At 71.6% G+C, this 114,674-nt stretch carries 98 protein-coding genes, 1 tRNA gene, 1 pseudogene and 1 riboswitch (2 of these 101 running past the window's edge); of the genes and pseudogenes, 56 read left to right on the top strand and 44 right to left on the bottom strand.

The window, feature by feature from the left end:
- Positions 1-1,533, bottom strand: the 5' portion of a protein-coding gene (locus tag ACWC91_RS01330) for a DEAD/DEAH box helicase (protein ID WP_450725749.1). The gene continues 1,104 nt to the left of window position 1, outside the view; the window shows 1,533 of its 2,637 coding nt (coding positions 1-1,533); it begins with the start codon at positions 1,531-1,533; its stop codon lies beyond the left edge, outside the window.
- Between the two features lie 490 nt (positions 1,534-2,023).
- Between ACWC91_RS01330 and ACWC91_RS01325 the strand changes: the two genes are divergently transcribed.
- Entirely contained in the window at positions 2,024-2,770 is a 747-nt protein-coding gene (locus ACWC91_RS01325) for a ferritin-like domain-containing protein (protein ID WP_225075457.1), read from the top strand.
- Between the two features lie 47 nt (positions 2,771-2,817).
- Here the strand turns inward: ACWC91_RS01325 and ACWC91_RS01320 are convergent, their stop codons facing one another.
- From ACWC91_RS01320 to ACWC91_RS01305, 4 genes are all read right to left on the bottom strand, one after another.
- Entirely contained in the window at positions 2,818-3,087 is a 270-nt protein-coding gene (locus tag ACWC91_RS01320) for a hypothetical protein (protein WP_225075458.1), read from the bottom strand.
- A gap of 192 nt (positions 3,088-3,279) precedes the next feature.
- Complete coding sequence (locus ACWC91_RS01315; RefSeq protein ID WP_141358638.1) at positions 3,280-3,507, bottom strand: DUF3107 domain-containing protein; 228 nt, start codon at positions 3,505-3,507, stop codon at positions 3,280-3,282.
- 175 nt (positions 3,508-3,682) lie between these two features.
- The gene (locus ACWC91_RS01310) at positions 3,683-4,327 is read right to left on the bottom strand and encodes a TetR/AcrR family transcriptional regulator (protein WP_100568194.1); all 645 of its coding nucleotides are present in this window, start codon (positions 4,325-4,327) and stop codon (positions 3,683-3,685) included.
- Positions 4,328-4,551: 224 nt separating this feature from the next.
- Positions 4,552-4,764: a hypothetical protein gene (locus ACWC91_RS01305; RefSeq protein WP_141358634.1), complete on the bottom strand. Its 213-nt coding sequence runs from the start codon at positions 4,762-4,764 to the stop codon at positions 4,552-4,554.
- Between the two features lie 212 nt (positions 4,765-4,976).
- Between ACWC91_RS01305 and ACWC91_RS01300 the strand changes: the two genes are divergently transcribed.
- The 7 genes from ACWC91_RS01300 (at position 4,977) to moeZ (ending at position 14,196) form a co-directional block, all read left to right on the top strand.
- Positions 4,977-6,173, top strand: a complete 1,197-nt coding sequence (locus tag ACWC91_RS01300) for an alpha/beta fold hydrolase (RefSeq protein WP_450642976.1) — start codon at positions 4,977-4,979, stop codon at positions 6,171-6,173.
- 8 nt (positions 6,174-6,181) lie between these two features.
- Entirely contained in the window at positions 6,182-7,840 is a 1,659-nt protein-coding gene (locus ACWC91_RS01295; RefSeq protein ID WP_450725747.1) for a DUF3152 domain-containing protein, read from the top strand.
- A gap of 229 nt (positions 7,841-8,069) precedes the next feature.
- Positions 8,070-9,809: a DUF3492 domain-containing protein gene (locus ACWC91_RS01290; RefSeq protein ID WP_376503338.1), complete on the top strand. Its 1,740-nt coding sequence runs from the start codon at positions 8,070-8,072 to the stop codon at positions 9,807-9,809.
- Positions 9,806-11,014: a hypothetical protein gene (locus ACWC91_RS01285; RefSeq protein WP_376503341.1), complete on the top strand. Its 1,209-nt coding sequence runs from the start codon at positions 9,806-9,808 to the stop codon at positions 11,012-11,014. Before ACWC91_RS01290 ends, ACWC91_RS01285 begins: the two co-directional genes overlap by 4 nt.
- A gap of 231 nt (positions 11,015-11,245) precedes the next feature.
- Positions 11,246-12,208, top strand: coding sequence for an NAD-dependent epimerase/dehydratase family protein (locus ACWC91_RS01280; protein ID WP_225075463.1), 963 nt, complete (start codon positions 11,246-11,248; stop codon positions 12,206-12,208).
- Positions 12,196-12,954, top strand: coding sequence for a spherulation-specific family 4 protein (locus tag ACWC91_RS01275; RefSeq protein ID WP_225075464.1), 759 nt, complete (start codon positions 12,196-12,198; stop codon positions 12,952-12,954). Before ACWC91_RS01280 ends, ACWC91_RS01275 begins: the two co-directional genes overlap by 13 nt.
- Before the next feature lie 63 nt (positions 12,955-13,017).
- Positions 13,018-14,196, top strand: a complete 1,179-nt coding sequence (moeZ, locus tag ACWC91_RS01270) for an adenylyltransferase/sulfurtransferase MoeZ (protein ID WP_141358622.1) — start codon at positions 13,018-13,020, stop codon at positions 14,194-14,196.
- 71 nt (positions 14,197-14,267) lie between these two features.
- Here moeZ and ACWC91_RS01265 read toward each other — a convergent pair.
- The 3 genes and pseudogenes from ACWC91_RS01265 to ACWC91_RS01255 form a co-directional block, all read right to left on the bottom strand.
- Positions 14,268-15,815: pseudogene (locus ACWC91_RS01265) on the bottom strand (alpha/beta hydrolase).
- 152 nt (positions 15,816-15,967) lie between these two features.
- Complete coding sequence (locus ACWC91_RS01260) at positions 15,968-17,509, bottom strand: alpha/beta hydrolase (protein WP_225075465.1); 1,542 nt, start codon at positions 17,507-17,509, stop codon at positions 15,968-15,970.
- A 73-nt stretch (positions 17,510-17,582) separates the two neighbouring features.
- Positions 17,583-20,444, bottom strand: coding sequence for a lysylphosphatidylglycerol synthase domain-containing protein (locus ACWC91_RS01255; protein ID WP_450642979.1), 2,862 nt, complete (start codon positions 20,442-20,444; stop codon positions 17,583-17,585).
- Positions 20,445-20,630: 186 nt separating this feature from the next.
- Between ACWC91_RS01255 and ACWC91_RS01250 the strand changes: the two genes are divergently transcribed.
- The 5 genes from ACWC91_RS01250 to nudC all read left to right on the top strand — a co-directional run bounded on the left by ACWC91_RS01250 (position 20,631) and on the right by nudC (position 31,184).
- Complete coding sequence (locus tag ACWC91_RS01250) at positions 20,631-21,017, top strand: MGMT family protein (RefSeq protein ID WP_225075467.1); 387 nt, start codon at positions 20,631-20,633, stop codon at positions 21,015-21,017.
- A gap of 312 nt (positions 21,018-21,329) precedes the next feature.
- A complete protein-coding gene (locus ACWC91_RS01245) occupies positions 21,330-24,872 on the top strand; it encodes an ATP-dependent helicase (protein ID WP_450642982.1) in 3,543 nt (1,180 codons plus the stop codon).
- Between the two features lie 163 nt (positions 24,873-25,035).
- The gene (locus tag ACWC91_RS01240) at positions 25,036-28,671 is read left to right on the top strand and encodes a UvrD-helicase domain-containing protein (RefSeq protein WP_450642983.1); all 3,636 of its coding nucleotides are present in this window, start codon (positions 25,036-25,038) and stop codon (positions 28,669-28,671) included.
- A 10-nt stretch (positions 28,672-28,681) separates the two neighbouring features.
- The gene (locus ACWC91_RS01235; protein WP_450642985.1) at positions 28,682-30,085 is read left to right on the top strand and encodes a dipeptidase; all 1,404 of its coding nucleotides are present in this window, start codon (positions 28,682-28,684) and stop codon (positions 30,083-30,085) included.
- A gap of 154 nt (positions 30,086-30,239) precedes the next feature.
- Positions 30,240-31,184 carry an NAD(+) diphosphatase gene (nudC, locus tag ACWC91_RS01230; RefSeq protein ID WP_225075471.1) on the top strand — a complete coding sequence of 315 codons (945 nt, stop codon included), beginning with the start codon at positions 30,240-30,242 and terminating at the stop codon, positions 31,182-31,184.
- An 80-nt stretch (positions 31,185-31,264) separates the two neighbouring features.
- Here the strand turns inward: nudC and ACWC91_RS01225 are convergent, their stop codons facing one another.
- Entirely contained in the window at positions 31,265-31,507 is a 243-nt protein-coding gene (locus tag ACWC91_RS01225; RefSeq protein WP_225075472.1) for a mycoredoxin, read from the bottom strand.
- Between the two features lie 216 nt (positions 31,508-31,723).
- Between ACWC91_RS01225 and ACWC91_RS01220 the strand changes: the two genes are divergently transcribed.
- From ACWC91_RS01220 to ACWC91_RS01200, 5 genes are all read left to right on the top strand, one after another.
- Positions 31,724-33,931, top strand: a complete 2,208-nt coding sequence (locus tag ACWC91_RS01220) for an ATP-dependent DNA helicase UvrD2 (RefSeq protein WP_450642986.1) — start codon at positions 31,724-31,726, stop codon at positions 33,929-33,931.
- Positions 33,932-34,117: 186 nt separating this feature from the next.
- Complete coding sequence (locus tag ACWC91_RS01215) at positions 34,118-34,438, top strand: hypothetical protein (protein ID WP_450642988.1); 321 nt, start codon at positions 34,118-34,120, stop codon at positions 34,436-34,438.
- Between the two features lie 185 nt (positions 34,439-34,623).
- The gene (locus ACWC91_RS01210) at positions 34,624-35,010 is read left to right on the top strand and encodes a WhiB family transcriptional regulator (RefSeq protein WP_401778228.1); all 387 of its coding nucleotides are present in this window, start codon (positions 34,624-34,626) and stop codon (positions 35,008-35,010) included.
- Positions 35,007-35,330 (top strand): hypothetical protein, encoded by a 324-nt coding sequence (locus tag ACWC91_RS01205; RefSeq protein ID WP_225075475.1) that lies wholly within the window; start codon positions 35,007-35,009, stop codon positions 35,328-35,330. Before ACWC91_RS01210 ends, ACWC91_RS01205 begins: the two co-directional genes overlap by 4 nt.
- Positions 35,331-35,476: 146 nt before the next feature.
- The gene (locus ACWC91_RS01200; RefSeq protein ID WP_281155703.1) at positions 35,477-35,746 is read left to right on the top strand and encodes a hypothetical protein; all 270 of its coding nucleotides are present in this window, start codon (positions 35,477-35,479) and stop codon (positions 35,744-35,746) included.
- A gap of 13 nt (positions 35,747-35,759) precedes the next feature.
- Here ACWC91_RS01200 and ACWC91_RS01195 read toward each other — a convergent pair whose 3' ends face one another.
- Positions 35,760-37,139 carry an ABC1 kinase family protein gene (locus tag ACWC91_RS01195; protein ID WP_450644863.1) on the bottom strand — a complete coding sequence of 460 codons (1,380 nt, stop codon included), beginning with the start codon at positions 37,137-37,139 and terminating at the stop codon, positions 35,760-35,762.
- Positions 37,132-38,346, bottom strand: a complete 1,215-nt coding sequence (locus ACWC91_RS01190; protein WP_225075477.1) for a TOMM precursor leader peptide-binding protein — start codon at positions 38,344-38,346, stop codon at positions 37,132-37,134. The genes ACWC91_RS01195 and ACWC91_RS01190 overlap by 8 nt, the downstream gene beginning before the upstream one ends.
- Positions 38,347-38,690: 344 nt before the next feature.
- Between ACWC91_RS01190 and ACWC91_RS01185 the strand changes: the two genes are divergently transcribed.
- From ACWC91_RS01185 to ACWC91_RS01170, 4 genes are all read left to right on the top strand, one after another.
- Positions 38,691-39,287, top strand: a complete 597-nt coding sequence (locus tag ACWC91_RS01185) for a M48 metallopeptidase family protein (RefSeq protein ID WP_450644861.1) — start codon at positions 38,691-38,693, stop codon at positions 39,285-39,287.
- Positions 39,288-39,422: 135 nt separating this feature from the next.
- A complete protein-coding gene (locus tag ACWC91_RS01180; RefSeq protein WP_450725744.1) occupies positions 39,423-41,129 on the top strand; it encodes a TerD family protein in 1,707 nt (568 codons plus the stop codon).
- An 11-nt stretch (positions 41,130-41,140) separates the two neighbouring features.
- A complete protein-coding gene (locus tag ACWC91_RS01175; RefSeq protein ID WP_450643900.1) occupies positions 41,141-41,821 on the top strand; it encodes an AIM24 family protein in 681 nt (226 codons plus the stop codon).
- A gap of 17 nt (positions 41,822-41,838) precedes the next feature.
- Positions 41,839-42,594, top strand: a complete 756-nt coding sequence (locus tag ACWC91_RS01170; protein ID WP_225075478.1) for an AIM24 family protein — start codon at positions 41,839-41,841, stop codon at positions 42,592-42,594.
- Between the two features lie 61 nt (positions 42,595-42,655).
- Here the strand turns inward: ACWC91_RS01170 and ACWC91_RS01165 are convergent, their stop codons facing one another.
- A complete protein-coding gene (locus ACWC91_RS01165; RefSeq protein WP_225075479.1) occupies positions 42,656-43,171 on the bottom strand; it encodes an NUDIX hydrolase in 516 nt (171 codons plus the stop codon).
- The gene (locus ACWC91_RS01160; protein WP_225075480.1) at positions 43,168-44,625 is read right to left on the bottom strand and encodes a zinc-dependent metalloprotease; all 1,458 of its coding nucleotides are present in this window, start codon (positions 44,623-44,625) and stop codon (positions 43,168-43,170) included. The genes ACWC91_RS01165 and ACWC91_RS01160 overlap by 4 nt, the downstream gene beginning before the upstream one ends.
- Before the next feature lie 193 nt (positions 44,626-44,818).
- Here ACWC91_RS01160 and ACWC91_RS01155 point away from each other — a divergent pair, with 193 nt between their 5' ends.
- From ACWC91_RS01155 to ACWC91_RS01140, 4 genes are all read left to right on the top strand, one after another.
- Complete coding sequence (locus ACWC91_RS01155; protein WP_225075481.1) at positions 44,819-45,928, top strand: SDR family oxidoreductase; 1,110 nt, start codon at positions 44,819-44,821, stop codon at positions 45,926-45,928.
- A 202-nt stretch (positions 45,929-46,130) separates the two neighbouring features.
- Complete coding sequence (locus ACWC91_RS01150) at positions 46,131-46,589, top strand: molybdenum cofactor biosynthesis protein MoaE (protein WP_225075482.1); 459 nt, start codon at positions 46,131-46,133, stop codon at positions 46,587-46,589.
- Positions 46,590-46,688: 99 nt separating this feature from the next.
- The gene (locus ACWC91_RS01145; RefSeq protein WP_376503407.1) at positions 46,689-46,910 is read left to right on the top strand and encodes a hypothetical protein; all 222 of its coding nucleotides are present in this window, start codon (positions 46,689-46,691) and stop codon (positions 46,908-46,910) included.
- Between the two features lie 50 nt (positions 46,911-46,960).
- A complete protein-coding gene (locus ACWC91_RS01140) occupies positions 46,961-48,058 on the top strand; it encodes a YlbL family protein (protein WP_450643901.1) in 1,098 nt (365 codons plus the stop codon).
- Positions 48,059-48,109: 51 nt separating this feature from the next.
- Here the strand turns inward: ACWC91_RS01140 and ACWC91_RS01135 are convergent, their stop codons facing one another.
- Positions 48,110-48,652 carry a PPA1309 family protein gene (locus ACWC91_RS01135; protein ID WP_225075484.1) on the bottom strand — a complete coding sequence of 181 codons (543 nt, stop codon included), beginning with the start codon at positions 48,650-48,652 and terminating at the stop codon, positions 48,110-48,112.
- A 176-nt stretch (positions 48,653-48,828) separates the two neighbouring features.
- Here ACWC91_RS01135 and ACWC91_RS01130 point away from each other — a divergent pair, with 176 nt between their 5' ends.
- The 3 genes from ACWC91_RS01130 to ACWC91_RS01120 all read left to right on the top strand — a co-directional run bounded on the left by ACWC91_RS01130 (position 48,829) and on the right by ACWC91_RS01120 (position 54,023).
- Entirely contained in the window at positions 48,829-51,819 is a 2,991-nt protein-coding gene (locus tag ACWC91_RS01130) for a UPF0182 family membrane protein (RefSeq protein ID WP_225075650.1), read from the top strand.
- Between the two features lie 218 nt (positions 51,820-52,037).
- Entirely contained in the window at positions 52,038-53,879 is a 1,842-nt protein-coding gene (locus ACWC91_RS01125; protein ID WP_376503364.1) for a tetratricopeptide repeat protein, read from the top strand.
- A gap of 70 nt (positions 53,880-53,949) precedes the next feature.
- Positions 53,950-54,023 (top strand) — tRNA-Met (locus ACWC91_RS01120).
- A gap of 139 nt (positions 54,024-54,162) precedes the next feature.
- Here the strand turns inward: ACWC91_RS01120 and ACWC91_RS01115 are convergent.
- Positions 54,163-54,579 (bottom strand): Fur family transcriptional regulator, encoded by a 417-nt coding sequence (locus ACWC91_RS01115; protein WP_141358564.1) that lies wholly within the window; start codon positions 54,577-54,579, stop codon positions 54,163-54,165.
- Positions 54,580-54,722: 143 nt separating this feature from the next.
- On the opposite strand from ACWC91_RS01115, the gene ACWC91_RS01110 reads away from it, so the two are divergent.
- The gene (locus ACWC91_RS01110; protein ID WP_450643902.1) at positions 54,723-56,174 is read left to right on the top strand and encodes a catalase; all 1,452 of its coding nucleotides are present in this window, start codon (positions 54,723-54,725) and stop codon (positions 56,172-56,174) included.
- Positions 56,175-56,246: 72 nt separating this feature from the next.
- Here ACWC91_RS01110 and ACWC91_RS01105 read toward each other — a convergent pair whose 3' ends face one another.
- Both ACWC91_RS01105 and hisN read right to left on the bottom strand, forming a co-directional pair.
- A complete protein-coding gene (locus tag ACWC91_RS01105) occupies positions 56,247-56,657 on the bottom strand; it encodes a CBS domain-containing protein (protein WP_225075487.1) in 411 nt (136 codons plus the stop codon).
- A 178-nt stretch (positions 56,658-56,835) separates the two neighbouring features.
- Positions 56,836-57,633: a histidinol-phosphatase gene (gene hisN, locus ACWC91_RS01100; RefSeq protein WP_225075488.1), complete on the bottom strand. Its 798-nt coding sequence runs from the start codon at positions 57,631-57,633 to the stop codon at positions 56,836-56,838.
- A 203-nt stretch (positions 57,634-57,836) separates the two neighbouring features.
- Here hisN and ACWC91_RS01095 point away from each other — a divergent pair, with 203 nt between their 5' ends.
- Positions 57,837-58,445 carry a TetR/AcrR family transcriptional regulator gene (locus ACWC91_RS01095; RefSeq protein ID WP_450640505.1) on the top strand — a complete coding sequence of 203 codons (609 nt, stop codon included), beginning with the start codon at positions 57,837-57,839 and terminating at the stop codon, positions 58,443-58,445.
- Positions 58,446-58,470: 25 nt separating this feature from the next.
- On the opposite strand, the gene ACWC91_RS01090 is transcribed toward ACWC91_RS01095, so the two are convergent.
- From ACWC91_RS01090 to ACWC91_RS01075, 4 genes are all read right to left on the bottom strand, one after another.
- Positions 58,471-58,794 (bottom strand): DMT family transporter, encoded by a 324-nt coding sequence (locus ACWC91_RS01090; RefSeq protein ID WP_141358554.1) that lies wholly within the window; start codon positions 58,792-58,794, stop codon positions 58,471-58,473.
- A gap of 120 nt (positions 58,795-58,914) precedes the next feature.
- Positions 58,915-59,925, bottom strand: coding sequence for a ribosome small subunit-dependent GTPase A (gene rsgA, locus ACWC91_RS01085; protein ID WP_225075490.1), 1,011 nt, complete (start codon positions 59,923-59,925; stop codon positions 58,915-58,917).
- Positions 59,926-59,943: 18 nt separating this feature from the next.
- Positions 59,944-61,260, bottom strand: coding sequence for a 3-phosphoshikimate 1-carboxyvinyltransferase (gene aroA / locus ACWC91_RS01080; protein ID WP_376503370.1), 1,317 nt, complete (start codon positions 61,258-61,260; stop codon positions 59,944-59,946).
- A 159-nt stretch (positions 61,261-61,419) separates the two neighbouring features.
- Positions 61,420-62,142, bottom strand: coding sequence for a M50 family metallopeptidase (locus ACWC91_RS01075; protein WP_225075492.1), 723 nt, complete (start codon positions 62,140-62,142; stop codon positions 61,420-61,422).
- Positions 62,143-62,192: 50 nt separating this feature from the next.
- On the opposite strand from ACWC91_RS01075, the gene ACWC91_RS01070 reads away from it, so the two are divergent.
- The 10 genes from ACWC91_RS01070 to ACWC91_RS01025 all read left to right on the top strand — a co-directional run bounded on the left by ACWC91_RS01070 (position 62,193) and on the right by ACWC91_RS01025 (position 72,502).
- On the top strand, positions 62,193-63,008 hold the full coding sequence (locus ACWC91_RS01070) for an SOS response-associated peptidase (RefSeq protein ID WP_376503372.1): 816 nt from the start codon (positions 62,193-62,195) through the stop codon (positions 63,006-63,008).
- A 10-nt stretch (positions 63,009-63,018) separates the two neighbouring features.
- Positions 63,019-63,645, top strand: a complete 627-nt coding sequence (locus ACWC91_RS01065; protein WP_376503405.1) for an alpha/beta hydrolase family protein — start codon at positions 63,019-63,021, stop codon at positions 63,643-63,645.
- 255 nt (positions 63,646-63,900) lie between these two features.
- Complete coding sequence (gene sigR / locus ACWC91_RS01060; RefSeq protein ID WP_216372773.1) at positions 63,901-64,596, top strand: RNA polymerase sigma factor SigR; 696 nt, start codon at positions 63,901-63,903, stop codon at positions 64,594-64,596.
- A complete protein-coding gene (gene rsrA / locus ACWC91_RS01055; RefSeq protein WP_141358541.1) occupies positions 64,593-64,904 on the top strand; it encodes a mycothiol system anti-sigma-R factor in 312 nt (103 codons plus the stop codon). Before sigR ends, rsrA begins: the two co-directional genes overlap by 4 nt.
- 250 nt (positions 64,905-65,154) lie before the next feature.
- Entirely contained in the window at positions 65,155-66,621 is a 1,467-nt protein-coding gene (locus ACWC91_RS01050; protein ID WP_225075494.1) for an HD-GYP domain-containing protein, read from the top strand.
- Complete coding sequence (locus ACWC91_RS01045) at positions 66,618-67,856, top strand: HD-GYP domain-containing protein (protein ID WP_225075495.1); 1,239 nt, start codon at positions 66,618-66,620, stop codon at positions 67,854-67,856. Before ACWC91_RS01050 ends, ACWC91_RS01045 begins: the two co-directional genes overlap by 4 nt.
- Positions 67,857-67,961: 105 nt before the next feature.
- Positions 67,962-68,942, top strand: coding sequence for a tetratricopeptide repeat protein (locus ACWC91_RS01040; protein ID WP_225075496.1), 981 nt, complete (start codon positions 67,962-67,964; stop codon positions 68,940-68,942).
- A gap of 163 nt (positions 68,943-69,105) precedes the next feature.
- Positions 69,106-69,756 carry a peptide deformylase gene (def, locus tag ACWC91_RS01035; protein ID WP_450640509.1) on the top strand — a complete coding sequence of 217 codons (651 nt, stop codon included), beginning with the start codon at positions 69,106-69,108 and terminating at the stop codon, positions 69,754-69,756.
- 290 nt (positions 69,757-70,046) lie between these two features.
- Positions 70,047-71,132: an epi-isozizaene synthase gene (gene cyc1 / locus ACWC91_RS01030; RefSeq protein ID WP_225075498.1), complete on the top strand. Its 1,086-nt coding sequence runs from the start codon at positions 70,047-70,049 to the stop codon at positions 71,130-71,132.
- A complete protein-coding gene (locus ACWC91_RS01025; RefSeq protein WP_225075499.1) occupies positions 71,129-72,502 on the top strand; it encodes a bifunctional albaflavenone monooxygenase/terpene synthase in 1,374 nt (457 codons plus the stop codon). The genes cyc1 and ACWC91_RS01025 overlap by 4 nt, the downstream gene beginning before the upstream one ends.
- 21 nt (positions 72,503-72,523) lie before the next feature.
- Here the strand turns inward: ACWC91_RS01025 and ACWC91_RS01020 are convergent, their stop codons facing one another.
- Positions 72,524-73,489 (bottom strand): helix-turn-helix domain-containing protein, encoded by a 966-nt coding sequence (locus ACWC91_RS01020; protein WP_225075500.1) that lies wholly within the window; start codon positions 73,487-73,489, stop codon positions 72,524-72,526.
- A 93-nt stretch (positions 73,490-73,582) separates the two neighbouring features.
- Between ACWC91_RS01020 and ACWC91_RS01015 the strand changes: the two genes are divergently transcribed.
- Positions 73,583-73,837, top strand: coding sequence for a hypothetical protein (locus tag ACWC91_RS01015; RefSeq protein ID WP_225075501.1), 255 nt, complete (start codon positions 73,583-73,585; stop codon positions 73,835-73,837).
- On the opposite strand, the gene ACWC91_RS01010 is transcribed toward ACWC91_RS01015, so the two are convergent.
- The 6 genes from ACWC91_RS01010 to ACWC91_RS00985 all read right to left on the bottom strand — a co-directional run bounded on the left by ACWC91_RS01010 (position 73,750) and on the right by ACWC91_RS00985 (position 80,849).
- The gene (locus ACWC91_RS01010; RefSeq protein WP_225075502.1) at positions 73,750-74,769 is read right to left on the bottom strand and encodes a ribonucleotide-diphosphate reductase subunit beta; all 1,020 of its coding nucleotides are present in this window, start codon (positions 74,767-74,769) and stop codon (positions 73,750-73,752) included. The genes ACWC91_RS01015 and ACWC91_RS01010 overlap by 88 nt on opposite strands.
- Positions 74,769-77,135 (bottom strand): ribonucleoside-diphosphate reductase subunit alpha, encoded by a 2,367-nt coding sequence (locus ACWC91_RS01005; protein WP_450640511.1) that lies wholly within the window; start codon positions 77,133-77,135, stop codon positions 74,769-74,771. Before ACWC91_RS01005 ends, ACWC91_RS01010 begins: the two co-directional genes overlap by 1 nt.
- A 124-nt stretch (positions 77,136-77,259) precedes the next feature.
- Positions 77,260-77,396, bottom strand: a riboswitch (cobalamin riboswitch).
- 62 nt (positions 77,397-77,458) lie between these two features.
- A complete protein-coding gene (locus ACWC91_RS01000; RefSeq protein ID WP_225075504.1) occupies positions 77,459-77,965 on the bottom strand; it encodes a GNAT family N-acetyltransferase in 507 nt (168 codons plus the stop codon).
- Positions 77,966-78,043: 78 nt separating this feature from the next.
- Complete coding sequence (gene mctP, locus ACWC91_RS00995) at positions 78,044-79,654, bottom strand: monocarboxylate uptake permease MctP (protein ID WP_450640513.1); 1,611 nt, start codon at positions 79,652-79,654, stop codon at positions 78,044-78,046.
- The gene (locus ACWC91_RS00990) at positions 79,651-79,941 is read right to left on the bottom strand and encodes a DUF3311 domain-containing protein (protein WP_450640515.1); all 291 of its coding nucleotides are present in this window, start codon (positions 79,939-79,941) and stop codon (positions 79,651-79,653) included. The genes mctP and ACWC91_RS00990 overlap by 4 nt, the downstream gene beginning before the upstream one ends.
- Before the next feature lie 143 nt (positions 79,942-80,084).
- Positions 80,085-80,849, bottom strand: coding sequence for a GntR family transcriptional regulator (locus ACWC91_RS00985; protein WP_225075507.1), 765 nt, complete (start codon positions 80,847-80,849; stop codon positions 80,085-80,087).
- 461 nt (positions 80,850-81,310) lie between these two features.
- Here ACWC91_RS00985 and ACWC91_RS00980 point away from each other — a divergent pair, with 461 nt between their 5' ends.
- The 4 genes from ACWC91_RS00980 to ACWC91_RS00965 all read left to right on the top strand — a co-directional run bounded on the left by ACWC91_RS00980 (position 81,311) and on the right by ACWC91_RS00965 (position 86,053).
- Positions 81,311-82,597 carry an extracellular solute-binding protein gene (locus tag ACWC91_RS00980; protein WP_450640517.1) on the top strand — a complete coding sequence of 429 codons (1,287 nt, stop codon included), beginning with the start codon at positions 81,311-81,313 and terminating at the stop codon, positions 82,595-82,597.
- Positions 82,598-82,718: 121 nt separating this feature from the next.
- Positions 82,719-83,705: a carbohydrate ABC transporter permease gene (locus ACWC91_RS00975; protein ID WP_225075509.1), complete on the top strand. Its 987-nt coding sequence runs from the start codon at positions 82,719-82,721 to the stop codon at positions 83,703-83,705.
- On the top strand, positions 83,702-84,553 hold the full coding sequence (locus ACWC91_RS00970; RefSeq protein ID WP_450640518.1) for a carbohydrate ABC transporter permease: 852 nt from the start codon (positions 83,702-83,704) through the stop codon (positions 84,551-84,553). Before ACWC91_RS00975 ends, ACWC91_RS00970 begins: the two co-directional genes overlap by 4 nt.
- A 9-nt stretch (positions 84,554-84,562) precedes the next feature.
- On the top strand, positions 84,563-86,053 hold the full coding sequence (locus ACWC91_RS00965) for a glycoside hydrolase family 3 protein (RefSeq protein ID WP_281156621.1): 1,491 nt from the start codon (positions 84,563-84,565) through the stop codon (positions 86,051-86,053).
- 859 nt (positions 86,054-86,912) lie between these two features.
- Here the strand turns inward: ACWC91_RS00965 and nagB are convergent.
- Entirely contained in the window at positions 86,913-87,698 is a 786-nt protein-coding gene (gene nagB / locus ACWC91_RS00960; RefSeq protein ID WP_281156620.1) for a glucosamine-6-phosphate deaminase, read from the bottom strand.
- A 699-nt stretch (positions 87,699-88,397) separates the two neighbouring features.
- On the opposite strand from nagB, the gene ACWC91_RS00955 reads away from it, so the two are divergent.
- Positions 88,398-89,864 (top strand): sensor histidine kinase, encoded by a 1,467-nt coding sequence (locus tag ACWC91_RS00955; protein ID WP_141366262.1) that lies wholly within the window; start codon positions 88,398-88,400, stop codon positions 89,862-89,864.
- A gap of 161 nt (positions 89,865-90,025) precedes the next feature.
- Here the strand turns inward: ACWC91_RS00955 and ACWC91_RS00950 are convergent, their stop codons facing one another.
- Together ACWC91_RS00950 and ACWC91_RS00945 are read right to left on the bottom strand one after the other, a co-directional pair.
- Complete coding sequence (locus tag ACWC91_RS00950; RefSeq protein WP_016639615.1) at positions 90,026-90,283, bottom strand: WhiB family transcriptional regulator; 258 nt, start codon at positions 90,281-90,283, stop codon at positions 90,026-90,028.
- A gap of 316 nt (positions 90,284-90,599) precedes the next feature.
- Positions 90,600-91,568 (bottom strand): diacylglycerol/lipid kinase family protein, encoded by a 969-nt coding sequence (locus ACWC91_RS00945; protein ID WP_281156618.1) that lies wholly within the window; start codon positions 91,566-91,568, stop codon positions 90,600-90,602.
- Between the two features lie 116 nt (positions 91,569-91,684).
- Between ACWC91_RS00945 and ACWC91_RS00940 the strand changes: the two genes are divergently transcribed.
- Entirely contained in the window at positions 91,685-92,161 is a 477-nt protein-coding gene (locus tag ACWC91_RS00940; protein ID WP_376503387.1) for a hypothetical protein, read from the top strand.
- Positions 92,162-92,220: 59 nt separating this feature from the next.
- Here the strand turns inward: ACWC91_RS00940 and ACWC91_RS00935 are convergent, their stop codons facing one another.
- The 3 genes from ACWC91_RS00935 to ACWC91_RS00925 all read right to left on the bottom strand — a co-directional run bounded on the left by ACWC91_RS00935 (position 92,221) and on the right by ACWC91_RS00925 (position 94,321).
- Positions 92,221-93,396: an RNA polymerase sigma factor SigF gene (locus tag ACWC91_RS00935; protein WP_374113905.1), complete on the bottom strand. Its 1,176-nt coding sequence runs from the start codon at positions 93,394-93,396 to the stop codon at positions 92,221-92,223.
- Entirely contained in the window at positions 93,393-93,809 is a 417-nt protein-coding gene (locus ACWC91_RS00930) for an ATP-binding protein (RefSeq protein ID WP_141358499.1), read from the bottom strand. The genes ACWC91_RS00935 and ACWC91_RS00930 overlap by 4 nt, the downstream gene beginning before the upstream one ends.
- 251 nt (positions 93,810-94,060) lie before the next feature.
- Complete coding sequence (locus ACWC91_RS00925) at positions 94,061-94,321, bottom strand: UBP-type zinc finger domain-containing protein (protein ID WP_225075516.1); 261 nt, start codon at positions 94,319-94,321, stop codon at positions 94,061-94,063.
- A 77-nt stretch (positions 94,322-94,398) separates the two neighbouring features.
- On the opposite strand from ACWC91_RS00925, the gene ACWC91_RS00920 reads away from it, so the two are divergent.
- Entirely contained in the window at positions 94,399-95,994 is a 1,596-nt protein-coding gene (locus ACWC91_RS00920; RefSeq protein ID WP_225075517.1) for a Na+/H+ antiporter, read from the top strand.
- Positions 95,995-96,274: 280 nt separating this feature from the next.
- Here the strand turns inward: ACWC91_RS00920 and ACWC91_RS00915 are convergent, their stop codons facing one another.
- Complete coding sequence (locus ACWC91_RS00915; RefSeq protein WP_225075518.1) at positions 96,275-97,192, bottom strand: 1-aminocyclopropane-1-carboxylate deaminase/D-cysteine desulfhydrase; 918 nt, start codon at positions 97,190-97,192, stop codon at positions 96,275-96,277.
- A 222-nt stretch (positions 97,193-97,414) separates the two neighbouring features.
- On the opposite strand from ACWC91_RS00915, the gene ACWC91_RS00910 reads away from it, so the two are divergent.
- From ACWC91_RS00910 to ACWC91_RS00900, 3 genes are all read left to right on the top strand, one after another.
- The gene (locus ACWC91_RS00910) at positions 97,415-98,821 is read left to right on the top strand and encodes a family 2B encapsulin nanocompartment shell protein (protein WP_225075519.1); all 1,407 of its coding nucleotides are present in this window, start codon (positions 97,415-97,417) and stop codon (positions 98,819-98,821) included.
- A 127-nt stretch (positions 98,822-98,948) separates the two neighbouring features.
- Positions 98,949-100,115 carry a family 2 encapsulin nanocompartment cargo protein polyprenyl transferase gene (locus ACWC91_RS00905; RefSeq protein WP_450640521.1) on the top strand — a complete coding sequence of 389 codons (1,167 nt, stop codon included), beginning with the start codon at positions 98,949-98,951 and terminating at the stop codon, positions 100,113-100,115.
- Between the two features lie 174 nt (positions 100,116-100,289).
- Positions 100,290-100,931 (top strand): GNAT family N-acetyltransferase, encoded by a 642-nt coding sequence (locus ACWC91_RS00900; RefSeq protein ID WP_281157028.1) that lies wholly within the window; start codon positions 100,290-100,292, stop codon positions 100,929-100,931.
- Positions 100,932-100,950: 19 nt separating this feature from the next.
- Here ACWC91_RS00900 and ACWC91_RS00895 read toward each other — a convergent pair whose 3' ends face one another.
- The 6 genes from ACWC91_RS00895 to ACWC91_RS00870 all read right to left on the bottom strand — a co-directional run bounded on the left by ACWC91_RS00895 (position 100,951) and on the right by ACWC91_RS00870 (position 107,978).
- A complete protein-coding gene (locus tag ACWC91_RS00895) occupies positions 100,951-101,376 on the bottom strand; it encodes a VOC family protein (protein ID WP_281157027.1) in 426 nt (141 codons plus the stop codon).
- Between the two features lie 40 nt (positions 101,377-101,416).
- Entirely contained in the window at positions 101,417-101,827 is a 411-nt protein-coding gene (locus ACWC91_RS00890) for a helix-turn-helix transcriptional regulator (RefSeq protein ID WP_225075523.1), read from the bottom strand.
- A 386-nt stretch (positions 101,828-102,213) separates the two neighbouring features.
- Positions 102,214-105,867: a hypothetical protein gene (locus ACWC91_RS00885; RefSeq protein ID WP_450640522.1), complete on the bottom strand. Its 3,654-nt coding sequence runs from the start codon at positions 105,865-105,867 to the stop codon at positions 102,214-102,216.
- Positions 105,868-106,006: 139 nt separating this feature from the next.
- Positions 106,007-106,369 (bottom strand): ASCH domain-containing protein, encoded by a 363-nt coding sequence (locus ACWC91_RS00880; RefSeq protein WP_450640523.1) that lies wholly within the window; start codon positions 106,367-106,369, stop codon positions 106,007-106,009.
- Complete coding sequence (locus tag ACWC91_RS00875) at positions 106,366-107,481, bottom strand: hypothetical protein (RefSeq protein WP_450640524.1); 1,116 nt, start codon at positions 107,479-107,481, stop codon at positions 106,366-106,368. Before ACWC91_RS00875 ends, ACWC91_RS00880 begins: the two co-directional genes overlap by 4 nt.
- Positions 107,478-107,978 (bottom strand): ATP-binding protein, encoded by a 501-nt coding sequence (locus ACWC91_RS00870; protein ID WP_450640525.1) that lies wholly within the window; start codon positions 107,976-107,978, stop codon positions 107,478-107,480. Before ACWC91_RS00870 ends, ACWC91_RS00875 begins: the two co-directional genes overlap by 4 nt.
- 68 nt (positions 107,979-108,046) lie before the next feature.
- On the opposite strand from ACWC91_RS00870, the gene ACWC91_RS00865 reads away from it, so the two are divergent.
- Both ACWC91_RS00865 and ACWC91_RS00860 read left to right on the top strand, forming a co-directional pair.
- Positions 108,047-109,420, top strand: a complete 1,374-nt coding sequence (locus tag ACWC91_RS00865; protein WP_450640527.1) for a helix-turn-helix domain-containing protein — start codon at positions 108,047-108,049, stop codon at positions 109,418-109,420.
- Positions 109,417-110,235 (top strand): class I SAM-dependent methyltransferase, encoded by an 819-nt coding sequence (locus ACWC91_RS00860; RefSeq protein WP_450640529.1) that lies wholly within the window; start codon positions 109,417-109,419, stop codon positions 110,233-110,235. The genes ACWC91_RS00865 and ACWC91_RS00860 overlap by 4 nt, the downstream gene beginning before the upstream one ends.
- Positions 110,236-110,237: 2 nt before the next feature.
- On the opposite strand, the gene ACWC91_RS00855 is transcribed toward ACWC91_RS00860, so the two are convergent.
- Positions 110,238-111,371, bottom strand: coding sequence for a hypothetical protein (locus ACWC91_RS00855; protein WP_450640531.1), 1,134 nt, complete (start codon positions 111,369-111,371; stop codon positions 110,238-110,240).
- A gap of 87 nt (positions 111,372-111,458) precedes the next feature.
- Between ACWC91_RS00855 and ACWC91_RS00850 the strand changes: the two genes are divergently transcribed.
- The gene (locus tag ACWC91_RS00850; RefSeq protein WP_450640532.1) at positions 111,459-112,124 is read left to right on the top strand and encodes a hypothetical protein; all 666 of its coding nucleotides are present in this window, start codon (positions 111,459-111,461) and stop codon (positions 112,122-112,124) included.
- 84 nt (positions 112,125-112,208) lie between these two features.
- Positions 112,209-112,742, top strand: a complete 534-nt coding sequence (locus tag ACWC91_RS00845; protein WP_450640533.1) for an SMI1/KNR4 family protein — start codon at positions 112,209-112,211, stop codon at positions 112,740-112,742.
- Between the two features lie 49 nt (positions 112,743-112,791).
- Here the strand turns inward: ACWC91_RS00845 and ACWC91_RS00840 are convergent, their stop codons facing one another.
- Both ACWC91_RS00840 and ACWC91_RS00835 read right to left on the bottom strand, forming a co-directional pair.
- The gene (locus ACWC91_RS00840; protein WP_450640535.1) at positions 112,792-114,474 is read right to left on the bottom strand and encodes a relaxase/mobilization nuclease domain-containing protein; all 1,683 of its coding nucleotides are present in this window, start codon (positions 114,472-114,474) and stop codon (positions 112,792-112,794) included.
- Positions 114,464-114,674, bottom strand: partial view of a hypothetical protein gene (locus ACWC91_RS00835; protein WP_450640545.1) — the 3' portion only. It continues 365 nt past the right edge of the window; the window shows 211 of its 576 coding nt (coding positions 366-576); the start codon falls outside the window, past its right edge; the stop codon is at positions 114,464-114,466. The genes ACWC91_RS00840 and ACWC91_RS00835 overlap by 11 nt, the downstream gene beginning before the upstream one ends.

Below are 114,674 nucleotides of genomic sequence, written 5' to 3'. Positions count from 1 at the left end.
GGTCACCGCGGACTCGGCGGGCTCGGCGGGCTCGGACGGTGTCGTCGGCCGGCCTGCCGCGACCGGCTGCGCCGTCGAACCGCCGCGCAGACGACGCCGGCGGCGCGGAGTGCGCGTGGCAGATGCCTCTTCCGCGACCGTGGACTCGACCGGCACGGCGTCGGCCGACGTGCCGTCGGCCGGCGTGACCGCTGCCGGGTCCACCGGAGCGCCGCCACGGGTGCGGCGACGGCGGCGCGGCGTACGCGCCGGGCGCTCGCGGTCAGCCGAACGCTCACGCTCCGCCGGGCGTGCCTCGCTCCGGCCGCCCCGGCCACCGCGACCGCGTGCACCGCGGCCGCCGGTCTCGCCGAGGTCCTCCAGCTCCTCCGCCTCCAGTCCGGCGCGGGTGCGCTCCGAGCGCGGCAGGACGCCCTTGGTGCCCTCGGGGATGCCCAGGTCGGTGAAGAGGTGCGGCGAGCTGGAGTACGTCTCGACCGGGTCGTTGAAGTCCAGGTCCAGTGACTTGTTGATCAGCTGCCAGCGCGGGATGTCGTCCCAGTCGACGAGTGTGATCGCCGTACCCTTCGCGCCCGCGCGGCCGGTACGGCCGATGCGGTGCAGGTACGTTTTCTCGTCCTCGGGCGACTGGTAGTTGATGACGTGCGTGACGCCCTCGACGTCGATGCCGCGCGCGGCGACGTCGGTGCACACGAGCACGTCGACCTTGCCGTTGCGGAAGGCACGCAGCGCCTGCTCGCGGGCGCCCTGGCCGAGGTCGCCGTGGACCGAGCCGGAGGCGAAGCCGCGGCGCTGGAGCTGCTCGGCGATGTCGGCCGCCGTGCGCTTCGTCCGGCAGAAGATCATCACCAGTCCGCGGCCCTCGGCCTGCAGGATGCGGGCGACCATCTCCGGCTTGTCGAGCGAGTGCGCGCGGTAGACGAACTGCTTGATGTTCGCGACCGTCGCGCCCTCGTCGTCCGGTGCGGTGGCACGGATGTGCGTCGGCTGCGACATGTAGCGGCGGGCCAGACCGATGACGGCGCCGGGCATGGTGGCCGAGAACAGCATGGTCTGCCGCTCGACCGGCAGCATGCCGATGATCTTCTCGACGTCGGGCAGGAAGCCCAGGTCGAGCATCTCGTCGGCCTCGTCGAGCACCAGGCTCTTGACGTGCTTCAGGTTCAGCTTCTTCTGGCCGGCGAGGTCCAGCAGACGGCCCGGGGTGCCGACGACCACGTCGACGCCCTTCTTCAGGGCCTCCACCTGGGGCTCGTACGCCCGCCCGCCGTAGATCGCGGTGACCCGCACATTGCGCACCTTGCCCGCGGTCAGCAGGTCGTTGGTGACCTGGACGCACAGCTCGCGCGTGGGGACGACGACGAGCGCCTGCGGGGCGTCGGTGAGGGCCTCGGGCTGGGCGCGGCCCGCCTCGACGTCGGCGGGGACGGTGACGCGCTCGAGGAGCGGAAGGCCGAAGCCGAGCGTCTTGCCGGTGCCGGTCTTGGCCTGGCCGATGACGTCCGTGCCCGTGAGGGCCACGGGCAGCGTCATCTCCTGGATGGGGAAGGGAGTGGTGATGCCGACGGCTTCCAGGGCCTCGGCGGTCTCGGGGAGGATCCCGAGTGCTCGGAACGTCGTAGTCAGGGTGCTGCCTCTTCTGTGTGCGCGGTGCGAGGCGAGCGCGGGGGTCGTGTCTGACCGGGCCGGGGACGTCGGCCGCCCACGCGGGCGGGCCGTGTGGCACGGGACCACAGCCGACGCTCTAGCGCTCGAACCGCTTGGAGGTCCCTCCGATCGTCGTACACACAGTGTCGTACGGTCAGGGAGGGCTGTCGGGTCGGAGCCGATCGGGCCACCGACCGGGCATCCTCATGCGTGCGGCCTGTCGACGTACGCCGAAACACGTCGGCGTACTCAGCAGGCGCATTACCACCATACCCCGGAAACACGCACACGTGATGGCCGATTCGGTCACGTAGTCGTCGTCACACTGGTTGATCAGGTCCTTCGCAGGCGCGGAGAGCGGGCTATTGTGCGCTTCATGACGAGCTCTGACAAGTCTGGCAACGCCTCCGACACGCCCGCCGAACCCACCGGCATCGCCGCCCAGGACTGGGCGACGTCCGCCGCCGACCCGCAGTACCGCGCCGCGGTCGTGGACCTGCTCGGCGCCCTCGCGTACGGAGAGCTCGCGGCGTTCGAGCGGCTCGCGGAGGACGCCAAGCTGGCGCCCACCCTCGCGGACAAGGCCGAGCTGGCGAAGATGGCGTCGGCCGAGTTCCACCACTTCGAGCGGCTGCGCGACCGGCTCACGGAGATCGGCGAGGAGCCGACACTCGCGATGGAGCCGTTCGTGGCCGCGCTCGACGGCTTCCACCGGCAGACGGCGCCCTCGGACTGGCTGGAAGGGCTCGTCAAGGCCTACGTCGGCGACTCGATCGCCAGCGACTTCTACCGGGAGGTCGCCGTCCGTCTGGACTCCGACACGCGCGAGCTGGTCCTGGCCGTCCTGGACGACACCGGGCACGCGGGCTTCGCGGTGGAGAAGGTGCGCGCGGCCATCGACGCGGACCCGCGCGTGGGCGGCCGGCTCGCGCTGTGGGGGCGGCGGCTGATGGGCGAGGCCCTGTCGCAGTCCCAGCGGGTCGTGGCCGACCGGGACGCGCTGTCCACGATGCTCGTCGGCGGCGTCGCGGACGGCTTCGACCTCGCCGAGGTCGGCAGGATGTTCTCGCGGATCACCGAGGCGCACACCAAGCGGATGGCAGCGCTGGGGCTGGCCGCGTAGCACTGCCGGGAGGCGTGGTCAGGGAGTGCGCCGCCGTCGGCGCCGGATCAGGCCGGCGCCGACCGCCGGCGCAGTCTTCCCGCGGGGCGAACCAGCAGGGACAGCGAGGCGGCCGAGACGACCACCGCGCCGAGCAGCGTCGGCAGCAGGCTGCCGGAGCCCAGCGCGCTGTGCGTGACGAAAGCACCGAAGAGGCCCCCCGCGACACCGGTCGACTGCACCAGGAGACGGGACGGCAGACGGTGGGACAGACGGTGGAGCGCGGTCCAGCCGAACAGCAGGCCGATCAGCGCCGAGCCGAGCGTTTCCAAGAACATGTCGGTTCCCTCCCACACGATCGGCCGGTGCTGGCGGTCGTAGCCGGTCTTACCCCTGACCTGCGGAATGCAACCCTCTCTGTGAGCGGATTGTGCGCCACCCGTGAAAGCGCCACCCGGGGGAAGGGAGACGCGGGAGGGGCCCGGCGGTTCTGAACCGCCGGGCCCCTCCCGTTGTCCGTGACGCAGCGACTACAGCGCGCCGAAGCCCACCTTGCGCGGGGCCGGCTCGCCGAGCTCGACGTACGCGAGGCGGTCGGCCGGTACCAGCACCTTGCGGCCGTGCTCGTCGACGAGGGTCAGCAGCTGCGACTTCCCGGCCAGCGCCTCGGACACCGCCCGCTCGACCTCCTCGGCGGTCTGACCGCTCTCCAGAACGATCTCGCGGGGCGCGTGCTGCACGCCGATCTTGACCTCCACGGCTATGTCCCTCCGACGGTCAGTGAAGTGCGCGACCTTCCGCGCCGTACCAGCACACATTAGCCCGGTGAGGGGACGAGCACGCTCCGCCCGGGAACGCCAGGAGCGAACAGCCCACGGGAACAGAACCCCCGTACGGCGGTGCCCCGGCGGGGTGCGGGAGTGCCGCCGGCGCTCAGTGGTGCTGCTCGGCGCCGTGCAGCGGGAAGCCGGCGATGCCGCGCCACGCCAGGGACGCCAGCAACTGGACGGCCTGGTCGCGGGGGACGCTGCGGTCGCTGTGCAGCCAGGAGCGGGCCACCACCTGGGCGAGTCCGCCGAGGCCCGAGGCCAGCAGCATCGACTCCGCGCGCGAGAGGCCCGTGTCCTCCGCGATGACTTCGCAGATCGCCTCGGCGCACTCGTTGGTGACCTTGTCGACGCGCTCGCGCACCGCCGGCTCGTTCGTCAGGTCCGATTCGAAGACCAGCCGGAAGGCGCCGCCGTCGTCCTCGACGTAGGCGAAGTACGCGTCCATCGTGGCGCGCACGCGCTGCTTGTTGTCGGTGGTCGAGGCGAGCGCGCCCCGTACCGACTGGATGAGCGCCTCGCAGTGCTGGTCCAGCAGGGCGAGGTAGAGGTCGAGCTTGCCGGGGAAGTGCTGGTAGAGCACCGGCTTGCTGACGCCGGCGCGCTCGGCGATGTCGTCCATGGCGGCCGCGTGGTAGCCCTGTGCCACGAAGACTTCCTGGGCGGCGCCCAGCAGCTGGTTCCGTCGGGCACGGCGCGGCAGGCGCGTGCCTCGCGGGCGTGCCGCCTCTGTCTGCTCGATGGCTGTCACGCCGCCTCCCAAAGTCGTCCACATGCGGTGTGCGCCGCGCCGCCATCGTACTTTTCGGTAACCGTGGTGTGCGCGGTGCGAGCGCAGGATTTCACGGACCGGACGGCGACAAAAGCGGCATAGAGCGTTTCAAATGGACTCAAGGTGGGCATAACCCTCCGCTCCTGCTCAGCGGCGGTCTCTCCCGCCGCGCGTCCCGAGCGTCGCCTCGTCCGCCCCGTCCCTCACCGGTAGTCGTCCTCGTCGATCGAGACGACCCGCGCCTGTTCGATGAGATCGGCCTCGTTGGCGCTGTCCGGGTCCCCGGTGAGGGGTTCGTCGTGGTCCGGCGCTACGTCCGCGTGCTGCTCGGCGGCGTCGCCCTCCGGGGCCTCGACGGCGATCTCCGTGGCGTCGCCGTCCTCGAACGTCTCGGGATCGGTGGGGTCGAATGCCATGTTGGGCTCCCTTCCTGCGGAATGTCCCTGCGGATGTCCCTGGAAGAAGCAGGGGCCATGGGCGGGTGCCCTGTGTATGAGCCTAGGAGACACCCGATGGCGACGCTATGCGATCCGCGGCCCGATCGGCGGTCCTGCCCGTGCACGATCTGTGACTGCGAACACAGGCGAACACACGAGTCGCTACGTGATCGTCTCGTAACATTGCCCGCATGTCTTCGACCGAGCTGCCTTTCGTGCCGCCCGCCAACGTCTTCCCACGGGTGACGCCCGTCGGGGTCGAGGAGGGCGAGCGGCTGCGCTCGGTCGAACTGCCGGGGATCACACTGTCGGTACGCACGCGGCCGCCCGCGCGGGAGGGACTGCCGCCCGCGCTGTACGTGCACGGCCTCGGTGGCTCCTCCCGGAACTGGTCCGCCCTGATGCCGCTGCTCGACGATGTCGTCGACGGCGAGGCGGTCGACCTGCCGGGCTTCGGCGACTCCCCGCCACCGGACGACGGCGACTACTCCGTCACCGGGCACGCGCGCGCGGTGATCCGCTTCCTCGACGCCTCGGACCGCGGACCGGTGCACCTGATGGGCAACTCGCTGGGCGGCGCCGTGTCCACGCGCGTCGCGGCGCTGCGGCCCGATCTCGTGCGGACGCTCACGCTCGTCTCGCCCGCGCTGCCCGAACTCCGGGTGCAGCGCACCGCCGTGCCGACCGGCCTGCTCGCGGTGCCGGGCGTGACCGCCCTGTTCACCCGGCTCACCCGGGAGTGGACGGCGGAGCAGCGGGTCCGCGGGGTCATGGCCCTCTGCTACGGCGACCCGGGGCGGGTGACGCCCGAGGGGTTCCGCAACGCGGTGCGGGAGATGGAGCGGCGGCTTCAACTGCCATACTTCTGGGACGCGATGTCGCGCTCCGCGCGCGGGATCGTGGACGCGTACACGCTGGGCGGTCAGCACGGCCTGTGGCGGCAGGCCGCGCGGGTCCTCGCGCCCACACTGCTGATCTACGGCGGCCGTGACCAGCTCGTCGGCTTCCGCATGGCGCAGCGGGCGGCCCGTGCCTTCCGCGACTCCCGCCTCCTCACCCTGCCGGACGCCGGCCATGTGGCGATGATGGAGTACCCGGAGACCGTGGCTACCGCGTTCCGCGAACTACTGCTGGACACGGGAGAGTTGGAGGCCGGATCGATGACGGAACCGGGAGCGGCCGCCGGGGTCGGGGGTGACGGCGGCGTACGGACCGGCGTCGAGTCCGCCGGTGCCGAAGCCGGCCGTGGGGCTTCCAGGGACGGGACGGCCGGCCGGACTTCCGGCGCGCGGACCGGCGGTGGCGCTTCCGGCGCCGGGGCGGTCGGTGGTGCTTCCGGCCCGGAGGCCGGCGGTGGAGCCTCCTCCGGCGCGGGTGCGGGGGGCTGAGAGCCGACGTGGGACGCCACAGCCGCCGCGGGCCCGCGCCCAAGGGCGGGACCAAGAGCACGAGCACCGGCCGGGACGACCGCCCACCCCAGGAGGGGTACGGGCCACGGGACGGCCACGGGCCACGGGACGGCCACGGGCCACGGGACGGCCACGGGCCACGGGACGGCCACGGGCCGCACGGTGGCCCGGAGTGCTGGGACGCCCGCGAGAACCGGGACGGCGCCGAGCCCTGGCACGGTCCGGGCGGTCGGCCGGGGCCGGGTCCGGGGCCGAACCCCGGCCCGGTGCTCGGACATCGGACCACCTCCGCGGGCCCGGCCGGCGGCGGGCCCCGTTTCCCGAACGGGACACCGCGTTTCGCCGACGGCACCGGCACTCCGGCGCGGGGAGTTCCCCGACTTGCCGACGGCACACCGGCTCGCGGGGTTCCGCGGTTGCCCGACGGGACCCCGGTCGGCGGGATTCCGCCGGTTCGAGGTGGGCACCCGGAGCAGCGGGAAACCGGTGGCGGCTGGGGGCAGTTGGGAGCGCAGGCCATGAACGGGAGCGGGGCGCAGGGGCCGACGGCCGCCGGCCTCGGCAGCTCGACGGACCTCGGCGGCTCCACCGCTCCCACCGCCCCCTCCGTGCGCACCCGCGCTCCGATTCCCCGGCAGCGGCGGGCGTCGCCCGCCGGGCCGCGACAGGACTACCTCGACGCCTTCGACGAGGACGACGACGTCTTCGCCCCCCGGCCCCGCGGTGACGTGAGCACCGCGAACCCGACCGCGGCACCGCCCTTCGCTCCGGCCGGGCAGGACGCGGTGGGCGGCGGGGACGGCACCGCACAACCGGCCGGCGAGTCCGCACGGGGGACCGCGACCAAGGGGAAGGCGTTCACCGGCATGGCGGCCGCCGCCGTCACCACCGTGCTCGCCGTCGTCGTCGCCGGACAGGTCGCCGAGGACCGGTCCGGGGCCGGGGTGCTTTCCCAGTCCGCGACCGACCGGGCGGGGCCCGGCACCGCCGACATCGCGGGCGCGGACGGCAAGGCGACCCCGTCCGCGCCGCCGAACGTGCCGGCACTGACGTACGACCAGAAGATGAGCACGAAGTACCCGCTCAGCCCCGCACTGAAGGGCTCGGGCCGGTTCGACGCGGTCCCGGGCTTCGCCAAGGCGCCCGGCACGGGACGCAAGTACACCTACCGCGTCGACGTGGAGCAGGGCCTCGGCCTGGACGGCGAGCTCTTCGCCGCGGCCGTGCAGAAGACGCTCAACGACCACCGCAGCTGGGCCCACAACGGTGCCCGCACCTTCGAGCGCGTCTCCTCCGGCCACCCCGACTTCGTCATCACGCTCGCCAGCCCGGGCACCACCGCCACCTGGTGCGCCAAGTCCGGCCTGGACACCACCGTGGACAACGTCTCCTGCGACTCGGCCGCCACCGAACGCGTGATGATCAACGCCTACCGGTGGGCGCAGGGCTCCCGGACCTACGGCGACGAGATGTACGCCTACCGGCAGATGCTGATCAACCACGAGGTCGGCCACCGGCTCGGCTACGGCCATGTCACCTGCGACAAGGACGGCGCGCCGGCGCCCGTCATGCAGCAGCAGACGAAGTTCCTCGACCACGACGGAATCCACTGCCTGCCCAATGCCTGGCCCTTTCCGGGGAAGTGACCGGGGGTCGGCCGGACCGGACCGCGGCGTGACGGTTCGTGTCCGGTTGATCTCCTAGCGCGACGGAACGCCGTCCGCGCGGGAAAGTTACGACTGTTCACCCCTTTTGGTGGCGTGATGGACAACCGTCCATCGCGCCACCGTCATGTCCGCATACGTTCGTCCCGCTGCGAGCCGCCGGTGCGACGGCGGCTCCCCACGGGACAGACGGGAGATCGGGGGTGCACGCGTGCGCATCGGACTGGTGACGGAGGGTGGCTATCCGTATGTGAGCGGTGACGCCGGACTCTGGTGCGAACGGCTCGTGCGCGGGCTCGAGCGGCACGAGTTCGACCTCTACGCGCTCAGCCGCAGCCGGCAGCAGGAGGACGAGGGCTGGGTGCCTCTGCCGCCACAGGTCAGCCGGGTCCGCACCGCGTCCCCGTGGGCGGCCGAGGACGACGGGACCGCGTACGGACGGCGTGCGCGCCGGCGCTTCGCCGAGTGCTACGGGGAACTGGCGTCGGCGCTGGTCGCGGCGAGCGGCGGCGATCTGCGCGAGTTCGGCGAGCCCGGCAGGGCGGCGGCCACGGGCGGTGCCGAGATCGAGGCGGACCGTTTCAGCAGCGGGCTGTACGGCCTCGCCGAACTCGCCCGCGACGAGGGCGGCCTGGCGCGCGCCCTGCGCTCGGAAGCCGCCGTTCGCGCGCTGGAACGCGCCTGCCGAGCGCCCAGCGCACCGCGGGCGGCGCGCGAGGCCCGCGTCCCGGATCTGCTCGCGGTCGCCGCGCACCTGCGACAGGCGCTGAGCCCGCTGTCGCTCGACTGGTACGAGGACGACGGCCTCGGTGCCACCGACCTCTGCCACGCCGCGGCCGGCGGCACGGCGGCCCTGTCCGGACTGCTCGCCCGCCATTTCACCGGCGTGCCCCTGCTGGTCACCGAGTACGGCGTACAACTGCGCGCGCACTACCTCGCCGCCGGCGCCGACGGGACCGCCCCGGCCGTGCGAGCCCTGCTCGCCGCCTTCCACGGCAGTCTTGCCGCCGAGGTCTACCTGCGGGCCGCCGTCGTCACCCACGGCAACGCCCACGCCCGCCGCTGGCAGGAGCGCTGCGGCGCCGACCGCGCCAAGCTGCGCACCATCCACCCGGGCATGGACGCCGCCCCGTTCGCCGAGGCCGGGGAGTCGCCGGAGGCCGCCGACCCGGACACCCTCGTGTGGGTCGGCCGTGTCGGGCCGGCCAAGGACCTGGTGTCCCTGCTGCACGCCTTCTCCGAGGTGCGCAAGCGGGAACCGAAGGCACGGCTGCGGATCGTCAGCGCGGGAACCGGCTCCGACGGCGTCGCCTACCTGGGCCACTGCAGGGCGCTCGCCGCCCAGCTCTTCCCCGACGAGGCCGAGGGCCCGCACACCGTCGGGCACAACCCGGTGTCCTTCGAGGAGATCGGCGGCCCGGAGGTGCCGACCCTCGCCGACGCCTACGCCTCGGGCGCCGTGGTCGTCCTGTCGAGCGTGGTCGAGGGCTTCCCGCTCGGCCTGATCGAGGCCATGCTCTGCGGCCGAGCGACGGTCTCCACGGACGTCGGCGCGGTCGTCGAGATCGTCGGCGGCACCGGAGTGGTCGTGCCCCCGCGCAATCCGCGGGCGCTCGCCGAGGTGTGCGTGAACCTGCTGCGCGACCCCGAGCGCCGTGCGCGCCTGGGCGCCGCCGCCCGTGCCCGCGCGCTCGAACTGTTCACCACCGAGCAGAACATCGCGGCGTTCCACGGCATCTACCTGGAGGTCGTCTCGCACTGCCCGGTCCAGCGCGTCGTCCTCGACGAGACCGGCGAGCCCCTTCCGTTCGCCGCGCCCGCCGAGGCCCACGTGCCCGGCCGCTGGACCCGGGCCGTGGACCACGTCGCGGCACGCTCGCGCCCCAGCTGGGCCACCGGCTCACCGACGGGGTGCGCGGCCCCCACGACCACCACGGAGGCTTCCCGATGAGCGGCCCGAGAACAGGGGACGACCTCGGTACCCCGACCGGCCTGGGCGGTCCGGTCGGCGGTTTCGGCGAGCCGGCCCTCGACCAGAGCCCCTCCATGCCCTCCCGGCGCGGTGCGGCCGACCCGGTCAAGGTGCTGATGCACCGTCACCGCGAGCTGTGCGAACGGGCCGTCGACCCGTTGGAGATCGCCGCGGGCCTGGAGGCGCACGGCGTCACCGACCGCACCGCCGCCCGCTTCCGCCACCGTGACGTCTTCTCCCTCGCCGAGGAGATGTACGCCCGGATCAGCCGAGAGGCCGAGACACCCCCGCGGTACGAGGCCGCCGCCGTACCCCGACTGGGTCTCGGCCGGGCCGCGTTCGGCCTGCTGCCCGGCGCCCTGTGCGCCGCCGCCGTGGCCGGGCTGCGCCTGACCGAGGGCCGGACACGGCTGGCCGTCGCCGCGCTCGGTGTCGTGGCCGTGGGCCTGGGCCTGCGCGCCGTACTCCGCCGTGGCCCGCTGAGCGCCGGGGAGCGCACGCCTCCGGGCCCGCACACGCCCGGCACGCGCATGTGGACGTTCTGGCTCCTCGGCTACGCCCTCCTCGGCGACGGCCTGCTCGGCGCGGCCGTCGGCGGCGGGCCCGACGGGCTTCCCGACGGCACCGCGGCCGGGCCCTGGCCCCTGACCACCGCCCCCGTGCTGGCCCTCGCCCTGGCCTGCGGACCGGCGGCCTGGACCGCTTACCTCTTCGCCGTGGGCGCCCGGCGCAAGGTGACCGCCAGCCGGGGCCTCGAGGAGTTCGCCGCGTCCGTACGGCCCCTGCTGCTCGGCTCGTTCGGCCTGTTCCTGTGCGCCCTGGCCGCCCTGCTCGCGGTGTGCGGCGCGATCCTGGACGAGCCCGCCGGCTACGCCCCGGCGCTCACGCTGGGCGCGCTGCTGCTGATTGCGCGCCTCCTCACCACGCACGGCTTCACACACGCCCCGGCCGTCGCCCTCGGCGCCGCGGCCGCGGCCGAAGCGGCGGCCCAGGCCGCCGTCTTCACCGCCCGCCTCCCCGGCTGCGGTGCCCTCGCCATCCCTGTCGACACCCTCGTGGCCGCCTGGGGCCCCGGTGGCGTACCCGCACTCGTCTGCGGAGCCGCCGCCCTGGCCCTCCTCCTGCACGCGACCCGCACGCTGACCCGGGCCTCCGCCCATGCGCGAGCGGAGCCGCAGCCGTGAGGGACACGGGGCCGGCCCCGATCACCCCCGCGTGCCCCCGTACGGCCGCAGCCACGGGTGCCGCCCGCGTATCCCCGCCGACCGCAGGCACTTGAGCCGACGCAGGCCCCCGAGCCACCGCCGGAGCCCGTCGCACCACCGCCCAGAAGGAGAACACCAAATGATCACCGCCCGATCCGGAGCGTCCGGAGCATCCGGAGCCACCGGAGCGCACACCCCGGGAGCCGCCCGATGAGGGTTCTGCTGATCGGAGCCAACGGATACCTCGGCCGTTTCGTCGCCGACCGTCTGCTCGCCGACCCGGCCGTCCAGCTCACCGCGCTGGGCCGCGGCGACGACGCGGACGTCCGCTTCGACCTCGCGGCCGGCAGCCCCGGAGCGCTCACCCGGTTCCTGGACGCGGTCCACCCCGGCGTCGTCGTCAACTGTGCGGGCGCCACCCGCGGCGGTGCCCGCGACCTCACCCGGCACAACACCGTCGCCGTCGCCACCGTGTGCGAGGCCCTGCGCCGCAGCGGCTGCGGCGCCCGCCTGGTGCAGGTCGGCTGCAGCTCCGAGTACGGCCCCAGCCAGCCCGGCTCCTCCACGGCCGAGGACGCCGTGCCCCGCCCCGGCGGCCCGTACGGCGTCAGCAAGCTCGCCGCCACCGAACTGGTTCTCGGCTCCGGTCTCGACGCCGTCGTGCTCCGTGTCTTCTCGCCCGCCGGACCCGGCACCCCGGCCGGCTCGCCGCTCGGCCGGCTCGCCGAGGCCATGCGCCGCGCCATGCAGTCCGGCGACAGCGACCTCAAACTCGGCGGTCTCGGCGTCCAGCGCGACTTCGTCGACGTCCGCGACGTGGCCCGCGCCGTCCACGCCGCCTCCCTCTCGGCCGCCCAGGGCGTCATCAACATCGGCTCGGGCCGCGCCGTACGGCTGCGCGACGCCGCGGCGATCCTCGCCCGCGTCGCCGGATACGGGGGCGCCCTGCACGAGCTCGACGGCCCGCCCGCCGGCCATCTCAGGGCCGCCATCGGGCACCCCCGGGCCGAGTCGGACCATCCCGCTCCGGTCGCGTACCCGTATCCCGACGGCTGCGGCAGCTGGCAGCAGGCCGATGTGCGTACCGCCCGCGACCGGCTCGGCTGGCGGCCCCGGATCAACCTCGAAGAGTCCCTGGCCGACATCTGGATGGAGGCGGCATGCCGTATCTGACCAGCACCCCCGTGGGCATCTCGAGCACCGGACTGCGCACCGGACTCGGTGTCCCCGGCTGGGCCCACCCCCTCCTCGCCCCGGCCGAGTGGAACGAACTCACCCGGCCCGGCACGCCCCTGCACTGGGTCGTCCTCAACGTCGCCGACGGCCCCGGCGTCCAGCCCGACCCGCACTGCCTGGAGGCCGCGGGACGGCTGCGGAACGCGGGCGTCCGCGTCCTCGGCCACCTCGACGCCGCGCACGGCGCCCGGTCCTTCACCGAGCTGATCTCCGAGGCGCGGCGGTACCTCGAGTGGTACCGGGCCGACGGCTTCCTGCTGGACCGCTGCCCCGCCGACCGCGCCGGGCTGTCCGAGGTCCGCCGTACGATCGGCGCGCTGCGGGCCGTGCGTGACGATGCCCATGTCGTCCTCGGCCACGGCACCCACCCGCACCCCGGCTACGCCGAGAACGCCGACCAACTGGTGACCTTCCGCGGTCCGTGGAGCGACTACCGCTGGTCGCAGGCCGCGGAGTGGACCGCCGACTATCCGCCGGAGCGCTTCTGTCACTTCGTGCACGGCGTCCCGCGCGGCCACCTCGACGAGGCGCTGCGCATCGCCCGCTGGCAGGGGGCGGCGACCATCTGGTTCACCGACCGCTCCGACCGCTCCGACCGCGGCGGCACGGCCGCCCCCTGGGAGGACATGCCCGGTTACTGGGACGAAATCGTCTCGCGGATCGGACGAGGTGTCTCGGAATGAAGAAGGCCGTGGCAGTGTTACGAGAAGAACAACCGTAGTGTTTGACCGACCAACGGAGTCCCCGTGTCGCTGCCACCCCTGGTCGAGCCCGCTCCCGAGCTCACCGTAGACGAGGTCCGCAGGTACTCCCGCCACCTGATCATCCCCGACGTGGGGATGGACGGGCAGAAGCGGCTGAAGAACGCCAAGGTGCTCTTTGTGGGTGCCGGCGGGCTGGGTTCGCCGGGTCTGATGTACATGGCCGCGGCGGGCGTCGGCACGCTCGGCATCGTGGAGTTCGACGAGGTGGACGAGTCGAACCTGCAGCGCCAGGTCATCCACAGCCAGTCCGACATCGGCCGCCCCAAGGCCGAGTCCGCGCGCGACACCATCAAGGGCATCAACCCGTACGTGAACGTGGTCCTTCACCAGGAGCGGCTCGAGGCCGACAACGTGAAGGAGATCTTCAGCCAGTACGACCTGATCGTCGACGGCACGGACAACTTCGCGACCCGGTACCTGGTCAACGACGCCTGCGTGCTGCTGAACAAGCCGTACGTATGGGGTTCGATCTACCGCTTCGACGGCCAGGCCTCCGTCTTCTGGTCCGAGCACGGCCCCTGCTACCGCTGCCTCTACCCGGAGCCGCCGCCCCCGGGCATGGTCCCCTCCTGCGCCGAGGGCGGTGTCCTGGGCGTGCTGTGCGCGTCCATCGGTTCCATCCAGGCCAACGAGGCCATCAAGCTCCTGGCCGGCATCGGCGAGCCGCTGGTCGGCCGCCTGATGATCTACGACGCCCTGGAGATGCAGTACCGCCAGGTCAAGGTCCGCAAGGACCCCGACTGCGCGGTCTGCGGCGAGAACCCGACCGTCACCGAACTCATCGACTACGAGGCCTTCTGCGGCGTCGTCTCCGAGGAGGCCCAGGCGGCGGCCGCGGACTCGACGATCACTCCCAAGCAGCTCAAGGAGTGGATCGACGACGGTGAGAGCATCGAGATCATCGACGTCCGCGAGCCGAACGAGTTCGAGATCGTCTCCATCCCGGGCGCCCGGCTGATCCCGAAGAACGAGTTCCTCATGGGCTCCGCCCTGGAGAGCCTCCCGCAGGACAAGAAGATCGTCCTGAACTGCAAGACGGGTGTCCGCAGTGCGGAAGTCCTCGCCGTCCTGAAGTCCGCGGGCTTCGCGGACGCCGTGCACGTCGGCGGCGGCGTGATCGGCTGGGTCAACCAGATCGAGCCGGACAAGCCGGTCTACTGAGTTCCGGCTCGTCCTGTCTGTTCGGCGGCGGGGTCTTCGCGCACCGCGGGTGTGGGGAGCCCCTGCCGTCGTCATGAACAGACCTTGCCGTCCCTCGGCACCGTGCCGTGCAGCAGATACGCGTTCACCGTCGAGTCCACGCAGTCGCTTCCGCTGCCGTACGCCCCGTGGCCCTCGCCCTTCTAGGTGAGTTCCACACCGACGCCCTTGCCGAGCGCGTCCGCCATTCTCCGGGCGCCCTCGTAGGGCGTCGCCGGGTCCCCGGTGTTGCCGATCAGCAGGATCGGCGCCGCACCCGGCGCGCTGACCCGAGGGGTGTCGTACTGGCCGGGCACCGGCCAGTCGTGGCACCAGCCGGCCGTGTCCCAGGCCATGAAGGCGCCGAACACCGGCGAGGTCCGCTCGAACTCGGGCAGCAGCTTCCTCGCCTCCTCCGGCGTCGGCCGCCGCTTGGCGTCCAGGCACGATATGACCCGTTGGGCGTGCGTCGTCGTGCCGTAGTGGCCCGAGTCGTCACGGTCGTTGTAGGCGTCGGCGAGGGACAGCAGCCCCGAGCCGTCGCCCTGTTCCGCCGCGGCGAGGGCGCTCGTCAGGGCCGGCCAGCCGCTCTTGCTGTAGAGCGGCAGCGCGATGCCGGTGAGCGCCGAGGCCTCCGTCAGCTTCCGCCCGGAGGAGGTCGTGGGCAGCGGCTCCGCATCGATGCGCCGCAGCAGGTCCGCGATCTTCCGCGAACCTTGCTCGGGATCCTGGCCGGTGGACCTCAGGTAGGCGTCCAGCGCCCGCTGGAAGCCCCTGGCCTGGTTCAGCGCGTGGCCCACGGAGTCCGCTGTCGGGTCCACCACCGCGTCCAGCACCACCCGCTCGACGCGCTGCGGGAACAAGTGGGCGTACACACCGCCGAGTTCGGTGCCGTAGGACATGCCGAAGTAGTGCATTCCGGCGTCGCCGAGGACGTGGCGGATCAGGTCCATGTCCCGGGCGGTGTCGGTCGTCGAGACGTGCGCGAGCAGCTTCCCGGCCGCCTTCCGGCAGCCCTGGCCGAAGTCGGCCGCGTCCTGGAAGTAGGCCCGCTCCTCGGCCGCGGTGTCCGGTGTCACGTCGATCGCCTCGGCGGCCTGGATCCGCCGGTCGCTGCGGCAGCGCACGCCCGAACTGCCGCCGACCCCGCGGGGATCCCAGCTCACCAGGTCGTATCGCTGCCGCAGGGCGGTGACCTCGGAGGCGTACGACGGCAGCGCGGCCACGCCCGAGCCGCCGGGGCCGCCGAAGTTGAACAGCAGGGAACCGGTGCGCTCCGCGGTGGCCCTGGCGCGGATGAGGGAGAGGCCGATGGTCTCGCCGTCCGGCCGGGACCAGTCCAGCGGTGCCTTGAGCGTCGCGCACCGCCATTCGTCGCCCGGAGCGGGCGAGTCGGCAGTGGCCTCGCAGCGGTGCCAGTCGAGTTGCTGCGAGGTGAGCGAGGAGGGCAGCCGCGCGGACGGCGAGCCGGACGGTGCGGCCGGCGTCGGAGCGGACCGGTCCTTTCCGTCGTCCGCGCTTCGGCCGGCCGGTTCGCCGCCGCATCCGGCCAGCAGCACCGTGGCGGCGACCGCGGCCGCCCACTGCGTCAGACGCGCCATGTGCTTCCCCCTCACAGGCTCTCCGCGGATCGGCCGCGGGGAGCGTTCAGGCCATGGTAGGCGGATCCCGTGACCCCCGTGGGAGCCTGTGGATAGCCTTCTGACCTGCTATTTTGCGTGTGAGGTGGGGAGGTCGCGGGCCCTTCGCCCGGCTACGCGCAGACCGTCCCGGCCGGTGGCACCTTTCCGTCGAGCAGATAGCTGTTCACCGCGTTCTGCACGCACGGGTTCTTGCTGTTGTACGCGCCGTGCCCCTGGCCCTGCCAGGTGAGTTCGACGCCGACCCCCTTGCCCAGCGCGCTCGCCATCCTCTTGGCGCCCCCGTACGGGGTCGCCGGGTCGCCGGTGTTGCCCACCACGAGGATCGGCGCCGAACCCGGCGCGCTCACGTCGGCGTGGGCGGCCGCACCCGGTACTGCCCATTGGGTGCAGCTGAGCATGCCCCAGGCCAGGAAGTCCCCGAACACCGGCGAGGCGGCCCGGAACTCGGGCAGCTTCTGCTCCACGAAGGCGGGGGTGTACCGCTGCTTCTGGTCGGAGCAGTTGATGGCGGTGTTCGCGGCGGCGAGGTTGCTGTACTCGCCGTTGGTGTTGCGGCCGTTCATCGCGTCGGACAGCAGCATCAGGATCTGGCCGTCGCCGGCGTAGGCCCGCTGGAGCCCTTCGATGAGCGGGGCCCAGAGCTCCTTGGAGTACAGGGCCTGGGCGATGCCGTTGGTCGCGGCGGTCCGGGTCAGCCGGCGAGGGAAGATGCCGGGGAGCGGATTGGTGTCGAGCTTTTTGAGCAGAGCGGCGATGCGGTCCTCGACATTCCTGACGCTGGTGCCGATCGGGCACTTGGCGCCCTTCGAGGCGCAGTCCTTCGCGAAGTTGTCGAGGGCGAGCTGGAAGCCCCTGGTCTGGCCGAGCGAGGTCTGCTCGGGGCTCTTGGTGGGGTCGACCACCGCGTCGAAGACCGCGCGCCCCACATGCTTGGGGAACAGATGTGCGTACACGCCGCCGAGTTCGGTGCCGTAGGAGATCCCGAAGTAGTGCAGCTTGGAGTCGCCGAGTGCCTGGCGGATCAGGTCCATGTCGCGGGCGGCGTCGGTGGTGCGCACATGCGGAAGGATCTTCCCGGAGTTCTTCTCGCAGGCGGCGTTGAACTGCTTGGTGTTGTTCACGAACGTGGCGCGTTCGGCGGCGGTCTGCGGTACCGCGTCCTGCTGGAAGTACTGGTCGAGCTGTGCGTCGGTCTTGCATTTCACACCGGCGCTGCGCCCCACCCCGCGCGGGTCGAAGCTCACCAGGTCGTAGCGCGTGCGCAGCTTGGTGTAGTCCTGGGCGATCGCGGGCATCGTGGTGACGCCGGAGCCGCCCGGGCCGCCGAAGTTGAAGAGCAGCGAGCCGATGCGCTTGCCGGGCCCGGTCGCCTTCGCCCGGATCAGCGCGATGTCGATCGTGTTGCCCTGCGGCTTGCTCCAGTCCAGCGGCGCCTTCATGGTGGCGCACTGCCACTTGCCACCGTTGGGCGGCGGCGAGGGTGCCGCCCCGCCGCCCTCCGACGCGGACGGCGCCGGGCAGTCCTTCCAGTCCAGCCCCGGGTCCGTCGGACCCCCGCCGACGGAGAGTCCGCCGCAGCCCGCCGTCAGGGCGCTCAGCAGGACGGTGGTCGTGGTCAGGGCGGCGGCGCGCAGCCCGTGGCGCTTGTGCATGCCCCCATCCTCACGCCGCCGGCGGCCTCCCGCGCGGGACGCGGGCCGTTCGGAGTATGCACGGCCGCCGTGCCTACAGGGCGCCCTTGCGGGTCAGGTGGTTGAAGGCCAGCCAGCCGGGCAGGACCGGCAGCCACAGCGTCAGCAGCCGGAACATCAGCACCGCGGGCGCGGCCACTTCCTTCGGCAGGCCCACCGCGATCAGGCCGACGGTGAGGGTGGCCTCGACCGCGCCCACGCCGCCCGGGGTCGGGGCGGCCGAGCCGAGCGCGTTGCCGGCGAGGAAGACGACGGCGACGCTGGCGATGCTGAGCGAGGTCGACTGGTCGCCGAAGGCCCGGATCGAGGCGTCCAGGCACATCACGAAGCAGAACGTCAGCAGCAGCATGCCGCCGATGCCGGTGACCAGCTTCTGAGGTCGCTGGAGTACGTCCAGCATGCGCGGCACGACACCCGCGAAGAGCGAACGCACGCGCGTGACGACGAACTTCCGCAGGAATGGCACCGAGGTGACCACCAGCACGAGCACCGCGACCGTCAGCAGGCCCGCGATGACCGTCCGGGACGGTGACAGGGACGGCGTCTTCTCGGTGCCGGTCAGATAACCGAAGGACAGCAGCATCAGGATGTGGCAGCCGAGCCCGAACAGCTGCGAGGCGCCGACACTGGCCACCGCGAGACCGGGGCGCACGCCCGAGCGTTGCAGGAAGCGCGTGTTCAGGGCCACGCCGCCGACCGCGGCCGGTGCCACGATCTTCACGAACGAGCCGGCGACCTGCGCCGCCACCGTCCGGACGAACGGGACGCGTTCCGGTACGAAGCCCAGCAGCGCCATGGCGGCGGCGACATAGCTGAGCGCCGAGAAGAGCACCGCCGCGATCACCCAGCCCCATTGGGCGTTGGCCAAGAGCGTGCCGAACTCGATGTGCGTGAGCTGGGTCAGCAGGTAGTAGGCGCCGATGGCACCCGCGATGAAACTCATCAGGGTGCGGGGCCGGACCCGCTCCAGCCGGGCCGGCTCGACCGGCGCCTGCGGCCTGATCCGCAGCACCTGGTGGCGGATCTGGGTGAGCAGATCCTCTTCGCGAGCCTCTTCCAGTGCCTCGCCGATGGCCCGCTTCTCCGCCCGTGCCTCGGCCCGCTCGGCCTTCTTGTCCTTCTTGTCGGGCCTCTCCGACTTTTCCGGCTTCCCTGTTTTTTCCGGTTTCTCGTATTTCTCTGGCTTCTCTGGTTTCTCCGGTTTTTCCAGGACGATCGGGCCGGTGTCACCAGTGTCCTGGGCGGCCTGCTCCAGGCGGGCCTGCTTGGCCTGCCGGGACGCCTCGAGCACCGCTTCGCGTTCCCGCTGCGCCCGCTCCCGGGCCAGCCTGCGCAGCGTCGCGCGCGTGGAGCGCGTCAGAGCGATGGGCTGGAGCATGGGCAGGCAGTCGGCGACCGCGTCGGGCCCCAGGACGCCGACCGCGGAGGCCACGGAGCGCTCCGCGCCCACCCGCAGGCCGAGCGTGGTCAGCAGTTGGGCGATGTCCATGCGCAGCAGCAGATCGCCGGCAGCGATCTCGCCGCCGCGCAGATCGGTGAGGATAACCTTGCGGGAACGATCCACCAGGATCGCGTCACCGGCCAGCCTGCGGTGCGCGATGCGCCGTGACTGCAACGCCCGCACCTGCTGCCAGGTGTGGTGCAGCAGCTCGTCGGTGATCTCCTCGTCCGCCAGCGAGTCGAGCGTGCGCCCGCCGGTGTGCTCGTAGACGAGCATCACGGCGTCGGGGCCGAGCTCGGAGGTCGCGATGAGCTTGGGCGCGTTGGCGCCGGCCGCGATGGCCGCGTAGGCGAGGAGGGCTTCCTGCTCCAGGGCCTGGCGCAGCGACTGCAGGCTGCGGCGGGTGGCGAAACCGCGCAGCGTGAGGTTGCGCCACACGCGGTAGAAGAAGCCCTGTGCCTGCTGCTCGCGGTCGACGACCGTGACGTCCAGCGGTGGTCCGTCCTCCAGGGTGACGAAGTAGCGCCGGCCGCGGTCGCCGGCGTCCGCGGTCTCGGCCGCCTCCTCGCGGGCCGCGCTGACCGGGTGGAAGCCGACGGTCCGCAGGCCCGCCACCAGGGTCCGTCCCGTGGGGCGGACGTTCGGTGAGCCGACCGCGTACAGGGTGCCGTAGGCGATGGTCCAGCCGATCAGCACCGTCAGGATGATCGAGAACGGCGTGGTGTACCCGGTGACCAGCATCGAGAAGGCGTCGAGCAGCAGCACGATCCACAGCACCGCGCGCCAGCGCGGCCGGCGGGACATGCCGACCGCCGTCATGTACGCGATGACGGGGGCGAGGTAGCCGTGCACCGGATCGGTGAGCGCGTGGACGTTGCCGGGGGAGGGCTGGGTGAGCGCGTCCTGGATCGAGTGCGGGGCGCCCTTGGCGACCCACAGGTCGGTGGCGAGCGTCACCCCGTGCGCGAGGACGGCCGCGAGCACGCCGTCGGCGATCCGCAGTCCGTCCCGTTTGATCAGCCGCTCGATCGCGAAGGCGACCGGGACCAGCAGGATCGCGATGCTGGACGCCAGTCCGGCGATCTTGATGAGCAGGTCGGGGGCCTGACCGGTGCCCTTGTTGATGTCCTGTTCGAGGCCCGAGGTGGTGCCGTGCGCGAACCCGGCGATCGCCAGCAGCACGACGATGGCGAGCACGCCCACCAGCAGCCGCATCAGGTCGGAGGGGCGGTGCACGCGCGCGGGGAGCAGCGGCTCGTCGCCCTCGAGTTCGTCGGCGTGCGTCACGACGTCCTCCTCCGCGGGCTTCCTGCCCGCCTTCGGAGCGTCCGTGCCGCCGGTCTTCGGAGAGCCCGTGCCCCCCGCCCTCTGGGCGTCCGTGCCGCCGGTGCCGGGGCGCGAGGAAACTCCAGAGGTGCCCTCCGCGTCATCGGGATGCACGCCCTGCTGCTTCATGGTCTCTTCTTGGTCTCGTATCACCGGTCACCGCCCGCACGATGGTGGCACGTCCCACCGGCACACAGGGGCATCAGGGTGCATATGCGGGGCCGCACAGTCTGCCCGAGGCGCCGCCCGGGAGCGAGGGCCGCGCCCCGGACGCGGCGCGGTCCGCTGTCGGTGGGGTGGGGCAGGATGGGACGGATGAGCGAAGTGAGCCCTCCGGACGACGGCCGCCCCGAGCACCCCGGCGCGCTGCCCGAGTACGCCGAGCGGGTCCTGGAGGTCGCCGAGATGATCCCGCCCGGGTGCGTCATGACGTACGGCGACGTCGCCGAGTGGCTGGAGCGGGGAGGCCCTCGCCAGGTGGGTCGCGTGATGGCCCTGTACGGCGGCGCCGTGCCATGGTGGCGGGTGGTACGCGCCGACGGTGTCCTGCTCCCGGGCCACGAACTGCGTGCTCTCGCCCACTACCGCACGGAGGGCACACCCCTGAAGGAGGCGAGCAGGGCGGCCGAGGGCCACCTGCCCCGCCTCGACATGAGACGGGCCCGGTGGGACGGCGGCGAACATGCGCAGGGTCACACCTGACAGCTTCCGCCATTCGAGGGGGTCGTGGGGAGCCCATGGCCCGTACGGGGGAATCGAGGCACGTCCGTGGCATGCCGTACGTTCGTGGTTCGAGGGACACACGTGACGGCGGTGCCGAGGGAGGACCGGGAGAAGCAGGGGAAGAAGGCGAAGCCCTCCTTCCGCGCCCGGCCGCGGCGTAGCGTCGGCTCCGCGTGTCCCCCTCACCCCAGCGGCCACCGCCCCACCCCTCGGGCCGTCCGTCCCCGCGACGACGGCGCTTCGCGCCGGCCGTGACAGAGCCCAGCACACCCACCAGGACCGGCGAACCACGTGAGCTCCTCTTCCTCCAGCAGGCGCCTGCCGCACCCCCGGGTGCGGCAGGGGGACCGTGGCGCCTACCGACTGGTGCGTACCCCGCCGACCAGACCGGATCCCCCTCGTCTGGACGCCGCACAGCGCTCCGTGGTTGACCACCGGACCGGTCCGCTGCTCGTCCTCGCGGGTCCGGGCACCGGCAAGACCACCACGCTGGTCGAGTCCGTGGCCGCCCGGATCGCCCGCGGCCAGGACCCCGAGCGGATCCTGGTGCTGACGTTCAGCCGCAGGGCCGCCGTCGACCTGCGCGACCGCATGGCACTTCGCACCGGCGCGGCCCACGTCCCGCAGGCGACCACCTTCCACTCGTTCTGCTACGCCCTGGTCCGCGCCCACCAGGCCGGCGAACTGTTCGTCGAGCCGCTGCGGCTGCTGTCCGGACCCGAGCAGGACGTGGCCGTCCGCTCGCTGCTGGCCGGCCAGGTCGACCTGGAGCGGCTGGGCCTGGCGCACGTGCGCTGGCCGGACGAGCTGCGCGCCTGCCTGACCACCCGCGGCTTCGCCGACGAGGTCCGCGCGGTCCTCGCCCGCAGCCGCGAGCTGGGCCTCGGCCCCGAGGCCCTGGCCGACTTCGCCCGACGTATCGGCCGCCCCGACTGGCAGGCCGCGGCCGCCTTCCTCGCCGAATATCTCGACGTCCTCGACCTGCGGGGCGTCCTCGACTACGCCGAACTGGTCCACCGCGCGGTGCTCCTCGCCCGCCGCCCCGAGGTCGCCGAACGGCTCGCCGCGCGGTACGACGTGGTCTACGTCGACGAGTACCAGGACACCGATCCCGCCCAGGTACGGCTGCTGCGCGCGCTGGCCGGGGACGGCCGCACCCTGCTCGCCTTCGGCGACCCCGACCAGTCGATCTACGCGTTCCGGGGCGCGGACGTGAACGGCATCCTGCAGTTCCCGCAGACGTTCCCGCGCGCGGACGGCACTCCGGCGCCCGTGCGGGTCCTGCGCACCTCCCGGCGCTCGGGCGCCGCCCTGCTGGCCGCGACCCGGCTGCTGACCAGGCGGATGCCGCTCACCCGCCTGCCCGCCGACAAGGTCCGCGCCCACCGGGAGCTCACCCCGGTGCGCGACGGCGGCCGCGTCGAGGTCCACACGTATCCGACGGCGGGCACCGAGGTGGACAACATCGCCGACGTCCTGCGCCGGGCGCACCTGGAGGACGGCGTCCCGTGGAGCGAGATGGCCGTCCTGGTGCGCGCCGGCGCCCGCTCCATCCCGGGCCTCCGGCGCGCCCTGACGGCAGCCGGAGTGCCCCTGGACGTCGACGGTGACGACCTGCCGCTGCGCCACGAGCCGGCGGTGGCGCCTCTGCTGACGGCGCTGCGGGCGGTGGCGACCGCGGAGACGGTGAGGCGCTCGGAGGAGGCGGGGGAAGGCGAGGAAGCGGGGGAAGCAGGGGAAGGGGTCGTCGAGGAGCAGGTGGCCGACGCCGAGGTGTCGGCCGCAACCACCGAGGCGCAGGCGGCCGGCACCGAGGTGTCGGCCGGAGGTACCGAGGAGCAGGCCGCCGGCAGCCTGAAACAGGCCGTCCTCACCGGGGAGCAGGCCGCCGTCACCGGGGAGCAGGCCGCCGCAGCGCAGGCCCCCGGGCGGCCCGAGGCGGATCCGGAGGCGGACGCCTGCTGGCTGGACACCGAGACCGCGCTCACCCTCCTCGCCTCGCCGCTGGCCGGCATGGACGCCGCCGACCTGCGCCGCCTGGGCCGCGCCCTGCGCGAGGAGGAACGCGCCGCGGGCAACCCGCTGCCCCCGCCCTCGGACCAGCTGCTCGCGAGGGCGCTCGCGGAACCCGAGCGCCTGGTCGCGCACGACCCCACGTACGCGCGTGGCGCGCAGCGCCTGGGCGCGCTGCTCAGGAAGGCACGGGAGCGCCTGGCGGGCGGAGGGACCGCCGAGGAGGCGCTGTGGGACCTGTGGGACGGCACACCGTGGCCCTCCCGCCTGGAGCGGGCGGCCCGGCGCGGCGGCGCGGCGGGCCGCAACGCGGACCGCGACCTCGACGCCGTGTGCGCGCTGTTCGCGACCGCCGCCCGCGCTGAGGAGCGCACCGGCGGCCTGGGCGCCCTGAACTTCCTCGCCGAGGTCGAGGCCGAGGACATCGCCGCCGACACGCTCACCCGGCGCGCCGTGCGTCCTGACGCCGTGCGGCTGATGACGGCGCACCGCTCCAAGGGCCTGCAGTGGCGCCTGGTCGTCGTCGCCGGCGTCCAGGAGGGTCTGTGGCCGGACCTGCGGCGCCGCGGCTCCCTGCTGGAGGCCGACCGCATCGGCCGCGACGGACTGGCCGCCCCGCTCACTCCCGGCGCGCTGCTCGCGGAGGAGCGGCGGCTGTTCTACGTGGCCGCCACGCGCGCGCGTGAACGCCTCGTGGTGACCGCGGTGAAGGCCCCCTCGGACGACGGCGACCAGCCCTCCCGCTTCCTCACGGAACTCGGTGTCGAACCCAGGGACGTCACCTCCCGTCCGCGCCGCCCGCTGTCGGTGGCGGCTCTCGTCGCCGAGCTGCGTGCCACGACCGTCGACCCGCGCGTCTCCGGCACCCTCAGGCAGGCAGCCGCGCACCGGCTGGCCCGGCTGGCCGCGCTCGCCGACGACGAGGGTCGCCCGCTGGTGCCCGCGGCCCACCCCTACCGCTGGTGGGGCATGGCCGACCCGACCGAGAGCAAGGTGCCGCTGCGCGACCGGGACCAGCCCGTGGCGCTGTCCGGCAGCGCCCTCGACCAGCTCGCCAACACCTGCGCCCTCCAGTGGTTCCTCAGCCGCGAGGTCAAGGCCGACGCCCCCGCGACCGCCGCCCAGGGCTTCGGCAACGTGGTGCACGTCCTCGCCGACGAGGTCGCCTCCGGGCGCAGCCCCGCCGACCTCGCGGTGCTCATGGAACGCCTGGAGACGGTGTGGAACGCGCTCGCCTTCGACGCGCCGTGGAAGTCGGCGCAGGAGAAGGAGCACGCGCGCGTGGCGCTGGAGCGCTTCCTGAACTGGCACGTCCTGGAGCGCTCCGGCCGCACCCCGGTGGCCGGCGAGCACGACTTCGACGTGACCCTGGAAGCCGGCGGCTACCAGGTGCGCATCCGCGGCTCCATGGACCGGGTGGAGGCCGACGGCGAGGGACGTGCCTACGTCGTCGACTTCAAGACCGGCAAGCAGGCGCCCACCGGGGCCGAGGTGGCCCGTCATCCGCAGCTCGCCGTCTACCAGCTCGCGGTCCGCGAGGGCGCCGTCGACGGGGTCTTCGACGGGGCACGTCCCGAGCCGGGCGGCGCCGAGCTGGTCCAGCTGCGCCAGGGCGCGTCCAAACGGGACGGCGGCGACGGCCTGCCCAAGGTGCAGACCCAGGAGCCGCTGGAGGGTGAGTGGGCCGGCGAACTGCTGGCGACCGCCGCCGGGAAGGTTCTCGACGAGCGGTTCACGCCGACGGCCGGGCAGCACTGCGCGCACTGCGCCTTCCGGGCGTCGTGCAGCGCGCGGCCGGAGGGCCGCCACATCGTCGAGTGACCCGCGTGACGTACGGGACCACCCACGCCGATCCGTGTGACGTAAGGGACCACCCACGCCGATCCGCGTGACGAACAGCACCCACCCGTGCTGACCTGCGCGTCTTTCGACCCCGGCGGCCGTCTGGCACGGATTGTCAGTGCCCGCCGCTAGCCTCTGTGAGGTGCCCGCCCGTATCACCGATCCCGAGCAGCTCAAGGAGCTCCTCGGGATTCCGTTCACCCCGGAGCAGACGGCCTGCATCATCGCGCCGCCCGCCCCGCAGGTGATCGTGGCCGGCGCCGGCTCCGGCAAGACGACCGTGATGGCGGCCCGCGTGGTGTGGCTGGTCGGCACCGGACAGGTCGCCCCCGAGCAGGTCCTCGGGCTGACCTTCACCAACAAGGCCGCCGGCGAACTCGCCGAACGCGTCCGCAAGGCCCTGATCAGGGCCGGCGTCACCGACTCCGAGGCCATCGACCCCGACAACCCGCCGGGTGAGCCGCTGATCTCCACCTACCACGCCTTCGCCGGCCGTCTGCTGAAGGACCACGGGCTGCGCATCGGGCTCGAACCCACCGCCCGCCTGCTCGCCGACGCCACCCGCTACCAGCTCGCCGCGCGCGTGCTGCGCGAGGCCCCCGGCCCCTACCCGGCGCTGGCCCGCTCCTTCCCGGACCTGGTGAGCGACCTCCTGGCCCTCGACGCCGAGCTCGCCGAACACCTCGTACGCCCGGAGGACCTGAGCGCCTGGGACACCGGGCTGCTGCGCACCCTGGAAGGCGCCAAGCTCACCAACGCCGACCTGCGCAAGGTCCCGGAGACGGCCGCCGCCCGCCGGGAACTGGCCGAGCTGGTGCTCCGCTACCGGGCCGCCAAACGCGAGCGGGACCTGCTCGACTTCGGCGACCAGATCGCCCTGGCCGCACGGCTCGCCCGCCTGCCGGAGGTCGGCCGCGTCCTGCGCGAGGAGTTCCGGGTGGTCCTGCTCGACGAGTACCAGGACACCTCCGTAGCCCAGCGCATCCTGCTGGCCGGTCTCTTCGGCGACGGCACCGGCCACCCCGTCACCGCCGTCGGCGACCCCTGCCAGGCGATCTACGGCTGGCGCGGCGCCTCCGTCGCCAACCTCGACGACTTCCCCGAGCACTTCGCGCACGCCGACGGCCGCCCCGCCACCCGCCAGGCCCTCAGCGAGAACCGTCGCAGCGGCGGCCGCCTCCTCGACCTCGCCAACGGCCTCGCAGAACCCCTGCGCGCCATGCACGCGGGCGTGGAGGCACTGCGCCCGGCCCCCGGGGCGGAGCGTGACGGCCTGGTGCGCTGTGCGCTGCTGTCCACCCACGCCGAGGAGATCGACTGGATCGCCGACTCGATCGCCCACCTCGTCGGGACCGGGACGGCACCCGGCGAGATCGCCGTCCTGTGCCGTACGGCGGGCGACTTCGCCGAGATCCAGGGTGCCCTGGTCGCCCGTGACGTCCCGGTCGAGGTGGTCGGCCTGTCCGGGCTGCTGCACCTGCCCGAGGTCGCCGACCTCGTCGCGGTCTGCGAGGTCCTTCAGGACCCCGGCGCCAACGCCGCGCTGGTACGGCTGCTCACCGGCCCGCGCTGGCGCATCGGCCCGCGCGACCTCGCGCTCCTGGGCCGCCGGGCGAGGCTGCTCGTCGCCCACGCGCGCGTGGACGCCGCCGACGACCCCGACAGCCGGCTCGCCGAGGCCGTCGAGGGCGTCGACCCGGCCGAGGTGATCTCGCTCGCGGACGCTCTCGACACCTTCCTCGAAACGCCCCTGGACGGCGCCGCGGACGACGACCGGCTGCCGTTCTCCCCGGACGCGCGCGTGCGGTTTGCCCGGCTCGCCGCCGAACTGCGCGACCTGCGGCGTTCGCTGTCCGACCCGCTGATGGACGTCCTGCACCGCGTCCTGGCCGTCACCGGTCTGGAAGTGGAGCTGTCGGCCTCCCCGCACGCCCTGGCCGCCCGCCGCCGCGAGACCCTGGCGAACTTCCTGGACATCGCCGCCTCCTTCGCCGCGAACGAGAGCGAGGCGAGCCTCCTGGCCTTCCTCGGCTTCCTGCGCACCGCCGCCCAGTACGAGAAGGGCCTCGACAACGCGCTGCCCGGTGGCGAGAACACCGTCAAGGTGCTCACCGCGCACAGGTCCAAGGGCCTGGAGTGGGACGTCGTCGCCGTCCCCGGCCTGGTCACCGGCACCTTCCCCAGCGGGCAGGGCCGGGAGAAGTGGACCAGCCAGGGCAAGGTGCTGCCGCACGCCCTGCGCGGCGACGCCGACACCCTCCCCGACATCGACGGCTGGGACGCGCGCGGCATGAAGGCCTTCCACGAGGCCATGAAGGACCACCAGCACACCGAGGAGCTGCGCCTCGGCTACGTCACCTTCACCCGCCCCCGCTCCCTGCTCCTCGGCTCCGGCCACTGGTGGGGCCCGAGCCAGAAGCGGCCACGCGGCCCGTCCGCGTTCCTTCAGGCCCTGCACGACCACTGCGCCGCCGGTCACGGCGAGATCGAGGCCTGGGCGGACGAGCCCGGGGAGGACGAGGAGAACCCGGCCCTGCACCGGGCCACGGCCGACCAGGTGTGGCCCCTGCCGCTGGACGAGGACGCCCTGGCCCGCCGCCGTGAGGCCGCCGCGATCGTCCTCGCCCACCTGGAGGACCTCGCCACCGGCGCGAACGGCCACCCGGAGGCCACGCACGACCCCACCTCCCACGACGACCCCGACTGGCCCGCGGCACCGCAGGACGACGCACCTCCACGCGACGACGCGCCTCCACGCGACGATGTACCTCTGCACGACGACGCGCCTCCGTACGACGGCGAGCCGCCCTTCGGCGAGGAGGACCCCTTCGGTGAGGGCGACCCCTTCGAAGACGACACCTCCTTCGAAGACGACAACACCTTCGAGGAGGACACCGACGACTGGGACTCCTGGAGCGGCGACCGTCCGACCGTCCCGCACCAGGCGCCCCCACCCGACCACCACACCGCGCCCCCGCCCGCACGCCGGCACCCCACGCACCCCGACCCGGACCGTGCACCCGGATCCAGCCCCCTCACCCCGGAGGAGGCCCGCACGGTCGCCTCCTGGGACCGCGACCTCGAAGCGCTGAGCGGAGAACTCCGGCGTGCCCGGCAGACCGTCACCGAGGTACCCCTGCCGACGACGCTGACCGCGTCGCAGCTGCTGCACCTGGCCGCCGACCCCGACGGGTTCGCGCGTGAGCTCGCGCGCCCCATGCCCCGCCCCCCGCAACCGGCCGCACGCCGTGGCACACGCTTCCACGCCTGGTTGGAATCCCGCTTCGAAGAGCTGACGCTGCCCATGCTGGAGCCCGGGGAACTGCCCGGCGGCGACGCCGAGATCGCCGACGAACGCGACCTCGAAGCCCTCAAGGAGGCCTTCGAACGGACCCCGTACGCCCACCGCACGCCCCACCGCGTCGAAGCGCCCTTCCAGCTCGCTCTCGCCGGCCGTGTCGTCCGGGGCCGTATCGACGCCGTCTACAAGGAGGGCGACGGCGAGCGCGCGACGTACGAGATCGTGGACTGGAAGACGCTCCGCTCCCGCACGGCGGACCCGCTCCAGCTCGCCGTGTACCGGCTGGGCTGGGCCGAGCAGCGGGGCATCCCCCTGGACCGTGTCACGGCCGCGTTCGTCTACGTGCGCACCGGTGAGGTGGTGCGGCACGACGACCTCCCGGGCCGCGCCGAGCTGGAACGGCTGCTGACGGGGGAGCCGCACGCCGAGCCGCAGTGTGACGAACCGCCCGAACGGGAAGCCACCGCGGGCCGATAGGCTCGGAGCCATGAGCCAGACCCCGGACAGCGCCGTCCGTACGTACATCGAGCAGCACCGCACCGCCTTCCTCGACGACCTCGCCGAATGGCTCCGCATCCCGTCCGTGTCGGCCCAGCCCGACCACGCGCCCGATGTACGGCGCAGCGCCGACTGGCTCGCCGGCAAACTCCGGCAGACCGGTTTCACCACCACCGAGATCTGGCCCACCCCGGGTGCCCCCGCCGTCTTCGCCGAGTGGCGTTCCGACGACCCCGAGGCCCCCACGGTCCTCGTCTACGGCCACCACGACGTCCAGCCCGCCGCCCGCGAGGACGGCTGGGACAGCGAGCCCTTCGAGCCCGTCGTCCGCGAAGGACGCCTCTACGCGCGCGGGGCGGCCGACGACAAGGGCCAGGTGTTCTTCCACACACTCGGCGTCCGCGCCCACCTCGCCGCGACCGGCCTCACCGCCCCGGCCGTCAACCTGAAGCTGCTGATCGAGGGCGAGGAGGAGTCCGGCTCCCCGCACTTCCGGGTGCTCGTCGAAGAGCACGCGGAGCGCCTGGCCGCCGACGCGGTGATCGTCTCCGACACCGGTATGTGGTCCGCGGACACCCCCACGGTGTGCACCGGAATGCGCGGCCTCGCCGAGTGCGAGATCCGGCTGTACGGACCCGACCAGGACATCCACTCCGGCTCCTTCGGCGGCGCGGTGCCCAACCCGGCGACCGCCGCCGCCCGCCTGGTCGCCGCCCTGCACGACGATCACGCGCGCGTGGCCGTCCCCGGCTTCTACGACGGCATCGTGGAACTCACCGACCGGGAGCGCCGCCTCTTCGCCGAGCTGCCGTTCGCCGAGGAGCAGTGGCTGCGCACCGCCAAGTCGTACGCCACCCACGGCGAGGCCGGATACACCACCCTGGAGCGCATCTGGGCCCGCCCGACCGCCGAGGTCAACGGCATCGGCGGCGGCTACCAGGGCCCCGGCAGCAAGACGATCATCCCCTCCACGGCGATGGTCAAGCTGTCGTTCCGCCTGGTCGCCGGCCAGGACCCCGACCACATCGAGAAGGCCGTCCGCGCCTGGGCCGTCGAGCAGGTGCCCGCGGGGATACGGCACGAGATCGTGTTCGGCGCGGCCACGCGCCCGTGCCTGACGCCGCTGGACCACCCGGCCCTGCAGTCCGTGGTCCGTGCCATGGGCCGCGCCTTCGAGGCCCCCGTCCGCTTCACGCGCGAGGGCGGCTCGGGCCCGGCCGCCGACCTCCAGGAGGTGCTCGGCGCGCCCGTGCTCTTCCTGGGCATCTCGGTCCCCTCCGACGGCTGGCACGCGCCGAACGAGAAGGTCGAGCTCGACCTCCTGGTCAAGGGCGTCGAGACCAGCGCGTACCTGTGGGGCGACCTCGCGGAGCACTGGCACGATGCGCCCTGACGGGCGCCCACCGGCCCGGGCGGTGTCGTGCCGGGCGCACACTGGTAAGGCCGTCCCGTGCCCCCAGGCCCCGCCGGACGCGGACGCCTCCTGCCGCACGTCCCGCTGAACCGCCGCCGAAACAACCGTTGCACCGGGGGAGTTGGAAGCACCCGTGACCACCTGGACCGACCACACCGCCGACCGACCCATCTCGCTCACCGCGCCCAGCGGCATCGACCGGGCCGCCCACCACCGGCTCGACGAGGCCTGGCTCGCCGCCGCGTGGAGCCACCCCTCGACGCGCTGCTTCGTGGTCTCCGGCGGTCAGGCCCTGATCGACGAGACACCTGACGGCCGGACCGAACTGGTCACGACGCCCTCCTTCGAGGCGCCCCTCACCGAGGCGCACCGCTACTTCCTCGGCACGGACGCGGAGGGCGTCAGCTACTTCGCCCTCCAGAAGGACTCGCTGCCCGGCCGCATGGACCAGTCCGCCCGCCCGGCCGGCCTGCGCGAGGCCGGCCTGCTGCTGTCACCCCGGGACGCCGGCTTGATGGCGCACGCGGTGGCCCTGGAGAACTGGCAGCGGCTGCACCGCTTCTGCTCCCGCTGCGGCGAGCGCACCGTGATCGCCGCGGCCGGACACATCCGCCGCTGCCCGGCCTGCGGCGCCGAGCACTACCCGCGCACCGACCCCGCCGTGATCATGGCGGTCACCGACGAGGAGGACCGCATCCTGCTCGGCCGCCAGGTGCACTGGCCCGAGGGCCGCTTCTCCACGCTCGCCGGCTTCGTCGAGCCCGGGGAGTCCATCGAGCAGTCGGTGCGCCGCGAGGTCCACGAGGAGGTGGGCGTCACCGTCGGCGAGGTCGAGTACGTCGCCAGTCAGCCCTGGCCGTTCCCCTCCAGCCTCATGCTGGGCTTCATGGCGCACGCCATCTCGACCGAGATCGCCGTCGACGGCGACGAGATCCACGAGGCCCGCTGGTTCTCCCGTGAGGAACTGCGCGCGGCCTTCGAGTCCGGCGAGGTCCTGCCGCCCTACGGCATCTCCATCGCGGCCCGGCTCATCGAGCTCTGGTACGGCAAGCCGCTGCCGACGAGGAGCGCCGTCTGAGGCCCCTGGACGACGAGAAGGCGGCCTTCCCGGGATGCCGGGGAGGCCGCCTTCGGCGTCTGCGGTGCGACGCGCCGTGATCAGGCGCCGACCTTCTCCTTGACCTGGGCCAGCGACGGGTTCGTGAGGGTCGAGCCGTCTGCGAAGAGCACGGTGGGAACCGTCTGGTTTCCGCCATTGGCCTTCTCGACGAAGGCCGCGGAATCCGGGTCCTGCTCGATGTTGATCTCGGTGTACGCGATGCCCTCGCGGTCCATCTGGCTCTTCAGCCGGCGGCAGTAGCCGCACCACGTGGTGCTGTACATCGTCACAGTGCCCGGCATGTCTCTCGCGCTCCTTCGGCGGCTCGGGGACGTATTGGTCGCAGGGGAGGAACGTACGCCATCGCTCCGGCATTCCCACCGGGGGTATCCGGCAGGGCGTGACGCGCGGCACGAGGACGCGCGGCGTCGCGTCAGCGCGCGGCATTAGTACGACCGCGGGGGCTGCCTGTGGACAACCGGCTCATGGGTCCCACGGCGACCTGGCAGCATGGCTGTGTGACAGCAGCAACGCACTCCCCGCTCTTCCCTCGGGTCCCGGACTCCGCCGACGCGGTGCTCGACGGGCTGGACCCCGAGCAGCGCGAGGTGGCCACGTCTCTGCACGGGCCGGTGTGCGTCCTGGCGGGCGCCGGCACGGGCAAGACCCGGGCGATCACCCACCGCATCGCCTACGGAGTGCGCGCGGGTGTCCTCCAGCCCTCCAGCGTGCTGGCCGTCACCTTCACCAACCGTGCCGCGGGGGAGATGCGAGGCCGGCTGCGCCAGCTCGGCGCGCACGGCGTGCAGGCCCGCACCTTCCACTCCGCCGCCCTGCGGCAGTTGCAGTACTTCTGGCCGAAAGCGATCGGTGGCGCCATGCCCCGGCTCGTCGATCGCAAGATCCAGCTCGTCGCGGACGCGGCCGCCGCCTGCCGCATCCGCCTGGACCGGGGCGAGCTGCGGGACGTCACCGCCGAGATCGAGTGGTCCAAGGTCACCCAGACCGTCCCTGCCGACTACGCCCTCGCGGCCGCGAAGGACGGCCGCACCGCCCCCCGCGACCCGGCCGAGATCGCCCAGCTGTACTCGGTGTACGAGGACCTCAAGCGAGACCGCTCGGTCATCGACTTCGAGGACGTCCTGCTGCTGACGGTCGCCGTCCTCCAGGACCGGGCCGACGTCGCCGAACAGGTCCGCGCCCAGTACCAGCACTTCGTGGTGGACGAGTACCAGGACGTCTCCCCGCTCCAGCAGCGACTGCTGGAGCTGTGGCTGGGCGACCGCGACAGCCTGTGCGTCGTCGGCGACGCCAGCCAGACGATCTACTCCTTCACCGGAGCGACCCCCGACCACCTGCTCGACTTCCGCACCCGTCATCCCGGCGCCACCGTCGTCAAGCTGGTCCGCGACTACCGCTCCACCCCGCAGGTCGTCCACCTCGCCAACGGACTGCTCGCCCAGGCCCGGGGCCGGGCCGCCGACCACCGGCTGGAACTGGTCTCCCAGCGCGCCCCCGGCCCCGAGCCCGCCTACACCGAGTACACCGACGAGCCCGCCGAGGCCGAGGGGGCCGCCCACCGCATCCACGACCTCATCGCCTCCGGCGTCCCGGCGAGCGAGATCGCCGTCCTGTTCCGGACGAACGCCCAGTCCGAGACCTACGAGCAGGCCCTCGCCGACGTCGGCGTGCCCTATCAGCTGCGCGGCGCCGAGCGCTTCTTCGACCGGCCCGAGGTGCGCAAGGCCGGCGTCGCCCTGCGGGCCGCCGCACGCTTCGGCGGCAACGACTCCCTCCTCGACGACGCCGTCGACCTGCCCTCACAGGTGCGTGCCGTGCTGTCGGGGGAGGGCTGGACCCCGCAGCCGCCGGCCGGCTCCGGCGCGGTCAGGGAACGCTGGGAGTCGCTGGCCGCCCTGGTGAACCTCGCACAGGACTTCGCCGCCGTCCGGCAGGGCGCGACGCTCGGCGACCTCGTGGCGGAACTCGACGAGCGGGCGAACGCCCAGCACGCCCCGACGGTCCAGGGCGTCACCCTCGCCTCCCTGCACTCGGCCAAGGGCCTGGAGTGGGACGTCGTCTTCCTGGCCGGCGTCGCCGAGGGCATGATCCCCATCACCTACGCCAGAACCGACGAACAGATCGAGGAGGAGCGCCGGCTCCTCTACGTCGGCGTCACCCGCGCCCGCGAGCGGCTGCACGTCTCCTGGTCGCTGTCCCGCTCACCCGGCGGCCGTCCCAGCCGCCGCCCGAGCCGCTTCCTCGACGGGCTGCGCCCCGGCTCGGCCGGTACGGCGGGCCGTACCGCGCCCGGCGGCTCCGGGGGCATCGAGCGCGGCTTCACCGCGGCCGTGGGGACGCGGGGAGCACCTGCCCCGCGGCGCACCCAGCGCACCCCGGCCCGGTGCCGGGTCTGCGGCCGCACGCTCGCCGACGCCGGCGAGATGAAGCTGATGCGCTGCGACGGCTGCCCCTCCGACATGGACGAGGGCCTGTACGAGCGGCTGCGCGAGTGGCGGGCGGGCCAGGCGGGGCGCAGCGGGCAGCCCGCCTTCTGCGTCTTCACCGACAAGACCTTGATGGCGATCGCCGAGACCGTCCCGGACGACGAGCGGGAACTGGCGCGCATCCCCGGAGTGGGGATGCGCAAGCTCCGCCGGTACGGATCGGATGTTCTCGCCATCTGCGCAGGCCGGGAGCCCGCGGGAGAAGCGACCGAGGACTGACCGAGGACGGACCGGGGACTGATGGGAACTCGTCGAAAAAATAGTTTGCGCACCCGCCGTCCGTCCCCATAGGTTCTTGGTCACGGGAACGGTGGCCTTCCTGAGGCCCTGATTCCGTGTTCTACTTGCATATCCGTACGGACTGGCTCACCCCAGTCCCCCAGACGCCGAGAGGAGGCGAGCCCAGTGATCACTATCAAGACCAGCTCCATCAGCACCGCCAAAATGACCGATCGCTCGGTCGTCTCCCTGTGCATGCTCGGCGCCTTCAACCAGGGCACCGGTCTGTCCGGCATTGCTGCCGCGCGTCCGGAGTCCTTTATGTCCCTCGCGGGTCTTCCCGTCCGTGAGCGTGACGAGCGACCGACCGAGGCACTGGAAGCAGTAGCGGCAAAGGTGCAGGCCTATGCCGTTCAGGCGGCCGGTGCCGGCAACCGGGAGCAGACGAAGCAGCACCACCTGACGTGGGCCTTCCGTGGGCCAGAACCCTGGAGTGATCCAGCCTGATCGCCGATCAGGCCGGCGCCTTCAGGGCCGCGGAACCCCATCCGGGATCCGCGGCCCTTCTGTTTTCCCCGAACGGGGACAGCGGAGCGAAGGGGCCTCGGGACAAGACAAGAACCCGGTAGCCGGCCGACACCCGGCCGACACCCGGCCGACCGGCCGACCCGAACAGACGAGGAAGACGAACCGTGCAACTCGAAGCGCACGTCCCGTCCGTACCGCCTTCCGACACGATCCCCAAGCCTGGTCTCACGGAGGACCCCGCCTTGACCCCGCTCACCCCGCTCACGCCGCTCACCGCGCTCACCGCGCTCGACGACGCCATCGAGAACCTCGGCGTGCCCGTCCCGTGCCGCTCCTACGACCCGGAGGTCTTCTTCGCCGAGTCGCCGGCGGACGTGGAGTACGCCAAGTCCCTCTGCCGCACCTGCCCGCTGATCGAGGCCTGCCTCGCCGGCGCCAAGGAGCGGCGTGAGCCCTGGGGCGTCTGGGGCGGCGAGCTGTTCGTCCAAGGTGTCGTCGTCGCCCGGAAGCGGCCGCGTGGCCGCCCGCGGAAGAACCCGGTCACGGCATGAACACCGCAGGAACGATCGACCGCCCCCTCACGCACGACCCCCAGAAGCAGGCCCCGATGAAGCCGTCCGCCAGCGAGCCCGCAGGCTCCGCGACCGAAGACGTCACCACCACCGGCGCGAACGAATCGCGTCAGAACAGGAACCGAGAGATGCAACTCATCCCAGAAGCGCTGGCTCGTGCGCATATGCGCGAGCGGCTGCACGAGGCGGAGAGGGAACGCCAGGCCGTACGCATGGCGGCCGCCCGCCGGATGCAGCGCCGCGCCGAGCGTGCCTCGCTGCGCGCCCGCCGCGCGCTCGCCATGGCAGTGATGCACTGACCGACAACGCCGTTCCACACCGCTTGGCGGTGACCTCCCGGTCCGGGAGGCCGGAACTCTCCCCGCGGGGGCCGGTCCGTTCGAACGGACCGGCCCCCGCGGTGCGTTGTTCCCGCCGATCAGCGGCCCGGCGGTATGGTCGCGGGGTGACGAGTCTTCCCGGAGGCACGAACCACGCGAGCGCGGCCCACGCGGGCACGGCGCACCACGGCACCGACCGTGACGGTACGGACCACGACGGCGGGAGCGCGCAATGTCCCGCCCTGGTGTGCGCGCGCTGCGGCACCCCGGCCGAGGGCCTGCCGCCCACGTGGACCTGCTCGGTGGAGAACGGTGCGCGGTGCTACTTCTGCGACGCCTGCTCCCGCGAGAACCTCCGCTCGATCGAGGGGCGCCTGGACTCCGCCTGGTGGTAGTCCCCCCGCGCGTTCACGCCTCGACGGCCGACTGCTCGTCGTCCGGCTCCTCGCCCTCCGGACGGGCGGCGAAACCCGGCAGCCACTCCTCCAGCTCCTCCCGCAGCCGCACCGTGGCCCCCAGCTGGCACAGCACACCGATGGTGCTGAGCGTGACCCGGTGGATGAGCAGGTACGACGGGGGCAGATTGAGCTGCTTGCCCAGTTGGTAGGCGGGGGAGCGGGGATCGGCGATCCGGGCCGCCTGGCTGCGCATCCAGCCGCGGGTGAAGGCGAACTCCTCCACCTGTGCCGGTTCGATGATCGGCAGGAGGTAGTCGAGGACGGCGTCCGGGTCCAGCTCGATGGACTCCTTCACGAAGCCCTCCGCGGAGAGCATCTCGTAGACCGCTTCCGCCTCTCCGTCGAGCGCCATGCCCAGGGCTGAGCCGATGGGCGCAGGCAGGCCGCCCGGAAGGCGGTCGACGGTGCCGAAGTCCAGGACGCCCAGGCGCCAGTCGTCCTCGCCGTCCGGTCCGCCGGGCAGAAGACGGAAGTTGCCGGGGTGCGGGTCGGCGTGCAGCAGGCCGGTGCGGGCCGGGCCGGAGAACAGGAAGCGGGCCAGCAGCTGGCCGGCCCGGTCACGCTGGGCCTGGGTGCCGTCCGCGATCACCTCGGACAGCGGAACGCCGTCCATCCACTCGGTGACCAGGACCTGCTCGCGCTGGTGGACGACCGCCGGGACGACGACGTCCGGGTCGTCGGCGAACTCCTCGGCGTGCGCCTGCTGGGCCTGCGCCTCCAGTCCGTAGTCCAGCTCCTCGGAGACGCGGTCCTTGAGCTCGGCGATCAGGGGCTTGATGTCCACGCCGGGAACCAGCGGCCCCAGCAGGCGGGCGAACCGGCTCAACTGGGTCAGATCGGATACGAGGGCGTCACCGGCGCCGGGGTACTGCACCTTGACCGCGACCTCGCGGCCGTCGTGCCACACCGCCCGGTGCACCTGCCCGATCGAGGCCGCCGCGGACGGCTTGTCCTCGAACTCCTCGAACAGCTCGCGCCAGTGCGCGCCGAGCCGCTCCTCCAGCACGGAGTGCACCGTGCGCGTCGGCATCGGCGGCGCCGCCTCCTGGAGCTTGGTCAGCGCGACCCGGTAGGGGCCGGCGACCTCCTCGGGGAGCGCCGACTCGAAGACGGACAGCGCCTGCCCGAACTTCATCGCCCCGCCCTTGAGCTCGCCGAGCACCTTGAACAACTGGTCGGCCGTGCGTTGCTGCAGCTCACGGCCGACGAGATCGGCTGACTCGCCCACGATCCGTTTGCCGAGTCCCCAGGTCGCTCTCCCGGCGAAACCGAGCGGGAGCGCGGCGAGCTTGGCGGTCCGGGTGACCGCCTTCCGGGGAAGATCAGACATGCGCCCTCCAAGTCCCAGCAAGCCGCGCCGCGTCTGCCCGACGGCAGGGCGTCGATGACGGCCGTTGCTCAGCCATTGTCGCGCGTGGCTCCCCGTTCTCTGAGGCCCGCTCCCTCTCGGTTTTCCCGGCCGCGCCGCACGGACAGGACGGATGCGGCCACACCGGTCGCGCGCGCCAGTTCAGTCCGGGCAGTGAAACCTCCCAGCGGGCGCCCGTGCTGGAGGGCGACTCCCCGTCCAGGAAGGCGAGTGCGTGCGCGGCCGACAGGGCGGCCACGGTCGCGGCGAGAGACAGATCACACGGACGTACGTGACGTGGCCCGCCCGAGCGCCACTGCGCCACCAGGCGCGGCCACGTCCCGTCCCGGTCCGTGCGGTCCCGGTGCAGGCAGCCGGCGCAGCCGGTCTCGCCGGGCAGGACGAGCGGGCCCACGACGCCCGTGCCCTCCACCACCCCGGCGTACAGATGAGGGGTGCCGGACTCGATCAGGGCGGCGGCCGCGGACGGGTCGGGCGCGTGCACGGCGATGTCGTCCCGCGGGGCGAGGACCACCAGGGTGAATCCCCGCTCCTCCCGCTCGGGCTGCGTCCGGGGGGTGCGGCGGGCCGGACGGTCCGGGGCCGCCGCTCGCACGGCCCGCCGCGCCGCGGTGTCCCGGCGCTCGCCGACGGCCTCGGCGGACAGTCCGCCCGGGGCGACGTCCCCCGGCTCCACGCAGCCGCCGTCCCGCACGTCCACCTCCCCGACTCCCGCCCCGGACAGCAGTGCGGCCAGGGCGGCGCCCACCCGGCCCGCGCCTTGGACCTGCACGCGCGTCTCACCTCGGGCGGCGAGGCGTTCCATCGCCTCGCCCGGTTCGCGGGTGATCAGGGAGAGGGAGGCGAGATCGGGCCCCAGCCGGTCCATGGCCTCCTTCCGCTCCCGCAGCGTGTCGGCCGCCGCGCCGCCGCCCCGGGCGTCGTCCAGGAGCCCGGCCCGGGCCAGCCGCTCCATCAGACGGTCGGCATGGCCGTCGGGCAGATCCATGCGGCGCGCCTCCTCCCGCAGCAGCGGCAGTCCGCGCGTGCCGTTGAGCAGGTCCAGGAAACTGCCCGTCGCGGTGTCCAGCGGGCCCAGTGTCATCGCGTGCGCGGGAGTCATCCCGAACTGCACGGTGCCGAGATCACGCCAGCCGCGCCGAAGCGCGGGTTTCACCATCGGATGCATGCGAGCCCCCGTAGCCCGTAGAAGGAGAAGCATCGAAAAGAACGAAGCGAACGAAAGCGAAGGAAACGAACGAAGCGAACGAAGCGAACGAAGCGAAGGGAACGAAGGAAGCGAAGGAAGCGAAGGAAAGGCATCGAAAACGTCCTCGTGCGCCGGGGTGAGCCGGTCCGAGCCGCCGCCGACGACTGTCACGACGGCCAGCATGCCGGGCCCGGACAGCGGGTGCCGGAAGTTGTCCACAGGCGGTGGGTACTCGTCGTACGAATCGGACCCTCGGTGGAGGATCCGCACGGAACCGCTCCGCACCCGGGACTTCTCGTCCTCGCACCCGGTAACGTCGGGGCGTGTCCGCCGACCCACTGAACCGTGCCGGAACGCCACAGCGCGGCAAGACGAGCCGGCCCCCGGAGGGCGCGGCGGCGAGCGAGATCGAGGTCCGCAGGAGCGCCCGGCGCCGCCGGACGGTCTCCGCGTACCGCGAGGGCGGTCGCACCGTCGTGCTCATCCCCGCCCGGATGTCCGAGGCGGAGGAGCGGCGCTGGGTGACCGTCATGCTCGACAAGCTGGCCGCCCAGGAGAGCCGGCGGACGCTCGGCGACACGGAGCTGGCCGAACGCGCCGAGCGGCTGTCCGCCCAGTACTTCGACGGCCGTGCCCGGCCCGCCTCGGTCCGCTGGGTCACCAACCAGAACACGCGCCGGGGCTCGTGCACCCCGGCGGAGGGCAGCATCCGTCTCTCCCACCGTCTTCAGGGGATGCCCGAGTACGTCGTCGACTACGTACTGCTGCACGAGCTGGCCCATCTGCTGGTCCCCGGACACGGCCCCGACTTCTGGCGGCTGCTGGAGGCGTACCCGCGCACCGAGCGGGCCCGGGGCTATCTGGAGGGGGTGGCCGCGGCCGCGCGGCTGCCGCATCCGCCGGGGACGCGCGACGAGTGACCGGGCCGCCGGGGGCGTCCGGTACCGCCGGACTGTGTTTGTGTACCGGGTCTGTACCGACTTCGTCCGGTGTCGGAGTTTGCCGTTAGCCTGGCGCGACGCACTCGCACTCGGGACGGGGGACGGTCGTTACGCATGCCCAGGGAATTCCAGCGCGGCCACAAGGCCAGGATCAGTGACCTGACCGCGGGGACGGATCTGTACGTAGGCGTGCAGATCTCGGCACCCGGACTGACCGTCGACATCAGCTGCTTCGGGCTGGACGCCGACGAACGCCTCTCGGACGACCGGTACTTCGTCTTCTTCAACCAGCCGCAGTCCCCCGAGGAGGCCATCCAGCTGCTGGGTGCCCAGGCAGGCGACACGGAGTCCTTCCGGGTCACGCTGGAGAAGATCCCGCCGCACATCCGGAAGCTGTCGTTCACGGCCGCCATCGACGGTGCCGGGCAGATGTCGCAGATCGACTCCGGATACCTGCGCATCGTGGCGGGCGGGGAGGAGGTGGCCCGGTACGCGTTCGACGGCTCGGAGTTCTCCACCGAACGGGCCGTGATGCTGGGCGACTTCTACCTCAAGGACGTGTGGCGGTTCGCGGCTGTCGGCCAGGGCTTCGACGGGGGCCTCGAGGCGCTGCTGAAGAACTTCGGCGGCGAGGTCCTGGAAGAGGAGGAGGACCCCGCCGCGGGCCAGGACCCGCAGCCCGGTGCCGCTCCGGCCTTCGCCCCGCCGGCCCAGACCACCGCGCCCCCGGAATTCGCCGTTCCCTCCGGGCCGGCCGCACCGGTTCCCGCCGCTCCCGCGCCGGCCGCACCTGCTCCACCCCCGGCCGCACCTGCTCCACCCCCGGCCGCCCCCGCGCCGCAACCCGCCGCGCACGGCTTCACACCGCCCCCGGGAGCCACCCCACCGCCCCCGCCCCCGGCGCCGGGTCCCGCGCCCTCGGTGCACGCGGCGCCGACCATCATCGCCCCCCTGACCCCGCCCGGCGGTCCGGTCCCGCCGCCCGCCCCGGCGCCCGCGCCCCACGGGCAGCCGCCGTACGGCCAGGCGCACGGTCGGACCCCGCCCCCGCCGCCCGCCCGGTACCAGGCGCCGCCCCCGCCTCCCGGCTACGGTCACCAGCCGCCGTTCGGCCAGGTCGCCGGCCAGTACGCGGCGCCGCAGGCCGCTCCCCAGGCCGCCGGGGTGTCCGCCGCGCTGAACCTGTACAAGGAGGCGCCCACCGGCCGGCGCTGGACCCTGCAGAACAGCAAGCTGATCCGCGCCGACCTCGGCACGGAGGGGGGCCGGCCCGTGCTGGCCCGGCAGGGCAGCATGGTGCTCTACCAGGGCAAGGTCGACTTCACCTACAAGGGCGCCGGCTTCGCGGGCCGGATCACGGGCAACGTCACGGGCCAGGAGATGCAGCTGATGCGCTGCACCGGCCAGGGCCAGGTGTTCTTCGCCGAGAACTCCACCCACCTGCATCCCGTCGAGCTCCAGGGCGACGCGATCTGCGTCTCCGCCGAGAACGTGCTCGCCTTCGACGAGAGCCTGGAGTACGAGGTCCGCCGCGTCGAGGGACACGGCATCCCCGGCGGCGCCCTGTTCACGATGCAGTTCCAGGGCACCGGCACGATCGTCGTCAAGACGCACGGCACACCGGTCGTCCTGCCCGTGACGCCGACGACGTTCGTCGACTCCAACGCCGTGGTCGCCTGGTCGGCCGCAGCCCAGGTGATCGTCTCCAGCCAGGTGCGGATGCGCCGCAACGCCTACCCGGGCGACACCGGAGAGGGCGTCAACCTCCAGTTCCGAGCCGCCCCCGGCAACTTCGTCGTCGTCCAGCCCTACGAGGTCTGAGGGAGCCCGTCATGAACCAGCCGCTCGCGGGTTACACCCCCGCACCCGTCACCGCCCGCATGGAGAACCACGGCAGCCACATGCTGAAGGTCGCCATGCAGACCGGGAACGACCTCTTCGCGCGCGTGGGGTCGATGGTCGCCTACGAAGGCTTCATCCAGTACGAGCCCAGCCCGTCGGCCGTGCGCCAGATCGCGCGCGACTGGGTCACCGGCGAGGGCGCCCCCCTGATGAAGTGCACCGGCGACGGACTGCTCTACCTCGCCGACTACGGAGCCAACGTCGTCGTCATCAACCTCGGCGGTGACGCGATCTCCGTCAACGCCACCAACCTGCTGGCCTTCGACGCCGGCCTGACCTGGGGCGTCGAGCGGGTCAAGGGGCTGGCGAAGTTCGCCGGGCAGGGCTTGTGGAACACCAGGATCTCCGGACAGGGCTGGGTGGCGCTGACCTCCCGGGGCGAGCCGATCGTCGTCGACTGCGGCGAGGGCGAGAACGAGACCTACGTCGACCCGGACGCGCTCGTCGCCTGGTCGCCGAACCTGAAGGTCAAGGGCAAGCGCAGCTTCCGGGCGCAGTCCCTGATCGGCCGGGGCAGCGGAGAGGCCTACCAGATGGCCTTCTCCGGTCAGGGCATCGTCGTCGTACAGCCCAGCGAGGACAGCACCGACCGCCTGCGGATGCGCGGCTGAAGGGGAGACAGGAGACCATGCAGAGCCCGCTTTTCGCCTTCAACGACGCCCAGACGCAGGAGCGCTGGAGCCTGCAGAACAAGCAGATGCTGCGCGTCACCCTGGAGGGCCACGACGACGTCCTCGCCCGCAAGGGCACGATGGTCGCCTACCAGGGCATGATCGAGTTCGACGCCGAGTACCAGACCGGCAGCCAGGCACGCACGCGCGCGTACACAGGCGAGGGCCTGGACCTGATGCGCTGCCACGGACAGGGCACGGTCTACCTCGCCAACCTCGCCCAGTACGTGCACATCATGGACGTCGAACAGGACGGCCTGACCGTCGACAGCAGCTATGTGCTGGCGATGGACTCCTCGCTGTACCACGAGGCCGTCGCCGTCGACAGCATGTACGGCATCTCCGGCTCGGGGAAGTACCAGCTGAACATCACAGGCCACGGCAGGGTCGCCCTGATGACCTCCGGCGCGCCGCTGCTGATGCAGGTGACGCCGGACAAGTACGTCAACTGCGACGCCGACGCGATCGTCGCCTGGTCCACCGGGCTGCGCGTACAGATGCAGGCCCAGACGCACTCCACCGGCGTGTGGCGGCGCCGCGGCAACACCGGCGAGGGCTGGGAGCTCAGCTTCATGGGCAGCGGCTACGCGCTCGTCCAGCCCAGCGAGCTGCTGCCGCCGCAGAACGCGGTGATCGGGCAGGGCCTCGCAGCACAGTTCGGCATGGGGCAGCAGGGGGCGCGGGGACAGAACCAGGGGAACGTCTGGGGCTGAGTCGAGGCCACGGGCAGGGGCGACCACCAAGGCGGTCGCCCCTCGCACGGTCGGAGCGGGGTCAGAGCCTGGCGCGCGTCGCCTCCAGCAAGCGGACGACCGACTTGTCCGCCACGTCCGGTACGTCGTCGTAGGCGAACCAGCGCAGATCCAGGGATTCGTCGCTGATGGCCGCCACCGCTTTGCTCGGCGCGAGCGCGGCGTACTGGACGTCGAGGTGCCAGGCGCACGGCGTGTGGTGGCGGTCGAGGCGGACGGGACCGCCGGGCAGCAGGGTGAGCCCCCCGATGCCCGACTCCTCGGTCGCCTCGCGCAGCGCGGCGTCCGCCAGCGTGGCGTCCTCCGGCTCGCAGTGGCCGCCCATCTGGAGCCACATGCGCAGCTTCCGGTGGAGGGTCAGCAGCACCCGGCCGTGCTCCGGGTCGATCACCAGGGCGCTCGCCGTGATGTGCCCGTCCGCGCAGGCCTTCCACATGCCGTCCGGACGCGTCCGCAGGTGCTCCAGGTAGAGCGGGCGCAGATCCTCCTGGTCCCCGTACTCCCGCAGGACGAGGACCGCGTCGTCATGGAGGCTCACTCGGCGCCGTCGCCCTTGTCGCCCTTGTCGCCGTTGTCGTTCTCGGCCTTCTTGTGCAGGTCCGGCTTCGGTGCGGAACCGCCTGCCGCCTCGCCGAGCATCCTGTCCAGCTCGGAGAAGTCCATCTGCTCGCGGTGCACGAAGCCGTCCGGGTCGTCCAGGTCGGCGGCGGTGGGCAGCATGTCCGGGTGCGCCCACAGGCCGTCGCGGCCCTCCACCCCGCGCGCGTCGGTGAGCGAGGCCCACAGACGGGAGGCGTCCCGCAGCCGGCGCGGGCGCAGCTCCAGGCCGATCAGCGTGGCGAACGTCTGCTCCGCAGGGCCGCCCGAGGCCCGGCGGCGGCGCAGCGTCTCGCGCAGCGCGTCGGCGGACGACAGGCGCGGCTTGGCCGCCGCGTGCACCACGGCGTCCACCCAGCCCTCGACGAGGGCCAGAGCGGTCTCCAGGCGGGCCAGGGCGGCCTTCTGCTCCGGGGTGTCCTCCGGCTGGAACATGCCCTGCTGGAGGGCGTCCTGCAACTGCTCGGGGTTCTGCGGGTCGAACTGGCCGACCACGTCCTCCAGCTTGGCGGTGTCGACCTTGATCCCGCGCGCGTACCCGTCGACCGCGCCGAACAGGTGCGAGCGCAGCCACGGCACGTGCGAGAACAGGCGCTGGTGGGCGGCCTCGCGCAGGGCGAGGTACAACCGCACCTCCTCCTTGGGCACGCCCAGGTCCTTGCCGAACGCCTCGATGTTCACCGGCAGCAGCGCGGCCTTGCCGGCCGGGCCGAGCGGCAGACCGATGTCGGTCGAGCCGACGACCTCGCCGGCCAGCACGCCGACGGCCTGGCCGATCTGCGTGCCGAACATGGCGCCGCCCATGGAGCGCATCATGCCGATCAGCGGGCCGGCCATGGCCTGCATCTCCTCCGGCAGCACGTCGCCCATGGCGGTGCCGACCCGCTCGGCGACCGGGTCGACGAGCTCCTGCCACGCCGGCAGGGTGGCCTCGACCCACTCCGCGCGGGACCATGCCACCGCGGAACCGGCACCCGACGGCAGGGACGTCACGTCGTCCAGCCACAGGTCGGCGAGCCGGACGGCGTCCTGGACCGCGGTGCGCTCGGCCGGGCCGACACTGGCGTCCTTGGTGCCGTCGGAGGTGCCCTGGGAGACCGTCTGGCGGGCGATCTGCTTGGCCATGTCCCAGTTCACCGGCCCGCCCTCGTAGGAGAGCATCTGGCCGAGCTGCTGGAACGCCGCGCCCAGGTCGGTGGGGTTCAGCGAACCGAACATGGCTGCGAGCGGATTGTCGGCGCCGGGCCCGCCAAAGCCTCCGGCTCCGGGCAGTCCGAAACCGAACGGGTTGGCCGGTCCCTGCTCACCGCCGCTCTGCTGGTCCTTCTTCTTGCCCTCGTCGCCGTCGTCCGGCTCCTCCGGCGGAAGGCCGAATCCGAATGGGGTGTCACTCACGGGGTTCCTCGGCTGGTAAGGCCACCGGTTCTCTCCGGCGGCGCGGCTGCCCGACAACACCACCCAGCGTAGACACCGCGAGCGGTTCGGGCCTCGGTGCTTCGCCGACAGAACGCCTGCGGCAGGATGGATGCCACCTGGTACGTACGCGTCATTCGCGCCCGTATGTGAAGACAACCGCTGGAGACGCCCGGTGAGTTCCCCAGATCCACAGGTTCGCGCAGCGCGAAACCACGAGAGCACTCCCGCCGCGCGCGGGCCCGTCGTCGCGGTCACCGGAGCCGCGCGCGGGGTCGGCGCGCTGCTCACCGAGCGGCTCGCCGAGTCCGCCGAGGTCAGGCAGGTCATCGCCATCGACGAGCGGCGCGGGGAGTGCGCGGCGGCGCAGTGGCACATCCTCGACGTGCGGGATCCGGCGATCGCGGAGAAGCTGCGCGGCGCGGACGTCGTGGTGCACCTGGCGCTCGACCTCGACCTGGAGACCGATTCGGCAGCCCGGACGGCGTACAACGTCCGGGGGACGCAGACCGTGCTGACCGCGGCGGCCGCGGCCGGGGTGCACCGCGTGGTGCTGTGCACCTCCGCGATGGTCTACGGGGCGCTGCCGGACAACGAGCTGCCGCTGTCGGAGGACGCGGAGCTGCGGGCGACCGCCGAGGCGACCGGGGTCGGGGACCTGCTGGAGATCGAGCGGCTGGCGCGGCGCGCGCCGCGGGCGCACCCCGGGCTGAACGTCTCCGTGGTCCGGCCCGCGGTGCTGGTCGGAGGTACGGACACCGCGCTGACCAGGTACTTCGAGTCGCCGCGCCTGCTGGTCGTGGCCGGGTCGCGGCCCGCGTGGCAGTTCTGCCATGTGGAGGACCTGTGCAGCGCCCTGGAGTACGCCGTGCTGGAGAAGGTCGACGGGGAGCTGGCCGTCGGGTGCGACGGGTGGCTGGAGCAGGAGGAGGTCGAGGAGCTCAGCGGGATCCGCCGGATGGAGCTGCCGTCGGCGGTCGCGCTGGGGGCGGCGGCCCGGCTGCACCGGATCGGGCTCACGCCGTCTCCGGCGGGGGACCTGGCGTACACGATGTACCCGTGGGTGGTGAGCGGCAGCCGGCTGCACGACGCCGGGTGGCGGCCGCGGTGGACCAACGAGGAGGTCCTCGAGGCGTTGCTGGAGGAGGTGTCCGGGCGGCACACGGTCGCCGGGCGGCGCCTGGGCCGCAAGGACGCGACGGCGGCGGGGGCGGCCGGGGCGACGGTGGCCCTGCTGGGCGCGGCGGCGGTGGTGCGGCGGGCCCGGAAGGCACGCCGGCGCTGAGAGGCGGGCCGCGGGACACTTCGGACGCGGCCGTCCCTGTCCGAGGCGGTCAAGGCGGTCCCTGTACGGGGGGCCGAGACCGTCCCAGTACGAGGCGCCCCCAGTACGAGGCATCCCCTGTACGAGACTCCGAACCGGCACGCGCGCGTGCCGGGTGATCGCGCTATTCCCCGGCCTTCCGCGTGTGCGGCACGATGGACACATGGCAGCCACCAACGATCATCCCGGCGAGTACGCCGCCGAGGACCCCATCAAGCTGATCGGCGTCAGGGAGACCCCGCTCTCCCTGGACGAGGTGTTCGAGGCGCTCGGGGACGACGCCGCCGGCGGTACCGCGCTGTTCGTGGGGACCGTGCGGAACCACGACGGGGGCGCCGGTGTCGACGCGCTCGGGTACTCCTGCCATCCCAGTGCGGAGGCGGAGATGCGCCGCGTCGCCGAGAAGGTCGCCGCCGGGTACCCGGTCCGGGCGCTGGCGGCCGTGCACCGCGTGGGGGACCTGAAGGTGGGGGACCTCGCCGTCGTCGTCGGGGTGTCGTGTCCCCACCGGGGCGAGGCCTTCGAGGCCTGCCGGAAGCTGATCGACGACCTCAAGCACGAGGTGCCGATCTGGAAGCACCAGAGGTTCTCGGACGGTACCGAGGAATGGGTCGGCGCCTAGCCCGCCGGCGCCCGGCTCGCCCATGCCCGGCGCTCGGAGCCCCGTCGCCGCGGCTCCGCTTGCGTAACCGAACCCCTGGCGTGAGCGTTGTCAGTACGGATGGTTAATCTGCTGATCAGTCAGTTGCTGTCGCTCTTTTGGGGTTGGGAGGCCGGCATGGCGGCGCTCGCCTGGTTGCTGATTCCGTTGATGGCTGGGATAGGCGGCGGCCTGTGGGGGAGCTGGGCGAACCGGACCCGCAAGGCGCGCAGCGACGGTCCCGAGCTGGACGGCTACGCCCGTTTCCGTGAGGCCATGGAGAGGTCCCACTCGGGTACATGAGCGTTCCGCCCTGACGATGCGCTGACAGAACCGTCCCGTACTGTCGAGACATGCCACGCCGCACCGCGACGATGCTCGCCTCCACCCTGATGCTGATCGCGCTCCTGTGCGCGGGAGTCCTGTTCCCCGTGCCCTATTCGGAGATGTCACCGGGGCCGACGGTCAACACCCTGGGCGAGCACGGCGGCGAGCCGGTGCTGCAGATCTCCGGCCACAAGACCTACCCGGCGGACGGCCACCTCAACATGACCACCGTCCGGGTCACCAGTGCCGACTACCGCATGAACCTCGTCGAGGCCGTCTACGGCTGGCTGGCGCACGACAGCAAGATCGTCCCGCACGACACGCTCTACCCCGACGGCAAGACGGAGGAGCAGTCGACCCAGGAGAACGCTGAGGAGTTCACCCTCTCCCAGGAGAGCGCCAAGGTCGCGGCCCTGAAGGAACTCCGCATCCCGGTGCAGTCCTGGGTGATCGTCTCCACGGTCGTCAAGGACACCCCGGCGCAGGGCAAGCTGCACGCGGGCGACGTCATCAGGGCCGTCGACGGCACGCCGGTCAAGCAGCCCTCCGACGTCTCCAAGCTGGTCACCAAGCACGAGCCCGGGCAGAACGTGCTCTTCACGATCGTGCCGGCCAAGGAGCAGGCCGACGCCGCGAAGCAGCACAGGACGGCGACCGTCACCAAGGACGTCACCATCACCACCACGCAGTCCGCCGACACCGGGGCCAAGCGGGCCATCGTCGGGATCTCCGCCGGGACCGATCACACGTTCCCGTTCACGATCGACATCAAGCTCGCCGACGTCGGCGGCCCGAGCGCGGGCCTGATGTTCGCGCTCGGGATCTACGACAAGCTCACGCCGGGCAGCCTGACCGGCGGGAAGTTCGTGGCCGGCACCGGGACGATAGACGACGACGGCAAGGTCGGCCCGATCGGCGGGATCGAGATGAAGACCGTCGGCGCACGCGGCAAGGGTGCCCGGTTCTTCCTCACCCCCGCCGAGAACTGCGCGGCCGCCGCCAAGGACACCCCCTCGGGGCTCACCCTCGTCAAGGTGCACACGCTCGACGACGCGCTCACCTCGCTGAAGGACATCCGCGGCGGCAAGACCGCCGATCTGCCGAAGTGCACGGCCAAGGGCTGACGGGCAGCGCCCCGGCCGTGTACCGGACGGGTACCGAAAAGCGGGCGGAGCTCAGTCCTCGAAGGTCGCGGCCAGGGCCTCGGCGAGCCCCGGCACCAGGTCGGCGCCGGTGAGGACCTCCGTCGCGGAGTCCTTCTCACGCAGGCGGAGCGCCGACTCCCGGGTGCCGTCGCGCAGGACCGCGACCGTCATGCGGACCTCCTGGCGCTCGGGGTGGCCGGCCACCCACTTCGCCAGCTTCGGCCCGTCCAGTCCCTGCGGGACCTGCGCCTCGGCGGACGGGGGCAGCATCAGGCGCTCCACGGTCAGCGCGCAGCCGGCCACCGCCCCGGGCCAGGCGATGGTGGCGAGGAACTCGTCGAGGGGCCGGTCGGCCGGGACCTCGTCCTGCTCGACCGGGGTGAGACCGGAGGTCTCCTGCTCGTCCTCCAGGCCGAGCTGGGCCGCGAGGGCGGGTTCCTGGGCCCGCAGCTGCGCGGTGTCTACGAGGGCGAAGAGGCGAGCGGGCTGGTCCCAGCCGAGGCCGGAGGCGTACTCGTCGATTTCGAGTACCGCCCGGGTGAGCGGGTTCGCTGCCATGGGAGTGTTGGACATGGTCACAATCCTGCCTCGTTCCTGGGCGGAATCGGGAACCGAGTAAACGGTGAGTAAGTTGCATAGGTGTGGGCCCACGATTCCGGGGGCCCACCGTACGGTCCACGGACTCGGGGGCCTGACGCAACGAAACCGAATCAACAGCGATTTTCGAGGTGCACACCTTGGCTTTCCAGATGCCGGACCGCGGCGGAGGCCCGACAGGGCCGCGGATGAGAGTGGGCCGTCCGTCCCGGCGTGCCAGGACCCTGCTCATGACACTGGGCGTCCTCGCCGTCCTCGGCATGGTCTTCGCCATGTTCGCGGGCTTCTGGACGGACTGGCTGTGGTACCGGTCGGTGCACTACTCGTCCGTGTTCACCACCACACTGTGGACCAAGATCGGACTGTTCTTCGTCTTCGGCCTGCTGATGGCGGCCGCGGTCGGCCTGAACATCTGGCTGGCTCACCGGCTGCGGCCGCCGCTGAGCGCCATGTCGATGGAGCAGCAGAGCCTGGACCGCTACCGGATGAGCATCGCGCCGTACAAGAAGTGGCTGCTGTGCGGCATCACGGCGCTCGTCGGGCTGATCGCCGGCGCCTCCGCCGCGAGCGAGTGGCGGACCTGGCTGATGTGGGTCAACGGCGTGCCGTTCGGCAAGCAGGACCCGCAGTTCCACCTGGACGTCTCGTTCTACGCCTTCGACCTGCCCTGGTACCGCTTCCTGCTGGGCTTCGGTTTCGCCGCCACGATCCTGTCCCTGATCGCGGCGGTGCTCACGCACTACCTGTACGGCGGGCTGCGCGTCACCAGCCCCGGCGCGCGGGCCACGGCCGCGGCGACCGGGCACCTGTCGGTGCTCCTCGGCGTCTTCGTGACGCTGAAGGCGGTGGCCTACTGGCTCGACCGGTACGGACTGGCGGTGAAGTCGAGCGACTTCAAGGCGACCGGCAACTGGACGGGCCTGAGGTACGTCGACGCCAACGCCTATCTGCCGGCCAAGACGATCCTGTTCTGCATCGCCGTCATCTGCGCGCTGCTGTTCTTCGCCACCCTGTGGCGGCGCACCTGGCAGTTGCCGGTCATCGGCTTCGGCCTGATGGTGCTCTCGGCCATACTCATCGGCGGCCTGTACCCGGCGATCGTGCAGAAGTTCCAGGTCGAGCCCAACGAGCAGGCCAAGGAAGCCCCGTACGTCCAGAAGAACCTCAAGGCGACCCGTGAGGCGTACGGCATCGACGACTCCAAGGTCGCCGACTATTCGGGCACGAGCAGCACCCAGGACAAGACGAAGCTGCGGGACGCGGCCGCCGACGCGGCCAGTTACCGGCTGATGGACCCGAACATCGTCTCGCCGACGTTCGAGCAGCTCCAGCAGGTGCGCAACTACTACGGGTTCCCGTCCAACCTGGCCGTCGACCGGTACAAGACCAAGGACGGCAAGGTCCAGGACACCGTCATCGGCCTGCGCGAGCTGAACCTCGCCGGGATCCCGAAGAACAACTGGATCAACGACCACTTCCGCTACACCCACGGCTACGGCGTGGTCGCGGCCAAGGGCACCGAGGCCGACTCCGAGGGCCGCCCGGTGTTCACCGAGTACAACCTGCCGTCCACGGGCGACCTCCCGCGGTACCAGCAGCGGATCTACTACGGCGAGAAGACCACCACCTACTCCATCGTCGGCGGTCCCCAGAAGGAGATCGACTACTCCGACGACAGCGGTGAGAAGACCACCAGCTACAAGGGGAACAGCGGTGTCAGCCTCTCCAACCCGCTGAACCGGGCCGCGTACGCGATGGCGTTCAGCGAGCCGCAGATCCTCTACTCCGGCGCGATCGGCGACGGTTCGCGGATCCTGTACAACCGCACGCCCAAGCAGCGCGTCGAGGCGGTCGCCCCGTGGCTGACGATCGACGGCGTCTCGTACCCGGCGGTGGTCGACGGGCGCGTCCAGTGGATCGTCGACGCCTACACGACCACCAACGGCTATCCGTACTCCTCGCGCACGACCCTCGGGGACACGACGCTGGACTCGCTGACGGCCGCCAACAACCAGCGGGTGGTGGCCCAGCAGAACCAGGTCAACTACATCCGCAACTCGGTCAAGGCGACCGTCGACGCCTACACGGGCGAGGTCAAGCTGTACCAGTGGGACACCAAGGACCCGGTCCTGAAGACCTGGATGAAGGCGTTCCCGGGCACGGTCGAGCCGAAGAAGGACATCTCTCCGGAGCTGATGTCCCACATCCGGTATCCGCAGGACCTGTTCAAGGTGCAGCGCGAGCTGCTCACGCGCTACCACGTCACGGACGCGCAGACCTTCCTCAGCGGCAGCGAGGTGTGGCAGATCCCCAACGACCCGACCAACAAGTCGGGCGACGCGGTGCCGCCGTACTACCTGAGCCTCAAGATGCCCGGTGAGTCGTCGCAGACGTTCTCGCTGACGACGACGATGACGCCGAACGGCCGTGACAACCTGAGCGCGTTCATGACGGTCAACGCCGACGCGAACACGAGCGACTACGGCAAGATCAGCATCCTGAAGCTGCCCACGGGCAAGACGATCGACGGCCCGAAGCGGGTGCAGAGCCAGTTCAACTCCGAACCCTCCATCGCCGAGTCCATCAGGCTGCTGAAGGGCGGGGACTCGGAGGTCGAGTACGGCAACCTGCTGACGGTGCCGCTCGACGGCGGACTGCTCTACGTGGAGCCGGTCTACCTGCGCGGCGGCGGTCTCAAGTACCCGTTGCTGCGCAAGGTCCTGGTGACGTACGGCGGGAACACCGCGTTCGAGGACACGCTCGACAAGGCGCTCAACAAGGTCTTCGGCACGGAGGGTTCGACCACCGAGCCACCCGGCCCCGAGACCGGCGGCGGTGGCACCGGCAGCGGCGAGACCAACCCGCCGCCGTCGAACAACCCGACGGTCCAGGAGGCGTTGAAGGACGCCCAGAAGGCCTTCGACGACGGTCAGACCGCCCTGAAGAACGGCGACTGGCAGGCGTACGGCCAGGCGCAGAAGGACCTTCAGGACGCGCTGAAGCGGGCCGAGGACGCGCAGGCGCAGGCGGAGAAGGCCGGCGGCAGCGGCAAGAACGGCGACGGCAAGGGCGGCGCGAGCCCGGGTGCGAGCGCCGGTCCGGCACCGGACAGCAGTCCGAGCGGTAGCCCGAGCGGGGGCTGATCGCTCCCCGTCGAGCCCGAGGGCCCGGATCCGTACCGCGGATCCGGGCCCTTCGCCGTGGGCGAACGCATGTGCCGACGTGCCCGGCGGCCGTGCCGCCGTGGGGAGTTGGGCGATCTGTGTTTGACTTGTCTCTCTGTGGGCATGTCGACAAAACGCTGAAGTGACCTCACTGGCTGGGGTATTACAGATGTACCCGGGTTGCAGGTGGTGCGACGATGGACGTTATGGGGGACAAGGCAACTCTGTTCGGGACGGGGCGATTTGTGCAGGCTTCCGACTCCGAGGAGACCGGAGGCGAAGCCCGGGACGAGACCCGGGTCGAGTCCGTGGCGGCCGCCGACGAGGCCGCGGAGCTGGCGCGCCGTCGCCTCGCCGCCGAGGCGGGCGACGTCGAGGCCATGAGCGTCCTCGGGGCCATGCTGCTGCGCCGCGGCGATCTCGACGGAGCCGAACCCCATCTGCGCTCCGCCACCGCGGGCGGTGACCGCGCCGCGGCCAACAACCTGGGAGTCCTGCTCCACCAGCGCGGATACGCCGACGAGGCCGCCGGGTGGTGGCGTATCGCCGCCGTCGCCGGATCCGCGGCGGCCGCGCACGCGCTCGGGCGGCACCACCGCGAGCGCGGCGACGAGCCCGCCGCCGAATACTGGCTGCGCCAGTCCGCCGAGCAGGGGCACGTCCTCGGCGCCTACGTCCTCGCCGATCTCCTGGAGCACCGCGGCGACACCGGGGCCGAGCGCTGGATGCGGGTCGCCGCGGAGCGGGGGCACCGGGAGGCGGAGTACCGGCTGGCGCGGGCGCTGGACCGGCGGGCCGGGGGGAAGCCCGGCGGTGACGGTGCCGGGCTGATGGCGGAGGCCGAGCAGTGGTACCGCCAGGCCGCGGCGCGCGGACACCGGCGGGCCGCCCTGCACCTGGGCGCCATCCTGGAGCGGCGCGGCGACCTCAAGGAGGCGGGCCGCTGGTACCTGACCTCCGCCAAGGACGGCGAGGCCAGGGCCGCCTGCGCGCTCGGGTTCCTGCTGCGGGACGCCGGCGACTCCGAGAGCGCCGCCCTGTGGTGGCTGCGGGCCGCGCAGGACGGCGACGGCAACGCGGCGAACGCGCTGGGCGCGCTGCACGCCGAGCGCGGCGAGACGCAGACCGCCGAGCGGTGGTACCGGGCGGCGATGGACGCGGGCGACATCAACGGCGCCTACAACCTCGGGCTGCTCTGTGCCGAGCAGGGCCGTACCGCGCAGGCCGAGCAGTGGTACCGGCGCGCGGCCTACGCCGGGCACCGGGAGGCGTCGAACGCGCTGGCCGTCCTGCTGCTCCAGGGCGGGGACACCGGCGGGGCCGAGCCGTGGTTCTCCAAGGCGGCGGAGGCCGGGAGCGTCGACGCCGCGTTCAACCTGGGGATCCTCTACGCCGGGCGGAACCTGGACGCCCAGGCCCTGCGGTGGTACGAGCGGGCGGCGGCGGCCGGGCACACGGAGGCCGCGTTGCAGGTGGGGATCGCCCGGCTGCGGGCGGGCGACGAGCGGGCGGCCGAGCGGCACCTGCGGTGCGCGGCCGGCGGCGGGAGCGCGGAGGCCGCGTACCGGCTGGCCACCGTGCTCGACGCCCGGCGGCCGCCGGCGCCCGCGCACGGGCTCGGGGAGCCGGCGATCCAGGAGAAGACCGAGTGCGAGGAGTGGTACGAGCGGGCGGCCGGCCAGGGGCACCGGCGGGCGCAGGTGCGGGTCGGGATGCTGGCCGCGGCCCGCGGGGACGCGGTCGAGGCGGCGCGGTGGTACCGCAGGGCGGCGGAGTCCGGCTCCCGCAACGGCGCCTTCAACCTGGGACTGCTGCTGGCCCGGGAGGGCAGTGAGCCCGAGGCGGCCGTGTGGTGGGCGCGGGCGGCCGACGCCGGGCACGGGCGGGCGGCGCTGCGGCTCGCCCTGGTGCACGCGCGGCGCGGCGAGCTGGCCGAGGGGCAGGGGTGGGCCGACCGGGCCGTGGCGCTGGGGCCGGCGGAGGTCGCCCAGCGGGCCGCCCGGCTGCGGGACGCGCTGCGCGAGGAGCTGTCGGCCTGACGTGATCACCGTCGCCCCCGTAAACGATTTGCCTCTCGGTCCGCCGTTCACGTAATGTTGCATTCACCGACGCGGGGTGGAGCAGCTCGGTAGCTCGCTGGGCTCATAACCCAGAGGTCGCAGGTTCAAATCCTGTCCCCGCTACTGAAGGCCGAGGGCCGGAATCCGATCAAGGATTCCGGCCCTCGGTGTTTTCGGAGACGCGCTTCCCGGGACGGATCACGAAAGAAGGACCCCCGGCACCGTCGAGGTGCCGGGGGTCCTTCTTTCACGAGTGTGGCCGTCAGGCCGCCGCGCAGTTCGGGCAGAGGCCCCGGTACGTGACCTCCACGTCCGACACCGTGAAGCCGAAGCGCTCCGAGTCGGGCAGGTCGGCCAGCGGGTTGCCGCTCGGATGGACGTCGCGGATCGCGCCGCAGCCGGCGCAGACCAGGTGGTGGTGCGGCTGGTGCGCGTTGGGGTCGTACCGCTTGGCGCGCTTGTCCGTGGCGACTTCCAGGACCTCGCCGAGCGAGACCAGCTCGCCCAGCGTGTTGTAGACGGTCGCCCGGGAGATCTCGGGCAGCTTGGCGACAGCCCTGGCGTGGACCTCGTCGGCCGTCAGGTGGACGTGTTCGCCGTCGAGGACCTCGGCCACCACACGCCGCTGCGCGGTCATCCGCCATCCGCGTCCGCGCAGCCGTTCCAGAAGGTCACTCATACCGACCAGCCTAACAGCAAGAGGAAACAGTTCCCGAACCAGTGTGACTTTGGAGCTTCACTTGACTTGGACTAAGTCCATTGTAGGATCGAGACTGGCTTTGGCCAAGAGACAGGCACGATGGAAATGACCCAGGAGGCGACGTGACCCAGGGGCCGCTCACGACGGAGGCCGGTGCTCCGGTTGCCGACAACCAGAACAGCCAGACGGCGGGCGTCGGCGGCCCGGTGCTCGTCCAGGACCAGCTCCTGCTGGAGAAGCTCGCCCACTTCAACCGCGAGCGCATCCCGGAGCGCGTGGTGCACGCCCGTGGCGCCGGCGCCTACGGCACCTTCACGGTCACGGCCGACGTCACCAAGTACACGCGTGCCAGGTTCCTCTCCGAGGTCGGCAAGCAGACGGAGACCTTCCTCCGCTTCTCGACCGTGGCGGGCAACCTCGGTGCCGCCGACGCGGTCCGCGACCCCCGCGGCTTCGCGCTGAAGTTCTACACCGAGGAGGGCAACTACGACCTCGTCGGCAACAACACCCCGGTGTTCTTCATCAAGGACGCCATCAAGTTCCCCGACTTCATCCACACCCAGAAGCGCGACCCCTACACGGGCAGCCAGGAGGCGGACAACGTCTGGGACTTCTGGGGCCTGTCCCCGGAGTCGACGCACCAGGTGACCTGGCTGTTCGGCGACCGCGGCATCCCGGCGTCGTACCGGCACATGAACGGCTACGGCTCCCACACCTACCAGTGGAGCAACGAGGCCGGCGAGGTCTTCTGGGTCAAGTACCACTTCAAGACCGACCAGGGGATCAAGAGCCTCACCGCCGAGGAGGCCGCCCGGATCGCCGGTGAGGACCCCGACTCCCACCAGCGCGACCTGCGTGAGGCCATCGAGCGCGGCGAGTACCCGACCTGGACCGTGCAGGTGCAGATCATGCCGGCGGCCGACGCGGCGACCTACCGCTTCAACCCGTTCGACCTCACCAAGGTGTGGCCGCACGAGGACTACCCGCCGATCGAGATCGGCAAGCTGGAGCTCAACCGCAACCCGGAGAACATCTTCGCCGAGGTCGAGCAGTCGATCTTCAGCCCCGCCCACTTCGTGCCGGGCATCGGTCCCTCCCCGGACAAGATGCTCCAGGGCCGCCTCTTCGCGTACGGCGACGCCCACCGCTACCGCGTCGGCATCAACGCCGACCACCTGCCGGTGAACCGTCCGCACGCCACCGAGGCGCGCACCAACTCCCGTGACGGCTACCTGTACGACGGCCGTCACAAGGGTGCGAAGAACTACGAGCCGAACAGCTTCGGCGGGCCGTTCCAGACGGACCGGCCGCTGTGGCAGCCCGTGCCGGTCTCCGGCGTCACCGGTGACCACGAGGCGGCGGTCCACGCCGAGGACAACGACTTCGTCCAGGCGGGCAACCTCTACCGCCTGATGTCGGACGAGGAGAAGGAGCGCCTGATCGGCAACCTGGCGGGCGCGATCTCGCAGGTCTCGCGCGAGGACATCGCCGAGCGCGCGATCGGCAACTTCCGTCAGGCCGACGACGACTTCGGCAAGCGGCTGGAGGCCGCGGTCCAGGCCCTGCGCGGCTGATCTCCAGCACTGGACCGCTTGTCGTGGACGGCGGGCCGGGTCCCTTCGGGGGCCCGGCCCGCCGGCGTGTGCTCAGACCGTGCCCGCACCCGCGGCCGCGGCGTGCTGCCGGACCGGCGCCCAGCAGCGGATGATGTCACGGACCGAGACGATGCCCGCCGGCTCGTCGTGGTCCAGGACGATGAGGTGCCGGAAGCCGCCGCGGGTCATGGCCCGGGCCGCCTCCTCCAGGGTCCAGGACGGCGCGGCGAACACGACGTCCGTGGTGGTGTGCGCGTGTACGCGCTCCGTGTCCGGGTTCTGGCCCAGGCCCACGGAGTTGAGGACGTCGCGTTCGGTGAGGATGCCGATGCCGCCTGCGTCCGGGTCGTGGACGACGGCGGCGCCGACGTGGCGCGCGGACATCAGCGCCGCCGCCTGTCGGAGGGTGTGTGCGGGACCGATGGTGAGGACCACCGTGCTCATGGCGTCGCGGACGAGCATGGGATGGAGCCACCTCCTCGGGGAATCCGGCCGATGCGTGCCCGGCGCCGAAGGCGCCTGTTGAGCACTGCACAAGTTCACAAGTGGGGGAACTCCCAGAGTCTCAGGCAAACCGGGGGTCAACAAGAGGGCGTGCGCGGCCGGCCGGAGGCGTGCGCAGGTGTTCCCCCTTCGCGCGTCAGCGCTGGTTGAGATACCCCAGCATCTCGTCGTGCAGCAGCCCGTTGGACGCGGCGGCGTTGCCGCTGTGCGGGCCGGGGCGGCCGTCGAGGCCCGTGAAGGTGCCCCCGGCCTCGGTCACGATGATCGCGTTCGCGGCCATGTCCCACAGGGACAGCTCCGGCTCGGCGCAGAAGTCGATGGATCCCTCGGCGACCATCATGTACGGCCAGAAGTCGCCGTAGGCACGGGTGCGCCAGACCGCGCGGGTCAGGTCGAGGAAGCCGTCCAGGCGGCCCTGCTCCTCCCAGCCGCCGAGCGAGGAGTACGCGAAGGAGGCGTCCGCGAGTTCCCCCACGCGGGACACCTGGAGCCTGCTCGCCTGCGCCAGGCTGCGGCCCGTGAAGGCGCCGTGGCCCTTGGCGGCCCACCAGCGGCGGCCCAGGGCGGGGGCGGAGACGACACCCACGACGGGCTGGTAGCCGCCCGCGCCGGCCTCCATCAGGGAGATGAGCGTGGCCCAGACCGGGACGCCGCGCACGTAGTTCTTGGTGCCGTCGATCGGGTCGACGACCCAGCGGCGGGGGCCGGTGCCCTCGATGCCGTACTCCTCGCCGAGGACCGCGTCGCGGGGGCGGGCGCGTTGCAACTGGCCGCGGATGAGTTCTTCCGCCGCCTTGTCCGCTTCGCTGACCGGGGTCATGTCCGGCTTCGTCTCGACCTTGAGGTCGAGGGCCTTGAAACGGTCCATGGTGGCGGCGTCGGCGGCGTCCGCGAGGACGTGGGCCAGGCGCAGGTCGTCCAGGTAGTCCGGCATGCGAGAACCGTATCCGCCTGGGGCGACACGGGGCTACGGGGGGCGGGGTGGCCCGGTGTGCGGAAGTGCCGCGCGACCCGGAAGAGGCCCAACGGCCGCGAGGGCGCGGTGCCCGCAGTGGCGCGCACATGCTGTCACGGACCCTTGACAGTGCGTTCGAGGGCGTCAAATCTGGGCGCAGAGCCGCTCGCCCCAGGGAGGCGATGATGCCTGCAGCGCGGGAATCCCTGCTGGACGCCGCCTACATGGCGCTGACACGGCGGCCGTGGGCCGCGGTGCGGATGGTCGACGTGGCCGCGGCGGCCGGGGTCTCCCGGCAGACGCTGTACAACGAGTTCGGCAGCAAGGAGGGGTTCGCGCGGGCCCTGGTCAGGCGGGAGGCGGACGGCTATCTCATCGGGGTCGACCGGGCCCTGACCACCCCCGCCGACCCGCGTGAGCGGCTCACCGCGGCCGCCGAGTGGACCGTGTCCGCCGCCCGGGACAACGCGCTGGTGAAGGCGATGCTCACCGGCTGCTGGAGCGAACGGCTGCCCTCGCCGACGCTGTCGGCGGTGCCGTCCTCCAGCGCGGTTCCGGCGCAGCGCCGGGCCGACGGCCCGCTGCCGTCGCCCGGCGACTTCGTGGCGATCGTCCGCGACCGCGCCGTCACCCTGCTCTCCGCCCCCGGCACACCCAGGGCGGACACCCTCGAACTGGCCCGCGCCTGCGAGCTGGTGATCCGCCTCGCCCTGTCGTGCGTGGCGGCGCCGCCGGACCGGGGCGGGGTCGCCGAACTGGTACGCGGCGCGCTCCCGCGCCAACCGGTCTGACCCGTCCGCCGTCCGCGCCGTCGCGTCAGTGCGCGGAACCGGACAGCTGGAGCCCGATCACCCCGATGACGACCAGGCTGATCGACACGAGCTTCAGCGTGGAGACCAGGTCGCCGAGGAAGACCATGCCGTAGATCGCGGTGCCCGCCGCGCCGATGCCGGTCCACACCGCGTACGCGGGGCCCACGTCGAGCTTCTTCAGGGACAGGGTGAGCAGACCGAAACTGCCCAGGGCGAAGCAGCAGAAGGCGATGGTCGGCCAGAGCCGGGTGAAGCCGTGCGACAGCTTCAGGCACACGGCGAAGCCGGTCTCCAGCAACCCGGCAACGATGACCAGCAGCCACGCCATGTGCTGTCCTCCCGTGGGTCCGCATGCCGTGACCGCTCGGTCGTGCTTGGGGCAGGTCATGATCCGGCTCCGTGCGATTATGCACTTGCCGGACCGCACCGCACCCAAACAACGCGGAGGTCAGTCGCCTTCCTTGCGCTCCCGCGTGGCCAGCAGCCGGCGCAGCGAGTACAGCCGGGCCGGGTCCGCGTGCCCCTCGGCGACCCACGCGTCCAGCGCGCAGTCCGGCTCGTCGTGGCTGCACGCGCGAGGGCAGCCCTCGGTGCCCGGTTCCAGGTCGGGGAAGGCGTGGATGACCCGGAACGGATCGATGTGCGCGAGCCCGAACGACCGTACGCCCGGGGTGTCCACGACCCAGCCGGCCGCGCCCGCCAGCGGCAGCGCGAGCGCGGAGGTGGTGGTGTGCCGGCCCCGGCCGGTCACCGCGTTCACATGCCCCGTCACCCGCCGCCGCTCCGCGGGCACCAGCGCGTTGACGAGCGTCGTCTTGCCCACGCCGGAGTGGCCGACGAACGCCGTGACCTTCCCGTCGAGATGCTCGCGCACCCGGTCCGCGGCGGCGCCGGCGTCCAGCTCCGCACGGCTCGTGACGACGTAGGGGATGTCCAGATCCCCGTACAGCTCCAGGAGTTTGTCCGGCGGGGCCAGGTCCGACTTCGTCAGGACCAGCAGCGGCTCCAGACCGCCGTCGTACGCCGCGACCAGGCAGCGGTCGATCAGCCGGGGGCGCGGTTCGGGGTCGGCGAGCGCGGTGACGACGGCCAGTTGGTCGGCGTTCGCGACGACCACGCGCTCGTAGGGGTCGTCGTCGTCCGCGGTGCGGCGCAGGACCGAGCTGCGCTCCTCGATGCGGACGATGCGCGCGAGGGTGTCCTTCGTCCCGGACAGGTCACCGACCAGGGCCACCCGGTCGCCCACGACGGCGGCCTTGCGACCGAGTTCGCGGGCCTTCATGGCGACGACCGCGCGGCCGTCGACGAGGCACGTCAGCCGTCCCCGGTCGACGGTGAGGACCATGCCCTCGGCGGCGTCCTCGTGCTTGGGGCGGATGTTCGTGCGCGGCCGGTTGCCCTTGCGGTTGGGGCGGCTGCGGATGTCGTCCTCGTCGGTGTGCTTGCCGTAGCGGCGCATGGCGTGATCCCCGCGTCCCTACGCCCCGAGCATCCCGGTCCACAGGTCCGGGAAGTCCGGCAGTGTCTTCGCCGTCGTCGCCACGTTCTCGATCTGCACGCCCTCGACGGCCAGGCCGATGACCGCGCCGGCCGTCGCCATGCGGTGGTCCTCGTAGGTGTGGAAGACCCCGCCGTGCAGGCGGCGCGGGCGGATGTGCAGGCCGTCGGCCGTCTCGGTCACGTCACCGCCGAGTTCGTTGATCTCCTTGGTCAGCGCGGCCAGGCGGTCGGTCTCGTGCAGCCGCAGATGGGCCACGCCCCGCAGGGTCGAGGGCGAGTCCGCGAGCGCGGCGACGGCCGCGATGCCCGGGGTCAGCTCGCCGACCTCGCCGAGGTCCACGTCGATGCCGTGCACGGCACCCGAACCGGTGAACACCAGGCCGTAGTCGGTGAGTTCGCAGGAACCCCCCATCTCGGTGAAGATCTGCCGCAGCCGGTCACCCGGCTGGGTCGTCCGGGCCGGCCAGTCGGGGACGACGACCTTGCCGCCGGTCACCAGCGCCGCCGCGAGGAAGGGCTGGGCGTTGGACAGGTCGGGCTCCACGACCAGGTCCCGGCCGAGCAGGGCGCCCGGGGTGACCCGCCAGACGTTGGGCTCGCCGCCCGACTCGGGGGTGTCCACCTGTGCGCCGACCGCTCGCAGCATGTCGACCGTCATCCGGATGTGCGGCAGCGACGGCAGCGACGGCCCGGTGTGCCGGACCTCCACGCCCTGGTTGAAGCGCGGTCCGGACAGCAGCAGGGCGCTGACGAACTGGGACGAGGAGGAGGCGTCGATCTCCACCGGCCCGCCGTCCAGCGCGCCGCTGCCGTGCACGGTCATCGGCAGCGCGCCGCGGCCGTCGTCGTCGATCCGGGCGCCGAGGACGCGCAGCGCGTCGATGACGCCGTCCAGCGGGCGCTCGTACGACCGCGGGTCGCCGTCGAAGCGGATGGGGCCGTCGGCCAGCGCGGCGACCGGCGGCAGGAAGCGCATCACCGTGCCTGCGTTGCCGACGTCGACCGTGGCCGGGCCGTGCAGCCCCGCGGGGATCACGCGCCAGGCCTCCCCGGTGCCGTCCGGCCCCACGCCCTCGTCGATGCCGACGCCCATGGCCCGCAGCGCGCCGGCCATCAGCAGCGTGTCGCGGGAGCGCAGCGGGCGGCGCAGCCAGCCCGGCTCGGAGGCGAGGGCGGCGAGCACCAGGGCGCGGTTGGTGACGGACTTCGACCCCGGCACGTGGACCGTCGCGTCGACGGCTCCGCTCGCGTGCGGGGCGGGCCAGAGGGCGGTGTGCGCGGGGTTCGGGGCCATGGTCCCCACCTTATGGCCTGTTCCGAGTTCCCTGCCTGCGCCCCGGCGCCCGGCACGCACGCTCGGCGCGCGGTGCCGCAGGACAGGTGGCTCCGCCACGTGACCTGGGACACCGTGCCCGGCGACGAGGGGCGGACGAGGGAGAGCGGAGGGACCGCCTCACCCCGTCAGCAGCCACCGCCCGCCGCCGATCAGCGAGCACAGCGACACCGCGTGGAACAGGAACAGCCACAGCGCCGCCGGGACGTGCGTCAGCCGCGACAACTGGTCCGCGTCCGAGTCCCCGGCGCCCCCGCGCGCCCGCTTGGCCTGGAGCTCGAAGGCCGGGCGCACCCCGCCGAGCAGCAGGAACCACACCACCGCGTACGCGAACGCGGCCTGTACCTGGGGCCCGGTCAGCCAGGACACCAGCAGGAACGTGCCGCCGGTGAGGAGCACGGTGAGCGCCCCGTAGGCGTTGCGGATCATCACCAGCATCGCGACCAGCAGCGCCGTGGCCACCCACAGCAGCAGCGTGATGCGACCGGTGGCGAGCAGGGCCGCGCCGCCCAGGCCCAGCAGCGGGGGAGCGGTGTAGCCGGCCGCCGCCGTGAGGATCATGCCGATGCCGTGCGGCTTGCCCCGGCTGACGGTCAGGCCGCTGGTGTCGGAGTGCAGGCGTATGCCGGTCAGCGTGCGTCCGGTGAGCAGCGCCACCAGCCCGTGCCCGCCCTCGTGCGCGATGGTGATCGCGTTGCGCGAGACGCGCCACAGGCCGTGCGGGACGACCACCGCGAGCGCGGCGGCCGCGGTGACGAGCACCACCCACACGTCGGGATCGGGCTGGGTGCCGACGAGCCGGTCCCAGAGATCGGGCAGCGCGGTGGCGGCGAGGATGTCCATGTTTCCGAGTGGCTCCCTGTCCGTGTGCGCGGTCTGGCAGTGTTGCACGTATGTGTGGACGGTATGCAGCCAGTCGCGGCCCCGAGGACCTCGCCGGGGTCTTCGAGATCCAGAAGTGGGACCCGGAGGAGACCCTGGAGCCCGACTACAACGTGGCCCCGACCAAGGAGGTCCACGTCGTCCTGGACCGTCCCTTGAAGGACGCGGACGACCGCCGCCCGGTTCGCCAGTTGCGGAAGCTGAGGTGGGGGCTCGTCCCGTCCTGGTCGAAGTCCCCCGAGGGCGCCGCCCGGATGATCAACGCGCGCGCGGAGACCGTGCACGAGAAGCCGTCGTACCGCCGCGCCTTCGCCACCCGGCGCTGTGTCGTGCCCGCCGACGGCTACTACGAGTGGGTCACCGGCACCCAGGAGCGGGACCTGGAGGTCGAGGGCAGGCGCAAGCGGCCGCGCAAGCAGCCCTACTTCGTGACCCCGGCCGACGGATCGGTCTTCGCGATGGCCGGGCTCTACGAGTTCTGGCGGGACCGGACGCTGCCCGACGACCACCCGCGCGCCTGGTGGGCGACCTGCTCGGTGATCACCACGGACGCCGAGCGGACCCCGCTGGCGGTGGCCCCGGCCGAGGGCCCGCGCTCGCTGGCGGACATCCACCCCCGGATGCCGCTGATGCTGGCCCCGGACCGCTGGGACGCCTGGCTGGACCCGGCCCGCACCGACCCGGACGACCTGCGCGCGCTGCTCACCCCGCCGGCCCCCGGCCTGATGCGCGCCTACCCGGTGTCCACGGCCGTCAGCAACGTCCGCAACAACGGACCGGAGCTGCTCGAGGAGCTCGAGGCACCGGAAGAGGGCACACTCTTCTGACGTGAGCGACGTGAGCGAGATCGCCGAGACGGAAGCGGGCGCGGCCCGGATCACCTGGCACCGGGCCCACGACGCACGCCTGGTGCTCGCCGTGAGCCACGGAGCCGGCGGCGGTGTCGAGGCCCGCGACCTCCAGGCCCTGGCGCGCACACTCCCCGCGCACGGGGTCACCGTCGCGCTGGTCGAGCAGCCCTGGCGGGTGGCCGGCAAGAAGGTGGCGCCCGCGCCGCGGACGCTGGACGCCGGCTGGCGCGGCCTGTGGCCCGCCCTCACCGGGCCGGGGCTGCCGGTGGTCGCCGGCGGCCGGAGCGCCGGGGCGCGCGTCGCCTGCCGTACGGCGGCCGAGCTGGGCGCGCACGCCGTGCTCGCCCTCAGCTTCCCGCTGCACCCGCCGGGCAGGCCCGAGAAGTCCCGCGCCGACGAACTGCTCGGCGCGGGGTTGCCCACGCTCGTCGTCCAGGGCGGCAACGACCCGTTCGGCAGGCCCGGGGAGTTCCCGGAGGGTTCCTACCGGCTCGTCGAGGTGCCGTACGGCGATCACGCCTTCGCCGTGCCGAAGCGGGCGGGGATCACGCAGGAGCAGGTCCTGGAGATCATCACCGAGGGTGTCGCCCAGTGGACCGCGTCACTCCCGTGACTCCCGGGAATGCCTGGCGGACCGCCGCTGTTGAGGCGGTCAGTAGTGCCGCTCAGCGGCGCCGACGTCAGACGAGAGGAAGTCCGCCGCATGGGTTCGACCGTTTGCCCGAGCCGCAGCAGCCGCACTGACCTGGACTGGACGGTGCTGCACGCGGCGAGGACCGCTCCTGTTCGAGCGGCGGCAGGCACGGGTCGTCGTCTATCCTCCGATTCGAGTGGAACCGCATTCGGTGCCACGACATCGCTTGAGGAGGTGGGTCCGGTTCCCGGTACCGACGCAGGGACCGACAACGGCCAGGCGGAGCAGCCCGAGGGCCGGGGCACGAGCGTGGGCGCATCCGTGGAGTCGACGGCCCAGCGCAGCGCGCGCTTCGAGCGGGACGCGCTGGAATTCCTCGACCAGATGTACTCGGCCGCCCTGCGCATGACGCGCAACCCGGCCGACGCCGAGGACCTGGTGCAGGAGACGTACGCCAAGGCGTACGCGTCCTTCCACCAGTTCCGTGAGGGCACGAACCTCAAGGCGTGGCTGTACCGCATCCTCACCAACACCTTCATCAACTCCTACCGCAAGAAGCAGCGCGAGCCGCAGCGCAGTGCCGCCGAGGAGATCGAGGACTGGCAGCTCGCCCGTGCCGAGTCGCACATGTCGACCGGTCTGCGCTCCGCCGAGTCGCAGGCGCTCGACCACCTGCCCGACTCGGACGTGAAGGAAGCGCTTCAGGCGATCCCCGAGGAATTCCGCATCGCCGTCTACCTCGCGGACGTAGAAGGCTTTGCGTACAAGGAGATCGCGGACATCATGGGGACACCCATCGGGACGGTGATGTCCCGGCTGCACCGGGGCCGCCGTCAGCTGCGCGGCATGCTCGAGGACTACGCCCGCGAGCGCGGACTGGTCCCGGCCGGCGCCGGAGAGTCGAACGAAGCGAAAGGCTCGGGCTCATGAGCTGCGGAGACCCGCACGAGACGGACTGCAGTGAGGTACTCGACCACCTCTACGAGTTCCTCGACAGTGAGATGCCGGACATCGATCGCACCAAGTTCGAGCACCACTTCGAGGAGTGCTCGCCGTGCCTCGAGAAGTACGGCCTGGAGCAGGCCGTGAAGAAGCTGGTCAAGCGGTGCTGCGGACATGACGACGTCCCCGCCGACCTGCGCGCCAAGGTCATGGGCCGGATCGATCTGATCCGCTCCGGCCAGACCGTCCCCGAGCACGACGTGACCGCGGCACCGGTGACTCAGCAGGAGTCCTGACCCGCCGCGCGCGGACACCCGCGCGGCGCCCCGTCGGCTCGTTTCGCGCCTGCCGCCCGCACCCGGCACCGCCCGCACCCGGCGTTCGCACAGACGTCGGACGCGCCTCGGACATGCTTGCGAACCCGCTTCGGGCGCCCACCCGGACGCTCTTCACCCGAACGTGCTAATCCCCGGGTCTTCGGCCCGTGGACTCCCGGCTGTGCGCCCTACGCTCCCCATGGGAGTGGCATGACGGGGGAGGGGCGGCATGGAGGCGGTTCCACCGCGGGCCCGTGCGTACGTCGCCTGTGTCGCCCTCGGTGCCCTGGCCTGTCTGCTGCCGCTGCCGGTGACGCACACCTCCTGGTGGGCGGTCGTCCTGCTCACCACGGTGTACGCCGGGTGCAGGCAGTTCGCCCGGTTCGGCTTCGCCGGACCCTTCTACCCCGTACTGCTCGCGGCGGCCTTCCTGCTGCCGCCGCCCGCCGCCGCGCTCGTCCCGCTGCCCGGCGTCCTGTTCGCCCGCGCCGGACGGCGGCCCGAGGGGCTGCGCCGGATCTGGCGGGCCGCGCAGCTCGCCCTCGCGGTGTGGGCGGCCGCCCGGGTGCACGGGGCGCTGGGCGGCCGGGACGCCGTCGGCGGATGCGACTTCCCCTACGTCCTGCTCCCCGCGGGTGCCGCCGTGCTCGCCTTCTGCCTGGTGCTGACGGCGCTGGACGGCGGGGTCCTCGCGCTCGCCGAGCACGTGCCGGTACGGCGGGCCTGGCAGGGGCTGTTCGCCCGGTCGCCGGCGCCCATCGCGGTGCACGGGCTCGCGGGACTGATGATGGCCGTGCTGTGGCGCAGCCCCTACGGACCGGTCGCCGCGCTGCTCGTGCTGCTGCCGATGTGCGTGTCCGGCTGGGTGTACGCCCAGTACCACCGGGAGCGGTCCGCGCACCGGGCCACCATCCGCGCGCTGGTGCAGGCCGTCGACATCAAGGACGGCTACACGCGCGGGCACAGCGAGCGGGTGGGCCAGGCCTCCATGATGATCGCGCGCGAGCTCGGCATGGACGACGAGCGGGTCGAGGTGCTGCGGTTCGCCGGCATCCTGCACGACGTGGGCAAGCTGGGCGTCCCCACCCGGCTGCTGCGCAAGGACGGGCCGCTGACCCCCGAGGAGCGGCGCGTGATCGAGCTGCACCCCGAGTACGGGCACGAGATGGTGCGCGGGATCTCCTTCCTGGGCGAGGCACGCTCGGCGATCCTGCACCACCACGAACGGCTCGACGGAGGCGGCTACCCGTACGGTCTGACAGGAGGTCAGATCCCGGAGAGCGCACGCGTGGTGGCCGTCGCGGACGCCTTCGACGCGATGACGTCCACCCGGTCCTACCGGCGGGCCCGGCCGGTGCCCGCCGCGCTGGCGGAGCTGGAGCGCTGCGCGGGGAGCCAGTTCGACCCGCGGATGGTCACGGCGCTGGTCCGGGCCCTGGACCGGTACGGCTGGCACCCGGCGGTCACCGCGCAGGACGGTACGCCCGTCGCCCCGCCGGCACCGTTCCGGGCAGTCCCCGGCACCACGGGCCCGACGGCGGCGGCTCCCGGCGGCGCGGAGGACACTCCCGTCGATCCGGCGGCGGGGGCCGCCGAGGACGGTGATCCCGGCGGCGCGCCGGAGCGGTCCGCGGACGACGGCCGTGGCGGCGCGCCGGAGCGGTCCGGGGGCGGCCGGCCGGAAGCCCGTCGATGAGCCGGTCCCTCCTGCTGCTCCTCATCCGCGGCTCGGCGGTCCTGGTCGCCCTGCTGTCCCTCGCCGTCACCCTGTGGACCGGCCTCGAGGAACGCGGGGCCGCCCTCGCCTTCGGGCTGCTGGTCCTCGTCGGCGAACTCACCCGGTGGACCGGGTCGGAGGCCCGGGAGGCCGCGCCGCTCGGCGCCGCCGGGGCGCTGTCGTACGCCCTGCTGGGCGAGGACGCCGGCCGATCCAGCCACCACGGCGCCTTCCAGGTCGTCGCCGTGGTGCTCGCCGCCTGCCTCCTGGGCAGTGTGCCGCACATCGCGCGCGGGTGCGGGCGGACGCCCGACCATCTCGTGCGGCGGATCCTCACCGTCGCCTTCGCCGCCGTCTGCTTCCAACCCCTCTACGGCAAAGGGGTGTTCCGGGGGTGGGTCGGCCCGGCGTACGCCCTGCTGCTGCTCGCGCTCCTGGTGCTCACCGCACTGTGCGGCACCGTGCTCGCCGCCGGGCAGGCGCACTGCCGCACCGGGTGGCCGTTCGGCCCGCTGCTGCGGGAGGAGTTGCGGAGCCTGCTCGGGATCGGCTCGGCGGTGTGCGCGACCGGCGCGGTCATGGCCCTGGCCGTCGCCGTGGCCGGACTGTGGGCGCTGCCCGTGTTCTCGCTGCCGCTGCTGCTCACCCAGCTGTCCCTCAGACGGTACGCGGCGGTGCGGAGGACCTACCGGCAGACCATCGCCTCCCTGGCCCGGGCCACCGAGGTCGCCGGGTACACCCCGGCCGGGCACGCCCGGCGGGTGGCCGCGCTCAGCCGGGCCGTGGGCCGGGACCTGGGCCTGACCGAACCGGAGCTGACCGTGCTGGAGCACGCGGCCCTGATGCACGACATCGGGCAGCTCAGCCTGGTCGACCCGGTGCCCGCCGGGGCCACCGCGGGGCTGCCCGCCGAGGAGCAGCGGCGGATCGCGCTGCTCGGCGGGGCCGTGGTGCGCCAGACCGGGGTCGGCTCCCGGGTCGCGGTGGTGGTGGAGCGGCAGGCCGACCCCTGCCGGGAGCAGCCGCTGCCCGCGCGGATCGTGCGGGCGGTCAACGCCTATGAGGAGAGGGCGCGCGACGCCGGGCCCGGCGGCCCGCTCAGGGCCCTGGAGGAACTGCGGCTGGCGGGGGCCGGCGCGTACGCCCCCGAGGTGGTGGAGTCACTGGGCCGGGTGCTGTCGCGGGACGGTCTGACGCTTCCCGCCGAGGGGTAACCCATGGGTAATGAGCGTCCCTCCAGTCGTACGTGGTTGGATGCGAATGAGAGGGTGTCCGGGGGCAGAAGCCGACCCACTCGACGGAACTGGCAGGCGGGAATCGTGAGGATCTTCGGCAAGGGACGGCACCGGCCCTCCGCCTCCTGGCGGCAGGCCACCGACCGGGCGTTCACGCTGATCGGCGACGGCCGGTACGAGGACGCGGGCGCGCTGCTGACACGCGCCGCCGACCTGGAGCCCTGGCTGGCCGAGTCCTGGTTCAACCTCGCCCTGCTGCACAAGTTCCGGCACGACTGGGAGCAGGCGAGGGCGGCCGGCCTGCGGGCCGTGGCCCTGCTGGAGAAGGAGACCGGGGCGCCCGACTGGTGGAACGTCGGCATCGCCGCCACCGCCCTCCAGGACTGGCCGCTGGCCCGGCGGGCCTGGCAGGCGTACGGACTGAAGGTGCCCGGGGGCGCGGCCGCCGCCGGGGAGCCGATGGGCATGGAACTGGGCAGCGCGGCCGTGCGGCTGTCGCCGGAGGGCGAGGCCGAGGTGGTCTGGGGCCGGCGCCTGGATCCGGCCCGGATCGAGGTGCTGTCCATCCCGCTGCCCTCCTCGGGGCGGCGCTGGGGCGAGGTCGTACTGCACGACGGCGTGCCCCACGGGGAGCGGACCACCGCGGCCGGCCACACCTACCCCGTGTTCGACGAGATCGAGCTGTGGGCGCCCTCGCCGGTGCCCACCTGGGTGGTCCTGCTGGAGGCCGCCACCGAGGCCGATCGGGACGCGCTGGAGCAGCTCGCCGCCGACGCCGGCTTCGCGGCCGAGGACTGGTCGTCGTCCGTACGGCTGCTGTGCCGGATGTGCTCGGAGTCGCGGATGCCGTCCGACGAGGGCGACGGCGTGCACCTCGATCCGCACGACCACAGCGAGCCGGGGCACCCCGGACCGCTCGGGCACCGCACCGACGGGCAGCTGTGGGTGCCGGAGCGGGAGTGCGGAGTGGCCGCTCCGGCTTCCCTGGTCCGCGGGCTGCTGGACGGGTGGGTGGCCGACAGCCCGGACTCGCGGGACTGGCGGGATCTGGAAGAGGTCTGTTGAGGACGCCGCTCCGCCCCGGGCCCGCGTGCGGGCCCGTTCTGGCCGGCGGGGTCCTGCCGGCACAGTCGCATATCGGACAGTCCTGGGCCGGGGCGGGGGCGCGGGCCCCGTACCCTGTATCAGAATTCACTCCCCGTTCTTGTCAGGAAGGCGTACGTCGGTCATGGCGCAGCAGGACACCGATCAGCAGCACCCGGGCGTGCTCCCCGTCGACGACGAGGGGTACGTCGTCGACACGGAGGACTGCGAGGAGCGCGAGACGGCCTGGCGTGAGCGCGGCACCTCCCGGCCGATCACGGTCGTCGGGAACCCCGTGCTGCACAAGGAGTGCAAGGACGTCACCGACTTCGGCGAGGAGCTCCAGCAGCTGGTCGCCGACATGTTCGCCAGCCAGCACACCGCCGAGGGCGTGGGCCTGGCCGCCAACCAGATCGGCGTGGACCTGAAGGTCTTCGTCTACGACTGCCCGGACGACGAGGGCGCCCGGCACGTCGGGGTCGTCTGCAACCCCCGGCTGGTCGAGCTGCCCGCCGAGCGGCGCCGGCTGGACGACAGCAACGAGGGCTGCCTGTCCGTGCCCACCGCCTACGCTCCGCTCGCCCGCCCCGACTACGCCGAGGTGACCGGGCAGGACGAGCAGGGCAACCCGATCAAGGTGCGGGGCACCGGCTACTTCGCGCGGTGCCTCCAGCACGAGACGGACCACCTCTACGGCTACCTCTACATCGACCGGCTCTCCAAGCGCGAGCGCAAGGACGCCCTGCGGCAGATGGCCGAGAACGAGCCGCGCTACCCCGTGGTCGCCAACGACTGATCCCCTGCCGCCCGTTGGGGCGCGAGTGGCCCGTGCGCACGGCGCCCGACCGGAACGTCCGGCCGGGCGCCGTACTTGTGTCCGCCACGCATTCGACCCCTTGTGCGCTTCTGGTGATTCGTAATCAGTCACACAAGGGGAGATTCTCGGCATCCCGGGGTGATGAATGGAGCAAATCCATTCCCAGAACGGTCAGTTGTGGTGCTGAATGGGGGTGCGGGGATACGCGACGGCGTGCGCCCGGCACGGCGGAAGGGTGTGCGCCACCGGCGGCTGAGAGGGGTTTGTTCGTGCCAGCTTTCCCATACAGCACCACACCGACAACGACAGCGGTCGTAGTCCCACCAACGCTCGCGCTTCCGGTGATCGAGGCCGAGTTTCCCAGGCAGTTGCACGGGTATTGGCCCCAACTCCAGGAGAAGACACGCGGCTGGCTGCTGGAAAAGCGGCTCATGTCCGCGGACAAGGTGGAGGAACACGTCGACAGCCTCTGCTACACGGACCTCATGGCGGGGTACTACATCGGCGCCCCCGACGAGGTGGTCCAGGCGATAGCGGACTTCAGCGCGTGGTTCTTCCTCTGGGACGACCGTCAGGACCGCGACGTCGTCCACGGGCGGCCGGCGGCCTGGGAGCGGCTGTGCCACGCGCTGCACACGGCCCTGGACTCCCCCCAGGACCACCTGCACCACCAGGACGCCCTGGTCGCGGGGTTCGCGGACAGTGTGCTGCGCTTCTACTCGTTCCTGTCGGCGCGGTGGAACGCCCGCTTCGCGCGGCACTTCCACGCGGTGATCGACGCCTACGACCGGGAATTCCAGAACCGCATCGGGGACGTTGTGCCCACGGTCGAGGAATATCTCGCGCTGCGCCGGTTCACCTTCGCCCACTGGATCTGGACCGACCTGCTGGAGTCGAGCGCCGGCTGTGAACTCCCGGACTCCGTCCGGAAGAATCCCGCGTACCGGCGTCCGGCGCTGCTCAGTCAGGAATTCGCCGCCTGGTACAACGATCTGTGCTCGCTGCCCAAGGAAATGGCGGGCGACGAAGTGCACAATCTCGGGATCAGTCTCGTCAAACACGACGGGCTGAGCCTGGAGGAGGCGACAGCGGAAATGCGCGGGCGCATCGAGGAATGTGTATCCGAATTCCTGCTCGCGGAGCAGGAGGGATTGATCTTCGCCGACGGCCTCGCGGACGGCACGGTACGGGGAAAGGAACTGAGCGCCGCCGCAAGGGCGTGCCTCGGCAACATGCGGAACTGGTTCAGTTCCGTCTACTGGTTCCACCACGAGTCCGGCCGGTACATGGTCGACAACTGGGAGGACCCGGCCACACCCCCGTACGTCGACAACGAAGGGGCGGGTGGGAAATGACCGCCGAATCAGTGCAGTCGGAAACCCGGCACAACGCCCCGGGACCACAGGAACCACCGGTGGCCGGGGGCGGGGTGCCGCTTCTCGGCCACGGTCTGAAACTGGTCCGCGATCCGCTGGCCTTCATGTCCCAACTGCGCGACCACGGCGACGTCGTCCGGCTCAAGCTCGGCCCGAAGACGGTCTACGCCGTCACCACGCCCGCCCTCACCGGCGCGGTGGCCCTCAGCCCCGACTACATCATCTCCGGCCCGCTGTGGGAGTCCTTGGAGGGCCTGGTCGGCAAGGAGGGGGTGGCCACCTCCAACGGCGCGCTGCACCGGCGCCAGCGCCGCACCATCCAGCCCGCGTTCCGGCTCGACGCCATCCCCGCCTACGGGCCGGTCATGGAGGAGGAGGCGCACGCGCTGACCGAGCGCTGGCGGCCCGGGGAGACGATCGACTGCGCCTCGGAGGCCTTCCGGATCGCCGTGCGGATCGCGGCCCGCTGCCTGCTGCGCGGCCGGTACATGGACGAGTGCGCCGACCGGTTGTGCGACGCGCTGGCCACCGTCTTCCGCGGGATGTACCAGCGGATGGTGGTGCCGCTCGGGCCGCTGTACCGGCTGCCGCTGCCGGCCAACCGCGAATTCAACCGGGCGCTCGCCGATCTGCATCTCCTCGTCGACGAGATCATCGCCGAGCGCCGGGCGTCCGGCCGGAATCCGGACGATTTGCTGACGGCATTGCTGACGGCCGAGGACGACAATGGCGAGCCCATCGGGGAACAGGAGATCCACGACCAGGTGGTCGCGATACTCACCCCGGGCAGCGAAACGGTGGGCGCCACGATCATGTGGCTGCTCCGAGTGCTCGCGATACACCCGGAACACGGTGACCGGATCCGTGCGGAGGTCGAATCCGTCACCGGCGGCCGCCCGGTCGGATTCGACGACGTCCGCAGACTCACCCACACCAACAATGTCATCGTGGAGACGATGCGTTTGCGGCCGGCCGTATGGGTATTGACGCGGCGGGCGGTGACCGAGACCGAACTCGGTGGCTATCGCATTCCGGCCGGGGCCGACATCATCTACAGCCCGTACGCCGTCCAGCGAGATCGGCGCTCGTATCCGGACAACCTGGAGTTCGACCCCGACCGCTGGCTTCCTGAACGCGCCAAGGACGTACCGAAATACGCCATGAGCCCGTTCAGCGTGGGCAACCGCAAGTGCCCCAGCGATCACTTCTCGATGGCGCTTTTGAGTCTGTTCACCGCCGCGGTGGCGACGAAGTTCCGCTTCGAGGAGGCTCCCGGTTCGGACGGCACGCCCCGGGTCGGCATCACCCTGCGCCCGGAGAGGATGCTGGTGCGGCCGGTGCTCAGGTGACGTGAGCGGCACGGCGCGCGTTCAGGCGGCCTGCGGGCCCCGGAACGCGCGCCGGTAGGAGTTCGGGGTGGTGCCCAGCGCGCGGACGAACTGGTGCCGCAGCGCCGCCGCGGTCCCGAACCCCGTACGGTCCGCGATCGTGTCCATGGTCTCGTCCGTCGCCTCCAGCAACCGCTGTGCCAGCAGCACGCGTTGGCGCAGCAGCCAGCGGTACGGAGTGGTACCCGTCTCCTGCTGGAAGCGGCGGGCGAAGGTCCGCGGCGACATATGGGCGCGGGCGGCGAGCTGTTCGACGGTGACCTCCTGGTCGAGGTGCTCCTCCATCCAGACCAGCACCTCGCCGATGGTGTCGCAGGAGGACTTCGGCAGCGGCCGCTCGATGTACTGGGCCTGCCCGCCGTCGCGGTGCGGGGGCACCACCATCCGCCGGGCGATCTTGTTGGCGACCTCCGGGCCCTGTTCCTTGCGCACGATGTGCAGGCAGGCGTCGATGCCGGAGGCGGTGCCGGCCGAGGTGATCACCGGGTCCGCGTCCACGTACAGCACGTCCGGCTCGACCACCGCCCGGGGGAAGCGCCGGGCCAGTTCCTCCGCGTGCCTCCAGTGCGCCGCGCAGCGCCGCCCGTCCAGCAGACCGGCGGCGCCCAGCACGAAGACGCCCGAGCAGACGCTGAGCACCCGCGCGCCCCGGTCCACCGCCCGGCGCAGCGCGTCGAGGAGCTCGGGCGGGTAGCCGCGCGAGGTGATGGCGTCGGCGGCCGGCACCGTGATCAGGTCGGCCTCCTCCAGCCGGTCCAGGCCGTGCGGTGTCGAGACCGTGAGGCCGGGGACATGGGTGCTCAGCGCCGGGCCCTCCGCGGAGACGACCGCGAAGTCGTACACCGGCAGTCCCTCGTCACTGCGGTCGAGTCCGAACACCTCGCAGACCACGCCGAGCTCGAAGGGGTGCACTCCGTCCAGCAGCACGGTGGCCACGTTCTTCAGCATGGCTCCAGTGTGCCCCCGTGGTGGCAGGATTTTGAAGGTGTACGGCAGTCCTGCCACTCACGGTAAGGAGCATCCGGCGCCACAGTGGTGTCCATGACCACGACACAGCTGCAAGGACTGATCTCGATGCTCGCCGTCCTGGGACTCCTGGTCCTCATGGTCCTGCCGTCGGTGATCGGCATCGTCCACGACCGACGTGCCGACCGCCGGATCCGCCAGGCCCACGAGGACCGGGAGGCCCGCGAGAGCCGCGACGAGGCTCAGAAGTCCTCGTCCAGGTCGACGGTGCCCTCCACCGCCACCTGGTACGCCGACGGGCGCCGCTCGAAGAAGTTGGTCAGCTCCTGAACGCCCTGGAGCTCCATGAAGGAGAAGGGGTTCTCGGAGCCGTACACCGGAGCGAAGCCGAGGCGCGTCAGGCGCTGATCGGCGACGCACTCCAGGTACTGCCGCATCGAGTCGGTGTTCATCCCCGGGAGGCCGTCACCGCACAGGTCGCGCGCGAACTGCAGCTCGGCCTCGACGGCCTCCCGCAGCATGTCGGTGACCTGCCGCTGGAGGTCGTCGTCGAAGAGGTCCGGCTCCTCCTTGCGCACGGTGTCGACCACGTCGAAGGCGAAGGACATGTGCATCGTCTCGTCACGGAACACCCAGTTGGTGCCGGTGGCCAGACCGTGCAGCAGGCCGCGGCTGCGGAACCAGTAGACGTAGGCGAAGGCGCCGTAGAAGAACAGGCCCTCGATGCACGCGGCGAAGCAGACGAGGTTGAGCAGGAAGCGCCGGCGGTCCGCCTTCGTCTCCAGCCGGTCCAGCTTCTCCACCGAGTCCATCCACTTGAAGCAGAACTCGGCCTTCTCCCGGATGGAGGGGATGTTCTCCACCGCGTCGAAGGCGGCGGCGCGGTCGTCCGGGTCGGGGAGGTAGGTGTCCAGCAGCGTCAGATAGAACTGGACGTGCACGGCCTCCTCGAACAGCTGCCTGCTCAAGTACAGGCGTGCCTCGGGGGAGTTGATGTGCTTGTAGAGCGTGAGCACCAGGTTGTTGGCGACGATCGAGTCGCCCGTCGCGAAGAACGCGACCAGCCGGCCGATGAGGTGCTGCTCGCCCGGGGTCAGCTTGGCGAGGTCGGCGACGTCCGAGTGGAGGTCGACCTCCTCCACGGTCCAGGTGTTCTTGATGGCGTCCCGGTAGCGCTCGTAGAAGTCGGGGTAGCGCATCGGGCGCAGGGTCAGCTCGAAGCCCGGGTCGAGCAGGTTCTGGCGTCGGTCGGTGCTGGTCATCACTGGCAGGCCTCGCAGGACTCGGGGTTCTCAAGGGAGCAGGCGATCGCGTCGGCGTCCGGCGCCGCCTGCTGGACGGGGACGGTGGCGGGAGCCTGCGCCCGGGCGGCGCGGGCGATGCGGGTCGCCGGGCGGGAACGCAGGTAGTACGTCGTCTTCAGGCCCTGCTTCCAGGCGTAGGCGTACATCGAGGAGAGCTTGCCGATGGTCGGCGTCTCCATGAACAGGTTCAGGGACTGGGACTGGTCCAGGAACGCGGTGCGGGCCGCGGCCATGTCGATCAGACCGCGCTGCGGGATCTCCCACGCCGTGCGGTACAGCGTCCGCACGTCCTCGGGGATCCAGGCGAAGTCCTGCACCGAGCCGTTCGCCTCGCGCAGCGCCTCGCGGGTGCGGGCGTCCCAGACGCCGAGCGCCTTCAGATCGTTCACCAGGTACGAGTTGACCTGCAAGAACTCCCCGGAGAGCGTCTCGCGCTTGAAGAGGTTGGAGACCTGCGGCTCGATGCACTCGTACACGCCCGCGATCGAGGCGATGGTCGCGGTCGGGGCGATGGCGAGCAGCAGCGAGTTGCGCATGCCGACGGCGGCGATCCGCTCGCGCAGCGCCGCCCAGCGCTCCGGCCAGGTCAGCTCGACGTCGTAGTGGTCGGAGTGCAGCACGCCCCGGGCGGTACGGGTCTTCTCCCACGCGGGCAGTGGGCCGCTGCGCTCGGCGAGGTCGGCGGACGCCTCGTACGCGGCGAGCATGATCCGCTCGGCGATGCGGGTGGACAGGGCCTTCGCCTCCGGGGAGTCGAAGGGCAGCCGCAGCTTGAAGAAGACGTCCTGAAGGCCCATGGCGCCCAGGCCCACCGGCCGCCAGCGGGCGTTGGAGCGGCCCGCCTGCTCGGTCGGGTAGAAGTTGATGTCCACCACGCGGTCGAGGAAGGTGACGGCGGTGCGGACGGTCTCGTCCAGCCGCTCCCAGTCGATGTCACCGCCGGCCACGAACGCGCCGAGGTTGACCGAACCCAGGTTGCACACCGCCGTCTCGCCGTCGTCGGTGACCTCCAGGATCTCCGTGCAGAGGTTGGAGGAGTGGACGACGTGGCCCGGCTGCGCCGTCTGGTTGGCGGTGCGGTTGGCGGCGTCCTTGAAGGTCATCCAGCCGTTGCCGGTCTGCGCGAGGGTGCGCATCATACGGCCGTACAGGTCGCGGGCCGGCATGGTCTTCCTGGCCAGGCCCCGCGCCTCCGCGGCGCGGTACGCGGCGTCGAACTCCTCGCCCCACAGGTCGGTCAGCTCCGGCACGTCCGAGGGGGAGAACAGCGACCACTGCCCGTCGGCGTTCACCCGGCGCATGAACTCGTCCGGGACCCAGTGCGCGAGGTTGAGGTTGTGCGTACGGCGGGCGTCCTCACCGGTGTTGTCGCGCAGCTCCAGGAACTCCTCGATGTCCGAGTGCCAGGTCTCCAGGTAGACCGCGGCGGCACCCTTGCGCCGGCCGCCCTGGTTCACGGCGGCCACCGAGGCGTCCAGGGTCTTCAGGAACGGCACGATGCCGTTGGAGTGCCCGTTGGTGCCGCGGATCAGCGAACCGCGGGAGCGGATGCGGGAGTAGGCGATGCCGATGCCGCCGGCGTGCTTGGACAGCCGCGCGACCTGGAGGTAGCGCTCGTAGATCGAGTCCAGCTCGTCCCTGGGGGAGTCGAGCAGGTAGCAGGACGACATCTGGGGGTGACGCGTACCGGAGTTGAAGAGCGTGGGGGAGGAGGGCAGGTAGTCGAGGCGGCTCATCAGCCCGTAGAGCGCCTCGACCTCGTCGGCCGACCGTGCGGTGTCGTCCTGCGCGAGACCCGCCGCGACCCGCAGCAGGAAGTGCTGCGGCGTCTCGATCACCTTGCGGGTGATCGGGTGCCGCAGCAGGTACCGGCTGTGCAGGGTGCGCAGGCCGAAGTAGCCGAAGCGGTCGTCGGCGCCCGGGTCGATCAGCGCGTCGAGGCGGTCGGCGTACCGGTGTGCGAACTCGGCGGTCCGGTCGGCGAGAAGGCCCTCGCGGTGGCCGACGGCGACGGAGTCGGTGAAGGACACGACGCCCTGGGAGGCGGCCTCGGCGCGGATGGCGAGGGTCAGCAGCCTGGCCGCGAGCCGGGAGTAGGCGGGGTCCTCGGAGATGAGCCCGGCGGCCGCCTCCGTGGCCAGCTCGCGCAACTCGGCCTCGTCGGCCCGTGCCGACCGGCCGCGCAGCGCGGCGGCGGCGACCCGGCCGGGGTCGGCGTCGGGGAGGTCGGCGGTCAGCTCGGTCAGGGTCCGCAGCAGTACGGCACCTGGACCGTCGGTTTCCGGAGCTGTGGCTGAAACCGGGTCTGCTGGCGCGATGGTCACGTTGGAGCTCTCCCTCGCTCGGCACGGGGCCTCGCCGAGGGCAGGGGGCAGCACACGAGCGCACGCGGCGCCGCGTCCACCGGCCCATTCCACGAAGCCCGGACGTCAGGGCACCCGGACCGGACGGCCGGGCGCACTGTCGGCAGGTCCTCGGACTGACGCTCGTGGCGGCCCATGGGGGCATACGCGCACGAGTACACCGTTGCGGGACAGTTCCGGATTCGCACCGGATTCCCCTGCGGCGACAGCGAGCACGAGCATACATCTTGTGCTGAGTGAGTCGGGCACCCCCATATGTTGTGCCGTGTCGCTTCCGGTACGTGTCAGAATGTCAACTCGTAGGTCAGCAGCATGATGTCGTCCAGGTGCGGGAGGGGGTTCCAGTCCCGGCCCGGCGTGCGGACGAAGCCCAGACGCTCGTAGATGCGGTGGGCGGTGTGCATGGAGCTCTGGGTGGACAGCACCACGCGGACACAGCCCTCCACGGCCCGTGCCCGGTCCAGACAGGCCCGTACGAGGGCCTCGCCGACGCCTCGGCCGCGCGCCGCGTGCCCGACCGCGAGCATCCGTATCTCGGTCTCCCCGGGACCGGCGAGGTCGGCCATGGGGCCCGTGCCGGGGACGAAGGTCACGCCGCCGAGCACCTCCCCGTCCGCCACCGCCACCAGTACCTCGGCGGCGGCCGCCCGCTTGGCCACGTCCCGCAGCTCGCCGAGATACTCGTCGCTCTCACCGAAGTCGAGGAGCCCGTCCCGGAGGTAGGCCTGCGCGGTGATCTCACCGAGGGTGCCGTACTCGCCGGGTTCCACCGGCCGGATCACGATGTCCATGCGCCCGAGTGTGCCGCACGGGCACGGCGACGGGCCGCCGGATTTCTCCGGCGGCCCGTCGGATGCGCCTCCTGGTCGTCAGTGCGGGGCCGCCGCCGTGGCCGGCGGGAGTTCCACCTCGACGCCCGGGTCGCCGGCGTCCGCCGTGTAGTCCTCCGGCCGGGTCTCGTCCACGCCCTCAGGCGCCTTGACCGCCCTCAGCACGAGCGTCAGGACCACCGCGACGGCCGCGTTGAGCACGAACGCCGTCAGACCGATGTAGCCGATCTCGCCGATGCCCGGGATCTCCTTCGCCGAGCCGCCGAAGTGCTTCTGCGTCGGCGAGGCGACCCCGTAGGCGGCGACCGTGCCGTAGACCATGCCGACCGCCCAGCCCGCCAGCAGCGCCCAGCGGTGGAACCAGCGGGTGAACAGGCCGCCGACCAGGGCCGGGAAGGTCTGCAGGATCCAGATGCCGCCGAGCAACTGGAAGTTGATGGCGACCGTCTTGTCCATGGTCAGGACGAAGACCAGTGCGCCCACCTTGACCAGCAACGACACGATCTTGGATACCCGGGTCTCCTCCTTCGGCGTCGCGTGCGGGCGGAGGAAGTCCTTGTAGATGTTGCGGGTGAACAGGTTCGCGGCGGCGATCGACATGATGGCCGCCGGCACCAGCGCGCCGATGGCGATCGCCGCGAACGCCACCCCCGCGAACCAGTCCGGGAACATGTTCTCGAACAGCTGCGGAATGGCCAGCTGGCCGTTCTTCACCTGCACGCCCGCCGCGATCGCCATGAAGCCCAGCAGCGCGAGCAGGCCCAGCATCAGCGAGTACAGCGGCAGGATCGTGGTGTTGCGGCGGATCACCTCGCGGCTGCGCGAGGACAGCGTCGCGGTGATCGAGTGCGGGTACATGAACAGCGCGAGCGCGGAACCCAGGGCCAGCGTGGCGTACGTCCACTGGCCGGCCGCCGCCGGCACCAGACCGCCCGTCCCCGACTCGCTGAACTTCTGGTCCGCCTTGGCGAACACCTCGCCGAAGCCGCCCAGCTTGATCGGGATGTAGATGATGGCCACCGCGATCACGATGTAGATCAGGGTGTCCTTCACGAACGCGATCAGCGCGGGCGCGCGCAGTCCCGAGGAGTAGGTGTAGGCCGCCAGCACACCGAAGGCGATCAGCAGCGGCAGGTCCTTCACGAACCAGTGGGTGCTGTCGCCGCCGCCGACGCCCATCACGTCCAGCACGGCCTGGATGCCGACCAGCTGGAGCGCGATGTACGGCATGGTCGCGAGGATGCCGGTGAGCGCCACCGCCAGCGACAGGCTCTTGGAGCCGAACCGGCCGCGGACGAAGTCCGAGGTGGTCACGTATCCGTGCCGGTGGGACACCGACCACAGCCGCGGCAGGAACGTGAAGATCAGCGGGTAGACCAGGATCGTGTACGGCACCGCGAAGAAGCCGGCCGCGCCCGTGGCGTAGACGGCGGCCGGCACGGCCACGAAGGTGTAGGCGGTGTACAGATCGCCGCCGAGCAGGAACCAGGTCACCCAGGTGCCGAACGACCGGCCGCCCAGGCCCCATTCGTCCAGGCTGTGCTCGTTCTCGGCACGACGCCAGCGCGCGGCCAGGAAGCCCATGACGGTGACGAGCAGGAAGAAGAAGAGACAGACGCCGAGCGCGACGCCGTTGACGCCGTCCTTCACTTCACCGCACCCCCGTCCTCGGGCGTGGCGGTACGGGCCGTCCGGGCGGCCCGTACCGTGCGCCGGTCACGCAGCCACAGCCGGTACGCGGTCATCGTCAGGGCCGCGGAGAGGACCACCCACAGCATCTGGTACCAGTAGAAGAACGGGATCCCGATGAACGCCGGATCCGTCTTCGCGTACGACCCCACCCATAACAGCGCCCCGAAGGGGGCGACGAGGCAGAGGGCGATGACGACCCGTAAGGGCGTCACCACCGCTCTGGTGGTTTCCGGGGCATTCGACATGTGGCGACTCCGTCCCCTAGCTGATCACCGGCGAGCGTCCGTGCGGTGCGCAGGCAATCTAGGTCACGGTGTCACACGTGCGGAATCCCTCGCGCGCATCACGCCGCGGACCGCCACGAGATTCTTACGCCGTCACAAGGCCCTTACTCCTGCGGGCGCTTGAGACGGGCCACGAACTTGTAGCGGTCCCCGCGGTAGACCGACCGCACCCACTCCACCGGACGGCCCTCGCGGTCCAGGGAGTGCCGGGACAGCAGCAGCATCGGCAGGCCCACGTCGGTGCCGAGCAGGCCCGCCTCGCGCGGAGTGGCCAGGGAGGTCTCGATGGTCTCCTCGGCCTCGGCGAGATGGACGTCGTAGACCTCGGCGAGGGCGGTGTAGAGGGAGGTGTACTTCACCAGGCTGCGCCGCAGCGCAGGGAAGCGCTTGGCCGACAAATGGGTGGTCTCGATGGCCATCGGCTCGCCGTTGGCCATGCGCAGCCGCTCGATGCGCAGCACCCGCCCCCCGGCGGTGATGTCGAGCAGTTCGGCCAGGCGGTCGTCGGCGGTGACGTAGCCGACGTCCAGCAGCTGCGAGGTCGGCTCCAGGCCCTGGGCGCGCATGTCCTCGGTGTAGGACGTCAGTTGCAGCGCCTGGGAGACCTTCGGCTTGGCGACGAAGGTGCCCTTGCCCTGGATGCGCTCCAGCCGTCCCTCGACGACGAGCTCCTGAAGCGCCTGCCGCACCGTGGTGCGCGAGGTGTCGAACTCGGCCGCCAGGGTCCGCTCCGGCGGGACCGGAGTGCCGGGCGGCAGCGTCTGGGTGATGTCGAGCAGGTGCTTCTTCAGGCGGTAGTACTTGGGCACGCGCGCGGTACGGACGGTCGCCCCACCCTCGTTCTCCGCACTGCTGACGTCGGTGCTCATGCTCCGCCTTCCCGGCTCCAGTGCCGAAGCGGCCGACGTCCCGTCGGCCCCGCTCACATCGTGGCACGGCTTCGCGTGCCGGGTGGTCACCCGTACGCTCCGTGATCTCCTCTGTATACCGTCGTGACTCCGGATGGTCTAGTCCATCACCCCGGCCAGGATCGGTGGTCCACGCGGCCGGCGCGGTCGGCGGGTGGCGTACGGTCGCCACTGGTCCAGTGGAACGCGAGCGTCCATTTTGCCGGACGAACAATGAAAGGTCCCTGCATATCGCGGTCCCATAACGGACCACCTGAGCGGGTCGGCGCACTCTTGACAGCCCTATTGGTCTGGGCCAAGCTCCCCGTACTGGTCTACACCATTGGTCCAGGTCCCGGCCCCACGGGCGGTTACGCCGACGCTCGGATGTCGCTCAACCGCGGGGAGGCAGGGGGGTTTGTGGCATCCCTGAGGAGGGTGGCGTGAAGCGCAAGCTGGTAGCCGCGATCGGTATCGCGGGAATGATGGTCTCCATCGCGGCGTGTGGGGGCGGCAAGGACGACGGGAGCTCCGGCAAGGGCGGCGCCGACGCCAAGGAGCTGACCGTCTGGCTCACCGTGGACGCGCAGAACAACTGGCCCGAGCTGGTCAAGGCGGCCGACGACGCGGTGACGAAGAAGCACCCAGGTCTGAAGATCAAGCACGAGTACTACGGCTGGCCGGACAAGAACACCAAGCTCGATGCGGTCCTCGCCACCGACAAGGCCCCCGACGTGGTCGAGATGGGCAACACCGAGATGCTCGGGTACATGGTCAAGGGTGCCTTCGCCCCCGTCGACCCCGCCGACTTCACCGGATCCGACGCCTGGCTCGACGGCCTGAAGGCCTCGGTGACCTACGACGGCAAGACCTACGGCGTTCCCTACTACGCGGGCGGCCGGGTTGCCAACTGGCGCAAGGACGTCATCGCCGCGGCCGGCGTGAAGTCCGTCCCGAAGACCTACCAGGAGCTCACGGCCGACCTGGACAAGGTTCAGAAGAAGCAGGGTGACAAGTTCAACGCCTGGTACCAGCCCACGCGCGACTGGTACGCGGCCATGTCCTTCGTCTACGACGCCGGCGGCTCCATCGCCAAGGAGGAGGGCGGCCAGTGGAAGGCCAACCTCTCCTCGCCCGAGTCCCTCAAGGGCCTGAACGAGTTCAAGAACGTCGTCGACAAGTACATGCACGGCGACAAGACCAAGGACGAGTCCGACCGTTACATCGTCTACGGCCAGGGCAAGTCCGGCATGATCTTCGGCGCCGCCTGGGAAGGCGCGGCCGCGTCCGACCCGGAGCAGGACAAGACCGGCAAGCTTAAGGACAACAACGAGAACTTCGTGATGCCCGGCCCGTCCGGCAAGAACATGCCGGTCTTCCTCGGCGGCTCCGACCTGGCCGTCCCGGTGAAGTCCAAGGCACAGGCGCTCGCCGCTGAGTGGATCAACGCGTTCACCGGCCCGTCCGGCCAGAAGGGTCTGATGGGCAAGGGCAACCTGCCCAACAACAAGACCGACCTCGCGACGCTGAAGGACGACCCCGCGACGGCGGTCCCGGCCACCGCGGCCGAGTCCAACTGGTTCGTCCCGATGGCCCCGGGCTGGGGTCAGGTCGAGAAGGCCCAGGTGCTGCAGACCATGCTGCAGAACATCGGCACCGGCAAGAAGTCGGTCGAGGCGGCCGCCAAGGAGGCGGACGCCGCGATCGACAAGGTGATCAACACCAAGTGACAGGAACGCGGGGTCCTGCGACCGCAGCGGGGCCCTGCTTCCCGTACGACCGTGCGCCAGCCCGTGCATTCGTACGGGGCTTGGCCTTCGTACGACCTGAGGGACCGCTGAGGAGCGCGCGATGAGTGCCGCAGACACGACCACCCCTGCCAAGGTGCCGCCACCGCGGCAGGCACCGCCACCCGCCGTCCCCGACCGGCCACGGGGACCGCGCACCTCCGGCGGGGCCGCGACGCCGTGGCTGCTGCTCGCGCCCTGCTTGCTGGTTCTGGCCCTGGTCATGGCGTATCCGCTGGCGCGCCTGGTCAGCCTGTCCTTCCAGAAGTTCGGCCAGCCGCAGCTCTGGGGCTTTCAACCGGCCGAGTGGGTCGGGTTCGCCAACTTCACGGGCGTGCTGGGCGACAGCGAGTTCTGGGCGGTCGTCCTGCGCACGATCGTCTTCGCCGCCGGCTGCGTGGTCCTCACCATGGTCGCCGGCATGGCGCTCGCGCTGCTGCTGCAGCGGGTGTCCGGCTGGGTGAAGGTCCTGATCAACATTGTGCTGGTGGCCAGCTGGGGCATGCCCGTCATCGTGGCCACCACGGTCTTCAAGTGGCTCTTCGACTCCGACTACGGTGTCCTCAACGCGCTGCTCAGCAGGCTGCCCGGGATCGACATGGTCGGCCACAACTGGTTCGCGAGCGGCCCCGAGGGACTGGCCGTGATCATGCTCCTGGTGGTGTGGGGCGCCGTGCCCTTCGTCACCATCACGCTCAGCGCGGGCCTGACCCAGGTGCCCAGTGAGCTGGAGGAGGCCGCGCGGCTGGACGGTGCGGGCGCCTGGGGCGTCTTCCGCCATGTCACCCTGCCGATCCTCAAGCCGGTCATCGTGATGCTCACGACCCTGTCGGTGATCTGGGACATGGGGGTCTTCCCGCAGGTGTTCGTGATGCGGGGCGGCCATCCCGAGGCGGAGTTCCAGGTCCTCAACACCTATTCCTACGACCGCGCGTTCGTGGTCAACGACTACGCGCAGGGCTCGGCGATCGCCCTGATCACCGTGTTGCTGCTGCTCGGCGTGGTCGCCGTGTACATGCGCCAGATGCTGAAGATCGGAGAAGTCGAATGAGCGGGACGAGTGCCCTCGCAGCTCCCCGCCGCCGGAGGGGGAGGCTCGGCTGGAACCTGCTCGGCCTGCTCGCCTTCGTCACCGTCGGCTTCCCCTTCTACTGGATGCTCAACACCGCCTTCAAGCCGGCCAAGGACGCCATCGACCCGGACCCGAGCCTGCTGCCCACCGGGCTCTCCCTGGCGAACTTCCGCCGGGCGCTGGACATCGCCGACTTCTGGGGCCCGGTCGGCCGCAGCCTGATCGTGTCGTTGTCGGTGGTGGCGATCGGCGTGGTCGTGGGCATGCTGGCCGCGCTCGCCATCTCCCGCTTCGCCTTCCGCGGCCGCAAGGTCGTGATCGTGGGCATCCTGGCGGTGCAGATGGTGCCGCTGGTCGCCATGATAATCCCGATCTTCCTGCTGCTGAACGACCTTGGGCAGTACGACAAGCTCACCGGTCTGCTCCTCACCTACCTGACCTTCATCCTCCCCTTCACTGTGTGGACGCTGCGCGGCTTCATCGTCAACATCCCCCGGGAACTGGAGGAGGCCGCCATGGTCGACGGCTGCTCCCGCACCGGCGCCTTCATCCGGGTTGTCTTCCCGCTGCTCGCCCCCGGCCTGGTCGCCACCTCGGTCTACGGCTTCATCCAGGCCTGGAACGAGTACCTGTACGCCCTCATGCTGCTCAGCCAGGAGCACCAGACCGCGACGGTCTGGCTCGCCAACTTCACCACCAAGCACGGCACCGAATACGCCCCGATGATGGCCGGAGCCACGATGATGGCCATACCGATCGTCGTCCTGTTCCTGCTCGTCCAGCGCAAGATGGCCGCGGGCCTGACCGCGGGCGCCGTGAAGGGATAACGCCACCCGATGACGACAATCGCCAGCGGCACCGACACACTCACCCGCGACGCGCTGACGGTCCTCCAGCCCGGCTTCACCGGGACCACGGCCCCCGACTGGCTGCTCCGGCGCCTGGGTGAGGGCCTGTCCTCGGTCGGACTGTTCGGCCGGAACATCGCCTCGCCCGAACAACTGGCCGCCCTCACCGCCCAGTTGCGCGCCGAACGCGAGGACGTTCTGGTCGCCATCGACGAGGAGGGCGGCGACGTCACCCGTCTGGAGGTGCGCACCGGCTCCAGCTTCCCCGGCAACCACGCGCTGGGCGCGGTGGACGACGTGGAACTGACCCAGGCCGTCGCCCGCGAACTCGGCAGGCGGCTCGCCGAGTGCGGAGTGAACTTCAACTGGGCGCCCTCCGCGGACGTCAACTCCAACCCCGGCAACCCGGTCATCGGCGTACGGTCCTTCGGGGCCTCCACCGACCTGGTCGCCCGGCACACCGCCGCCTACGTCACCGGCCTCCAGTCCGCGGGGGTCGCCGCCTGCACCAAGCACTTCCCCGGGCACGGCGACACCGCCGTGGACTCCCACCACGCGATGCCCCGCATCGACGTGGGCGCCGAGGTGCTCCAGGAGCGCGAACTGACCCCGTTCCGCGCGGCGATCGCCGCCGGCAGCAAGGCCGTGATGAGCGCCCACATCCTGGTGCCGGCCCTGGACCCGGAGCTTCCGGCAACGTTGTCCCGCCGGGTGCTGACCGACCTGCTGCGCGGCGAACTGGGCTACGAGGGCCTGATCGTCACCGACGGCATGGAGATGCGGGCCATCGCGGACAACTACGGCATCCGGCGTGGCAGCGTCCTGGCCATCGCCGCCGGAGCCGACGCGATCTGCGTGGGCGGCGGACTGGCCGACGACGAGACCGTGACCGGTCTGCGCGACGCCCTGGTCGCCGCGGTCCACTCCGGCGAACTGCCCGAGGAACGGCTGGCGGACGCGGCCGACCGGGTCCGCGCCCTCGCCCGCTGGACCGCCGCGGCCGCGGGCCCGGCCGGAACGCACGGCGACGCCGATCCGGTGGTCGGGCTGCGAGCGGCCCGGCGCGCGCTGCGCGTCACCGCCGCGGAGGGCTTCACCCCGCTCACGGATCCGCCCTACGTCGCCGCCCTCACCCCCGTCGCCAACATCGCCGTCGGCGACGAGACCCCGTGGGGCGTGGCCGCCGAGCTCTGCCGCCTCCTGCCGGGCACCCGGACGGGCAGTTTCGCCGGCGAGGACGCGGGCCGCGCGGCCCTTCAGGAGGCCGGCACCCGGCGTGTGGTGGCCGTCGTCCGCGACGAGCACCGCCACCCCTGGATGGCGGCCGCCCTGGACACCCTGCTCGCGGCCCGCCCGGACACGGTGATCGTCGAGATGGGCGTCCCCCAGGCGCCCCCACGCGGCGCCCTCCACATCGCCACCCACGGCGCGGCCCGCGTCTGCGGCCGAGCGGCGGCGGAGATCATCACGGGCGAGTGAACCACCTGCCGGCGCCCACACCGCCGCTGTCGGCCACTCGACCGCCCGGGTCCGTGCCCCCCGGCGCGCCACCGGTGACACACAGCAGACAGCGGCGCCCTCGTGGGCCAGGAGCGGGGCGGTACTGGTCACTGCGGAACCGGTCCGCGAGGCCTTCCGTAGGCCCGGGAGCCGGGATGTGTTCCTCCGGGCGGACCTGAGCGGTCGTGGCGGGGTCGCGACCACCGCGGCGGGCAGTCCCCGAGACACGGCTGCGCCGGGCGACCGTCCCGCCGGCGGGCGCCGAGCGGGGCCGGCGCCTCCCCGCCCTCATCTCGCCACGAAAGCCCGAGCCGGCACGCCCGGGTCCGCCAGGGAGGAATCCCGGGGCGGGTCGGCCGCCACGCCCGGCTCCCGGCCCTGCGGGAGGCCTCGCGGACCGGGTCCCAGTCGGCCACTTCCCAGGTCAGCCGGAAGGGAACACCTCCCCCGCTCCCGGCCCTGCGGGCCACCTCACCGGCCCGGTCCCGGACCGCGACCGTCCGCGCCGCCAGGGAGAAACACCTCCCCGCTCCGGGCCCTGCGAAAGGCCTCGCGGGCCCGGTCCCAGGCAGTAGCCGCCCGAGCCCGGGGCGAATGCCCCGCCCCGGGTCCGGGGGGCACCAGGCGGCACCCACCCGGGCTCCCCGGGACCGGCACCACCTCGCCCCCTCCCACTCCGCGTAACGCCTCCCGGGCCGGGCCCAGGCAGCGCCCGCCGCCGTGGCGGCACCATGCATGTGAGGTTGCCCCCGCCACGCCTTACGGCGGTCGACGCGGCGACGCCGGCCACCCCCCGCGGGTTGGCCGGCGTCGCCGTGCATCGGTGCCGTGCGAGTGGCTAAATGCCCTGCCAGTCCGGCTTGTTGTTGTAGGCGTGGCGGAAGTAGTCGGCGAGCTTCAGCTTGGACGCGGCGGCCTCGTCGACGACGACCGTCGCGTGCGGGTGGAGCTGGAGTGCCGAGGCGGGGCAGACGGCGGCCAGCGGGCCCTCGACGGTCGCCGCGACCGCGTCCGCCTTGCCCTCGCCCGTCGCCAGCAGCACCAGGTGCCGCGCCTCCAGGATCGTCCCGATGCCCTGCGTGATGACGTGGTGCGGCACCTGGTCGACGTCGCCGTCGAAGAAGCGCGCGTTGTCGGCGCGGGTCTGCTCGGTCAGGGTCTTGATCCGGGTGCGCGAGGCGAGCGACGAACACGGCTCGTTGAACCCGATGTGCCCGTCGGTCCCGATCCCGAGCAGTTGCAGGTCGACACCGCCGGCCTCGGCCAGGGCCCGGTCGTAGGCCGCGCAGGCCGACCGGACGTCCTCGGCGGTGCCGTCGGGGCCGAGGAAGGCGTCCATGCCGATACCGAGGGGCTCCAGCACCTCCCGGCGCAGCACCGAGCGGTAGGACTCGGGGTGGTCGGCGGGCAGCCCCACGTACTCGTCGAGCTGGGCGATCCGCACCCGCGAGATGTCCGCGGCACCGGAGCGCACCTTGGCCGCCAGCGCCTCGTACACGGGCAGGGGAGTGGAGCCCGTGGCCACGCCGAGCAGGGCGTCGGGCTTGCTCCGGAGCAGCCGCTCCATCGCCTCGGCGATGAGTTCGCCGCCCGCTCTGGCATCCGGAACGATGACAACTTCCACGCTGGGCCTGCCGATCTGAGGAGGATCTGAAGGGGACGGACCCGGTAACGGGGGTCGTGTGGTTTAGACCAATCCAAGCCCAATCTAACAGAGTCGAGCCCGTCCGTGCCGGGCTCCTCCACCCGCGTGCCCGAAGCGGTGGGGGCGGTCGCCCGGGGCGGATCGCGACCGGCGTGCGACGGCGTGAGCCGGGCGAAGCCGAGGCTGTCACGGAGATCCACCTCGCCATCCGGCCCCGCCGCCGAGCCGGGCGGGCTAGGCTGCGGGGAGCGCGCCGGGAGATCCGGTCCGCAGGCCGGCCCGGCTCCGTTCCGACCGGTCGTTCGGTGAAGAAAACACAACAACCGCCGTCCCGCACATGGACAGGGCAAGTGGTCTAGTCCAGAATGCTGTGAGACGTCTAGAAGAGCGCACGCGCGCGGCACCGTCCGCGCACGACAGGTGAACGCACGAGCCTCCGTCTTCCCCGCACAGGAAGGCGGACCGAGGACCCGGAGCTCTCTGCCCTGACTGCCCCGGTCCTCATCCTTCGGCCGACCGGGACCGCACGCCCACGGCCGATATTGCTCCGGGCTGCGGTGCCGGGAGGGTTGAGGGTCCCTCTCAGGCGCCGCGGCCCGCGGGTGTCTCCGGGGCCCCGCGCCTCCGCATATTTCAGGACCGTACAAACGCCCGGGTACGCTCGCAGACGTGCCCTCCATGAACGAACTCGTACGCCAGCACACCGCGCTCGACGACTCCGATCTCGAGTGGCTGCACATGCTGGTCTCGGAGTGGCAGCTGCTCTCCGACCTCTCCTTCGCCGACCTCGTCCTGTGGGTCCCCACCCTGGACGGCACCCGGTACGTCTCGGTCGCCCAGATGCGGCCCAACACCGGACCCACCTCCTACCAGAACGACATGGTCGGCCACCTCGTCCCGCGCGGCCGCCGCCCGATGCTGGACGCCGCCCTCGACGAGGGCCGGATCGTGCGGGAGGGCGACCCCGAGTGGCGCGAGGAGGTCCCGGTCCGCGTCGAGTCCATCCCGGTGCGGCGGGAGGGGCGCGTCCTCGGCGTCATCGCGCGCAACACCAACCTGCTGACCGTGCGCACCCCGAGCCGGCTGGAGCTGACGTATCTGCAGAGCGCCTCGGACCTGGCGCAGATGATCGCGGCCGGTTCGTTCCCGTTCCCGGACCAGCAGGTCGACATGGACGCCTCGCCGCGCGTCGGCGACGGCCTGATCCGGCTGGACGCGGACGGCATCGTCCAGTACGCCTCGCCCAACGCGCTCTCCGCCTACCACCGCCTCGGCCTCGCCGCCGACCTCGTCGGCCATCACCTGGGTGAAACCACCGCCGAACTCGCGCCCTCCCGGGCCCCGGTGGACGAGGCGCTGGTGAAGCTGGCGAGCGGCTGGGCGCCCCGGGAGTTCGAGATCGAGGCCCACGACGGCGTGATCCAGTTCCGGGCGATCCCGCTCAAGCCCAAGGGCACGCGCATAGGTTCGCTGGTACTGCTCCGGGACGTGACCGAACTGCGCCGACGCGAACGGGAGTTGATCACCAAGGACGCGACGATCCGGGAGATCCACCACCGGGTCAAGAACAACCTCCAGACGGTGGCGGCCCTGCTCAGGCTTCAGGCCCGGCGCATCGAGTCGGAGCGCGGCCGGGAGGCCCTGGAGGAGGCGGTCCGCCGGGTCGGCTCGATCGCCATCGTGCACGAGACGCTGTCCCAGAACCTGGACGAACGCGTGGAGTTCGACGAGATCGCCGACCGGGTGCTGGCGATGGTCGCCGAGATCTCCCCGGGCAAGGTGACCGGGCGGCGCAGCGGCCGCTTCGGGATCCTGGACGCCGAGGTGGCCACCCCGCTGTCGATGGTGCTGACCGAGGTTCTGCAGAACGCCCTGGAACACGGCTTCGGCGAGGGCGAGACGGGGACGGTGGAGGTCTCCGCGGTCCGCGGCGGCACCTCGCGCGAGGCCCGACTGCTCGTCACCGTGCAGGACGACGGCGTGGGTCTGCCCGACGGCTTCGACCCGCACAGCTCCGGCAACCTCGGCCTCCAGATCGTACGGACCCTGGTCGAGGGGGAGTTGGGCGGAACCTTCGACATGGTGCCGGCCCCGGAGCGCGGCACCCGGGTGATCCTCGACATTCCCGTGCAAGCGCACAAGTAGCCCGCACAGCAAAGAGCCTCGGACCGAAAATCGGTCCGAGGCCAGTCGCTCGTTGCGGCTTGTGTGCGCATCGGGGGTACTGCGCGCTGCGGCTCGGGGGCGGGAGATGCGTACTCGCTGTACGCGCCGCCAAGCTCAGGCTGTCAGCGGGGTGGCTGTGGTCAGGCGGAGGCCTGACGAGCCCGGTTGCGGGCGGCGCGGCGCTTCATCGCGCGGCGCTCGTCCTCGCTGAGACCACCCCAGACGCCGGAGTCCTGACCGGACTCGAGCGCCCACTGCAGGCACTGCTCCATAACCGGGCAGCGACGGCAGACGGCCTTGGCTTCCTCGATCTGCAGCAGCGCAGGACCGGTGTTGCCGATGGGGAAGAACAGCTCGGGGTCTTCCTCGCGGCAAACGGCGTTGTGACGCCAGTCCATGGCTGCTACCTCTCTTGGTGTTACGTGCGGTTGCTTGTGAATGTGAACGCTTTCACGAATCCCTCAACAAGGGAAGGGCCGACTGCCAGGTTCCCTGGCGTGGTCCTGTGATTTGGAGAGGGGTTCCGGTGACCTCTGGGGCCCGTGTGGTGGGCCGCCCCGATCACCACGTAGAGACTCGCAAACCTCAGCGGCGGATACAACCCCTTCCGGAAAGTTTTTTTTGATTCCTCGGTGTCGACTAGGTCACAGCCGTACTTCCATGGGGTGGATCCTGGCCTAAACGTTCGAGTGAAAGGACTTTGGGCCCTTCTACTCACACAATCACACGCAGTGCACGGCGTACGCCTGTGAACGTCACGCTTCTACGCAGCCCCAGGTGGTCACCGTCCATCTGGAGGGGGAGCGGCACCTTCGAATGCAAGGTGAAGCGGCTCAGATCGTGCAGGGAGGCCGCATGCCTGCCGTAGGGGCCGCGCTCGGGGGACGAAGTGAGCAACTGGGTGCCATACCGGGCAACCGCGGCGGTGGACAGACGGCTGAGACCGAGCACGTCGAGCCCGGTATCGAACGAGGCCTTAGGCGACGTGTACATCGGGCGATTGCCGAGATACGTCCACGGCGAGGTGTTCGAGACTATCGCCACCACCAGCTCGGTGAGCGGGTCCTTCCCGGGCCGCTCCAGGGTGATCGTCCCGTGCCGGCGGCTCGGCTCCCCGAGGAACTGGCGGATCACCTGCCGTACGTACAGGGCGTGCGTGGACTTCTTGCCGCGCTCGCGCTGCTGTTCCACCCGGCCGACCACGCCGGCGTCGAAGCCGAGCCCGGCGTTGAAGGTGAACCAGCGTTCCGGCACCGCCGCGTCGTCGGTGCCGGGCGTGCCCGAGGCCAGCCCCAGGCCGACCGTGCGCTCGCCGCCCCGGCGCAGGGCGTCCAGGATGGCGCCAGTGGCCTCCACGGCGTCGTTGGGCAGGCCCAGGGCGCGGGCGAAGACGTTGGTGGAACCGCCGGGCACCACCGCCAGGCGCGGCAGGCGCTCGGGATCCGGGCCGCGGTGCAGCAGGCCGTTGACGACCTCGTTGACCGTGCCGTCGCCGCCGAGGGCCACCACCATGTCGATGTCGTCGCTGTCAGCGGCCTGCCGGCCCAGATCGCGGGCGTGGCCGCGGTACTCGGTGGTGACCGCGTCCAGCTTCATCTCGCTGGCGAGCGCGTGGATCAGGACGTCGCGCGTACGTGCGCTTGTGGTGGTTGCCGCCGGGTTGACCACGAGTAGTGCACGCATGAGGTGCAGCGTACCTACCGGACAGTACCGGCCCCACCCCGAGGTAGGGATCCGGTAAGAGACAGGGACGTGAGCCTGCACACGGTGCTCCGTGCCGCGAGGGCTACGCTGCTGGGGTGAGCAGTGACCGCAACCCCACCCCCAGGACCACGGACGGCACGGACGCCCCGGACACAGCGGGTCCGCGCCCGCGCCGGCTGACGTACGCGGCGGCGCTTGCCGCGCTGGAAGGGCTCGTGCTGGTGGCCGGCGGGATCTGGTTGCTCGTCGCGGGCATCACCGGCCACGAGGGCGACCGGCAGACCGGGGTCACCGGCGGCATCACGGTGATCGTGCTCGCGCTGCTGCCGCTGCTCGCCGCCCGCGGACTGCTGCTGCGCCGCAGCTGGAGCCGGGGACCCGCGGTCATCACGCAGATCATGGCGCTGCCCGTCGCCTACACCCTGCTGCGGGCCGACGGCGCGGCCATCCCGGCCGGCATCGCGCTCGCCGTGGTGGCCGTGGCGTCGCTGGTGCTGCTCGTGAACCCGGAGACGACCAGGGCCCTCGGCATCAAGGGCCCGGGCCGGGCCGAGGAGACCGGGCAGCGATAGCCCTGCGGCCGGCCTCCGCCCCGGCCGTCCCGGTCCCCGCGGTCCTCGCGGCCCTTCCGCTACTCCTCCACCAGCAGCTTCTCCCGCAGCTGGGCCAGTGTGCGGGCCAGCAGCCGGGAGACGTGCATCTGCGAGATGCCGACCTCCTGGGCGATCTGTGACTGGGTCATGTTGCCGAAGAAGCGCAGCAGCAGGATCCGCTTCTCGCGCGGCGGGAGATCCTCCAGCAGCGGCTTCAGCGACTCCCGGTACTCCACGCCCTCCAGCGCCTCGTCCTCGGCGCCGAGGGTGTCCGCGACCGCGGGGGACTCGTCGTCCGTGTCGGGGACGTCCAGTGACAGGGTGGAGTAGGCGTTGGCGGACTCCAGGCCCTCCAGGACCTCCTCCTCGGAGATGGCGAGCTTCTCGGCGAGCTCGTGCACCGTCGGGGAGCGGCCGTGCAGCTGGGACAGCTCGGCCGTCGCGGTGGTCAGTGCCAGGCGCAGCTCCTGGAGCCGGCGCGGCACGCGCACCGCCCAGCCCTTGTCCCGGAAGTGCCGCTTGATCTCGCCGACGACCGTCGGGGTCGCGTACGTGGAGAACTCCACGCCGCGGTCCGGGTCGAAGCGGTCGACGGACTTGATCAGTCCGATGGTGGCGACCTGCGTGAGGTCGTCCAGGGGCTCGCCGCGGTTGCGGAAGCGGCGTGCGAGGTGCTCCACGAGCGGCAGGTGCATGCGGACCAGCTGGTTGCGCAGCTCGGCGTACTGCGGGCTGCCCTCCTTCAGGGAGCGCAGTTCGACGAACATGGCACGCGCCCCGCTGCGGTCCTGAGGGTCGTGCCGCGCGTTGCGCACGATCGGAGCGGCCCGCGACCCGTCCTCGGAGTTTCGCTCGTGCTCGCTCATCGTCCCGCCCGCTGCCCTTCCCCGAGCCCTCGCCTCCTTCCCCGCGCTGTCGCCGGTCTCACCGGTCTCGCCGGTCTCACCGTTCGCGCCTTCGCTCGGACAGGGGGAGTCCCCGTGAGGGGGAGGACCGCCGTGGCCGGCGACCAGCGGCTCGTCCTCCGGGTGCGGCCTGGCCTGCTCGGGGATGCCGTCGATACCGTCCGCCGCGCGCCGGGCCGCGGCCGGACCGCCCCGGGCTGCCCCGCCCGGGGCTCCGGTCCCGTCCGCGCGCGCGGGAGTCCCGCCCTCGGCCGGCATCTCCCGTGTGCCGCGCTCTTCGTCCCGCACCGGCCCGTCCCCGTTCCTCACGCCGGCCCGGGTCCCGCGCCGCGCTGTTTGTAGAGGCTGATCGACACGGTCCTGTCGTCGTCCACGGCGGAGGAGACCTTGCCCGCGAGGGCGGACAGGACGGTCCAGGCGAACGTGTCCCGCGAAGGCGCGTGACCGTCCGTCGTCGGGGCCGAGACGGTGACCTCGAGCGAGTCGTCGACCAGCCGGAAGACACAACTGAGCACCGAGCCGGGCACGGCCTGCTGGAGCAGGATCGCGCAGGCCTCGTCCACCGCGATGCGCAGGTCCTCGATCTCGTCGAGGGTGAAGTCCAAACGGGCCGCGAGACCGGCCGTGGCCGTCCGCAGCACCGACAGGTAGGCACCCGCAGCCGGCAGCCGGACCTCCACGAAGTCCTGGTTCGCCGCGGGCTCGCCTGCGATCTGGGACACCCTCACCTCCAAGGTGGTACAAGCTCTCTCAGGGCCGGGGGCATCCCCCCGGGACAACGCGATACATGGTTCAGCGGTGACGCTACCGCGCGCTCGGCCTTCCTGTCCCGGGGCCCCATCCCCACTGCTGTCACTCATAGTAAAGCTACGGATACGCTCCGTGGCTAGGGGTTCTGCGGGCCCAAATGGGAACGGCGGGCGCCGGGTTGACGTACCCAGACGTCAGACGGTCGAACCGTCCCCGATTCCGGTCACACCAGTACGTGGTCCACGAAGCACCAACGCCAGTCCTCGCCGGGCTCGAAGGTCCGCATCACCGGGTGTCCGGTGTCCTTGTGGTGCTTGGTCGCATGCTGTCCCGGCGACGAGTCGCAGCATCCGACGTGACCACAGGACAGGCACAGCCGCAACTGCACCGGATGCGTGCCCTCCGCCAGGCACTCCGGACACGTCTCGCTCACGGGGCCGGGCTCCGGATGCGGCAGCGTGCCGGCGTGCGTGCACTGTTTCATGATTGCCAGATTACGACGGGCGTGCGGGTGACCGCGCGGAAAGCGGACGGGCGACGAACGATGGGTGGGCGAGGAGCATGGACGTAGTGCCGCTGCTGTTCCTGGTGGCGGGAAGTGCCGTGGTGGCCGGGGCCGCCCGGCGCACCCCCGTGCCGGCGCCCCTGCTGCTGGTCGCGGTCGGACTGGTGGTCTCCTACCTCCCCGGGGTCCCCGCCTACGCCCTCGACCCCGGCGTGGTCCTGCCCCTGCTGCTGCCGCCGCTGCTGTACACCTCCGCCATCGACAGCTCCTACCTCGACCTGCGCGCGCAACTGCGGCCCGTGGCGTTGCTCTCCGTCGGGTACGTGCTGTTCGCGACCTTCGTGGTCGGCTGGGCCGTGTACCTGCTCGTGCCGGGACTGCCGCTGACCGCGGCGCTGGTGCTGGGCGCGGTGGTGGCGCCGCCGGACGCGGTCGCGGCGACGGCGGTGGCCCGCCGGGTCGGGCTGCCCTCGCGGATCACCACGATCCTCCAGGGCGAGTCCCTGCTCAACGACGCCACCGCGATCACCGCCTACCGGGTGGCGCTGGCCGCCGCGGTCGGCGAGGGCGCGACCTGGGCCGGCGGCGTGAGCGAGTTCCTGGTCGCGGCGATCGGCGGCGTCGGGATCGGGCTGGTGCTGATGGCACCGCTGCACTGGCTGCGCACCCACCTGAAGGAGGCGCTGCTGCAGAACACGCTCTCCCTGCTGATCCCGTTCGTCGCCTACGGCGTCGCCGAGCAGGTGCACGCCTCCGGCGTCCTGGCCGTCGTCACCGTCGCCCTCTACCTCGGCCACCGCGCGTGGGAGGTCGACTTCGCCACCCGGCTCCAGGAGGACGCGGTGTGGCGGATGGTGGCGTTCGTCCTGGAGTCGTCGGTGTTCGCCCTCATCGGGCTGCAGCTGCCGGTCGTCCTCAAGGGCCTCGGGGCGTACTCCGGGCCCGAGGCCGCCTGGTACGCGGTCGCCGTCTTCCTGGTGGTCGTCGTCACCCGGTTCGTATGGGTGTACCCGGCAACGTTCCTGCCCCGGCTGCTGTCCCGGCGTGTCCGGGAGCGCGAGGAGAACCCCACCTGGAGGGGCGCGATGGTCACCGCGTGGGCCGGGATGCGGGGCGTGGTGTCCCTGGCCATCGCGTTCTCGATCCCGGTCACCCTGCACGACGGCACGCCCTTCCCGAAGCGCAACCTGCTGCTGTTCCTGACCTTCACGACGGTCATCGGGACCCTGGTGGTGCAGGGACTGACGCTGCCGCCGCTGATCCGCGTTCTGAGGTTCCCCGGCCGCGACGCACGGGCGGAGACCCTGGCCGAGGCGAACGCGCAGGCGCAGGCGTCCCTGGCCGCCGAGCGGCGCCTGGACGAACTCCTGGCCGACGAGCGCAACGCCCTGCCCCCGCCGCTCGCCGACCGGCTCCGCACGGTCCTGGAACGCCGCCGCAACTCCGTCTGGGAGCGGCTCGGCCAGGTCAACCCGGTCACCGGCGAGTCGGTCGACGACACCTACCGCCGGCTGTCCCGGGACGTGATCAGCGCCGAGCGCGAGGTCTTCGTGCGCCTGCGGGACGGCCGCTACATCGACGACGAGATGCTGCGCACCCTGCTGCGCAGGCTGGACCTGGAGGAGGCGGCCGCCTACCGGGAGGCGGCGTGAGGGGGCGGGCGGGGGCCTCCGGGTCGAGAGGCCGGGTGGTGGCGTCCGGGTTGCCGGGCAGTGTGGTGAGGGCGGGGTGGGGTCTCCCGGAGGCCGGGTGGTGGCGTCCGGGTTGAGGGTCTCGGGTGCGGGGTGCGGGGTGCGGGGTGCGGGGTGCGGGGTGCCGGGTGCCGGGTCCCGGGGGCGGCTCAGGCGGGCGCGGGGTGCGGGGGTGGTGGCGGGGTGGTTCGGGCGGGTGCGGGGGTGACGGCCGGGTGGCGGCGCCGGGTTGACGGGCGGCTCAGGCGGGTGCCGGGAAGGGCCTGCCCGTGACGACCGCGGCGATGGTCGTCCCGCGCGGGAAGGCGCCCTCGCCGGCCAGGGCGACCAGGCCGTACAGCAGCTTGGCGACGTAGAGGCGCTCGACGGGGACGCCGTGCCGGGCGGTGAAGTCCTCGGCGAAGGCGTCGAGTTCGGCCGGGACAAGGGCGTAGCCGCCGAAGTGGAAGCGCTCGTCGAGCGACCACGTGCCCTGGCGGGCGCCGAAGGCCCGCTCCTGGAGGGCCTCGATGTCCGCGGCCAGGAAGCCGCCCCTGAGGACCGGTATGCCCAGGGCGCGCCGGCCCGGTGCGAGCCCGGCGGCCAGGCCGGCCAGGGTGCCGCCGGTGCCGCAGGCCAGGGCGACGACGTCCGCGTGCTCGCCCAGTTCCTCGCCCAGCGCCCGGCAGCCGCGTACCGCCAGGGCGTTGCTGCCGCCCTCGGGGACCACATGGGCCTCCTCGGCGCCCGCGGCACGCAGCAGGGCCGCCAGCGTCCCGGGTTCGGCCTTGCGGCGGTACGTCGACCGGTCGACGAAGTGCAGCCGCATCCCGTCGGCCACGCAACGCGCCAGGGAGGGGTTCAGCGGGCGCTCGGCCAGCTCCTGGCCGCGGACCACGCCGACCGTCGGCAGGCCCAGCAGACGGCCCGCGGCGGCCGTCGCACGAAGGTGGTTGGAGTAGGCGCCGCCGAAGGTCACGACCGTCCGGCCGGCCGCGGCCCGCAGGTTCGGGGCGAGTTTGCGCCACTTGTTGCCGGTCAGCTCCGGATGGATCAGGTCGTCGCGCTTGAGGAGCAGCCGCAGGCCGCGACGGGTGAAGCGATCGTCGGCGACCTCCTGGAGAGGCGAGGGCAGCCGGGGGGACAGCGCGGCGAGGCCGGGGGCGGCGGAGCTGGTCACCCGGCCATTGTCCCCGCCCGGCCCGGACGGTGGCACGGCCGCCGGGGTGCCGCGAATCCGCTGGTCACGGAAGGGGAATCCGCCATTTCTGCCCGGGGCGGCGGTGATCCATTCCCGCTCTTTCGGGTAATAGCACGACCACGCTCCGTGCTGGAAGGCTGGCGCACGCAAATCGATGCACGGCGCCGAGCGTGCCGGGCATGAGCGGGAAGGCAATTCTCTATGTCGGTAGGCGAAGAGGTCCGCACGGAGCAGGACCGGCCGCAGCAGAGCCTCGGCACCGCGGCCGCGCGGAACCTGGCCACCACCACCAAGTCGGTTCCCCAGATGCAGGAGATCAGCTCGCGCTGGCTGCTGCGCATGCTGCCCTGGGTCGACGTGCAGGGCGGCACGTACCGGGTGAACCGGCGGCTCACCTACGCCGTCGGCGACGGCCGCATCACCTTCGTGAAGACCGGCGACCGCGTCGAGGTCATCCCGGCCGAACTCGGCGAACTGCCGGCACTGCGGGGCTACGAGGACGACGACGTGCTCTCGGAGCTCGCCCAGCGCTGCCGCCAGCGCGAGATCGAGGCGGGCCAGGTGATCGCCTCCTTCGGCAACCAGACCGAGGAGGTGTACCTGCTGGCGCACGGCAGGGTCCAGAAGGTCGGCACCGGCCCCTACGGCGACGACCAGGTCCTCGGCGTCCTCGCCAACGGCGCGTACTTCGGTGAGCAGTCGCTCCTCGACCCGGACGCCATCTGGGAGTACACGGCCCGCGCGGACACCGCGTGCACCGTCCTCGTGCTGTCCCGCCACGACTTCGAACAGGTCGCCGACCGCGCCGAATCGCTGCGCGCCCACCTCCGGCAGCGGGTCTCGATCCCCGAGCAGGGCGCCAACAAGTACGGGGAGAAGGCGGTCGAACTCGCCGCCGGACACAGCGGTGAGCCGGACATCCCGCACACCTTCGTCGACTACGAGGCCAGCCCCCGCGAGTACGAGCTGAGCATCGCGCAGACCGTTCTGCGCATGCACTCGCGCGTGGCCGACCTCTACAACCAGCCGATGAACCAAACGGAGCAGCAACTCCGGCTGACCGTCGAGGCGTTGAAGGAGCGCCAGGAGCACGAGCTGATCAACAACCGCGACTTCGGCCTGCTCCACAACTGCGAGTACGACCAGCGGATCCACCCGCACGACGGCGTGCCGAGCCCCGACGACATGGACGAGCTGCTCAGCCGGCGGCGCGGCACCAAGCTGTTCCTCGCCCATCCGCGCGCGATCGCCGCGTTCGGCCGCGAGCTGAACAAGCGGGGCCTGGTCCCGGAGACCATCGACATGGGCGGCAACCGCATCCCCACCTGGCGCGGTGTGCCGATCTTCCCGTGCAACAAGATCCCGGTCACCGAGGCGCGGACCAGCTCGATCATCGCCCTGCGGACCGGCGAGGACGATCAGGGTGTCATCGGGCTGCGCGCGAAGGGCATCCCCGACGAGATCGAGCCGAGCCTGTCCGTGCGGTTCATGGGCATCAACGAGCAGGCGGTCATCAAGTACCTGGTGACGGCCTACTTCTCGGCGGCGGTGCTGGTGCCGGACGCGCTGGGCGTCCTGGAGAACATCGAGGTCGGCCGTTGGCGCTGACCACGCGCGCCGGCTCCCGGTGTCCCGGCCCGCCGGGCCGGGTACATCCGGGGGGTAGGTGCCCAGTTCCGGCTGCGGGAAGCGCCACCGTCCGCGGTCTCTTCGCGGGGGATCGGATGCGGATCGGATGGTTGAGTTCATGACGGAGACGACGCGGCGCCCGGCCGGCGTGCCCCGCCCCGCCGGGGCCAGGTGGCCGACGGGAGCCGGCTCCGCCGAGGCCCTTGTCCGGCCCGCCGCCGGCGGTGGCACGGGCGGACCGGCAGCGTTCGACGGGCACGACGCGACGGTGATCCTCGAACGGTCCCGGGCGTCGGTCGAGCCCGAACTGCGGGCGGCCGTCGCCTCCCTGCCCGCCTCGATGCGCCGGATCGCGCGCTACCACTTCGGCTGGGAGCACGCGGACGGCAGCCCGGCAGCGGGCAACGGGGGCAAGGCCATCCGTCCGACACTGGTCCTCACGGCGGCCACCGCGCTCGGCGGGCCACCCGCGCGGGCGGTGGCGGCGCGGGCCGCGGCGGCGGTGGAGCTGGTGCACAACTTCACGTTGCTGCACGACGACGTGATGGACCGGGACGCCACCCGACGGCACCGGCCCACGGCGTGGACGGTGTTCGGCGAGAACGACGCGATCCTCGCCGGGGACGCGCTCCAGGCCCTGGCCCTGGGACTGCTCGCCGAGAACCCGCATCCGGCGTCACCGGCCGCCGCCGCCCGGCTCGCGGCCTGCGTCGTCGAACTGTGCGAGGGCCAGCGGGCGGACACCGCCCTGGAACGGCGCGCCCCCGGCGAGGTCACGCTCGCCGAGGTGCTCGCCATGGCCGAGGCCAAGACCGGCGCGCTGCTCGGCTGCGCCTGTGCCGTGGGCGCCCTGTACGCGGGAGCGGGGGAAGAGGAGGTCGGGGCGCTCGACGCGTTCGGCCGCCAGGCGGGGCTCGCCTTCCAGCTGATCGACGACGTGATCGGCATATGGGGCGATCCGGCCCGCACCGGGAAACCGGTCGGCGCCGACCTCGCCGCCCGCAAGAAGTCCCTGCCGGTGGTCGCCGCGCTGACCTCCGGCACCCCGGCCGCCGCCGAACTGGCCGAGCTGTACGCCCGGCCCCACCAGGAGGGGGAGGAGGAGCGTATGACGCTGGTGGTGGAGCGGGCCGGCGGCCGGGACTGGGCACAGGCCCAGGCGGCCGACCGGATGGCCCGGGCCGTGGACGACCTGGCCCGCGCCGTACCGGATCCGGCGAACGCGGGCGGCCTGCTGGCCCTGGCCGAGTTCGTGACCAGACGCACCAGCTGACCTCGCCGGGAAAGTCCCCGGAGCCACCGGGCCCGTACGGCTCCTGACCCCGTACGGCCGCCGGCGGCTCCGGTGCGGCGGGCCCCGCACTGCCCCACGGTGTGCGGGGCCCGCCGCATTCCCTTAGGCTCAACTCCCGTAAATCGAACGGGACTTGAGTCGAGAGGGCGGAAGATGGGCGTGGGGATCCGAGCGGCGGGGGAAGACGACCGGCAACTGGTCGTGCGGCTGCTGGACGAGGCATTCCAGGACGATCCCGTGAGCGGCTGGGTCTTCCCGGAGCGGGAGTACCGCCGGACGACCCACCACCGGCTGATGGCCGCCTTCACCGACATCGTGCTCGCCGAGGGCCGGATCGACGTGACCGAGGACGGCACGGCGTGCGCGCTGTGGCTGTCGATGCCGGCGGCCGACGGCGACGGTCCGGACGGCGGGGACGGCCCGGACGAGGGCGACGAGGCCGACGACGCCGTGCGGCTGCGCGAGAGCGTCGACCCGGCGAACGCGCGGGTCGAGGAGATCGCCCGGCTGATGGCCGAGTCGCATCCGGCGGACCGTGCCCACGAGTACCTGTGGATGATCGGCGTCGCACCGGCCCGCCAGGGGGAGGGCCTGGGCAGCGCCCTCGTCCAGCACGTCCTCGACCGCTGCGACCGCGAGGGCCTGCCCGCCTATCTGGAGGCCAGCAGCGAGCGCAGCACGAAGCTCTACGAACGCCTGGGCTTCACCTACGCCGACCGCACCCTCGACATTCCGGACGGCCCCCGGATGTGGCCGATGTGGCGCGAACCCGTCACCGGCAGGGACAGGCCCTGACCCCGAGGACCCGCCGGGCTCAGGACCGCTGGTCCTCCGACCGCTCCAGGAAACGCAGCATGTTCCCGGCCGGATCGCGGAAGGCGCAGTCGCGCACCCCGTACGGCTGGTCCATCGGCTCCTGGACGACGTCGGCGCCGTACTCCTGGACGCGGGCGAAGAGGGCGTCGCAGTCGGCGGTGGTGAAGATGACCCCGCGCAGCATGCCCTTGGCCAGCAGCCGGGCCATGGCCTCCCGGTCGGCGGGGGAGGCGTCCGGATTCGCCGCGGGCGGCTCCAGGACGATCTCCACGTCCGGTTGCAGCGGCGACCCCACGGTGACCCACCGCATCCCCTCGAAACCGACGTCGTTGCGGACTTCCAGCCCCAGCACGTCGCGGTAGAAGGTGAGCGCCTTGTCGTGGTCGTCGACGGCGATGAAGCACTGGCGCAGTTTGAGGTCCATGTCCTCACGCTAGTGCCGTGACCGGAAAGGTTCACCGGCTTCAGGGCGCGGGCGGCGGTCCCGCTCGTCTGGGGCGGGTGAAGGTCCGGGCCACGCAGGCCGGGATCGCGGCGCTGTCGTCGTGCGACCGCGCCCGGTAGGCGCTCGGGGTCTCGCCGACGATCTCGGTGAACCGCGAGCTGAAGGACCCCAGCGACGTACAGCCCACCGCCAGGCACACCTCCGTCACGCTCATGTCGCCCCGCCTGAGCAGCGCCTTCGCCCGCTCGATACGCCGCGTCATCAGGTACCCGTACGGAGTCTCCCCGTACTCGGCCCGGAAACTGCGCTGGAAGTGCCCCGGCGACATCAGCGCGGTCCGCGCGAGCGCCGCCACGTCCAGCGGCTCGGCGTACTCACGGTCCATCCGGTCACGGGCCCGCCGCAGCCGCACCAGATCCTCGGGCGTCACTTTGCCAGCATGCCACGTCGGCCACCGGCCACGCGGGCGGGAGAAAAGGACCGCACCCGGGCCGCGTGGACGCCGTGTGCGGCGTTTCTGCGGGCCGGGTGCGGGCCTGGGGACCGTGTGGTCGAGGAGACCGCGGGTCGGAAAACGTGACCGAAGGTCAGGCCTTCTTGGTCTCCTAGTAATGGGCCGAGTCGGTGACCTGCGGCGATGGTGGCCGCAGGCCGCTGACCTGGCCTTTTGCTGTTGGCTGGCGACGGGGTGCGACGGTCCTGATCGGGTGTCCTGCGGACTGTGTGCGGACTGCTCGGACAGTCGAAGATCCGCTTCGGATGAGGCTTCCTGCCGCTGGACGTTGAGGGGCCAGAAAGAGAAATCCTGCTGGAGTACTAGCGAGCGCGGCGCTTGGATCTTTTGCCGTGCCGAGTCTGTGCCGCAGCCCATGCCGTCAGCTGGTGGATGGCCATGACTGGTACGTCCGATGTCAGGACGCGTGACGAAATCAGGTCGCGGCTGGTGACCACGACGGGGGCGACAGTCCAACCTCGGGTGTCGGTGCTGTTGGTGAAGTGGTTCAGTGTGGGGGCCAGGTGGGTGCGGATCCATTGGGCTCGTCTTGCGATCTTGAAGACGGCGCTCTTGTCTCCTCGCAAGAGTGCATCAGCTTCGTTGGCCAGCTCAGAGGGGTTCCGGGCCATCTCGAAGTCCTTGGATTCCACGATGAAGATGATCCTTTGATCCAGGTTGATGCCCAGGGCGTCGATGTCGCCGAGGTCGTCTCCCTGGGGTGACATGAGACGTCGCCCTGCGATCTTGCCCACGCTGTGGGCCGTGATGGAACAGCCTGCGTCAGCCAGGGCTCTTTCGGATTCTTTCTCAAACTCCTTGTTGTGGTCCTGCCGGATGGACCCCATGAGCTTCTTCATTGTCGCCGAGGTGGCTTTGAGCCTGCCGGAATACACGAGGTCGACCCAGTAGGGGCCCGTGCTCCATACGTGCCTGGGTGCCCATGTCAGCACATCGCCGTCCACTCCAGTCAAGCGGACCAGCGGACGTCGTGTGTAGGACCATTCACGGTTATAGCGCCAGGGCCACGCGTCGGCGCCCACGGACAGGAACTTGGCGCGTGGGCGCAGGCTAAGGCGATCGAGGAAGGCGTGTGCTTTGTCGTCGGCCCAACCGAGGGCAGAACCAAGGTGCTGTTGGACGCGGGTGACAGGGAGGGTGAATGGTTCGTCATCGCACGCTTCATCGCCCAAAGCGATGATCTCGCCCATGCCGTGAGCGAGTTCGGTTAGGGTGAACCCGAATTCGGCGAGCATGGCTTCTTCAACCTTCATAGAAGGGGCTGCGGCCGTGCGGGGCGCCGAAGGGGCGGAAATCTGGTCAGCTGTTGCCATGGCTGCGCGGGCTCGGTCCAATGCCAAGGCATCGGTTCCCGTTTCGTACTGATCACCGCGAGAGACGCCGAGCCGGCCCGACTCCAGTAGGGACAGCTGTGCGGTGGAGAAGTCGTGCCGGATGGCATCGGACAGCGTGGCTCGAGAGATCAGGTCAGCGGCGATCGCCAAGAGTGTGTCGTAGGTGTCCAGGGTCAGGGGTTGGTCGCCTGAAGGTGGGGTAGCGGCCGCGTACTCGATGAGGAAACGGCTTGCCTGCGCGGCGGCCACTCGTTTTCTGCTGTCCTTGGCGATCTGTGTGGCGGGCTGGCTGGATGTTCCGAAACAGGCGAGTCTGGACCGCAGGACCTGATCATCGTGAGCCTCTGCGCGGATGAGCGCCTCGTGCCGTGCCATGAGCTGGTTCATCAGACCTTCGGGGGCCAAGCTGGCGATCAGGTCCTGAATGCGCTGGAAGTAGTGTTGGACTGTCTTGTTGAGCACATCAAGGCGTTTCTCTTCTGAGACGATCCCCTGCGGGATTCCCTCAGCGGCGAGCCATTCACCCAGTTTGTCCAACATGACTGCGGATACAGCTGGCTGCACAAGTCGGGCGGCAGGTAGCCGCCCTGGGCGCAACAGCATCGGTCGGGCTTGTGCGTGCAGCATCTTCTTGTGGCCGACAGGAGCGAGACGTTCGACAAGGTCGCTGACCACGAGGTCGCTGTCGTTGCCAACCATGGCTTCAGTCAGGACCTGGACGATCACGCGGTCGGCGCTGTTGTCCTCCACCAGGAGGGAAGCTACGCCGGCGGCCAGCAGCTCAAGGTGAATGAGCCCTGCGCTACGCGCTTGCCGCGCGATCCAGGGGGCCTTCTTGCCGGGCTGGGTGACATGTCCTGCCAGAGCCTTCAACCAGGCGTCCGCGTTGTCGAAGGACACCGTGATCCGCACACGTCCCAGGTCGTCGGCCATTGCGAGTAGTTCGTTGGGCGCCGCGAGCGAGACCTGCCAGGCCCAGTAGGCGACTGCTTCGATGACCATCTCTTGGAAGGATTCCAGGGCATCTGCCGTGTCCTGACTAGGTCCGATCCAGACCTGAAGGCCGGCGGTTTCAACAAGCAGTTCGTCTTCTGGGACAGTGGGATGTGTCCGGTAGATCGGTGCGGTGTCCACGCCGTAGAGGGCGAGAACCGGAACGAGAGCAGGGCGGTGAGGGCTGGCAACCACGTGATGGTCGTACCGCTGGTGGGCCTCGACTCGCAGCGCCTGGCTGAAGTCGGAGTTGACCATAACGGCGTTCGGCCTGCGCTCATCCGACAGGTAGTAGCTGTACTCGTGGTCACGGTACATGCCGTAGTTGTCGAGCGTGCCGAAGGAGTGGACCATGGCGTCGGCGTGCAGCTTTTCGTCCGCTTGAGCGAAGCGCCACAGAAACAGTGGGTCCGTGCCGTCGAGCTCCGCCATAACGCGGAGGTCGTCGACGGTGGTGGCGAGACGAGGGCCGACTCGTGACGACTTGCGAAGGCCGAAGAACGAAGAGCGCCCCAGACCTTGGTTGATGATGAGCCGCAGGCAATGCGCGTCATCCTGTAGAGGATGGACTCGTGTTTCGTGCAGTTTATGCAGCTGTTGCATGACTCCGGCAGCATGCCAGTGCCCGTAGGGGGTCTGGGCATCGTAGTCAGACAGGTCATCGGTCACGACTGCCAGGTCGAGGCGCTTGTCATCGGCGAAGGCGAACTGGCGGCGGCTGATCTGCGGATCATCATCGACTTGTGCCGCCGGGGGCAGCGGCGTTGCCCCGCAGCCGATCAGGATTTCGGTGGCTTCGTTCAGGACGCATGCACGTACGAGCTGGACAAGCTGGGGGCCGCAGCCATGTTCTGTGGCGAGGACGAGGAGACGATGGCGCAGGGTTGCGGACAGTTCACCTGGATTTGCGATGACCACGGTAGGACCGACGGTCAGCAGCGGCGTGAGAATCATTCCGTCGTCGGGACCGAGCTCCGCTGTGAAAGTGTGCGTGCCTGGTCGGACACTCAGGCTGTCCAAAACCTGCAACGTTTGCGGCGGCGCGATCCGGGACAGGGCGGCTTCGTCGAAGGTGACGGCTTCGCATAGCGCGCTCAGCGCATGCTCTCCTGGTACGAATACCTCCTCCCTGGTCGCTGTAGGCGGGATGACACCACGAGCGAGCCCTGCACGGAGAAGCGCCGTGTTGCTCAGGCGTAGTACCACCTGGACCAGCCGGCTTGCCTCGCGCCGGAAGGTGGCGGGAAGCGTCTTGCCCTCCGGCCCGAAGACGCTGCGCAGGATCAGGCCGAGTGTGTACGCCGACCTTTCCGTCAGCCCCTGGGCGACTAGGTAGGGACCGCCGTGGAACGGCACGTCTGCTGTGTACAGGTCGTTGTATGGATCTTCCTGAGATCGGACCGCCGCACTGCCGATCACCGGATCCTTCAGCAGTGACCGGATCCTGCTCGGCGACAGGCGAGGGGCTTCAGGACGGCTTGGCAGGCAGGCGCCGACAGCAGCAAGCCGCTGCAGCCTGACCAGGCAAGGGATGTTCTCGGGAATCAGCTGCAACGCGGCGGCCGATCGCACCAGGGAAGGACCGTCCACCGTATTCCACGGCTTTGCGTCAGAAACGAACTTTGTCACGGCCGCTCCTCTTCCAGTGCCCGGAACGCTCCTGTTACCGAGGCCACACGGTGACGCTACCGGCCTCCACTGACAGAGCCCGTCAGACGAAGGGAGGGCACTACGGCTGGCTGGCGAAGAAGCCCCTTCGTCTTCCCGCTCAGTGCGCCCTGTTGGACCCAGAGATCTCGATGGCGAGGGCGCCGAGGGCTTCCTTCTCGGGGCCGTAGATCGTGCGGATGTTGGCGAGTTGCTGGTCGCGGGTGGCAGTCGGGTTGACGTTGGACGGGCCCTCGCCGGCGAGGAGGGCCTCGAAGTCGGGGTACTCGGTGACGCGGAGGATCTTCACGTCGCAGGTCTCGTCGGTGCCCTTGATACGGAAGCGGATGGTGTCGCCGGCGGCGAGGTCGGCGAGGTGCGGGTACTTGACCCGCACCTCGATGGTCTTGGTGCCCGCGGCGACGAGCTCGAAGTACTGGCGGTAGAGGTTGAGCTCGCGGACGCGAGCGGTGCGGTTGGTCATCGGGAGGTAACGCTCCTGGGGGATGGTGCGGTGATCAGGCGGCCGATCTCGGCGGCCGAGTACGAGCGGAAGAAGTGGCGGGGGTCGGAGAGCAGGATCTCGGTCATGGTGAGCAGCTGGTCGGCGTACTCGGTGACGGTGCCGGGCCACTGCCGGGTGTCGAGCATCCAAGGGGCGGCGCCCTCGGGCAAGGGGGCACGGCCTTCTCGTATGAGGGATTTCGACAGCTTGGCGCCGGTGTCGGTGACGACCTGGGGGCAGAACAGGCGGGCCGGGAGCTGGGCTCGGGTGAGACCCACGGCCTGGAGGGCCTCGTCGACGAGGTGGGAGCCGAAGACCCAGTCGCCGCCCTTGACCATTACGTGCAGGGTGCCCTGAGGGCTGGTCAGGGCGAGTTCCTTGACCAGGTTGCGGTAGAGGGTGGCCAGGTCGAGGTAGCCGCCGGCGGTGGGCGTGATGGTGACCTCGTACGGGCCGTGGTGGAGGCAGACGGCGGAGACTACCGCTGACTCGGGACCGGCGAGGAGGACCCGCGTGCGTGCGGCGTGCTTCTCGGCCCAGCCACAGTCGGGGTGCGGGCAGGGGACGCGGAGGTGCGGTGTGCCGGTGGAGGGAGCGAGCCACCAGCGGGCGGCGTCGATGCGGGGGAGGAGACGGAGCCAGGTGCGGCGGTAGTGCTCGCCGGCCTGCTGCTGGGTGTAGGTCTCGATGCGGTGCGGGATGCCCAGGCGCCTGGACAGAGCGGTGAAGAGGGGCTGGTAGAGGGCGGTGACGAGGTCGAGCAGGGCCTGCTCACCGAGGGCCTGGGCGTAGGCGCGTTGGTAGCGGTGGCCGCTGGCGGGGTCGGTGGCGAGCTCGTACGGGGCGTTGTCGAGAGCGCTGAAGAGCACCTCGGTGGGGAGGCCAAAGCGGTCGCGTAGGCGGGCGGCCATGGCGAAGGCCAGGGACTGCACGAGCGAGGTGCCGATGTGCGGGGCGCCGTTGATCTGGGTGCCGACGACCAGCACGATCCGCTCGGGCGGGGCAGCCAGGATCCGCGGGGTCAGGACGTCCTCGGCGTGGTGGAGGGCGTTGGCGAGAACGGTGTTCGGCGAGACGGGATGGGTGGTCACGAGGTGTCTCCCTGGGGGCCGGTGGTGTGGGGCGGCATGGGCGCGGCCCCGCTCGTGGCACGGTCGAATGCGGCCCAGACGCACTTTCCGGGGCCCGTTCGCTCCTTCACGCCCCAGCTGTCGGCGGTCGCGGCGACGATCAGCAGACCGCGACCGTCGACGGCGGATTCCTCGGGAACCCGCTGTGTCGGCCTGTTCTCGCCGCTGTCGTGGACCTCGATCCGCAGCTCCTCGTCGAGGGACTCGACGCGTACGAGGACCAGCCGGCCCACGGGTGCTCCGTGCAGCACCGCGTTGGTGACCAGCTCTGAGGCGCACAGTCGCATGTCTTCGAGGCGGCTCGTCTCACTCCACTCGGTCAGTGTGGCGGCGACGAAGTCGCGAGCGGTGCGCGGTGTGGTCCGGCGGCGGGGGAACAGCATCGTGCGGTGCCGACCCGAGGCCGGAAGGAGATCCGGGGCGGCGTCGGTCGCCTCGTTGGTGAGTCTGCTTGCCATGGTCAACAGCAAAGCGACTTAACTCATTTGGGTCGGGAGCCAGCACGGGGGCCAAGGCGGGGGCCACTATGGGGGCCAGAGGTCACATGTTCCTGGGGGACGGCATGGGCGACACCGGGATCGGCGCCTTGCTCGTCCGGCTGCGCACCGCGCGCGGCTGGAGCCAGCAGAGGGTTGCCGACGAGTACAACGCCCTGGAGGGGCGCTCCGCGAAGACCGGCAAGGAGATCGGGCGGTACGAGCGCGAAGCCCGAGTCCCTGTCCCCTACACCCGGAAGTACCTGGCGCAGGTCTTCAGCGTCGATGTCGCCGTACTCGACCAAGCCGTTGCCGTCAGCAAGAGGCAGCGGGACGGGGCTGAGGCCGCCGAGGTCGAGACCGTGCCGTCGGTGCTGCCGCCCAAAGACACTCACGTCCGTGGAGACCCGCTCTCCGAGGACGCTGTGCTGTCGGCCGAGTTCGCCCGCTTCGTCGCGCAGCGCAACGCCGACGAGTTCGTCGTCGAGCAACTGGAGGCCGACGTCGGCCGACTCGCCCGTACGTACGTCAGCCACCCGCTGATGGAGCAGTACGTCGAGATCAAGCGGTTACGGGACGGGGCCTTCGACCTGCTGCGCGGACGCCAACACCCCCGACAGACCACCGACCTCTACCTCTCCGCCTCTCGCCTCTGCGGCCTGTCCGCGCACGTCTGCCTCGACCTCGGCGACTACGACTCCGCCGCCACCCATGCCCGCACCGCACGCGCCTGTGCCGAAGCGGCTGGGCACGAGGGGATGCTGGCCTGGGTACGGTCCGTGGAGTCATTGATTGCGTACTGGACCGGGCGGTACGAGCAGGCGGCTCGGCTGGCGCAGGTCGGCCGTCGGCACAGGGCGAGCGGCAGCATCGGGGCACGGCTGGCGAGTTTGGAGGCGCGGGCGTTGGCGATAGTCGGCGACACGGCAGGTGCGCTCGCTGCCTTGTCGGATGCCGAACGATCTCGTGAGGCGATCTCGGGTCGGGACGAGGTACTGGGAGTCTTCGACTTCCCCGCGGCCAAGCAGTTCGCGTATGCCGGAACGACCCTCCTGGCCGTGGCCGGGCAGGAGCACGTCCACCGGGCCATCGTCAGCGCGGAGACGGCGATCCGCCTCTACCGCAGCGCGGACGGAGATGACCAGTCGGTCGGTGACCTGTTCGCCGCGCACCTCGACCTCGCACGCGGGCACCTGCTCCTGGGCGACCTGGACGGCACGGAGGAGATGCTCGGCTTCGTGCTCCAGTCCGCGCCGGAGCGCATGTCGGCCAGTATCGTGCGCCGGCTCACCGTTCTCGGGCGGGAGCTGGAAGGGCCGCAGTACGGTGGAGCCGCGCAGGCGGGGCACCTGCGCGACCGACTCCAACACACCTCCGCCCGTGCGTCCCTGCCCGCCGCCCATCCTTCGGAGTTGCCGACGTGACCGACCTGTCCGCCGCCCATGACGCCGCTGTCACCGACCGGGCCCGCTTGGCGGGCAGCGCCTACAACGGAGACCGGGACCTGGCCGCCCGGCAGTCGCTCTACCAGTGGCAGACACCCCGGTACGACCTGCCCGGCCTCGTCGCCGAGCGGCTGGGCGACGTACGCGGGCGAGTAGTCGACATTGGCTGCGGCAACGGCAAGTTCATCCAGCGGCTCCGTCAGGACCGCCCGGACCTGTCCCTGTTCGGCCTCGACATCGCGCCCGGCATCCTTGCCGGTGTCCCCGGCCCGGTTGCCGTGGCGGACGCCACGCGGCTTCCGCTGATGGCGGGCAGCGTCGACGCCGCTCTCGCGCTCCACATGCTGTACCACGTACCCGACATCCCCCAGGCGGTCAGGGAACTGGCCCGTGTCGTCGCCCGTGACGGGCTGGTGGTCGCCTCCACCAACAGTGACCGTGACAAGGCCGAACTCGACGACCTCTGGCAGCGGGCCGCAGGCGACGTCCTCGGCATCGACCGAGGCCCGGCCCGCATCTCGCTCAGTGCCCGTTTCTCCCTGGAGAAGGCCCCGGCCTTCCTCGGCGAGGAGTTCGGACAGGTGGAGGTCACCGAACTGCCGGGGACCATCACGGTCCGCGACCCCGAGCCGGTCATCGCTCACATGGCCTCTTATCGCGCCTGGTCGGACCAGCACGACGTGCCCTTCGACGCGACCATCGACCGGGCCCGTGCCCTCGTCGCCGACGACATTGCCCGCAATGGCGCGTACGAGATCACCTGCCTTGGCGGCATCCTCGTCTGCCGCCGGTGAGGTCAGCCCAGTGGTGGCCAGGGCCCGGCGAGCAGGCGTCCTGCCTCCTCGGTGATCTCTTCCGCCAGAGGTTCCCAGTCGCCGCGTTGGATCGCTGCCCAGTCGTTGTAGGCGTCGGTCTTGTCGACCAGGGGTCTGAGTGACTGTGGGTGGGCCAGTGCGCCCCATCCTTCGTACGTGATCAGGTCACCGCCGGCGCCGGGGTCCAGGCTGCCGTTCACGATCAGCTGGAGCCACCAGCGGACGAGTTCCCAGCGCGCCGCTTCCCACGGGAGGTCGGTGGTGTCGGCCGGGAGGTCCTGGAGCAGGCCAAGTTCGTCCAGCACCTGGCCGAAGAAGGCGTCGGCCTGCGCGTGCTCGGAGCGTGACAGGCCAGCGAGGAGGGGGAGAGACTCCGTCTCGACGTCGAGAACCAGGGCCGTGAGGCCGGCTTCGATGAGCTGCTCTGGGTGGTGCCGGCGTCCGATCAGGCGTTCCAGGGCCAGCATTCTGATGCAGCCGACTGCCTCCTGCGCGCTCCTGGCGTACGGCGTGAACGGCGTGGGCAGGGAGACGTCGATGCCCGGACCGCCCTCGACGAAGTACGACCAGAAGTCGACTGTCGTACGGGCGTGGAGGTCGCTCGATCGGCCGGCGAACTCGTGGTGGATGTAGTCGGCGAGGTCGTTCCCGTACAGGATGATGTCGGTCTGGTAGACGGACAGGACGGGGTGCCCGTGCTCGCCCGCCGTGCCGGGCAGGTAGCGGTGTCCGTAGACCGGGACCAGCTGCGGCACGCTCTCCAGCTCGGTCCTCGCGACGCGCAGTGCCTCGGATGTCTCCGCCGGCCTCGACGGCCAGGCGGGATGCCAGAACACGTTGTGCTCCACGTCGAAGAGCATGCCGTCCACCGGCCACGCCAGTCGCCCGGCCAGGTCCTCGGGGTTGCCGTTGCGCCAGTCGGGCCACCCCGGCGAGCCGTGCGGGAGGCCGGCGGAGAGGAAGACGCGGTGGTCGGCCGCGAAGGTGAAGCCGAACCGTGTCTCGACCGCGTCGAGTTCCTGCTCGGTGAGCCCCGGTCCGATCGCGGTTCGGAGCATGCCCTGAAGGGCACGGGCGGCGTCCAGAGTCAGTCGTGGGGTCGGCGGCGTGGTCACGCCTGCCAGCGTAGTGAGCGGTACGGCCGCACATGCCAGGAGGTTGTGAGCATGCTCTCCCCACGGCTACTGGGTAGCGTCCCTCGGGTGAATCTTCACCTCATCAACGATGTGCCCGACGGCCTGACCCGCCGAGCTCGATCCTTTGTCGCCGCGCATGGCATCAAGGTCGACGTTCGCCCCGTCGAGGGGCACAGACAGTGGTGGCTTGAGCGGGACATCCCAGCAGTGGTGATCGATCGCATGGCGGCCTTCCAAGAGCGATGGGGCGGTCTGCTCTTGCCACCCGCACCGCAGTACGACGGAGGCCCCAAGTACCTCGATCCGGACTCGCCCGAAGCAGACTCTGCAGGGTGGTGGTTCGAAGCTGGAATGCAGCGGACCGCAGTCCCCTACTCATTCATGATCAGTCCGTCTGGTGAGTTCGGTATCCAGGGAGATGAATGGGCGCCCCTCCACGCGACCATCGAGGGCTGGGTGGAGTCGCTCGCTTTGGCTCACCACGCATCCATCTGGGCAAGGCAGGTCACCAAGCTCGTCGGCGATGACGTCGATGGCATCGGCCTGAACGGCTATGCGTCGGTGCGCGAGGTGATGGGCCTGGCGGACACGTGGTGGAGAGGGCCCGACTCGCTGGTAGCCCTCTATAGCGGGGAGGCCACGGCGTTCGACTTCCCCAGGAGCCGCATCGCAGTGATCTACTCCGGCCTTGATGATTGGGGACTGCGAGGAGGCGTGGACGACGATGGCTGACCTTGTCGTTCAGCCTCGTTTCGGCTGGGGCGGATCTGGAGCAGGCGGTGCCGCCAAGCCCAAGCCGATCGCTACTCTCTTTGCATGATCGCGAACGGAGATCGCCAGTTCCCCGCCGCGCTTGCCGCTGCCATGGCGGTCCGGCTCGAGTGCATTGGCGAGGACGGTGTCGACTTCGAACCCTACGAGTCCTTTCTGACTGCTGATGAGACCACCGAGTGGTTCCGCGCGTGGACAGGCAACGGCGAGCTGGACGGCGACGACTTCCGTGTATTCGGCCAGGACGGCACCGGCGGGAACGCGGCGCTCTGGCTGGTTCGTCCAGGTTGGGAACTGGTGGAGCAGCCCATTGTCTTTCTGGGCTCCGAAGGAGAGACAGGCGTCGTCGCTCGCGACCTGGGTGCCTTCCTGTGGCTGCTGGCTGACGGATTCGGCCCGTGGGAAGCAGCCACCTCCTACGAGCCCGAGCCGGATTGGGCTCCCCGGGTCAATCGCGACCTGGCGGCTATCGCGGAGCAATTCGCTCCGGACCGCCGTGCGTCGGCAGCGGCGATCATCGCGCAGGCCGCACAGGAGTTTCCTGACTTCGACGACACCATCATGGAGCTCTGCCGTTGAGCTGGACCCGATGCCCCGCCACGAGGCGTGGCGGGGCATCTGACCAGGGTCAGCGGTGTCGACTGCGCTCTTCGGGCCTCATGGCCACTGGTGTGACCGGAGGGTGTGGCGTGGCGGACATGGCCGAGGTGCCGCTGGTGGTGCTTCGCATCCGAGCCGCTTGCGTCCGCCGGTTCGGCTGAGCGGTGATGCGCCAGTTGAGGACCTCGGCGGGGTGCTCGGCGCTGTCGAGCTCTCGTTGGGTGCCCACCTCGGTCAGGAGCCGTCGGGGGGTGTGGCCGGCGGTTTCGGCCTGGGCGAGGGTTGTGGTCAGGGCGGTCCAAGTGGGGTCGGTGAGGATCCGGTCGGCGTGGTCGGGGAGGGCCGCGCGAACGTCCTGTTCGAAGCGGCGGGCGGTTGCGGCTCGTGGTGCGCGGCGGGCCAAGTCCGCCAGGACGGGTGGGGCGGCCTGCTGGTAGCCCGCCTGGAGGTGGCGGAGGGCTTCTTCGGCCGCAGCGGCCTGCTGTTCGTGCCACTTGGCGGCGGCGCGGGCCAGGTGCACGGTGGCGAAGAGCAGGGCGATCGCGAGCCCGCCCGGCTCGCCGGAGGCGTAGGCGAGTTCCTTGGCGGCCTTGCGTAGAGCGGTGGCGGCCTGGTGGTCGGCGCGGGTGGCGGAGCGGCGGGCGCGGTTGAACGCCATCGCCGCGGCCCGCAGTTCCGCCCGGTGTGGGCCGGTCGTGGCGCTGGCGATGTTGTACAGGGCATCGCCGAAGGCGGCCAGGTGGCCCTGGACGGCGGCATCGTCACCGGAGTCGAGGACGGTGCGTGCCGTGTGTATGGCAGTGCTGGTCTGACGCCATGGCTCGGCGGGGTCCGCCACATACCGCGGGTGGTCGGCCACCTTCTGGTCGGGGAGGCGTTCGCGTAGGCGGTTGATGGAGAGGTCAGGGGCGAGTTTCGAGCCGCCGTACCAGACGGGTTTGCCGGCCGCGTTGGTGTCGCCGGGGGCGGCGAGGCTGTAGCCGATCACGTCACCGGTCTCGGGGCCGAGGCGCATCTTGACCTTGATGCCGAGTGACTGCAGCACGGTGAAGTAGTCGGCTTCGTTGCGTACGGCGGCGGCGACCGCGTACGCCTGCTCGCGCAGCCACTGCCGTGCCGTGACCGTCTGGCCCTGGCGCTCGGCCTTGGCGCGTTCGGCGCCAGTGGGGGTGCGGGGCGCGGTGAGGTCGCTGGACTTCAGGCGGCGCAGGCCGAACTCGGCTTCGATCTTGCGGCATTCGGCTTGGGCCCGCTGTCCGTCGCGGTGGGTGCGCGGGCGGCGCCCGTCGGCGCGGACGGTGGTGGCCATGATGTGAATGTGGTCGTCGGCGTGGCGCACCGCGATCCACCGGCATGCCTTCTCGTCGCCTTCGGGGGCGATGCCTGTGGCGTGAACGATGCGGCGGGCAACCTCGGCCCACTCGGCGTCGGTGAGGTAGCGGTCGCCGGGCGCGGTGCGGACCGGGCAGTGCCAGACGTGCTGAGGTGGCTTCTTGCCGCCCAGCTCGCGGGTGCGCAGGTCGACGTGGTGGTCGAGGCGCTTGGCGAGCTGGGAGTAGGTGGCTGCCGGGTCGCGGCCGGGGTCGGGGGCGCCGGCCATGTCCCAGGCGGCGACGATGTGAGGGTCGGTGTGCTCGTCTCGGCGGCCGGGGCCGAAGAGGTAGACGATCAGTCCGCGGGTGTCGGAGCCGGTGGAGACGTCAGGAACCATGCGCGGTGCCTTCCGTCAGGAGCTGGTCGATCAGTCGGTAGCTGTTCTGGGCCGCTTGTTCGACGCGGTCCAGCACCGCCTCGGCGCGCTCGGGCACGGTTCCTCGGTGGATGACTGCGGTGATCTGGTTGAGGTTCCTGCCGATGCGGTTCAGCGCGACTGCGTGTGCCTCGACGGCCTCGATCAGCGGGCGGACCGGG

The sequence above is a fragment of the Streptomyces sp. NPDC001204 genome (assembly GCF_053598035.1).
The sequence above is the reverse complement of the archived record's forward strand: the minus strand, read 5'-3'. Positions and strand labels throughout refer to the sequence as shown.

What these genes read in the sequence shown, in the direction of transcription:
- ACWC91_RS01325 (WP_225075457.1), top strand. Translation starts at nt 2,024, where the DNA reads ATGACGAGCTCTGACAAGTCTGGCAACGCCTCCGACACGCCCGCCGAA.
- ACWC91_RS01320 (WP_225075458.1), bottom strand. Translation starts at nt 3,087, where the DNA reads ATGTTCTTGGAAACGCTCGGCTCGGCGCTGATCGGCCTGCTGTTCGGC.
- ACWC91_RS01305 (WP_141358634.1), bottom strand. Translation starts at nt 4,764, where the DNA reads ATGGCATTCGACCCCACCGATCCCGAGACGTTCGAGGACGGCGACGCC.
- ACWC91_RS01300 (WP_450642976.1), top strand. Translation starts at nt 4,977, where the DNA reads ATGTCTTCGACCGAGCTGCCTTTCGTGCCGCCCGCCAACGTCTTCCCA.
- ACWC91_RS01285 (WP_376503341.1), top strand. Translation starts at nt 9,806, where the DNA reads ATGAGCGGCCCGAGAACAGGGGACGACCTCGGTACCCCGACCGGCCTG.
- ACWC91_RS01280 (WP_225075463.1), top strand. Translation starts at nt 11,246, where the DNA reads ATGAGGGTTCTGCTGATCGGAGCCAACGGATACCTCGGCCGTTTCGTC.
- ACWC91_RS01275 (WP_225075464.1), top strand. Translation starts at nt 12,196, where the DNA reads ATGCCGTATCTGACCAGCACCCCCGTGGGCATCTCGAGCACCGGACTG.
- ACWC91_RS01260 (WP_225075465.1), bottom strand. Translation starts at nt 17,509, where the DNA reads ATGCACAAGCGCCACGGGCTGCGCGCCGCCGCCCTGACCACGACCACC.
- ACWC91_RS01255 (WP_450642979.1), bottom strand. Translation starts at nt 20,444, where the DNA reads ATGAAGCAGCAGGGCGTGCATCCCGATGACGCGGAGGGCACCTCTGGA.
- ACWC91_RS01250 (WP_225075467.1), top strand. Translation starts at nt 20,631, where the DNA reads ATGAGCGAAGTGAGCCCTCCGGACGACGGCCGCCCCGAGCACCCCGGC.
- ACWC91_RS01235 (WP_450642985.1), top strand. Translation starts at nt 28,682, where the DNA reads ATGAGCCAGACCCCGGACAGCGCCGTCCGTACGTACATCGAGCAGCAC.
- ACWC91_RS01225 (WP_225075472.1), bottom strand. Translation starts at nt 31,507, where the DNA reads ATGCCGGGCACTGTGACGATGTACAGCACCACGTGGTGCGGCTACTGC.
- ACWC91_RS01205 (WP_225075475.1), top strand. Translation starts at nt 35,007, where the DNA reads ATGAACACCGCAGGAACGATCGACCGCCCCCTCACGCACGACCCCCAG.
- ACWC91_RS01195 (WP_450644863.1), bottom strand. Translation starts at nt 37,139, where the DNA reads ATGTCTGATCTTCCCCGGAAGGCGGTCACCCGGACCGCCAAGCTCGCC.
- ACWC91_RS01190 (WP_225075477.1), bottom strand. Translation starts at nt 38,346, where the DNA reads ATGCATCCGATGGTGAAACCCGCGCTTCGGCGCGGCTGGCGTGATCTC.
- ACWC91_RS01180 (WP_450725744.1), top strand. Translation starts at nt 39,423, where the DNA reads ATGCCCAGGGAATTCCAGCGCGGCCACAAGGCCAGGATCAGTGACCTG.
- ACWC91_RS01175 (WP_450643900.1), top strand. Translation starts at nt 41,141, where the DNA reads ATGAACCAGCCGCTCGCGGGTTACACCCCCGCACCCGTCACCGCCCGC.
- ACWC91_RS01170 (WP_225075478.1), top strand. Translation starts at nt 41,839, where the DNA reads ATGCAGAGCCCGCTTTTCGCCTTCAACGACGCCCAGACGCAGGAGCGC.
- ACWC91_RS01150 (WP_225075482.1), top strand. Translation starts at nt 46,131, where the DNA reads ATGGCAGCCACCAACGATCATCCCGGCGAGTACGCCGCCGAGGACCCC.
- ACWC91_RS01145 (WP_376503407.1), top strand. Translation starts at nt 46,689, where the DNA reads ATGGTTAATCTGCTGATCAGTCAGTTGCTGTCGCTCTTTTGGGGTTGG.
- ACWC91_RS01140 (WP_450643901.1), top strand. Translation starts at nt 46,961, where the DNA reads ATGCCACGCCGCACCGCGACGATGCTCGCCTCCACCCTGATGCTGATC.
- ACWC91_RS01135 (WP_225075484.1), bottom strand. Translation starts at nt 48,652, where the DNA reads ATGTCCAACACTCCCATGGCAGCGAACCCGCTCACCCGGGCGGTACTC.
- ACWC91_RS01130 (WP_225075650.1), top strand. Translation starts at nt 48,829, where the DNA reads ATGCCGGACCGCGGCGGAGGCCCGACAGGGCCGCGGATGAGAGTGGGC.
- ACWC91_RS01125 (WP_376503364.1), top strand. Translation starts at nt 52,038, where the DNA reads ATGGACGTTATGGGGGACAAGGCAACTCTGTTCGGGACGGGGCGATTT.
- ACWC91_RS01115 (WP_141358564.1), bottom strand. Translation starts at nt 54,579, where the DNA reads ATGAGTGACCTTCTGGAACGGCTGCGCGGACGCGGATGGCGGATGACC.
- ACWC91_RS01105 (WP_225075487.1), bottom strand. Translation starts at nt 56,657, where the DNA reads ATGCTCGTCCGCGACGCCATGAGCACGGTGGTCCTCACCATCGGTCCC.
- hisN (WP_225075488.1), bottom strand. Translation starts at nt 57,633, where the DNA reads ATGCCGGACTACCTGGACGACCTGCGCCTGGCCCACGTCCTCGCGGAC.
- ACWC91_RS01095 (WP_450640505.1), top strand. Translation starts at nt 57,837, where the DNA reads ATGATGCCTGCAGCGCGGGAATCCCTGCTGGACGCCGCCTACATGGCG.
- ACWC91_RS01090 (WP_141358554.1), bottom strand. Translation starts at nt 58,794, where the DNA reads ATGGCGTGGCTGCTGGTCATCGTTGCCGGGTTGCTGGAGACCGGCTTC.
- rsgA (WP_225075490.1), bottom strand. Translation starts at nt 59,925, where the DNA reads ATGCGCCGCTACGGCAAGCACACCGACGAGGACGACATCCGCAGCCGC.
- aroA (WP_376503370.1), bottom strand. Translation starts at nt 61,260, where the DNA reads ATGGCCCCGAACCCCGCGCACACCGCCCTCTGGCCCGCCCCGCACGCG.
- ACWC91_RS01075 (WP_225075492.1), bottom strand. Translation starts at nt 62,142, where the DNA reads ATGGACATCCTCGCCGCCACCGCGCTGCCCGATCTCTGGGACCGGCTC.
- ACWC91_RS01070 (WP_376503372.1), top strand. Translation starts at nt 62,193, where the DNA reads ATGTGTGGACGGTATGCAGCCAGTCGCGGCCCCGAGGACCTCGCCGGG.
- rsrA (WP_141358541.1), top strand. Translation starts at nt 64,593, where the DNA reads ATGAGCTGCGGAGACCCGCACGAGACGGACTGCAGTGAGGTACTCGAC.
- ACWC91_RS01050 (WP_225075494.1), top strand. Translation starts at nt 65,155, where the DNA reads ATGGAGGCGGTTCCACCGCGGGCCCGTGCGTACGTCGCCTGTGTCGCC.
- ACWC91_RS01045 (WP_225075495.1), top strand. Translation starts at nt 66,618, where the DNA reads ATGAGCCGGTCCCTCCTGCTGCTCCTCATCCGCGGCTCGGCGGTCCTG.
- def (WP_450640509.1), top strand. Translation starts at nt 69,106, where the DNA reads ATGGCGCAGCAGGACACCGATCAGCAGCACCCGGGCGTGCTCCCCGTC.
- ACWC91_RS01025 (WP_225075499.1), top strand. Translation starts at nt 71,129, where the DNA reads ATGACCGCCGAATCAGTGCAGTCGGAAACCCGGCACAACGCCCCGGGA.
- ACWC91_RS01020 (WP_225075500.1), bottom strand. Translation starts at nt 73,489, where the DNA reads ATGCTGAAGAACGTGGCCACCGTGCTGCTGGACGGAGTGCACCCCTTC.
- ACWC91_RS01015 (WP_225075501.1), top strand. Translation starts at nt 73,583, where the DNA reads ATGACCACGACACAGCTGCAAGGACTGATCTCGATGCTCGCCGTCCTG.
- ACWC91_RS01010 (WP_225075502.1), bottom strand. Translation starts at nt 74,769, where the DNA reads ATGACCAGCACCGACCGACGCCAGAACCTGCTCGACCCGGGCTTCGAG.
- ACWC91_RS01000 (WP_225075504.1), bottom strand. Translation starts at nt 77,965, where the DNA reads ATGGACATCGTGATCCGGCCGGTGGAACCCGGCGAGTACGGCACCCTC.
- ACWC91_RS00990 (WP_450640515.1), bottom strand. Translation starts at nt 79,941, where the DNA reads ATGTCGAATGCCCCGGAAACCACCAGAGCGGTGGTGACGCCCTTACGG.
- ACWC91_RS00985 (WP_225075507.1), bottom strand. Translation starts at nt 80,849, where the DNA reads ATGAGCACCGACGTCAGCAGTGCGGAGAACGAGGGTGGGGCGACCGTC.
- ACWC91_RS00975 (WP_225075509.1), top strand. Translation starts at nt 82,719, where the DNA reads ATGAGTGCCGCAGACACGACCACCCCTGCCAAGGTGCCGCCACCGCGG.
- ACWC91_RS00970 (WP_450640518.1), top strand. Translation starts at nt 83,702, where the DNA reads ATGAGCGGGACGAGTGCCCTCGCAGCTCCCCGCCGCCGGAGGGGGAGG.
- ACWC91_RS00965 (WP_281156621.1), top strand. Translation starts at nt 84,563, where the DNA reads ATGACGACAATCGCCAGCGGCACCGACACACTCACCCGCGACGCGCTG.
- ACWC91_RS00955 (WP_141366262.1), top strand. Translation starts at nt 88,398, where the DNA reads ATGAACGAACTCGTACGCCAGCACACCGCGCTCGACGACTCCGATCTC.
- ACWC91_RS00950 (WP_016639615.1), bottom strand. Translation starts at nt 90,283, where the DNA reads ATGGACTGGCGTCACAACGCCGTTTGCCGCGAGGAAGACCCCGAGCTG.
- ACWC91_RS00945 (WP_281156618.1), bottom strand. Translation starts at nt 91,568, where the DNA reads ATGCGTGCACTACTCGTGGTCAACCCGGCGGCAACCACCACAAGCGCA.
- ACWC91_RS00925 (WP_225075516.1), bottom strand. Translation starts at nt 94,321, where the DNA reads ATGAAACAGTGCACGCACGCCGGCACGCTGCCGCATCCGGAGCCCGGC.
- ACWC91_RS00920 (WP_225075517.1), top strand. Translation starts at nt 94,399, where the DNA reads ATGGACGTAGTGCCGCTGCTGTTCCTGGTGGCGGGAAGTGCCGTGGTG.
- ACWC91_RS00910 (WP_225075519.1), top strand. Translation starts at nt 97,415, where the DNA reads ATGTCGGTAGGCGAAGAGGTCCGCACGGAGCAGGACCGGCCGCAGCAG.
- ACWC91_RS00905 (WP_450640521.1), top strand. Translation starts at nt 98,949, where the DNA reads ATGGTTGAGTTCATGACGGAGACGACGCGGCGCCCGGCCGGCGTGCCC.
- ACWC91_RS00900 (WP_281157028.1), top strand. Translation starts at nt 100,290, where the DNA reads ATGGGCGTGGGGATCCGAGCGGCGGGGGAAGACGACCGGCAACTGGTC.
- ACWC91_RS00895 (WP_281157027.1), bottom strand. Translation starts at nt 101,376, where the DNA reads ATGGACCTCAAACTGCGCCAGTGCTTCATCGCCGTCGACGACCACGAC.
- ACWC91_RS00880 (WP_450640523.1), bottom strand. Translation starts at nt 106,369, where the DNA reads ATGACCAACCGCACCGCTCGCGTCCGCGAGCTCAACCTCTACCGCCAG.
- ACWC91_RS00870 (WP_450640525.1), bottom strand. Translation starts at nt 107,978, where the DNA reads ATGGCAAGCAGACTCACCAACGAGGCGACCGACGCCGCCCCGGATCTC.
- ACWC91_RS00865 (WP_450640527.1), top strand. Translation starts at nt 108,047, where the DNA reads ATGGGGGCCAGAGGTCACATGTTCCTGGGGGACGGCATGGGCGACACC.
- ACWC91_RS00845 (WP_450640533.1), top strand. Translation starts at nt 112,209, where the DNA reads ATGATCGCGAACGGAGATCGCCAGTTCCCCGCCGCGCTTGCCGCTGCC.
- ACWC91_RS00840 (WP_450640535.1), bottom strand. Translation starts at nt 114,474, where the DNA reads ATGGTTCCTGACGTCTCCACCGGCTCCGACACCCGCGGACTGATCGTC.